The 110,084-nt window shown below is 63.7% G+C and carries 114 protein-coding genes, 1 tRNA gene and 1 other RNA gene (1 of these 116 running past the window's edge); 60 read left to right on the forward strand and 56 right to left on the reverse strand.

The features are described 5' to 3' along the window. Positions 1–293: 293 nt before the first annotated feature. The 3 genes from AC2FME_RS04420 (at position 294) to AC2FME_RS04430 (ending at position 2,876) form a co-directional block, all read left to right on the forward strand. Complete coding sequence (locus AC2FME_RS04420) at positions 294–1,481, forward strand: aspartate aminotransferase family protein (RefSeq protein WP_496799746.1); 1,188 nt, start codon at positions 294–296, stop codon at positions 1,479–1,481. Between the two features lie 67 nt (positions 1,482–1,548). Then, positions 1,549–2,475, forward strand: coding sequence for an ornithine carbamoyltransferase (argF, locus tag AC2FME_RS04425; RefSeq protein ID WP_149775691.1), 927 nt, complete (start codon positions 1,549–1,551; stop codon positions 2,473–2,475). Positions 2,476–2,531: 56 nt separating this feature from the next. Continuing rightward, positions 2,532–2,876: a 5-carboxymethyl-2-hydroxymuconate Delta-isomerase gene (locus AC2FME_RS04430; protein WP_496684125.1), complete on the forward strand. Its 345-nt coding sequence runs from the start codon at positions 2,532–2,534 to the stop codon at positions 2,874–2,876. 14 nt (positions 2,877–2,890) lie between these two features. Here AC2FME_RS04430 and AC2FME_RS04435 read toward each other — a convergent pair whose 3' ends face one another. Then, on the reverse strand, positions 2,891–3,496 hold the full coding sequence (locus tag AC2FME_RS04435) for a ferric reductase-like transmembrane domain-containing protein (protein WP_496799747.1): 606 nt from the start codon (positions 3,494–3,496) through the stop codon (positions 2,891–2,893). Between the two features lie 5 nt (positions 3,497–3,501). Next, a complete protein-coding gene (locus AC2FME_RS04440) occupies positions 3,502–3,990 on the reverse strand; it encodes a twin-arginine translocation pathway signal (protein ID WP_496743177.1) in 489 nt (162 codons plus the stop codon). A gap of 206 nt (positions 3,991–4,196) precedes the next feature. Between AC2FME_RS04440 and AC2FME_RS04445 the strand changes: the two genes are divergently transcribed. The 3 genes from AC2FME_RS04445 (at position 4,197) to AC2FME_RS04455 (ending at position 7,178) form a co-directional block, all read left to right on the forward strand. Continuing rightward, complete coding sequence (locus tag AC2FME_RS04445; RefSeq protein ID WP_496799748.1) at positions 4,197–5,039, forward strand: phytanoyl-CoA dioxygenase family protein; 843 nt, start codon at positions 4,197–4,199, stop codon at positions 5,037–5,039. Between the two features lie 102 nt (positions 5,040–5,141). After that, positions 5,142–6,104 (forward strand): pirin family protein, encoded by a 963-nt coding sequence (locus AC2FME_RS04450; RefSeq protein WP_496684119.1) that lies wholly within the window; start codon positions 5,142–5,144, stop codon positions 6,102–6,104. Positions 6,105–6,182: 78 nt separating this feature from the next. Further along, on the forward strand, positions 6,183–7,178 hold the full coding sequence (locus AC2FME_RS04455; RefSeq protein WP_496799749.1) for a 2-dehydropantoate 2-reductase: 996 nt from the start codon (positions 6,183–6,185) through the stop codon (positions 7,176–7,178). Here the strand turns inward: AC2FME_RS04455 and AC2FME_RS04460 are convergent. After that, positions 7,175–7,630 carry an NUDIX hydrolase gene (locus AC2FME_RS04460; protein ID WP_496799750.1) on the reverse strand — a complete coding sequence of 152 codons (456 nt, stop codon included), beginning with the start codon at positions 7,628–7,630 and terminating at the stop codon, positions 7,175–7,177. The two genes, AC2FME_RS04455 and AC2FME_RS04460, sit on opposite strands and share 4 nt — an antisense overlap. A 70-nt stretch (positions 7,631–7,700) precedes the next feature. Next, entirely contained in the window at positions 7,701–10,151 is a 2,451-nt protein-coding gene (gene hrpB, locus AC2FME_RS04465) for an ATP-dependent helicase HrpB (RefSeq protein ID WP_496799751.1), read from the reverse strand. A gap of 126 nt (positions 10,152–10,277) precedes the next feature. On the opposite strand from hrpB, the gene meaB reads away from it, so the two are divergent. The 5 genes from meaB (at position 10,278) to AC2FME_RS04490 (ending at position 14,335) form a co-directional block, all read left to right on the forward strand. Beyond that, positions 10,278–11,255, forward strand: coding sequence for a methylmalonyl Co-A mutase-associated GTPase MeaB (meaB, locus tag AC2FME_RS04470; RefSeq protein WP_496799752.1), 978 nt, complete (start codon positions 10,278–10,280; stop codon positions 11,253–11,255). Between the two features lie 146 nt (positions 11,256–11,401). After that, positions 11,402–12,553: a Hint domain-containing protein gene (locus AC2FME_RS04475; RefSeq protein ID WP_496799753.1), complete on the forward strand. Its 1,152-nt coding sequence runs from the start codon at positions 11,402–11,404 to the stop codon at positions 12,551–12,553. Positions 12,554–12,711: 158 nt separating this feature from the next. Then, complete coding sequence (gene rpmB / locus AC2FME_RS04480) at positions 12,712–12,993, forward strand: 50S ribosomal protein L28 (protein ID WP_496799754.1); 282 nt, start codon at positions 12,712–12,714, stop codon at positions 12,991–12,993. Between the two features lie 440 nt (positions 12,994–13,433). Next, positions 13,434–13,823: a hypothetical protein gene (locus AC2FME_RS04485; protein ID WP_496688488.1), complete on the forward strand. Its 390-nt coding sequence runs from the start codon at positions 13,434–13,436 to the stop codon at positions 13,821–13,823. Positions 13,824–13,867: 44 nt separating this feature from the next. Continuing rightward, positions 13,868–14,335, forward strand: coding sequence for a copper chaperone PCu(A)C (locus AC2FME_RS04490; protein WP_496688489.1), 468 nt, complete (start codon positions 13,868–13,870; stop codon positions 14,333–14,335). Positions 14,336–14,415: 80 nt separating this feature from the next. On the opposite strand, the gene AC2FME_RS04495 is transcribed toward AC2FME_RS04490, so the two are convergent. Next, positions 14,416–15,024 (reverse strand): HdeD family acid-resistance protein, encoded by a 609-nt coding sequence (locus AC2FME_RS04495; RefSeq protein WP_496799755.1) that lies wholly within the window; start codon positions 15,022–15,024, stop codon positions 14,416–14,418. 52 nt (positions 15,025–15,076) lie between these two features. Next, positions 15,077–15,772: an NAD-dependent deacylase gene (locus AC2FME_RS04500; protein WP_496799756.1), complete on the reverse strand. Its 696-nt coding sequence runs from the start codon at positions 15,770–15,772 to the stop codon at positions 15,077–15,079. Between the two features lie 27 nt (positions 15,773–15,799). On the opposite strand from AC2FME_RS04500, the gene AC2FME_RS04505 reads away from it, so the two are divergent. After that, complete coding sequence (locus tag AC2FME_RS04505; protein WP_496799757.1) at positions 15,800–16,243, forward strand: low molecular weight protein-tyrosine-phosphatase; 444 nt, start codon at positions 15,800–15,802, stop codon at positions 16,241–16,243. Here AC2FME_RS04505 and AC2FME_RS04510 read toward each other — a convergent pair. From AC2FME_RS04510 to AC2FME_RS04520, 3 genes are all read right to left on the reverse strand, one after another. Then, positions 16,240–17,193 carry a LysR family transcriptional regulator gene (locus AC2FME_RS04510; protein WP_496799758.1) on the reverse strand — a complete coding sequence of 318 codons (954 nt, stop codon included), beginning with the start codon at positions 17,191–17,193 and terminating at the stop codon, positions 16,240–16,242. The genes AC2FME_RS04505 and AC2FME_RS04510 overlap by 4 nt on opposite strands. Before the next feature lie 71 nt (positions 17,194–17,264). Beyond that, entirely contained in the window at positions 17,265–17,576 is a 312-nt protein-coding gene (locus AC2FME_RS04515; protein ID WP_496688495.1) for a hypothetical protein, read from the reverse strand. 44 nt (positions 17,577–17,620) lie between these two features. Next, a complete protein-coding gene (locus AC2FME_RS04520) occupies positions 17,621–18,667 on the reverse strand; it encodes a Hint domain-containing protein (protein WP_496799759.1) in 1,047 nt (348 codons plus the stop codon). A gap of 148 nt (positions 18,668–18,815) precedes the next feature. On the opposite strand from AC2FME_RS04520, the gene lepA reads away from it, so the two are divergent. The 4 genes from lepA (at position 18,816) to AC2FME_RS04540 (ending at position 22,416) form a co-directional block, all read left to right on the forward strand. Beyond that, positions 18,816–20,615, forward strand: coding sequence for a translation elongation factor 4 (lepA, locus tag AC2FME_RS04525; RefSeq protein WP_496799760.1), 1,800 nt, complete (start codon positions 18,816–18,818; stop codon positions 20,613–20,615). A 151-nt stretch (positions 20,616–20,766) separates the two neighbouring features. Next, complete coding sequence (locus tag AC2FME_RS04530) at positions 20,767–21,387, forward strand: hypothetical protein (protein WP_496799761.1); 621 nt, start codon at positions 20,767–20,769, stop codon at positions 21,385–21,387. A gap of 355 nt (positions 21,388–21,742) precedes the next feature. After that, positions 21,743–21,985: a PA2433 domain-containing protein gene (locus tag AC2FME_RS04535; RefSeq protein ID WP_496681689.1), complete on the forward strand. Its 243-nt coding sequence runs from the start codon at positions 21,743–21,745 to the stop codon at positions 21,983–21,985. A gap of 116 nt (positions 21,986–22,101) precedes the next feature. Continuing rightward, a complete protein-coding gene (locus AC2FME_RS04540; protein ID WP_490360453.1) occupies positions 22,102–22,416 on the forward strand; it encodes a hypothetical protein in 315 nt (104 codons plus the stop codon). Between the two features lie 105 nt (positions 22,417–22,521). Here AC2FME_RS04540 and carB read toward each other — a convergent pair whose 3' ends face one another. Further along, positions 22,522–25,875 (reverse strand): carbamoyl-phosphate synthase large subunit, encoded by a 3,354-nt coding sequence (gene carB / locus AC2FME_RS04545; RefSeq protein ID WP_496688504.1) that lies wholly within the window; start codon positions 25,873–25,875, stop codon positions 22,522–22,524. Between the two features lie 172 nt (positions 25,876–26,047). On the opposite strand from carB, the gene AC2FME_RS04550 reads away from it, so the two are divergent. From AC2FME_RS04550 to AC2FME_RS04560, 3 genes are read left to right on the forward strand one after another with little or no spacing between them, the layout of a single operon-like run. Continuing rightward, positions 26,048–27,181, forward strand: a complete 1,134-nt coding sequence (locus tag AC2FME_RS04550; protein ID WP_496799762.1) for an aminodeoxychorismate synthase component I — start codon at positions 26,048–26,050, stop codon at positions 27,179–27,181. Beyond that, positions 27,136–27,783, forward strand: coding sequence for an aminotransferase class IV family protein (locus AC2FME_RS04555; RefSeq protein WP_496799763.1), 648 nt, complete (start codon positions 27,136–27,138; stop codon positions 27,781–27,783). The genes AC2FME_RS04550 and AC2FME_RS04555 overlap by 46 nt, the downstream gene beginning before the upstream one ends. After that, positions 27,780–28,451, forward strand: a complete 672-nt coding sequence (locus AC2FME_RS04560; RefSeq protein ID WP_496799764.1) for a CPBP family intramembrane glutamic endopeptidase — start codon at positions 27,780–27,782, stop codon at positions 28,449–28,451. Before AC2FME_RS04555 ends, AC2FME_RS04560 begins: the two co-directional genes overlap by 4 nt. 5 nt (positions 28,452–28,456) lie before the next feature. Here AC2FME_RS04560 and AC2FME_RS04565 read toward each other — a convergent pair whose 3' ends face one another. Next, the gene (locus tag AC2FME_RS04565; protein ID WP_496799765.1) at positions 28,457–29,683 is read right to left on the reverse strand and encodes a class I SAM-dependent methyltransferase; all 1,227 of its coding nucleotides are present in this window, start codon (positions 29,681–29,683) and stop codon (positions 28,457–28,459) included. Between the two features lie 194 nt (positions 29,684–29,877). Between AC2FME_RS04565 and aspS the strand changes: the two genes are divergently transcribed. Continuing rightward, positions 29,878–31,653, forward strand: a complete 1,776-nt coding sequence (aspS, locus tag AC2FME_RS04570; protein WP_496799766.1) for an aspartate--tRNA ligase — start codon at positions 29,878–29,880, stop codon at positions 31,651–31,653. A gap of 279 nt (positions 31,654–31,932) precedes the next feature. Here the strand turns inward: aspS and AC2FME_RS04575 are convergent, their stop codons facing one another. Further along, positions 31,933–32,652: a response regulator gene (locus tag AC2FME_RS04575; protein ID WP_496799767.1), complete on the reverse strand. Its 720-nt coding sequence runs from the start codon at positions 32,650–32,652 to the stop codon at positions 31,933–31,935. Between the two features lie 134 nt (positions 32,653–32,786). On the opposite strand from AC2FME_RS04575, the gene mce reads away from it, so the two are divergent. The 3 genes from mce to AC2FME_RS04590 are packed head-to-tail and all read left to right on the forward strand — an operon-like array spanning position 32,787 to position 34,850. Continuing rightward, entirely contained in the window at positions 32,787–33,191 is a 405-nt protein-coding gene (gene mce, locus AC2FME_RS04580) for a methylmalonyl-CoA epimerase (RefSeq protein WP_496681779.1), read from the forward strand. Between the two features lie 21 nt (positions 33,192–33,212). Continuing rightward, positions 33,213–33,488, forward strand: coding sequence for a DUF1467 family protein (locus AC2FME_RS04585; RefSeq protein WP_496799768.1), 276 nt, complete (start codon positions 33,213–33,215; stop codon positions 33,486–33,488). A gap of 42 nt (positions 33,489–33,530) precedes the next feature. Next, positions 33,531–34,850 (forward strand): ferredoxin reductase family protein, encoded by a 1,320-nt coding sequence (locus tag AC2FME_RS04590; protein ID WP_496799769.1) that lies wholly within the window; start codon positions 33,531–33,533, stop codon positions 34,848–34,850. Here AC2FME_RS04590 and AC2FME_RS04595 read toward each other — a convergent pair. Together AC2FME_RS04595 and AC2FME_RS04600 are read right to left on the reverse strand one after the other, a co-directional pair. Further along, on the reverse strand, positions 34,841–35,551 hold the full coding sequence (locus AC2FME_RS04595) for an EI24 domain-containing protein (RefSeq protein WP_496799925.1): 711 nt from the start codon (positions 35,549–35,551) through the stop codon (positions 34,841–34,843). The genes AC2FME_RS04590 and AC2FME_RS04595 overlap by 10 nt on opposite strands. Then, complete coding sequence (locus AC2FME_RS04600; RefSeq protein WP_496799770.1) at positions 35,551–36,129, reverse strand: nitroreductase family protein; 579 nt, start codon at positions 36,127–36,129, stop codon at positions 35,551–35,553. The genes AC2FME_RS04595 and AC2FME_RS04600 overlap by 1 nt, the downstream gene beginning before the upstream one ends. A 119-nt stretch (positions 36,130–36,248) precedes the next feature. On the opposite strand from AC2FME_RS04600, the gene AC2FME_RS04605 reads away from it, so the two are divergent. Next, positions 36,249–36,524 carry a DUF167 domain-containing protein gene (locus AC2FME_RS04605; protein WP_496741135.1) on the forward strand — a complete coding sequence of 92 codons (276 nt, stop codon included), beginning with the start codon at positions 36,249–36,251 and terminating at the stop codon, positions 36,522–36,524. Here AC2FME_RS04605 and AC2FME_RS04610 read toward each other — a convergent pair. After that, entirely contained in the window at positions 36,512–36,760 is a 249-nt protein-coding gene (locus AC2FME_RS04610; protein ID WP_496681723.1) for a DUF8831 family protein, read from the reverse strand. The two genes, AC2FME_RS04605 and AC2FME_RS04610, sit on opposite strands and share 13 nt — an antisense overlap. A 117-nt stretch (positions 36,761–36,877) precedes the next feature. On the opposite strand from AC2FME_RS04610, the gene AC2FME_RS04615 reads away from it, so the two are divergent. The 5 genes from AC2FME_RS04615 (at position 36,878) to AC2FME_RS04635 (ending at position 38,815) form a co-directional block, all read left to right on the forward strand. Then, positions 36,878–37,588: a M48 family metalloprotease gene (locus tag AC2FME_RS04615; protein WP_496688519.1), complete on the forward strand. Its 711-nt coding sequence runs from the start codon at positions 36,878–36,880 to the stop codon at positions 37,586–37,588. Continuing rightward, the gene (locus tag AC2FME_RS04620; RefSeq protein WP_496799771.1) at positions 37,585–37,953 is read left to right on the forward strand and encodes a YigZ family protein; all 369 of its coding nucleotides are present in this window, start codon (positions 37,585–37,587) and stop codon (positions 37,951–37,953) included. Before AC2FME_RS04615 ends, AC2FME_RS04620 begins: the two co-directional genes overlap by 4 nt. Before the next feature lie 69 nt (positions 37,954–38,022). Continuing rightward, complete coding sequence (locus AC2FME_RS04625; RefSeq protein ID WP_496799772.1) at positions 38,023–38,292, forward strand: DUF6455 family protein; 270 nt, start codon at positions 38,023–38,025, stop codon at positions 38,290–38,292. Next, positions 38,289–38,558 (forward strand): DUF6455 family protein, encoded by a 270-nt coding sequence (locus AC2FME_RS04630; protein ID WP_496799773.1) that lies wholly within the window; start codon positions 38,289–38,291, stop codon positions 38,556–38,558. Before AC2FME_RS04625 ends, AC2FME_RS04630 begins: the two co-directional genes overlap by 4 nt. Next, on the forward strand, positions 38,558–38,815 hold the full coding sequence (locus AC2FME_RS04635; protein ID WP_496681735.1) for a DUF6455 family protein: 258 nt from the start codon (positions 38,558–38,560) through the stop codon (positions 38,813–38,815). The genes AC2FME_RS04630 and AC2FME_RS04635 overlap by 1 nt, the downstream gene beginning before the upstream one ends. 4 nt (positions 38,816–38,819) lie before the next feature. Here the strand turns inward: AC2FME_RS04635 and AC2FME_RS04640 are convergent, their stop codons facing one another. Beyond that, entirely contained in the window at positions 38,820–39,062 is a 243-nt protein-coding gene (locus tag AC2FME_RS04640; protein WP_496681737.1) for a CDGSH iron-sulfur domain-containing protein, read from the reverse strand. A gap of 220 nt (positions 39,063–39,282) precedes the next feature. On the opposite strand from AC2FME_RS04640, the gene AC2FME_RS04645 reads away from it, so the two are divergent. Further along, entirely contained in the window at positions 39,283–39,471 is a 189-nt protein-coding gene (locus AC2FME_RS04645) for a hypothetical protein (RefSeq protein WP_496681739.1), read from the forward strand. A gap of 67 nt (positions 39,472–39,538) precedes the next feature. Here AC2FME_RS04645 and rimO read toward each other — a convergent pair whose 3' ends face one another. Next, positions 39,539–40,930 (reverse strand): 30S ribosomal protein S12 methylthiotransferase RimO, encoded by a 1,392-nt coding sequence (rimO, locus tag AC2FME_RS04650; RefSeq protein ID WP_496799774.1) that lies wholly within the window; start codon positions 40,928–40,930, stop codon positions 39,539–39,541. 94 nt (positions 40,931–41,024) lie between these two features. Here rimO and AC2FME_RS04655 point away from each other — a divergent pair, with 94 nt between their 5' ends. Next, positions 41,025–43,016: an AsmA family protein gene (locus AC2FME_RS04655; RefSeq protein ID WP_496799775.1), complete on the forward strand. Its 1,992-nt coding sequence runs from the start codon at positions 41,025–41,027 to the stop codon at positions 43,014–43,016. Positions 43,017–43,055: 39 nt separating this feature from the next. Here the strand turns inward: AC2FME_RS04655 and AC2FME_RS04660 are convergent, their stop codons facing one another. Genes AC2FME_RS04660 through AC2FME_RS04675 form a run of 4 tightly spaced genes read right to left on the reverse strand, consistent with a single transcriptional unit; the run spans position 43,056 to position 47,618 of the window. Then, positions 43,056–44,552, reverse strand: coding sequence for a phosphomannomutase/phosphoglucomutase (locus AC2FME_RS04660; RefSeq protein WP_496799776.1), 1,497 nt, complete (start codon positions 44,550–44,552; stop codon positions 43,056–43,058). Between the two features lie 15 nt (positions 44,553–44,567). Further along, complete coding sequence (gene kdsA / locus AC2FME_RS04665) at positions 44,568–45,401, reverse strand: 3-deoxy-8-phosphooctulonate synthase (RefSeq protein ID WP_496799777.1); 834 nt, start codon at positions 45,399–45,401, stop codon at positions 44,568–44,570. A gap of 5 nt (positions 45,402–45,406) precedes the next feature. Next, positions 45,407–46,981 carry a KpsE/RkpR family capsule polysaccharide export protein gene (locus AC2FME_RS04670; protein WP_496799778.1) on the reverse strand — a complete coding sequence of 525 codons (1,575 nt, stop codon included), beginning with the start codon at positions 46,979–46,981 and terminating at the stop codon, positions 45,407–45,409. After that, complete coding sequence (locus tag AC2FME_RS04675) at positions 46,959–47,618, reverse strand: ABC transporter ATP-binding protein (protein WP_490362212.1); 660 nt, start codon at positions 47,616–47,618, stop codon at positions 46,959–46,961. The genes AC2FME_RS04670 and AC2FME_RS04675 overlap by 23 nt, the downstream gene beginning before the upstream one ends. A gap of 214 nt (positions 47,619–47,832) precedes the next feature. Here AC2FME_RS04675 and AC2FME_RS04680 point away from each other — a divergent pair, with 214 nt between their 5' ends. Both AC2FME_RS04680 and AC2FME_RS04685 read left to right on the forward strand, forming a co-directional pair. Next, positions 47,833–48,420, forward strand: coding sequence for a uracil-DNA glycosylase family protein (locus AC2FME_RS04680; RefSeq protein ID WP_496681753.1), 588 nt, complete (start codon positions 47,833–47,835; stop codon positions 48,418–48,420). Continuing rightward, complete coding sequence (locus tag AC2FME_RS04685; protein WP_496799779.1) at positions 48,413–49,201, forward strand: SseB family protein; 789 nt, start codon at positions 48,413–48,415, stop codon at positions 49,199–49,201. The genes AC2FME_RS04680 and AC2FME_RS04685 overlap by 8 nt, the downstream gene beginning before the upstream one ends. Before the next feature lie 55 nt (positions 49,202–49,256). Here the strand turns inward: AC2FME_RS04685 and yghU are convergent, their stop codons facing one another. Further along, positions 49,257–50,135, reverse strand: coding sequence for a glutathione-dependent disulfide-bond oxidoreductase (yghU, locus tag AC2FME_RS04690; protein WP_496799780.1), 879 nt, complete (start codon positions 50,133–50,135; stop codon positions 49,257–49,259). Between the two features lie 234 nt (positions 50,136–50,369). Here yghU and AC2FME_RS04695 point away from each other — a divergent pair, with 234 nt between their 5' ends. Further along, positions 50,370–50,888, forward strand: a complete 519-nt coding sequence (locus AC2FME_RS04695) for a YHS domain-containing (seleno)protein (protein ID WP_496712239.1) — start codon at positions 50,370–50,372, stop codon at positions 50,886–50,888. Between the two features lie 55 nt (positions 50,889–50,943). Here the strand turns inward: AC2FME_RS04695 and AC2FME_RS04700 are convergent, their stop codons facing one another. Next, positions 50,944–51,585 carry a J domain-containing protein gene (locus AC2FME_RS04700; RefSeq protein WP_496799781.1) on the reverse strand — a complete coding sequence of 214 codons (642 nt, stop codon included), beginning with the start codon at positions 51,583–51,585 and terminating at the stop codon, positions 50,944–50,946. Between the two features lie 205 nt (positions 51,586–51,790). After that, entirely contained in the window at positions 51,791–52,657 is an 867-nt protein-coding gene (metF, locus tag AC2FME_RS04705; RefSeq protein ID WP_496681766.1) for a methylenetetrahydrofolate reductase [NAD(P)H], read from the reverse strand. 94 nt (positions 52,658–52,751) lie between these two features. Here metF and AC2FME_RS04710 point away from each other — a divergent pair, with 94 nt between their 5' ends. Both AC2FME_RS04710 and AC2FME_RS04715 read left to right on the forward strand, forming a co-directional pair. Next, positions 52,752–53,657, forward strand: a complete 906-nt coding sequence (locus tag AC2FME_RS04710) for a LysR family transcriptional regulator (RefSeq protein ID WP_496799782.1) — start codon at positions 52,752–52,754, stop codon at positions 53,655–53,657. A 108-nt stretch (positions 53,658–53,765) separates the two neighbouring features. After that, the gene (locus AC2FME_RS04715; RefSeq protein WP_496799783.1) at positions 53,766–54,551 is read left to right on the forward strand and encodes an inositol monophosphatase family protein; all 786 of its coding nucleotides are present in this window, start codon (positions 53,766–53,768) and stop codon (positions 54,549–54,551) included. 9 nt (positions 54,552–54,560) lie between these two features. Here AC2FME_RS04715 and AC2FME_RS04720 read toward each other — a convergent pair whose 3' ends face one another. Genes AC2FME_RS04720 through putA form a run of 3 tightly spaced genes read right to left on the reverse strand, consistent with a single transcriptional unit; the run spans position 54,561 to position 59,112 of the window. Continuing rightward, the gene (locus tag AC2FME_RS04720; protein WP_496799784.1) at positions 54,561–54,932 is read right to left on the reverse strand and encodes a GFA family protein; all 372 of its coding nucleotides are present in this window, start codon (positions 54,930–54,932) and stop codon (positions 54,561–54,563) included. Beyond that, positions 54,929–55,672: a rhomboid family intramembrane serine protease gene (locus AC2FME_RS04725; RefSeq protein ID WP_496799785.1), complete on the reverse strand. Its 744-nt coding sequence runs from the start codon at positions 55,670–55,672 to the stop codon at positions 54,929–54,931. The genes AC2FME_RS04720 and AC2FME_RS04725 overlap by 4 nt, the downstream gene beginning before the upstream one ends. A 41-nt stretch (positions 55,673–55,713) precedes the next feature. Then, a complete protein-coding gene (putA, locus tag AC2FME_RS04730) occupies positions 55,714–59,112 on the reverse strand; it encodes a bifunctional proline dehydrogenase/L-glutamate gamma-semialdehyde dehydrogenase PutA (protein WP_496799786.1) in 3,399 nt (1,132 codons plus the stop codon). A gap of 102 nt (positions 59,113–59,214) precedes the next feature. On the opposite strand from putA, the gene AC2FME_RS04735 reads away from it, so the two are divergent. After that, the gene (locus AC2FME_RS04735; protein ID WP_496712236.1) at positions 59,215–59,703 is read left to right on the forward strand and encodes an Lrp/AsnC family transcriptional regulator; all 489 of its coding nucleotides are present in this window, start codon (positions 59,215–59,217) and stop codon (positions 59,701–59,703) included. A 30-nt stretch (positions 59,704–59,733) separates the two neighbouring features. After that, entirely contained in the window at positions 59,734–60,300 is a 567-nt protein-coding gene (locus AC2FME_RS04740) for a tetratricopeptide repeat protein (RefSeq protein ID WP_496685795.1), read from the forward strand. Positions 60,301–60,357: 57 nt separating this feature from the next. Here the strand turns inward: AC2FME_RS04740 and AC2FME_RS04745 are convergent, their stop codons facing one another. Then, positions 60,358–62,247 (reverse strand): PhoX family protein, encoded by a 1,890-nt coding sequence (locus AC2FME_RS04745; protein WP_496799787.1) that lies wholly within the window; start codon positions 62,245–62,247, stop codon positions 60,358–60,360. A gap of 226 nt (positions 62,248–62,473) precedes the next feature. On the opposite strand from AC2FME_RS04745, the gene AC2FME_RS04750 reads away from it, so the two are divergent. From AC2FME_RS04750 to AC2FME_RS04765, 4 genes are all read left to right on the forward strand, one after another. Continuing rightward, positions 62,474–62,547 (forward strand) — tRNA-Gly (locus AC2FME_RS04750). Between the two features lie 126 nt (positions 62,548–62,673). Further along, the gene (locus tag AC2FME_RS04755; RefSeq protein ID WP_496799788.1) at positions 62,674–64,494 is read left to right on the forward strand and encodes an ABC transporter transmembrane domain-containing protein; all 1,821 of its coding nucleotides are present in this window, start codon (positions 62,674–62,676) and stop codon (positions 64,492–64,494) included. Between the two features lie 157 nt (positions 64,495–64,651). Further along, positions 64,652–66,541, forward strand: coding sequence for an acyl-CoA synthetase (locus AC2FME_RS04760; RefSeq protein ID WP_496683579.1), 1,890 nt, complete (start codon positions 64,652–64,654; stop codon positions 66,539–66,541). A gap of 12 nt (positions 66,542–66,553) precedes the next feature. Next, positions 66,554–67,477 (forward strand): alpha/beta hydrolase, encoded by a 924-nt coding sequence (locus AC2FME_RS04765; RefSeq protein ID WP_496683577.1) that lies wholly within the window; start codon positions 66,554–66,556, stop codon positions 67,475–67,477. Positions 67,478–67,483: 6 nt separating this feature from the next. Here the strand turns inward: AC2FME_RS04765 and AC2FME_RS04770 are convergent, their stop codons facing one another. The 16 genes from AC2FME_RS04770 to AC2FME_RS04845 form a co-directional block, all read right to left on the reverse strand. Continuing rightward, positions 67,484–68,320, reverse strand: a complete 837-nt coding sequence (locus AC2FME_RS04770; protein WP_496799926.1) for an alkaline phosphatase family protein — start codon at positions 68,318–68,320, stop codon at positions 67,484–67,486. Positions 68,321–68,478: 158 nt separating this feature from the next. Beyond that, a complete protein-coding gene (locus AC2FME_RS04775; protein ID WP_496799789.1) occupies positions 68,479–70,116 on the reverse strand; it encodes an ABC transporter ATP-binding protein in 1,638 nt (545 codons plus the stop codon). Next, complete coding sequence (locus tag AC2FME_RS04780; RefSeq protein ID WP_170340710.1) at positions 70,113–70,928, reverse strand: ABC transporter permease; 816 nt, start codon at positions 70,926–70,928, stop codon at positions 70,113–70,115. Before AC2FME_RS04780 ends, AC2FME_RS04775 begins: the two co-directional genes overlap by 4 nt. Further along, entirely contained in the window at positions 70,925–71,881 is a 957-nt protein-coding gene (locus AC2FME_RS04785; protein WP_496683567.1) for an ABC transporter permease, read from the reverse strand. The genes AC2FME_RS04780 and AC2FME_RS04785 overlap by 4 nt, the downstream gene beginning before the upstream one ends. Positions 71,882–71,896: 15 nt before the next feature. Beyond that, entirely contained in the window at positions 71,897–73,483 is a 1,587-nt protein-coding gene (locus AC2FME_RS04790) for an ABC transporter substrate-binding protein (protein ID WP_496799790.1), read from the reverse strand. Between the two features lie 126 nt (positions 73,484–73,609). Beyond that, on the reverse strand, positions 73,610–75,604 hold the full coding sequence (locus AC2FME_RS04795; RefSeq protein WP_496799791.1) for a CocE/NonD family hydrolase: 1,995 nt from the start codon (positions 75,602–75,604) through the stop codon (positions 73,610–73,612). A gap of 51 nt (positions 75,605–75,655) precedes the next feature. Continuing rightward, the gene (locus tag AC2FME_RS04800; protein WP_496799792.1) at positions 75,656–76,759 is read right to left on the reverse strand and encodes a glycerate kinase type-2 family protein; all 1,104 of its coding nucleotides are present in this window, start codon (positions 76,757–76,759) and stop codon (positions 75,656–75,658) included. Beyond that, complete coding sequence (dtd, locus tag AC2FME_RS04805; RefSeq protein WP_496799793.1) at positions 76,759–77,196, reverse strand: D-aminoacyl-tRNA deacylase; 438 nt, start codon at positions 77,194–77,196, stop codon at positions 76,759–76,761. Before dtd ends, AC2FME_RS04800 begins: the two co-directional genes overlap by 1 nt. A 24-nt stretch (positions 77,197–77,220) precedes the next feature. After that, a complete protein-coding gene (locus AC2FME_RS04810) occupies positions 77,221–77,901 on the reverse strand; it encodes a nitroreductase (RefSeq protein WP_496683554.1) in 681 nt (226 codons plus the stop codon). 99 nt (positions 77,902–78,000) lie between these two features. After that, a complete protein-coding gene (locus AC2FME_RS04815) occupies positions 78,001–79,116 on the reverse strand; it encodes a TFIIB-type zinc ribbon-containing protein (RefSeq protein ID WP_496799794.1) in 1,116 nt (371 codons plus the stop codon). Positions 79,117–79,122: 6 nt separating this feature from the next. Next, positions 79,123–79,440 carry a CPCC family cysteine-rich protein gene (locus AC2FME_RS04820; RefSeq protein ID WP_496799795.1) on the reverse strand — a complete coding sequence of 106 codons (318 nt, stop codon included), beginning with the start codon at positions 79,438–79,440 and terminating at the stop codon, positions 79,123–79,125. 9 nt (positions 79,441–79,449) lie between these two features. After that, the gene (locus AC2FME_RS04825; protein ID WP_496741088.1) at positions 79,450–80,598 is read right to left on the reverse strand and encodes an SPFH domain-containing protein; all 1,149 of its coding nucleotides are present in this window, start codon (positions 80,596–80,598) and stop codon (positions 79,450–79,452) included. A gap of 22 nt (positions 80,599–80,620) precedes the next feature. Further along, positions 80,621–81,574 (reverse strand): DUF2927 domain-containing protein, encoded by a 954-nt coding sequence (locus AC2FME_RS04830; RefSeq protein WP_496799796.1) that lies wholly within the window; start codon positions 81,572–81,574, stop codon positions 80,621–80,623. A gap of 11 nt (positions 81,575–81,585) precedes the next feature. Next, positions 81,586–82,776: a toxic anion resistance protein gene (locus tag AC2FME_RS04835; RefSeq protein ID WP_496683541.1), complete on the reverse strand. Its 1,191-nt coding sequence runs from the start codon at positions 82,774–82,776 to the stop codon at positions 81,586–81,588. Positions 82,777–82,806: 30 nt separating this feature from the next. Continuing rightward, positions 82,807–83,721, reverse strand: coding sequence for a 5-bromo-4-chloroindolyl phosphate hydrolysis family protein (locus AC2FME_RS04840; RefSeq protein ID WP_496685832.1), 915 nt, complete (start codon positions 83,719–83,721; stop codon positions 82,807–82,809). Positions 83,722–83,898: 177 nt separating this feature from the next. Next, on the reverse strand, positions 83,899–84,774 hold the full coding sequence (locus AC2FME_RS04845) for a pseudouridine synthase (protein ID WP_496685835.1): 876 nt from the start codon (positions 84,772–84,774) through the stop codon (positions 83,899–83,901). Here AC2FME_RS04845 and AC2FME_RS04850 point away from each other — a divergent pair. Further along, positions 84,773–85,243, forward strand: coding sequence for a nucleoside deaminase (locus AC2FME_RS04850; protein WP_170340737.1), 471 nt, complete (start codon positions 84,773–84,775; stop codon positions 85,241–85,243). The genes AC2FME_RS04845 and AC2FME_RS04850 overlap by 2 nt on opposite strands. A gap of 7 nt (positions 85,244–85,250) precedes the next feature. Here the strand turns inward: AC2FME_RS04850 and AC2FME_RS04855 are convergent, their stop codons facing one another. Together AC2FME_RS04855 and AC2FME_RS04860 are read right to left on the reverse strand one after the other, a co-directional pair. Beyond that, positions 85,251–86,429 (reverse strand): M24 family metallopeptidase, encoded by a 1,179-nt coding sequence (locus AC2FME_RS04855; RefSeq protein ID WP_496799797.1) that lies wholly within the window; start codon positions 86,427–86,429, stop codon positions 85,251–85,253. Then, positions 86,426–87,118: a metal-dependent hydrolase gene (locus AC2FME_RS04860; protein ID WP_496799798.1), complete on the reverse strand. Its 693-nt coding sequence runs from the start codon at positions 87,116–87,118 to the stop codon at positions 86,426–86,428. Before AC2FME_RS04860 ends, AC2FME_RS04855 begins: the two co-directional genes overlap by 4 nt. A gap of 57 nt (positions 87,119–87,175) precedes the next feature. Here AC2FME_RS04860 and AC2FME_RS04865 point away from each other — a divergent pair, with 57 nt between their 5' ends. Beyond that, positions 87,176–87,862, forward strand: coding sequence for a ceramidase domain-containing protein (locus AC2FME_RS04865; RefSeq protein WP_496795655.1), 687 nt, complete (start codon positions 87,176–87,178; stop codon positions 87,860–87,862). On the opposite strand, the gene AC2FME_RS04870 is transcribed toward AC2FME_RS04865, so the two are convergent. The 3 genes from AC2FME_RS04870 to AC2FME_RS04880 form a co-directional block, all read right to left on the reverse strand. Next, the gene (locus tag AC2FME_RS04870; protein ID WP_496799799.1) at positions 87,822–88,580 is read right to left on the reverse strand and encodes a class I SAM-dependent methyltransferase; all 759 of its coding nucleotides are present in this window, start codon (positions 88,578–88,580) and stop codon (positions 87,822–87,824) included. The genes AC2FME_RS04865 and AC2FME_RS04870 overlap by 41 nt on opposite strands. A 6-nt stretch (positions 88,581–88,586) precedes the next feature. Continuing rightward, positions 88,587–89,150, reverse strand: a complete 564-nt coding sequence (locus tag AC2FME_RS04875; protein WP_496799800.1) for a DUF4202 domain-containing protein — start codon at positions 89,148–89,150, stop codon at positions 88,587–88,589. A 202-nt stretch (positions 89,151–89,352) separates the two neighbouring features. Continuing rightward, a complete protein-coding gene (locus AC2FME_RS04880) occupies positions 89,353–89,514 on the reverse strand; it encodes a hypothetical protein (protein ID WP_496678680.1) in 162 nt (53 codons plus the stop codon). 226 nt (positions 89,515–89,740) lie between these two features. On the opposite strand from AC2FME_RS04880, the gene gatC reads away from it, so the two are divergent. The 7 genes from gatC (at position 89,741) to AC2FME_RS04915 (ending at position 94,559) form a co-directional block, all read left to right on the forward strand. Further along, positions 89,741–90,028: an Asp-tRNA(Asn)/Glu-tRNA(Gln) amidotransferase subunit GatC gene (gene gatC, locus AC2FME_RS04885; RefSeq protein WP_496799801.1), complete on the forward strand. Its 288-nt coding sequence runs from the start codon at positions 89,741–89,743 to the stop codon at positions 90,026–90,028. Positions 90,029–90,031: 3 nt separating this feature from the next. Next, positions 90,032–91,519, forward strand: coding sequence for an Asp-tRNA(Asn)/Glu-tRNA(Gln) amidotransferase subunit GatA (gene gatA, locus AC2FME_RS04890; protein WP_496799802.1), 1,488 nt, complete (start codon positions 90,032–90,034; stop codon positions 91,517–91,519). A 40-nt stretch (positions 91,520–91,559) separates the two neighbouring features. Beyond that, positions 91,560–92,258, forward strand: a complete 699-nt coding sequence (locus tag AC2FME_RS04895; protein WP_496799803.1) for a hypothetical protein — start codon at positions 91,560–91,562, stop codon at positions 92,256–92,258. Next, entirely contained in the window at positions 92,197–92,925 is a 729-nt protein-coding gene (locus AC2FME_RS04900) for an N-acetylmuramoyl-L-alanine amidase (protein WP_496799804.1), read from the forward strand. Before AC2FME_RS04895 ends, AC2FME_RS04900 begins: the two co-directional genes overlap by 62 nt. Before the next feature lie 125 nt (positions 92,926–93,050). Next, positions 93,051–93,466: RNase P RNA component class A (gene rnpB, locus AC2FME_RS04905), an RNA gene on the forward strand. 215 nt (positions 93,467–93,681) lie between these two features. Beyond that, entirely contained in the window at positions 93,682–93,849 is a 168-nt protein-coding gene (gene rpmG, locus AC2FME_RS04910; RefSeq protein ID WP_005630270.1) for a 50S ribosomal protein L33, read from the forward strand. Between the two features lie 203 nt (positions 93,850–94,052). Then, positions 94,053–94,559, forward strand: coding sequence for a hypothetical protein (locus AC2FME_RS04915; RefSeq protein WP_496712212.1), 507 nt, complete (start codon positions 94,053–94,055; stop codon positions 94,557–94,559). 123 nt (positions 94,560–94,682) lie between these two features. On the opposite strand, the gene AC2FME_RS04920 is transcribed toward AC2FME_RS04915, so the two are convergent. Then, the gene (locus tag AC2FME_RS04920) at positions 94,683–95,420 is read right to left on the reverse strand and encodes a Bax inhibitor-1/YccA family protein (protein ID WP_496678691.1); all 738 of its coding nucleotides are present in this window, start codon (positions 95,418–95,420) and stop codon (positions 94,683–94,685) included. A 165-nt stretch (positions 95,421–95,585) separates the two neighbouring features. Further along, entirely contained in the window at positions 95,586–95,798 is a 213-nt protein-coding gene (locus AC2FME_RS04925; protein WP_496712211.1) for a DUF1127 domain-containing protein, read from the reverse strand. Between the two features lie 126 nt (positions 95,799–95,924). Between AC2FME_RS04925 and AC2FME_RS04930 the strand changes: the two genes are divergently transcribed. Further along, the gene (locus AC2FME_RS04930; RefSeq protein ID WP_496799805.1) at positions 95,925–96,806 is read left to right on the forward strand and encodes a LysR family transcriptional regulator; all 882 of its coding nucleotides are present in this window, start codon (positions 95,925–95,927) and stop codon (positions 96,804–96,806) included. Positions 96,807–96,811: 5 nt separating this feature from the next. Here the strand turns inward: AC2FME_RS04930 and AC2FME_RS04935 are convergent, their stop codons facing one another. Continuing rightward, positions 96,812–97,768 (reverse strand): NADPH:quinone oxidoreductase family protein, encoded by a 957-nt coding sequence (locus tag AC2FME_RS04935; protein ID WP_496799806.1) that lies wholly within the window; start codon positions 97,766–97,768, stop codon positions 96,812–96,814. Positions 97,769–98,100: 332 nt separating this feature from the next. Between AC2FME_RS04935 and AC2FME_RS04940 the strand changes: the two genes are divergently transcribed. From AC2FME_RS04940 to AC2FME_RS04950, 3 genes are all read left to right on the forward strand, one after another. Beyond that, positions 98,101–98,472, forward strand: a complete 372-nt coding sequence (locus AC2FME_RS04940) for a helix-turn-helix domain-containing protein (protein WP_149774650.1) — start codon at positions 98,101–98,103, stop codon at positions 98,470–98,472. A 45-nt stretch (positions 98,473–98,517) separates the two neighbouring features. Next, positions 98,518–99,309: a histidinol-phosphatase gene (gene hisN, locus AC2FME_RS04945; protein ID WP_496795661.1), complete on the forward strand. Its 792-nt coding sequence runs from the start codon at positions 98,518–98,520 to the stop codon at positions 99,307–99,309. Positions 99,310–99,424: 115 nt separating this feature from the next. Continuing rightward, positions 99,425–100,759 (forward strand): 8-oxoguanine deaminase, encoded by a 1,335-nt coding sequence (locus tag AC2FME_RS04950; protein WP_496678700.1) that lies wholly within the window; start codon positions 99,425–99,427, stop codon positions 100,757–100,759. A 56-nt stretch (positions 100,760–100,815) separates the two neighbouring features. Here the strand turns inward: AC2FME_RS04950 and guaD are convergent, their stop codons facing one another. After that, a complete protein-coding gene (gene guaD / locus AC2FME_RS04955; RefSeq protein WP_496685858.1) occupies positions 100,816–102,105 on the reverse strand; it encodes a guanine deaminase in 1,290 nt (429 codons plus the stop codon). A gap of 135 nt (positions 102,106–102,240) precedes the next feature. Here guaD and mgtE point away from each other — a divergent pair, with 135 nt between their 5' ends. Together mgtE and AC2FME_RS04965 are read left to right on the forward strand one after the other, a co-directional pair. Further along, entirely contained in the window at positions 102,241–103,635 is a 1,395-nt protein-coding gene (gene mgtE, locus AC2FME_RS04960; protein WP_496799807.1) for a magnesium transporter, read from the forward strand. Next, entirely contained in the window at positions 103,632–104,195 is a 564-nt protein-coding gene (locus AC2FME_RS04965) for a 5-formyltetrahydrofolate cyclo-ligase (protein ID WP_496799808.1), read from the forward strand. Before mgtE ends, AC2FME_RS04965 begins: the two co-directional genes overlap by 4 nt. Here AC2FME_RS04965 and AC2FME_RS04970 read toward each other — a convergent pair. Next, positions 104,192–104,416 (reverse strand): putative hemolysin, encoded by a 225-nt coding sequence (locus AC2FME_RS04970; RefSeq protein ID WP_496712441.1) that lies wholly within the window; start codon positions 104,414–104,416, stop codon positions 104,192–104,194. The genes AC2FME_RS04965 and AC2FME_RS04970 overlap by 4 nt on opposite strands. Positions 104,417–104,546: 130 nt before the next feature. Here AC2FME_RS04970 and AC2FME_RS04975 point away from each other — a divergent pair, with 130 nt between their 5' ends. The 3 genes from AC2FME_RS04975 to AC2FME_RS04985 all read left to right on the forward strand — a co-directional run bounded on the left by AC2FME_RS04975 (position 104,547) and on the right by AC2FME_RS04985 (position 108,065). After that, on the forward strand, positions 104,547–105,359 hold the full coding sequence (locus AC2FME_RS04975) for a TIGR00282 family metallophosphoesterase (protein WP_496685866.1): 813 nt from the start codon (positions 104,547–104,549) through the stop codon (positions 105,357–105,359). 90 nt (positions 105,360–105,449) lie between these two features. Then, positions 105,450–107,228 (forward strand): SLC13 family permease, encoded by a 1,779-nt coding sequence (locus AC2FME_RS04980; protein ID WP_496685868.1) that lies wholly within the window; start codon positions 105,450–105,452, stop codon positions 107,226–107,228. 99 nt (positions 107,229–107,327) lie between these two features. Continuing rightward, on the forward strand, positions 107,328–108,065 hold the full coding sequence (locus tag AC2FME_RS04985; protein WP_496799809.1) for a YbaY family lipoprotein: 738 nt from the start codon (positions 107,328–107,330) through the stop codon (positions 108,063–108,065). A 13-nt stretch (positions 108,066–108,078) separates the two neighbouring features. Here AC2FME_RS04985 and AC2FME_RS04990 read toward each other — a convergent pair whose 3' ends face one another. Then, on the reverse strand, positions 108,079–109,740 hold the full coding sequence (locus AC2FME_RS04990) for an FAD-binding dehydrogenase (protein WP_496799810.1): 1,662 nt from the start codon (positions 109,738–109,740) through the stop codon (positions 108,079–108,081). 11 nt (positions 109,741–109,751) lie between these two features. After that, positions 109,752–110,084, reverse strand: the final stretch of a protein-coding gene (locus AC2FME_RS04995) for a bile acid:sodium symporter family protein (RefSeq protein ID WP_496799811.1). 525 nt of this gene lie beyond the right edge of the window; 333 of the gene's 858 nt are visible here — the last part of the coding sequence; its start codon lies off the right edge, out of view — the gene reads right to left on this strand; the stop codon is at positions 109,752–109,754.

Consider the following 110,084-nt stretch of genomic DNA (forward strand, 5'->3'; position numbering starts at 1 on the left):
CCCAGCGGTGCGGCAGCGCGGCCCGAATGACAAGCCCCAAACGCCCACGGTTCCAACAAATTCAACTGTCATCGCGATTTCGGCTTTTCACATCGTGACGGTCCCGCTATACGAGCACCCATGATCAAAACCGTGCATATCCTCCCGCTCCGACGCCGACGCATCACCGCGTAACCGGCCCGTTTGATCCTGCGCGCGCGACCCAAATCCGCGCATCTCTCACCAAATCTGTTGACGAACCCGGTCTCAGTGTTTCAGTCACTGGGTTCAAGTTTTCCAAAAAGGATGATCCGATGATCCCGTCCGTTCTGCCGACCTACAATCGTGCTCCGCTGACCTTCGTTAAGGGCGAAGGCGCTTGGCTGACCGAGGCGGACGGCCGACGTTTCCTTGACCTGGGCGCGGGGATCGCTGTGAACGCGCTGGGCCATGCCCACCCGGCCCTGGTCAATGCCTTGACCGAGCAGGCGCATGCGCTGTGGCACGTGTCGAACCTGTACCAGATTCCGCAACAGCAGGCGCTGGCCGACAAGCTGGTGGATCTGACCTTCGCCGACACGGTGTTCTTCACCAATTCGGGCGCCGAGTCCTGCGAACTGGCGGTCAAGATGGCCCGCAAGCATTTCCACGACAAGTGTCAGCCGGAAAAGGTCGAGATCATCACGTTCGAGGGGTCTTTCCACGGCCGGTCCTCGGCGGGCATCGCCGCGGCCGGGTCCGAGAAGATGACCAAGGGGTTCGGCCCGCTGCTGCCCGGGTTCGTGCATGTCGCCTTCGGCGATCTGGAGGGCGTGACCAACGCGATCAACGACAAAACCGCCGCGATCATGATCGAGCCGATCCAGGGCGAGGGCGGTATCCGCCCCGTCCCCGATGTCGAGCTCAAGGCCCTGCGCCAGATCTGCGACGACAACGGGCTGCTGCTGATCCTTGACGAGGTGCAGTGCGGCGTCGGCCGCACCGGGAAACTCTTTGCCCATGAATGGGCGGGCATTACGCCCGACATCATGATGGTGGCCAAGGGCATCGGCGGGGGCTTTCCACTGGGTGCGGTGCTGGCCACCGAAGCGGCCGCCAGCGGCATGACCGCGGGCACCCATGGGTCGACCTATGGCGGCAACCCGCTGGGCTGCGCGGTGGGCTGTGCGGTTCTGGACCATGTGGCGACCCCGGCCTTCCTGGACGGCGTCAACCGCAAGGCGGGGCTGTTGCGCCAAAAGCTCGAGGGCCTTGTCGCCGATCACCCCGACGTGTTCGAAGAGGTCCGCGGATCCGGCCTGATGCTGGGTTTGAAATGCAAGGCGCCCAACGCCGACGTGGTCACGGCCGGCTATGACAACGAAGTCATCACAGTGCCCGCGGCCGACAACGTGATCCGCCTGCTGCCGCCGCTGACCCTGACCGAGGATGACATCGCCCAGGCCCAGATCCGCCTCGAGAAAGCCGCCAGGCAGGTCCAAGACCAGCTCGCTTCGGCCTGACGCCCCCTATTCCCGAATTCGCCGGGGAAGACGCTTCCGGCAACCGACAGTGAAAAAGCGAACCGACATGAACCATTTTCTTGATATCCACAAAACCGACGCCGCCGCACTGCGGTCGATGATCGATCAGGCCGGCGCGATGAAGCAGGCCCGGTTGGGCCGTCCCAAGGCCGCACCCGACGACGAACAGCCGCTGGCCGGCCGCATGGTGGCGCTGATTTTCGAAAAACCCTCGACCCGGACCCGCGTTTCGTTCGATGTGGGCGTGCGCCAGATGGGCGGGCAAACCATGGTGCTGTCGGGCAAGGACATGCAGCTGGGCCATGGCGAGACTATCGCCGACACCGCCCGCGTGCTGTCGCGCTATGTCGACATGATCATGATCCGCACCTTCGACGAAACCATCCTGACCGAGATGGCCGAATACTCGGACGTGCCGGTGATCAATGGCCTGACCGACCGCACCCATCCTTGCCAGATCATGGCCGACGTGCTGACCTACGAGGAACACCGCGGCCCCATCGCCGGGAAAAAGGTGGTCTGGACGGGTGACGGCAACAATGTCTGTGCCTCGTTCCTGCACGCGGCGGGCCAGTTCGGTTTTGACCTGACCTTTACCGGCCCGGCCCAGTTCGACCCCGAAGAAGAGTTCATGGGCTTCGCCCGCCAGAAGGGCTCGAAAATCGTGATCGAGCGCGACCCATACAAGGCCGTCGAAGGCGCCGATCTTGTCGTGGCCGACACCTGGGTTTCGATGCACGACTCGCAGTCGGCCAAGGAGCGCCGCCACAACCTGCTGCGGCCCTATCAGGTCAACGCGGAACTCATGTCCCACGCCAAACCCGATGCGCTGTTCATGCACTGCCTGCCCGCCCACCGCGAGGAGGAAGCGACCTCCGAGGTGATGGACGGGCCGAACTCGGTGATCTTTGACGAGGCCGAAAACCGCCTGCACGCGCAGAAGGCGGTGATGCGCTGGTGTTTGGGGGTCTGAAGCCCCTTAGAAATTCTATGGGAGCCGCTGGTTCTCTTTCAATTCTGGAGGCTCCCATGCCGCACGTCGTCCTGGAATTTTCAGCCGGGCTTGAGCAATCGCATGATTTTCAAGCCATATGCGAAGATCTCTATAAGGTCCTCGCCACGCATGAGGAATTTGACGCACCAACGCTCAAAATTCGCGCGATGCCGATCCCGTATTCCCACATCGGGACCGAGCCGCAGACGTTCATTCATGCCACTCTATTCCTGATGCAGGGCCGGGACGAGCCGACGCGAACCGAACTGAACACAATCATTCTGGATGTTCTGGCCGCCGGTGCACCGGCGGTCGGCAGCATCACGGTGCGGGATGTAGAGATGAACCGCGCCACCTATGCAAAGCGCCTGGCGACCTGAGCTGCGCCTGCCGTCTAAACTCGCGGTTTCACGTCCCAGACCTGCAATCTGATCAAGGCCCCGACGCATGCGAACGATACAAGCCCACACAATGCGGCTTTGGTGACGGTTTCCATTGCGCCCTCGATCAGCAGGGCATGTACGACGGTGCCTATAATTGTCACCAGCGCAAGACTGGCATGGGCCAACCGCCAAAGGCGGAACCGCCATCCCAGCCGGCTGCGCAGCGCGGCCAGCGCCACGGCGGCGAACGCTGCCAACATGGCCACCACGCCCCAGGCCGAGAAAGGGGTAGGCGACCGGAAAAGCAGGGCATCCACCAAATCCGGGGGGCTGGTGACCCACAGCCCGCCGACGTGCAGGACAATCATGGCGATCAGGGTGATCCCGACCCAGCGGTGCACCATTCGGCCGCTCATCGCCGTCAGCCCCGGCAACACGCGCGCGGCCAGCAGCGGCTGTACCAGAAGCAATCCCAACCCGATGATCCCGGCAAAGCCTGCTGCGATGTAGATCGGGCTGCGCCATGCCAGATACGGGCTGAACCCCGCCACCACCACAGGCACCGCAACGGCGGCGATCAGCGCCAGCCAGACCGCGAGGACGCCCGGGCGCGGCACCGGGTTCAGACCGGTTGCAGAACGAAATGCGCGGCGAGGGTCTTGTCGCGCGCACTGGACATGATCGGGCGCAGGAACACGGTCTCAAATTCGCCGCTGTCATAGGCCAGATGTCCGTGCGGCTGACCAAAGGCGGGCACGATCTGCGGCATCTCTAGCCGGAATTCTCCGTTCGCATCGGTCAGGGTGGCGCCGTGGCTCTGAGGATCGCGCTCGTGGCCTTCGGTGGTATGCGCCCAGATCTGGATGCGCTGACCTGGCAGGGGCGCGCCGTCGCCGGCCCGCCTTACTGTGCCGGTCATCCAGAAGCCGCCGCCGCCGATCCGGTCGACGATCGGCGCGCCCGGGCGATAGTTGTTCGATCCGCCCCGCATCGACGGAGTGGGGGCCAGGCCCTCAGCCCGCGCGGGCAGGATCAGGCCGCTGCCGGCCGTGGCGACCAGTGCGGTACCGGCCACCAACATGGTTCTTCGGTTCAGTGAATCTCCGGGCATCTAAACCTCTCCTGTGCTGACCCGGCAGCTGTTCCAACCGCCACAGTGGAAGAATAGCACGATCGCGGCTCATTCCGAGCGTTCCGGGCAAAAACCGGCCAACCGGCGGACGAAAGCGCATGGAATGGACCAAGGCGGCAATAATCTTTGACGCCTGCGCCATTCGGGTGCGATCCTTTTCTTTGCGCCACCAAGGGGGGAAGCCGATGACAGATGCCAACCTGCTGACAAAGGATGAAATCGCCGCCTTCCACCGCGATGGTGCGGTGGTGCTGCGCCAGAAATTCAGCGCAGACTGGCTTGAGTTGCTGCGCGCGGGCATTGACGCTGATCTGGAGACCCCGACCGAGAACTTCACCCGCCACACCAAGGACCCGGACGCGCCTGCCTATCTTGAGGATTACTGGGCCTGGTGCAAGATCCCCCAGTTCGAGGAATTCGTCCGCAACTCGCCCTGCGCGCCGATAGCTTCCGAATTGCTGGGCGCCGCGCCGATCAATCTGGTGATGGACAACTGGTTCCTGCGCGAGGCCGGATCGACCTCGCGCCCGCCATTCCATCAGGACCTGTCCTATTTCGATTTTGAAGGCTCGATGTGCGTGCTGTGGCTGCCGCTTGAACCGGTCAGCAAGAACAACGGGATCGCTTTCGTGCGCGGCTCGCACCTGTGGGACAAGCTGTTCATGCGCGTACGCTTTGCCGACGGGCACCCCAGTTACGAACCCACGCAGGTTGCAGGCCGCACCTATCACCCGCCACCGGACGTGAATGCCGATCCCGGCGCTTATGACCTGCTGCAATGGGATATGGATCTGGGCGACTGCATCTATTTCGACATGCGCACGCTGCACGGGGGGCTGTCCTCGGTCACGCCCACGGAAACCGTGCGCCGCTTCACCCTGCGCATGACCGGGCCGGACGGGGTGATCCGGTATCGCGGCGATTGGGCCAAGGAGGAGCGGGCGCAGTTTGAGGCCGCCGGCTATGCCGAGGGCGACCGGATCGCCGGCCCGTTCTTCCCGCAGCTCTGGCCCCGCGCACAGGGCTGATCCGGGCTGCAGCCTATCTGTGCGCAGATGCACTTTGTCCGCCGGTATTTTGCGCTAGATTGGCAAGAGTGAACATCCCGCCGCACTGGATTGGAGGCCGACATGAGCTGGAACCCCACCCACAGCCCCGAATGCGTCAGCGAAGGTTCGGCGCTGGAAACCCTGATCATCCCGCGCGCCCGCGATCTGGGCGGGTTCGAAGTGCGCCGCGCGCTGCCCTCGGTCAAGCGCCAGTTGGTGGGGCCCTTCATCTTTTTCGACCAGATGGGACCGGCCGAGTTCATCACCGATGGCGGCATCGACGTACGCCCGCATCCGCATATCGGGCTGGGCACCGTTACTTATCTGTACCAGGGCGAATTTGAACATCGCGACAGCCTAGGAACCCATCAGATGATCTATCCCGGCGAGGTCAACTGGATGGTCGCGGGCCGCGGCGTCACCCATTCCGAACGCACCAGCGCCGAAACCCGCGCCAAGCGGCACAGCCTGTTCGGCATCCAGACCTGGATCGCGCTGCCCGAAGCGCACGAAGACATGGCCCCCGATTTCGAACATCACAAGCAGGCCGCGTTGCCACATATCCAGGATGCCGGTGTCAGCGCCCGGCTGATCCTCGGCTCGGCCTATGGGGAAACCAGCCCGGTCACGATGCTGTCGGAAACCTTCTATCTGGACGTGCAACTGGACCCCGGCGCTGCCTTCCCGTTGCCCGACGATCACGAGGATCGGGGCGTCTACGTCACCCAAGGCTCGGTCGAGATCGCGGGTGACCGGTTCGAGGAAGGCCGCATGATGGTCTTCCGCCCGGGTGACCGCCTGTCGGTGACTGCCGGGCCGGCGGGGGCGCGGCTGATGGTGCTGGGCGGAGCCACGATGAATGAGGATCGGTATATCTGGTGGAACTTCGTTTCTTCCTCGAAGGACAAGATCGAAACGGCGATCCGCGAATGGAAATCCGCCGATTGGGCAAACGGCGCCTTCCACCTGCCGCCGGGGGACGAGGACGAGTTCATTCCGATTACCCCGGAACTGGAACGCACCAAGCCCCGGCGCGCGCGCTGAACGTCACGTCAGCGCCCGCCCGGCTTGCCTGCCCGAGGGATCCCGGCGATCCTTAGCGGCAAACGGGAAGGGGACGGCATGAGACTGGTGATCGCGGGCGCGGGCAGCATCGGATGCTATTGCGGGGGGCTGTTGGCCGATGCCGGCCACCGCGTCACGCTGCTGGGCCGGGCGCGGGTGCTGGACTCGATCCGGCAGAACGGGCTGACCGCGACCGACTATTCGGGCCTGCGCAAAACGATCCCTGCCGACCGTCTGACCCTTTCTGAAGACCCTGCCTGTCTGTCCGACGCCGATCTGGTTCTGGTCACAGTGAAAACCGGCGCCACCGTCGAAATGGCCGGCCTAATCGCCGCGTACACCCCGGCCGCGGCCCCGGTCATTTCGTGGCAGAACGGGATGGAAAACGCCCGCACCCTGCGCACCGCGCTGCCCGGACGGGACGTGCGCGCCGGGATGGTGCCGTTCAACGTGGTGCCTGCCGGTCCGGCCACCTGGCATCGCGCGACATCCGGCGACATCGTGATCGAGTCCGGTCCCGGCGCGCTGGCCCGCCGCCTGTCCACGCCCGATCTGCCCGTCACCGAAACCGACGGGATCGAGGCGGTGCAATGGGGCAAGCTGGTCATCAACCTCAACAATGCGCTGAACGCGCTGTCGGGTCTGACCCTGCGCGAGCAGCTGTTGAACCGCGACTGGCGCCGCTTGATGGCTGACCAGATGGCCGAGGCGCTGGCGGTTCTGGCCGCCTCCGGGCGCCCCGTGGCCTCTACCACGCCGCTGCCGGCCTCGATGACGCCGCATATCCTGCGCCTGCCCACGCCGCTGTTTTCGCGCATCGCGGCGCGGATGCTGACGATCGACCCCGCCGCGCGCACCTCGATGGCCTATGATCTGGATGCCGGTCGCCCGACCGAAATCGACAGCCTGCAGGGCGAGATCATCCGCTTGGGCCGCGAAACCGGCACGCCGACCCCGATCTGCGACCGGGTGGCAGAGCTGATCACGCAGGGCGATACGGGTCCGCTGACCCCCGACCAGATTCGTGCCGGGCTGCGCTCTGCCGTTGGTTAGATCCGCAACAGCAGCTTTTTCAGCTCCGGTTCGTGGACGCGTTCGGACGCCTCTTGCGGCGAGACCCATTCGCGGGTGCGTTCGTGCATTTCGGGAAATTCATCGGCCAGATCGGTGACCCGCAGCCGATAGACCGTGGTGCAAACCGGATCGATCGCGCCGCTTTTGCGGACCTTGCCGTAGCAATAGCTGCCGACCGGCTCCGGATCGACCTCGGCGTTGCGCACGCCGGCCTCTTCCCAGGCCTCCTGCGCTGCGGCCTCGGCCCCGTTCAGCCCGTCAATCGGCCAGCCCTTGGGGATGATCCACCGCCCGGTGTCGCGACTGGTGACCATCAGCACCTGCGTATCGCGGTCATCGCCACGGGTACAAAGCGCCGCGAACTGCACGAGGCGCGGACGCTGAAACAGGGGTTTCAGGACCCCCTCCCAGAATTTTTGCAGCCATGTCATTGCGGGTGCCTGCCGTTTTTTGTTGTTCTGCCTTCAGGACGGCGAGAGATATCAACCTGACAGGCGGTATTCAAGCACCCCTGCGTTTGGCCCGCAGGGTCGGGTCGGCCTGGGTCGGGTCCTCGGGCCAGGGGTGCTTGGGGTATTGCGCGCGCATGTCCTTGCGTACATCTGCATAGGACCCGGCCCAGAACCCCGGCAGGTCGCGGGTGATCTGGATCGGGCGTTGCGCGGGGGACAGAAGGGTGACCTTCAGCGGCTCGCCCCCCACCATCGGGTGCTGGGTAACCCCGAACATCTCCTGCAGGCGGACCGCGATCTCGGGCACCGCTTTGCCATAGTCGATCGGGACCTTGCGCCCCAGTGGCGTGACAAAGGCCGGGGGCGCGCGGCGGTCCAGTTCCTGCATCTGGTCCCAACTCAGCCGCGCCTGAAGGGCGGGCAGCAGGTCGAACCGTTTCCAATCCTCGGCGCTGCGCACGCCGGTCAGCATCGGCAGCAGCCAGTCCTCGAGCGTTGTCATCAGCCCGCTTTCCGAGAAATCGGGCAGGTCGACGCCTGCCGCCCGCACCAGCTCGACCCGCGCGGCCAGTCGCGCAGCCTTGCCCTCCAGCCTCAGGCCCAGATCGCGCACGCCGTCTAGCATCGCGCGGGCCACGGACTCGTCGGACACGTCCTTCCAGATGCGGTCATCGAGCACCAGCGCACCGAACCGTTCCTGCCGCCGGGCCACCACCCGGCGGTCCCGTTTCGACCAAGCGCAGGTCTCGACCCATTCGATCTGGTCGGCGAACAACGCGCGGATCTCGGCTTCGGTGATCTGCGCGGCCATGCGCAGCCGGGCCTCGCGCGGGTTGCCGTCAGTGTCGATCGCCACAAGGTACGGCGCTGCGGCCATCGGGTCGCCGGGGTCCATCACCACGCCCTTGCCGCCCGACAGCACATAGCGCGGCGCGTCGCCCTTGCGCCTCTGCCCGACCCGGTCGGGATAGGCCAGCGCGGCCATCGCCGCCGGGCCCAGCGGGTCGCCTTCAGTCTTGATCTGGCCGTGCAGCCGCTTCGCCTCGGACCGGATCCGGTCCAGAACGCCGGGACTGGCGGGCCAGACCCGGTTGCGCTGGTAGGCGCGCGGATCGCGCAGCGCCTCGAGCCGCAGCGACAGGTCCACTGGAGCGCCCTTCAGCGGGTCGCGCTCGGCCATCAGGGCAGCCAGCGGGGCGGCCTGCGCGCCGGCCGTTACCAGCATGTGTCCCAACCGCGGATGCAGGGGCAGGCCAGCCAGTGCGCGGCCATGTTCGGTGATACGGCCCTTGCCGTCCAACGCGCCCAGCATCCGCAGCAGCGCGCGCGCCTCGGCCAGCGCCCCCTCGGGCGGTGGTGTCAGAAAGGCCAGATCCTGCGGCTCGGCCCCCCACAGGGCCAGTTCCAGCGCAAGTCCGGTCAGGTCGGCGGCCTCGATCTCGGCGGGTGGAAAGGCGGGCAGGGCGCCTTCCTCACCCTTGGACCACAGGCGAAAGCACAGCCCTTCGGCCACGCGGCCCGCGCGGCCCGCGCGTTGGGTCGCCTCGGCGCGGGTGACGCGCTCGGTCACCAGCCGCGACATGCCCGAGCCCGGATCGAACCGCGCGCGGCGGGCCTGTCCCATGTCCACTACCACCCGGATGTCCGGAATGGTCAGCGAGGTCTCGGCGATCGAGGTGGCCAACACCACCTTGCGCCCGGCCTCGGCCGGCGCAAGGGCGGCGCGCTGGGCGGCAAAGGGCAGGGCGCCGAACAGCGGCCGGATCGCGCAATCGCCGGGCAGCCGGCCGGCCAGCGCGGCCTCGGCCCGGCGGATCTCGCCCTCGCCGGGCAGGAACACCAGAATGCCGCCGCCGGTGGCGCGGGTCTCGCGCTCGGCCTGAACCACCAGGTCGACCAACGCGTCCAGCCGCCGCGCCTGCGGGCCCAGCGGGCGGTCCAGCCAGCGGGTCTGAACCGGAAAACTGCGCCCTTCGGATGTCACCAGCGGCGCGTCCATCAACCGCGCCACCGGATCGGCATCCAGAGTGGCCGACATCGCCAGCAGGATCAGGTCGTCGCGCAGCGCACCGGCGACCTCGAGACACAGGGCCAGCCCCAGATCGGCGTTCAAAGAGCGTTCGTGGAATTCGTCGAAGATCACCGCGCCCACACCGGGCAGGTCGGGTTCGGATTGCAGCATCCGGGTCAGGATGCCTTCGGTCACCACCTCGATCCGGGTGGCTTTCGACACTTTCGCCTCGCCCCGCACGCGATAGCCGACGGTCTGGCCCGCGCGTTCGCCCAGTGTCTCGGCCATGCGTTCGGCGGCGGCGCGGGCGGCCAGCCGCCGCGGTTCCAGCATCACGATCCGCCCGTCGCACAGGCCGGCGTCGCGCATCGCCAGCGGCACGCGCGTGGTCTTGCCGGCCCCGGGCGGAGCCTGCAGCACTGCGCGGCCGCGCGCGCGCAGCGCGGCGATCAGGTCGGGCAGGGCATCGTCGATCGGTAGACGGGTCATGCCGCCTTATCGCCAAAGCCCCGTCCAAGGTCCAGAACGCCTGCGTCAAATCCCGCGCGCGGCGGTACTGGACAAACTCGGCCCATCCCCGTCATCTAGGGCAGATTTCGACGAAGGACCCCGCCCATGACCACAGCCGAGCTTGCCGACAGGATCCTCAAAGGCGACCGCCGGGCGCTGGCCCGCGCGATCACCCTTGTCGAAAGCACCCGCGCCGATCACCGCGCCCAAACGGCGCAGCTGCTCGACGCTCTGTCGGGCGCCGGGCGGCAGGCGCTGCGCATCGGCCTGTCGGGAACGCCGGGGGTAGGCAAATCCACCTTCATCGAGAGTTTCGGCATGATGCTGATCGGGCAGGGACTGCGGGTGGCGGTTCTGGCGGTCGATCCCAGCTCGGCCCGGTCCGGCGGCTCGATCCTAGGCGACAAGACCCGGATGGAACGCCTCAGCCGCGAGCCGAACGCCTTCATCCGCCCCTCACCCAGCCAGAGCCATCTGGGCGGCGTCGCCCGCCGCACGCGCGAGGCCATCGCCCTGTGCGAGGCGGCCGGGTTCGACGTGGTGCTGATCGAAACGGTGGGCGTGGGCCAGTCGGAGACCGTGGTGTCGGAAATGTCTGACCTGTTCCTTCTGTTGTTGGCCCCGGCCGGCGGGGACGAATTGCAGGGCGTCAAGCGGGGCATCATGGAGATGGCCGACATGATCCTTGTGAACAAGGCCGACGGCGACCTGAAAGCCACCGCTACCCGCACCTGCGCCGATTATGCCGGGGCGCTGCGCCTGCTGCGTAAACGCCCGCAGGACCCCGAGGGATTTCCCAAGGCGATGACAGTCTCGGCGGTCGAGGAGCGCGGCCTGGACCAGGCCTGGGCCGAGATGCAGGCCCTGGCCGACTGGCGCAAACAGAACGGGCATTGGGATGCCAACCGCGCCGAACAGGCCCGCTATTGGTTCGACCAAGAGGTGCGTCACGCCCTGCTCGCCAAGCTGGAGACCCCGCGGGCCCGGTCCGAGATGGATCGGCTGGGCGCCGAGGTCGGGGCAGGGCGGCTCAGCCCCTCGGCCGCGGCTGAACGGATGTTGCAGGCGCTTGCGCAGATCTAGGCGCCCTTTGGGCGCGGCAACGAAAGCTTTGTGCAGCAGCGTGTTGTCATGTAGCCTGAACGCGAAAACCGAGGCCGGCCGGCTGCATTTGACAGGGCGCCATATCTTGCACGCAGGACGGGCAAACGCGACGGGACGGGCCGACCATGCCCAATATCAACGGGACGAATGGCAACGACAATATCGATGTCAGCAATGACAGCGGTACGCTGAACGGCTCTCCGCAAGGCAGCCCGATCGACGGCATTCGCGCGCGTGGCGGCAATGATGTCGTGACCGTTTCCAACAGTACGATTTCCGGTTCGGTGCGCGGCAATGCCGGGATCGACACGCTGACGATCATCAACAGCGCCATTGGCGGTCGCCTGACCGCCGGTGCCGACGACGACACCGTGACGGTGCAAGGCTCGACCATCGGCAACATCCGCCTCGGCAGTGGCAATGACACGTTGACGCTGCAGGCAACCTCGGTGTCCGGCGACATCCAGGGCGGGTCGGGTAGCGATACGCTCAACTTGCCGGCCGGGACGGTCGTCACCGACAGCAGCTTTGGCACGTTCACTGTCGTCGATGGCACCAGCTATTCTCTGACCAGCGGATCCTTCGCCCTGCCATCCGGCCAGACGATCACCTATTCGCAGTTCGAAAAAGGATCCGGCGTCCCCTGCTTCACCCGTGGCGCGCGCATCCTGACACCGCATGGTCCGGTGCCCATCCAGAACCTGCGCCTTGGGCAGCTGGTCCGGACCGATTCGGGCGGCGACCAGCCGATCCGCTGGATCGGATGTCGCGCGTTCAGCGCGACCGAGATCCGGGCAAACCCCAAGCTGGCCCCGGTGCGGATCCTTGCCGGTGCGCTTGGAGCCGGGCTGCCTGCGCGCGATCTGCTGGTGTCTCGGCAGCACCGGATGCTGGTCCAGTCCCCCATCGCGCGGCGCATGTTCGGGCAGGATCAGGTGTTGATCCCCGCCATCAGGCTGACGGCGCTGCCGGGCATCTTCGTCGATGACGCCATTCCGGGGGTGGAGTATTTCCACCTGCTGTTCGACCAGCACCGAATCGTGTTTGCCGAGGGCGCTCCAACCGAAAGCCTGTTCACCGGCCCCGAGGCGCTGCGGTCGCTGGGCGCGAAAGCGCGAGAAGAGATCCTCGCCATCTTTCCGCAATTGGCAGGCGGGGTTCACGTGTCGAACCCGGCCCGCACCATTCCACGCGGGCGCCAGCAGGCCCGATTAATCGCGCGGCACCTGCGCAACGCAAAACCGTTGCTGGCCGAAAACTGGGGTGCGGGGACATGATCGGGAGGGGGAGCAAAGATTTCGCGCTACCCGTCTTGACCCTTGAAGCGATTCCCACTAAACGCATCCAACCAGTTTTCGGGCGCGACTTCGGGTTGCGCCCCTTGTGATTTGGCCGCGTGCAGCAGCCCGGCCCACCAGAAACAAAGGATGAAACCATGTCGCGCCGTTGCGAACTGACCGGAAAAGGCCCGATGACTGGCAACAATGTCAGCCACGCCAACAACAAAACCAAGCGTCGCTTTCTGCCCAACCTGAACGACGTGACCCTGCAGTCTGAAACGCTGGGTCGCGGCGTCAAGCTGCGCATCTCGGCGGCTGCCCTGCGCTCGGTCGACCACCGCGGTGGTCTGGACGCCTTCCTGGCCAAGGCCAAGGATGAGGATCTGTCCCCGAACGCACTGAAAGTGAAGAAGGAAATCGCCAAGGCACAAGCCTAGGCCTGATTTCCCCACAGGTCTTGTTTTTAGCCCCCGTGCCTGTTGGCGCGGGGGCTCTTCGTTGCGCAGACATCTTTGTACGGGTTTGGGCCTTCGCGGGCGCGCATCCTTGACGCCAAACAATTTCGCGTCAAACGGTGAAATTGTTCACATACAATGCGCGAGAATCTTCTTAAGCATGTACGTATTGCAGCGGCGGAGCGATGAGATGTCTGCGAAAACCTCCAAATTTCTTTCAGTCCTTTCGACAATTCTGGTCGAGTCGGTATCCATTTGCACCCGGATGCAACGGCGGGTGAACCGCCTGCACACAGGCCTGACGACCCAGCGCGACGACCGCGATTTTTTCTGACCTCCCTGACAACTGGACACGGGGCAGCCCATTTTTTGGCCGCCCCGTTTTTTTGCAGCGCCAAACTGTCTCAGGCGGGTCAATCCCCTTGTCGGATTTCCTCGATCGCGCCTATACCTCGGGCGAGATGACCCGGACCCTGCGTACGATCCTGCCGATTGCCCTGTCGCTGCTTCTTGCGCTGACAGCACAGAGCGTTGCCGCCTCGCGCGGCATGGACAGGGCCGTGGGGCAGATGGTGCTGTGTACCGGCACGGGGCCGGTCGTGGTCTACATGGACGAAAACGGCCAGCCGACCAAGGCGCCGCATTATTGCCCGGACTATGCTCTCAGTCTTCTGGGGGCGGTGTTTGCCGACCAGCTACCGCATCCTCTTGCACCGGATCGGGTCCAGCCCGGCCCGCTGCGCGGAACCTCTGATTTGGTGGTCGCGCTGGTCCACGGTCAATCGGCCAGGGGGCCTCCGATCCGCGTCTGAGATCGTTTCCAAAACATTCAGACACGTTTCAAGGAGAGGTCCAAATGCGCTTCCAATCCACTTTTCTGGCCACTTTGGCTGCTACCGTCTTGTCCACCGCCGCTTTTGCCGACAGCATCATCTCGGTCGAGGATGCTTATGCCCGATCCTCGGGCATGAACGCCAAGGCCGGTGCGGCATTCATGATGATCAAGAACACCGGCGACACCGATGACCGGTTGGTTTCGGCCCAGTCGGACGTCGCCGCGCGGGTCGAGCTGCACACGCACAAGATCGACGAGAACGGCGTCGCCAAGATGATGCAGGTCGAGGAAGGCTTTGCCATCCCGGCCGGCGAAGCCCACATGCTGCAACGTGGCGGCGACCACGTGATGTTCATGGGGATCAAAAAGCCGTTCGAGCAGGGTGCGAAAATTCCGGTCACGCTGGTGTTCGAGCAGGCCGGCGAGGTGCAGGTCGAGATCCCAGTCGATCTCGAGCGCCAGGACGGTCACATGAAGCATTCGAACTGACGGCACGCCTGTCTTCTGGCCGCGCTGCGGCCGTCATCCATGCGTCAGGCCGGGCAATGCCCGGCCTGTTTGCGTCGGCCCTATCTGTTGACGGTGCGGATGGTCACCCGATCGCCCGCGCGCTTGAACCGGGCCGCCATGAACAGCATGACCGCAGCGAAAGCCAGCGCGGAAAAGGCGATGGCCCATCCCAGCGCCACCAGCCCGCTGCCGGGCCAGAAGATCAGCACCAGCCCGATCACCAGCGCCACAAGGCCCGAGTTGCGCACCGTGGCTCGCTCGGGATCCAGCGGGTGCATCTGACCCAGCGACATCAGCGACCCGATGCCGATGATCAGCGCCCAGGCCCCCAGCAGGAAGAATGCCAGCTTTGCGGTGCCCTCGGGCCAGATCAGCAGGACCAGCCCAATCAGCACCGCGCCGATACCCGCGCCGCCGATCAGCCCGCGCCGGCCAAAGCCCAGCAGCGTCAGCCCGCCATCGAGGATCAGCAGAACACCCACCAGCCGCAGCAGCAGCGCGATGCTGCCGGTGGGCCAGAACAGCGCGGCGATGCCCACCGCCCCTGCCAGCAACCCGCGCAAGAGGAAGGTCCACCAAAGCTCGGCCAGGGTTTCCCCAAGCGCCGCACGCCCATCCAGCGCGCCGTCATCCAGGATCTCGCCCTGCGGCCTATCCGGTTCGGTCATTGCAAACTCCCTGTCTGGTTTGGTTCAGCATAGCCCGCGGGACGGCCTCAAGTCACCTCTGACCCAGCAGGCGATCGACCCAGTGCGGCACCACCCGCGTTGCCGGTCCGAACAGGGTTTGGTCGAAACTGGAGGCGCCGGCCGAGGGCTCCAGGTTCAGCTCGACCGTTCGCGCACCGGCGGCGATGGCCTCGTGCACGAAGGCCGCGGCCGGGTAGACCTGTCCCGAGGTGCCGATGGCCGCAAAGATATCGGCCTGCGCCAGGTGGCCATAGATCTGATCCATGAAATACGGCATCTCGCCGAACCAGACGATATCGGGCCGCGCGGTCGGAGCGGTGCAGACGGGGCAGGGTTCATCCACAGCCATTTTGGCCGGGGCGGGCCAGCGGTGGCCACAGGCCGCGCAGAGCGCGCCCGCCAACGTGCCGTGCATGTGGATCACGCCCGACGCGCCCCCGGCTTCGTGCAGGCCATCCACGTTCTGCGTCACGATCACCACCTCGCCGGGCCAGTCGCGCTGCAGCCAGGCCAGGGCCCGGTGGGCCGCGTTCGGTTGCGCCTGCGCCGCCTGCACCCGGCGCTTGTTGTAGAAGGCGTGAACCAGCGCGGGGTCGCGGGCAAAGCCCTCGGGGGTGGCCACGTCCTCGATCCGGTGTCGCGCCCACAGCCCGCCTTCATCGCGAAAGGTGCCCAGCCCGCTTTCGGCCGAAATTCCGGCCCCGGTCAAAATCACGATCTTTTCCATCCACCCTCCGCGCGCTAAACCCATGTCATGTCACAGCGTATCCTGTTTGTCTGTCTCGGCAATATCTGCCGCTCGCCCGCCGCTGAGGGCGTTTTCCGCGCCCGCGCGCACCACCACGCCGCCGACAGCGCCGGCACCTCGGACTGGCATGTAGGCGAGCCGCCCTATGGCCCGATGCAGCGCGCAGCCCGTGCCCGTGGGCTGGACCTGAGTGACCTGCGCGCGCGCCAGTTCCTCGCCGCCGATTTCGACCGGTTCGACCTGATCGTCGGGATGGATGACGGCAACATCGCCAAGATCGAAGCGCTTCGCCCGGCGGGCAACGCAACCCCGGTGCGCCTGTTGACCGATTTCGCGGCCCAGACCGGCGCCGATCATGTGCCCGATCCGTATTATTCGCGCGACTTCGATGGCGCGCTGGATCTGATCGAAACCGCCATCGACGGGCTGATCGCGTATCTGGATGCCTAACCGCCGATCACCCTGAACTGCCCGGACAGCCAGGGCAGGCGGGTCAGGCAAGGGTCGATCATCTGGCTCTGCATCAGGTGGCGGGTCATGCCGGCCACCTCGCGCGGGACCTGATCGGACCAGTCCGATCGGGTGAACAGGGAAATCCTGCGCGACGCCGCGCCGAACGGGGCGGGGTGCACCTCGAGCCCGTCATGGAACCGGGCGGCCCGCATGTAGCCCAGCGGTGTGGTGATCGCCCAACCCAGCCCCCGCGCGACCATCGCCATCAGCGCCAGGTGCGAGCCGATCTCGAACCGGTCCTCGAACTCAAGCTGCGCGCGGGCCAGATGGCTTTCGATCTGGCGGCTGATCAGCTGTTCGCGCGCATAGCGCAGAAACGGCAGGGACCGCAGCGCTTCCTCGTCCAAAGCGCTGCCGTTGGGCGCCACAAGAATGAACGGGTCCTGCACCAGCGGATATTCGACCACGTCCTCCAGAACCTCGCCGCTGTGGGCCGATACGGCCATGTGCAGGCTCTGGTCTTCGAGCGCGCGGAACAGATCCAGGCTCGACAGGGTGATCAGCTTGAATCGCGACCGGGTCAGACGCTCGGCCAGAAGCGTGGCCAGGCGAGGGGTCAGGTCATTGTCGAAATCGTCGATCAGCCCGATCGACAGGGTTGTCAAATGGCCCAGGTCCATGACCGAAAGCTCGCTTTGGGCCATCTGCAGCTCGGCCAGAACCGCCTCGGCCCGGGCCAGAAAGCTGCGCCCGGCGGGTGTCAGGCGCATGGGGCGGCGGCCGTGATCGACCAGATCGGTGCCTAACGCCTTTTCCAGATTGCGCAACTGCTGGCTGACCGACGGCTGGCTGAGCCCCGTGATCTCGGCGGCCTGCGCCACCGAACCGGTCCGCGCAAGGGCCGCAAATACTTCCAGCCCACGCAGGGTCAGCCCCTTCATTCCCATGCAACACACCTTTCGCTGCGCCATTCCTGCGGTTCGGCACAGGTCAGGTCAAGCACTGGCCCGTTGCCCTCCTAGCTGCAACTGGCCTGAGCGACCTGCCCAAAGGCCTGATACCGTTCCCACAAAGCATCGTCGCGGGCGCTTTTCGACATTTTGATTGCCTGCGCCTGGTTCGGGTCGGTAAACCATTTGGCGATGGTTTTTTGGTCGCTGCGGGTCAGCACCTGGTCGGCGACGCTCTGGATGCAGTTGCACCGTTGCCGTGTCGCGGCGGTGCGGTCCGACGCCAGACAGGCCCGTTTGATCTGCGCCGCGTCCGACATGGCCGGCGCCACTGCCGTCAGCGTCGATGCGCAAACCGCAATCAATAGGAAGTGTTTCATGCTCATGCCTCGCTTTGCCTGCCCGGAGAGGTCTGGCGCCTCTCTCAGCTGCGCGCAGTATGAATCAAACCTCGATCCCGATCAACACGCATCATCTCGTGCATCAGCGTCGCGCCTTCACGACGGGTCAGAGCAGGCCGGGCAATTGCCATCGGCGTAGCCGCATCGAGGTCGGGGAAGAACAGCGCGTCCGGCGTGCCCGACTGCGCCGCCGATACCAGCAGGCTTTCGGAAAGGGCGCCGTTGGCGCGTACGATGGCGTGCCGGTCCAGCATGAAATGGTGATACGTCACCGTGAGGGCCGGCGACAGCGCAGCAGCGCCCGCGTCGACAAGGCTGATGGCCGGCACGAAAACCTGATCCATCCCGAACATTAACTCAACCGACGGATGCGCAACCAAAAGCCGGTGCTGCTGCGACACGCACAGCGGAGCCGTATTGTCCAAGGTTCCCGCTGGTATCGTTACCATGCGGAACCGTCCGGCGGCGATCACGCTCTGCCGACCGACCCACTGCACCGGCTGAAACCCGTGATCCAGCGTCCAAACCCGGTCGCCCACGGCAAGATTCTCGACCGCGATCTGGCCGCGCTCGGTCTCGATCAGGGTGCCGGGCGCATAGCAGATCGGGGTGACATAGGCGCTGGAGTCGAAATTGGGTCCTTCCTGGGCGCTGATCACCGTCAGCGGGACGCCTGCGGGCGGAAAGCTTCCGGGCCCGCCGATGAAGGCGAGCCCCTCGACGGTGGCATAGCTGGGCGAGGAGTTGTTCACGTTGAACGCCACCGCCTGCCAGGTATTGGTGCCGTCGGTCAGGGTGATGCCGTATTCGGCCTCGACCTGCGTGCCGCTTGTGAACAGCGTTCCGTCAATGGTCTGGTCTCCGTTCAGCACCTGATCGGAATCATTGTCGCGAAAATCGGTGTCGGCGCCGGCATCGGTGATGAATATTTCGGTCGGGTTGACCGTGTTGAAGGTGATCGTCTGTCCCACCAGGTGCGAGCCGTCCCCCTGGGTGACGCCGTCCAACTGTTCGCCGCCCGAGATGGTCATCTGCGACTCGCCCAAAACGTAGATCGAATAGTCCGCCATGTCCTGCCTTCACGCCTCGCCCGGTGCCGCAGCTTCGCCTGTCAGTCCCAACAACGGGTAAACGCCGGTTGCCAAAGTCGCTCCTGACCCCTTCTACCCTGCGCTTCCCTGCTTGACGAGGTGACAATCTGCGGACATATCCCCCTTCATGACAGACCTCGCTCATATCCGCAATTTCTCCATCGTCGCGCATATCGACCATGGCAAATCCACCCTTGCCGACCGGCTCATCCAAGAGACCGGAACGGTGCAGGATCGTGACATGAAGGAACAGCTGCTCGACAGCATGGATATCGAGCGCGAACGCGGCATCACCATCAAGGCCAACACGGTCCGCATCGACTATACCGCCGACAATGGCGAAAAGTATGTGCTGAACCTGATCGACACCCCCGGCCACGTGGACTTCGCCTACGAGGTCAGCCGCTCGATGCGCGCGGTCGAAGGCTCTTTGCTGGTGGTCGACTCGACGCAAGGGGTCGAGGCGCAGACGCTGGCCAATGTCTATCAGGCCATCGACGCGGATCACGAGATCGTGCCGGTGCTCAACAAGATCGACCTGCCGGCCTCCGACTGCGACCGCGTCGCCGACCAGATCGAGGACGTGATCGGAATCGACGCCACCGACGCCATTCAGGTCAGCGCCAAGACGGGGCAGGGCATCCACGAAACGCTCGAGGCGATCGTGCACAAGCTGCCCGCGCCCAAGGGCGAGCGCGACGCGCCGCTCAAGGCGATGCTGGTCGACAGCTGGTACGACTCCTACCTCGGCGTGATCGTCCTGGTCCGCATCATGGACGGCGTTCTGAAAAAAGGGATGCGGGTCAAGTTCATGTCGAACGGCACCCTGCACCATGTCGACCGCGTCGGCGTCTTCCGCCCCGAGATGCAGATGGTCGACAGCTTGGGCCCGGGTGAGATCGGCTTTCTCACCGCCTCGATCAAGCAGGTGCGCGACACCCGTGTCGGCGACACCATCACCAATGACCGCAACGGTGCCGAAACCCCGCTGCCGGGCTTCAAACCCGCGCAGCCGGTGGTGTTCTGCGGCCTGTTCCCCGTGGACAGCGCCGAATTCGAAGACCTGCGCGACGCGATCGAGAAACTGGCCCTGAACGACGCCAGCTTCTCTTTCGAGATGGAAACCTCGGCCGCGCTGGGCTTTGGCTTCCGCTGCGGCTTCCTCGGCCTGCTGCACCTCGAGGTCATCCGCGACCGCATCGAACGCGAATACGATATCGAGCTCATCACCACCGCGCCGTCGGTGATCTATCACGTCTACATGAAAGACGGCGAGATGATCGAGCTGCACAACCCCGCCGACATGCCCGACATGTCCAAGGTCGACCACCTCGAGGAACCGCGCATCAAGGCCACCATCCTTGTGCCGGACGAATACCTGGGCGACGTGCTGAAACTCTGCCAAGACCGCCGCGGTATCCAGATGGACCTGACCTATGCGGGGCAGCGCGCCATGGTCGTCTATGACCTGCCGCTGAACGAGGTCGTCTTCGACTTCTACGACCGCCTGAAATCGGTGACCAAGGGCTATGCCAGCTTCGACTACCAGATGACTGGCTACCGGCAGGACAACCTGGTCAAGATGTCGATCCTCGTGAATGACGAGCCGGTGGACGCGCTGTCGGTCATGGTCCACCGCGACCGCGCCGAGACCCGCGGCCGCGCCATGTGCGAAAAGCTGAAAGAGCTGATCCCGCGCCACATGTTCAAGATCCCGATCCAGGCGGCCATCGGCGGCAAGGTCATCGCACGCGAGACCCTGAGCGCCCTGCGCAAGGACGTGACCGCGAAATGCTACGGCGGCGACGCCACGCGGAAGCGGAAACTGCTGGAAAAGCAAAAGGCCGGCAAGAAGAAGATGCGCCAGTTCGGCAAGGTGGATATCCCGCAGGAGGCGTTTATTTCGGCGTTGAAGATGGATTCCTGATCCAGCTTGAGTGCCGGTGGGCACGCGGTTGGCGCAGCCAGCCGCGTACCCACACGGCGAAACAGTCTAACGCAGTACTCAGAAGTGCGCGCTTGAGTGAAGGTGCGGACTATGCGAAGCTATTGAAACGCAATCATTTTAGGCGTTTCAAATGACTGATTACGATCGACACTTTAAGTTGACTGAAACACGTGACCACGAAGTTGTTGTATTTGAAGAGCAATACCGATCTCTTCGTAGAGAAATTTTGGACCGACAACAGAGACGTTTCTTTATTGTTGCTGGGGCTGCATTAGGAATCCCGAGCGTGTCTGGATTGAAAATAGCCGGGGTCATGGAGGGGACATTCTTATACATTGTCCCTTTGGTTGTTGTGGCTATGTCGTTTTTGTTCGTCATCGAAGTGAATGGGATTGCCAGAGCGGGCCGTTTCATCGAATTGCGAATTGAAAATCAATTTAAAAACGTAGCTGGTTGGGAACACTACCTGAAAGATCTAAAAGAGGCCAACGAACTAACGCCTTCGGTGGTCAAAGTTGCGAATTCAAGTTTCTTGGTCTTGATGGCTGTATATTTCGTGTTTTCAACCATAATTTCTACTTCAAGACTTTGGTACCGAGACGTTGGAGTTAGTGGAGATTTCTTTGAGGCTGCACAGACTAGTGGAGCATTCTGGTCTTTGATTTATTTAGTTTTCATGTCGGCTACGTTTATTGCTTGGACCTATGGGATGTGGCCGCATTTGAAATTCTCAGCCGAAACTCAGAAGTAACTGTTGTAAATGTGAGGAATGCCTCACGAAAGGCCAACTGCCGGGCCACCCGGGTCCGCGTCATGCTGAAAGCATGCCTCCGATATGACCCGTACCCGTCAAACCGAAGGTTTGCCTCCTGCAAAACGGGCGGCGCGTTTGCGCCCCGCGGCTCCGCCCGTTCGGCCTTGAAACGGTCCACCGGACCGTTTCCTAGACGGGTCTCACCCCCTCGGGCCGGTCGCAGCCCTCATCTCTGCCAACCAACCGCCACACCCGCGCTTGCCGCCGGGGCGCGATTCCACCCGACCAAGGTCCGCTGAGCCGGAGAGCGTTTCGTGATAACCTCCGTCCCTCACCATGGGAGGATATACCGATGAAACATCTGACGATCGCATCCGCACTCTGGCTGTTCGCCGTGCCCGCTTTCGCATCTCAATGCCCCACTGACATCGCCGCCATCAACGCGGCGCTGGCGGCAGGCACCGAGCTCAGCGACGAGCAGGTCGCGCAGGTCGAGGCTCTGCGCGACGAAGGCCAGCAACTGCACGACGCCGGGGATCACCAGGCCTCGGTCGATACGCTTGCCAAGGCCAAGGACATGCTCGGCCTGAACTGATCCTGCCGCCCGTCGACAAGTCTGGGAGGGGCCTCCCCGCAATGTGAGCCACTTCACAGCCCCGCTGACCCGCACCTGCTAAGGTTGACCCAACGGAAACCAGCGGCGGAGGTCCCATGTCCATGATCCCCATCATCGCGCTTGGATCGGCGGGTCTCTACTCCGTGGCCATGATCTCGATGAAGTTCTGGTGGAAACTTCCCGGCCTCGGGTTGGGGCTGCTGATCGTCGCCACTTTGCTGGCCGCCGCCACGCTGGAACTCGCCGCGCTGCGCGACGAACGGCTGGGCATCATCTATACCGGCATTCTGGGGGCCGAGGTTGTGCTGATCGCCATCGCCTCTTTCTTTCTATTCGGCGAGTCCTTTTCCTACCGCGAGGGGCTGGGCATCACCCTTGTCATTATCGGCACTGCCCTGGCCTGGGCCTGATCCCACCTTGCCGCAACTTGCGCGACACGGGTGCGAGACGGGCGCCCCGCCGCACGGAGCGCACCAGTTCGGCGTGGTTCTATCGGGCTTTGCCCTTTGCGCGTATCAGCCCTGCAGAGACCTGACTTCTACATCGCCCTCGGCCTGCGCCTTGATGGCCAACGCAGCGGCGTGGCTGGCTGCGGCCGTGGTATAGTAGGGAATCTTGTCATACAAAGCGATCGAGCGGATCGCCTTGCTGTCCTCGATGGCCTGCGCGCCCTCGGTGGTGTTCATCACCAGCTGCACCTGACCGTCCTTCAGCATGTCCACCACGTCGGGGCGGCCTTCATAGACTTTGTTGACCACGTCACAGGGCACGCCTTGGCTGTCCAGCCAGGTCTGCGTGCCGCGCGTTGCGACCAGCGTAAAGCCCTGTTCCACCAGAACCTTCGCCGCCTCCAGCATCAACGCGCCCTTGTCGGCATCCTTGATCGAAATGAAGGCCCGCCCCTTGGACGGCAGCACCATGCCGGCGCCCAGCTGCGCCTTGAGGAAGGCGCGGGGGAAGTCGCGGTCCCAGCCCATGACCTCGCCGGTCGAGCGCATCTCGGGGCCAAGGATGGTATCGACGCCGGGGAAACGGGCAAAGGGCAGCACCGCCTCTTTCACCGAGAACCACGGCATGTTTGGATCGGCCAGGGTCATCTGGTCGGCGATCTCGGTGTCTTGGCCCTCCTTGTAGGGCGGGCGCTGCGGGAAGTTCGACAGCGGTTCGCCCGCCATCACCCGCGCCGCGATCGAGGCAATTGCGCTGTCGGTCGCCTTGGCCACGAAAGGCACGGTGCGGCTGGCGCGCGGGTTGACCTCGATCAGGTAGATCTCGCCATCCTTGATCGCGAACTGCACGTTCATCAGGCCGACCACGTTCAGCGCCTTGGCCAGCTTGTAGGTCTGCTCCTTGATCTCGTCGATGACCTCGGTCGACAGCGAGTAGGGCGGCAGCGAACAGGCCGAGTCGCCGGAATGCACGCCGGCCTCTTCGATATGCTGCATGATGCCCGCCACATGCACATCCTTGCCGTCGCACAGCGCGTCCACGTCCAGCTCGACCGCCCCGGCCAGATAGCTGTCCAGCAGCACCGGGCTGTCGCCCGAAACCACCACGGCCTCGTTGATGTAGCGTTTCAGCTGATCCATGTCGCGCACGATCTCCATCGCGCGGCCACCCAGAACGTAGGACGGGCGGATCACCAGCGGGAAGCCGATCTCCTCGGCTATTTCCAGCGCTTGCGCGTCGGTCGAGGCGATACCGTTCTTGGGTTGCTTCAGCCCCAGCTGGTTGACCAGCGCCTGGAACCGCTCGCGGTCCTCGGCCAAGTCGATGGCGTCTGGCGAGGTTCCGAGGATCGGGATGCCGGCCTGTTCCAGCGCGTTGGCCAGCTTCAGCGGCGTCTGGCCGCCGAACTGCACGATCACGCCGTGCAGGGTGCCGTTCTCCTGCTCGACCCGCAGAATCTCCATGACGTGTTCAAAGGTCAGCGGCTCGAAATACAGGCGGTCCGAGGTGTCATAGTCGGTCGAAACCGTCTCGGGGTTGCAGTTGACCATGATGGTCTCATACCCGGCATCCGTCAGCGCGAAACAGGCGTGACAGCAGCAATAGTCGAACTCGATCCCCTGGCCGATCCGGTTCGGGCCGCCGCCGAGGATGACCACCTTCTTGCGGTCGCTGGGGCGCGCCTCGCATTCGACCTCGCCCATCGTGGGGGCCTCGTAGGTCGAATACATGTAGGGCGTCTGCGCCTCGAACTCGGCGGCGCAGGTGTCGATGCGCTTGAACACCGCCTTGACGCCCAGGTTGTGACGGGCGCGGCGCACGTTGTCCTCGTTGCGGCCGGTCAGCTTGGCCAGACGGGCATCGGTAAAGCCCAGCATCTTGACCGCGCGCAGGCCCTCTTCGGTGACCGGCAGGCCGTTTTTGCGCAGGTCACGCTCGGCCTCGACGATCTCACGGATGCGCGCGAGGAACCACGGATCGAACTTGGTGACCGCCTGGATCTCGTCATCCGACAGCCCGTGACGCATCGCCTGCGCGATGGTGCGCAGCCGGTCCGGCGTCTGCTGGCTGATCGCCTTGATAACATGCGCCTTGTCGTCGCTGGTTTCGACAGCGCCCCAAGGGCCGATGCTCAGGCCCGGAATTTCGACCTCGTCAAAGCCGGTCAAGCCCGATTCCATCGAAGCCAGCGCCTTTTGCATCGATTCGTGGATCGTGCGCCCAATCGACATCGCCTCGCCCACCGATTTCATCGCGGTGGTCAGGTAGGGTTCAGCGCCCGGGAACTTCTCGAAGGCGAATTTCGGGATCTTGGTGACCACATAGTCGATGGTCGGCTCAAAGCTGGCAGGGGTGACCTTGGTGATGTCATTGTCCAATTCGTCCAGCGTGTAGCCCACCGCCAGCTTGGCCGCGATCTTGGCGATCGGGAAGCCGGTCGCCTTGGACGCCAGCGCCGACGAGCGCGACACGCGCGGGTTCATCTCGATCACGACCATGCGGCCGTCGGCAGGGTTCACTGCCCATTGCACGTTCGAGCCGCCGGTTTCCACGCCGATCTCGCGCAGCACGGCGATCGAGCCGTTGCGCATGATCTGGTATTCCTTGTCGGTCAGGGTCAGGGCAGGGGCCACGGTGATCGAGTCGCCGGTATGCACGCCCATCGGGTCGACGTTTTCGATGGAACATACGATGATGGCGTTGTCGGCGCTGTCGCGCACCACCTCCATCTCGTATTCCTTCCAGCCCAGAAGGCTTTCGTCGACGAGGATCTGGTTCACGGGCGAGGCATCCATGCCCGAGCGGCAATAATGGATGTAGTCCTCGCGGTTGTAAGCCACCCCACCGCCGGTGCCGCCCAGTGTAAAGGCGGGGCGTATAATCGCGGGCAGGCCGATGTTTTCCAGCTCGTCCAAGGCCATCTGCACGCCGGCATCCAGATCGGCAGAGCCATCGGCCTTTTTGGGAGCGGTGATGATTGTCGCCTTGGGGTTTTCAAGGCCCAGGCGGTCCATCGCCTCGCGGAACAGCTTGCGGTCCTCGGCCATCTCGATGGCCTCGCGCTTGGCCCCGATCATCTCGACGCCGAATTTTTCCAGAATGCCCATCTCTTCCAGCGCCAGCGAGGTGTTCAGGCCGGTCTGACCTCCCATCGTGGGCAGCAGGGCGTCGGGGCGTTCCTTTTCGATGATCTTGGCGACGACCTCGGGCGTGATCGGTTCGATATAGGTGGCGTCGGCCAGTTCCGGGTCGGTCATGATCGTGGCAGGGTTCGAGTTCACCAGGATGACCCGATACCCTTCCTCGCGCAGCGCCTTGCAGGCCTGGGCGCCGGAATAGTCGAATTCGCAAGCTTGCCCGATGACAATGGGCCCCGCCCCGATGATCATGATCGACTGGATGTCGGTTCTCTTCGGCATGGCCTGGTCCCTTCGATTTTGCACGAGTCGCGGGCGCCGCCCAAGCGCCCAAATTGTCGTGCGTTATAGGGACCCGGGCAAAAGGTGCAAGGGGGATCGGAAACGGAAGCGAAATTGCCGCTTTCCCCCCTTTCCCTTGGCACCGTATTCTCTATATGCCGCGGAACGGTAGATGAGGAAGCAATTGCGCATTCGTTTCGATCAGGGACCCGCCGGTCCGGGCACCGGTTTCGACCGGCCCGCCCAGGTGATCCGCGCCGACCGGGCGGAGCAGGTACCCCAGGCATTGGCGGCGCTGGATGACGCGCGCGCGCAGGGCGGCTGGCTGGCCGGATTTGCCAGCTACGAGCTTGGCTATGCGCTTGAGCCGAAGCTGGCCGCAAGGCTGCCCGCGAACCGTCGATTGCCGCTATTGTGCTTTGGGGTGTTCGACGGCCCGAGCGTGCACGACCTGCCGTCCGGTGCAGCCGGGCTGACTGCGTTTCAGCCGCGTTGGAGCGAGGCGCGCTATACCGAAGCCTTCCGCGCCGTGCATGATGCGATCGGGGCCGGGGACATCTATCAGGCCAACTTGACATTTCCTATTGACCTGGAAACCGAGGGCGACAGCGCCGCGCTCTACGCCGCGCTGACCGCCGGACAGCCGGTCGGCCATGGCGCGCTGGTCCAGCAGGACGGGCTGCCCGATCTGCTCAGCCGCTCGCCCGAGTTGTTCTTCCGCACCGATGCCGACGGGATGATCGAGACCCGGCCGATGAAGGGCACCCAGCCGCGCAGCGCCGATCTGGCCGAGGATGCGCGTCGGCGGGATTTCCTGTCCTCGGACGAAAAGAACCGGGCCGAGAACCTGATGATCGTGGACCTGCTGCGCAATGACATCAGCCGCGTGGCGCTGCCGGGAACCGTTCAGGTGCCCGAGCTGTTCAAGGTCGAGACCTACGCCACCGTGCATCAGATGGTGTCGCTGGTGCAGGCGCGGCTGCAGGTGGGGGCCGGGCTGTCCGACATCCTGACGGCGCTGTTTCCCTGTGGCTCGATTACCGGGGCGCCCAAGATCCGTGCGATGGAGATTCTTTCGGATCTGGAGCCCTGGCCGCGCGACATCTATTGCGGCACCATTGGCTGGGCCGCCCCGGATGGGCGGTCGGAATTCAACGTCGCGATCCGGACCTTGATGGTCGAGGGCAATCGGGCCACGCTGAACGTCGGCGGAGGCGTCGTCTGGGACAGCACTGCCGCGTCGGAATACGAGGAAGCGCTATGGAAAGCCCGGTTCGCGCACCAACTGAGCCTGATTTCCGTCTGATCGAAACCTTTGCGTTTCGGCCCGGGCAGGGCTTTGTGCGGCTGGAGCGCCACCTGCGGCGCATGGCGCGCACGGCGGATTGGCTGGGTGTTCGGTTCGACGTGCGGCGTGTGGGCGAGGTGGTGGCCGGCGTGGCCGGCGCGGACCCGCTGCGGTGCCGGTTGACTCTGGACATGACCGGCAAGCCCGAGGTCACCACGGGGCCTCTGGCGGACAACCCGCCGGGCTGGACGGTGGGCATCGCCACGCCGCGGCTGATGTCCTCGGACATCTGGCTGCGTTACAAGACCACCCGCCGCGCGATCTATGATCAGGCGCGGGCGGAATTGCCCTACGGCGTGGACGAGCTTTTGTTCCTGAACGAACGGGATGAACTGTGCGAGGGCACCATCACCAACCTGTTCGTGGAAACGGAAGGCGGGCGCCTGCTGACACCGCCGGTTGCGGCGGGCCTGCTGCCGGGCATCCTGCGCGAGGAGTTGATCGAAACCGGACGCGCGGTCGAGGCGGTCTTGACCCTGCATGATCTGGCCGCCGCGCACCGGGTCTGGATGGGCAATTCCTTGCGCGGTTTGATCCCGGCCCAAGTGATATTGCCATGAGCGACCGCAGTTCTGCGCGTGGATTGCAGGTGTCGAACCTGCGCCTGAAGGCTGAATTCGTGGCGTTCTATGTCGCGGTCCCCTTGCTGATCGCGGTTGTGTTTCCACCCGACTGGATGTTTCCGGCCCTGTTCTTCTTCACCGCTGGCGGGATCGCCCTGCTGCACCGCACTCCGGGCTTTTCCTGGGCCGAGCTGCGCTATGGCTGGCGCAACTGGCGCTGGGCCGAGGTGATCGGGTTCTCATTCGCAATGGCGGCAATCTGTGCGGCCTTGGTGATGGCCACGCGCCCCGATGCGGCCTTTTATCTGCTGCTGAACCGGCCGGAATTTCTGGTCGTGATCTGGCTGGGCTATCCGTTGCTGTCGGCGCTTCCGCAAGAGCTGCTGTTCCGCACACTGTTCTATCGCCGCTATCACGCGATTCTGCCTGACGGCACGGCCTTGCCGTTGCTGAACGCCGGGCTGTTTGCCTTTGCCCATCTGATGTATTGGAGCTGGATCGTCGCCGCGATGACATTCGCGGGCGGGCTGCTGTTTTCCTGGGCCTACCGAAAGCGTGGGTCGTTCTTCTATGCGGTGCTGCTGCACGCGATCGCGGGCAACATCATCTTTGCCGCCGGGCTGGGCGAATTCTTCTATTCCGGAAACGTGCAGCGCCCGTTCTAGGGACTTTACTCGGCGGCTTTGCGCATGTCTTGACCCGGCTGATACAGATAGTCCCGCGTTAACGGCACCGCGTCACGGCGATGGCCCAGTTGCAGTTGGAAAACGGTCTGGTCGCGCTCCTCGAACACCAGGATGCAGGCGGTCAAGTAGAACCGCCACATGCGGATGAACCGGTCGTCATACATCGCGCGTACCTGATCCAGGTTGCTCTCGAACCGGTCGCGCCAGGCGCGCAGAGTCAGGGCATAATGCAGCCGCAGGCTTTCGACATCCAAAAACCACAGACCGGTGCGGGCCACGGGTTTGACGATTTCCTCGAGCGACGGGACATAGCCGCCCGGGAAGATGTATTTGTTCAGCCAGGGCGACTGGCCGGTGGGCGGACCGTTGCGGCCGATGGAATGGATCAACGCCACACCGTCGGGTTTCAACAGGGCTGCGACCCGGTCGAAATAGGTGCGCAGCTGTGGCGCGCCCACATGCTCCAGCATCCCGACCGAGACGATCCGGTCGAACTGATCCTGCATCTGTCGGTAGTCCATCAGCCGAATGTCGACGCGGTCGGCTAGCCCGGCCTGCCTTACTCGCGCGGTCGCGGTGCGGTGCTGGTTCTGCGACAGGGTCAGCCCGGTCACCTGCACGCCGTGGTCACGCCCCAGCGTCAGGGCCAGCCCTCCCCAACCGCAGCCGATGTCCAGCACGCGCATTCCGGGTTCAAGGCACAGCTTGCGCGCGATATGCGCCTTTTTGGCGGCTTGTGCCTGTTCCAAAGTCATCCAGGGCTGCTGGAAATAGGCGCAGCTGTACTGCATGTCAGGGTCCAGCATCAGCCGGTAGAAGTCGTCGGACAGGTCATAGTGATGCGCAACATTGCGCCGCGCCGATCGGACCGAGTTGCGCTGCAGGATCGGTCTCAGCAGATACCCGGCCCAGTCCTGGATCTGCTGCAGCAAGGGCAATGACCCGCTGGCCGCGCATCGAATCGCGATCCGCATGGCGCTTTCCAGGCCGCCTTCGTCGACGGTAAGGGTGCCGTCCATGTAGCCCTCGCCAAAAGCCATCTCGGGATTGCGCACCAAGCGCGCCATCAATGCGGGGTCATGCAGGGTGACATGCGCCTCGGGCTGCGTGGCGTCGCCATAGGTGCGCGCCGTCCCGTCAGGATAGGTGATCCGCAGAGTTCCGCGGGTGATGAAACCCCGCAATACGCGATCCAAAACAGTTTGCCACATCGGCCGAACACCTCCTTGCTCAAGGGGCCTGGCTCCCGCGTGCCGGGAAAACTATTCAAGTTCACATGTCCAAAAGATAGCGATTTTTTCGAATTTGTCTGCATTCCGGCCCGCATCGCGCCCCAACCCTTGACTTCCCGACGTGATCGCGGTGTATCGGCGCGACGAATTCAGCGCCCGAAGGGATACCATCCATGCACGCTTATCGCAGCCACACCTGCGCCGATCTGACCGCCGCCAATGTCGGTGAAACCGTCCGCCTGTCGGGCTGGGTTCACCGGGTGCGAGATCACGGCGGCGTGCTGTTCATTGACCTGCGTGACCACTATGGGGTGACCCAGGTCCTGTGCGACGGCGACAGTGATGCATTCAGCGCGTTGGAGAAAGTGCGCTCAGAATGGTGCATCCGCATCGACGGCACGGTCAAGGCGCGCGACCCCGAGTTGGTGAACCCCAAGCTGCCCACCGGCGAGATCGAGGTCTATGTCCGCGAACTGGAAGTGCTGGGCGCGGCCGAGGAACTGCCGCTGATGGTGTTCGGCGATCAGGAATACCCCGAGGAAACGCGCCTGCGCTATCGTTACCTGGACCTGCGCCGCGAGGCGATGCAGCGCAATATGGCACTGCGCTCGGACGTGATCGCCAGCATGCGCCGCCGCATGTGGGATCAGGGCTTCCGCGAATACCAGACTCCGATCATCACCGCATCCAGCCCCGAGGGCGCGCGCGACTTCCTGGTTCCGTCGCGCCTGCATCCGGGCAAGTTCTATGCGTTGCCTCAGGCGCCGCAGCAGTTCAAGCAGCTGATCATGGTGTCGGGCTTCGACAAGTATTTCCAGATCGCCCCTTGCTTCCGCGACGAGGACCCGCGCGCCGACCGCTCGCCCACCGATTTCTACCAGCTCGACCTCGAGATGTCCTTCGTCACCCAGCAGGACGTGTTCGACACGATCCAGCCGGTGCTTACGGGTATCTTCGAGGAATTCGGCAATGGCCGGAAGGTCGACAAGGTCTGGCCGCAGATTTCCTACAAGGACGCGGCGCTGTGGTATGGCACCGACAAGCCCGATCTGCGCAACCCGATCAAGATGCAAGTGGTGTCGGACCATTTCCGGGGGTCCGGTTTCGCGATCTTCGCCAAGCTGCTGGAACAGGAAGGCACTGAGATCCGCGCGATCCCGGCGCCGGGTGGCGGCAGCCGCAAATTCTGCGACCGGATGAACGCTTTTGCCCAGAAAGAGGGCCTGCCGGGCATGGGCTACATCTTCTGGCGCGAGGGCGAGAACGGAATGGAAGCGGCCGGCCCGTTGGCCAAGAATATCGGCCCCGAACGCACCGAGGCTATCCGTCAGCAACTGGGTCTGGGCAAAGGCGACGCGGCCTTCTTCCTGGGCGGCAAGCCCAAGACCTTCGAAAAGGTCGCGGGCAAGGCGCGCGACGTCATCGGCGAGGAACTGGGCCTGACCGACAAGGACCGCTTCGCCTTTGCCTGGATCGTGGATTTCCCGATCTACGAAAAGGACGAGGAAACCGGCGAGATTGATTTCGAACACAACCCGTTCTCGATGCCGCAAGGTGGCATGGAGGCGCTGCAAGGCGACCCGCTTGAGGTCAAGGGCTATCAATACGACCTGGCCTGCAACGGCTATGAGCTGGTGTCGGGCGCGATCCGGAACCACAAGCCCGAAATCATGCTCAAGGCCTTTGAACTGGCCGGCTACGGCGAGGAAGAGGTCAAAAGCCGCTTTGGCGCGCTGTTCAGCGCCTTCCACTATGGCGCACCGCCGCACGGGGGCTGTGCCGCCGGTATCGACCGGATCGTCATGCTGCTGGCCGACGAGGCCAACATCCGCGAGGTCATGATGTTCCCGATGAACCAGCGTGCCGAAGATCTGATGATGCAGGCGCCGTCGGACCCGACCTCGGATCAGTTGATGGAACTGGGCCTGCGCATCATTCCGCAGGATTGATCCGGCCCGCTCGCACCTCCCTGTTCACGCGGCCAAACCAGGTTCAGCGGATGCGCACGTGTCCGCAGGCCCGTTAGGTTTTGCCGTGGGCGGCCGGTCTGGGCCGATTGTTTCGGCCGGGACCCTTTCGGCAGGGCGAAGGTCCCAAGACCGCAAGTTTCAATCCAGCCATCCGGGCTGATTCAGTCGATTGACCCGTATGGACCGCGCCTGCCGCCGGGTCTGTCGGTACCACCAGGCGCAAAGCAAAGCGGTGGTGATGAAATACGCAGTGATCATTCAGATTGCCTCGCGCCGTTCAAGGCGGTTTTGCACCAGACCGGCGACACGGGCGGCCAGGACCGTTACGGGGGCGCCTCGGACGCGTGAAATGGCCAGCTGTTGCGCCGCTTCGGCCAGAACGGAGTCACCGGCGTCGCGCGCGACGCCGCGCAGAAATTGCGCCGCGTAGTCCAGCGTTCGGTCATCGGCGGGCCCAGTCAGAATGTCGGCGATGTGGGCCATGTCGTCCTGATAGGCCATCGGATCCGGAGAGATTTCTTCGTCGCGGACTGCATGCAGGTTGCCGGGGCGCCGGTCCTCCGGCAGCAGTTGGAGGATTTTCGTTTGAAAATGAGCCAGCGATTTCAGCGGCTTGGTCATGAAGCCATCGGCCCCGGCCCGTAACGCCCGATCTTGCGCGCCGTCGTCACCGGACATGCCCAGAATGGCGCTGATGCGGGGGCTGGCGATGTTGAGTTCCGCGATCAGATCGGCGCCTGAGCCATCGGGCAGACCCATGTCCACGATGATCACGGTGGGGCGGTAGATCTGAAGGTGCCGCCGGGCGGATCTGAGGCAGTCCGCGCGCCGAATACGGGCGCCGCTGTGCAGGCACATCAATCGCAGGGCGTCGCAGGCATATCGGCTGTCCTCGACAACCAGAATCGTCTGCCCAAGCAACGGCCGTGCGGCGCTTGGAGCAGGGATGGATGCGGCGAAGGGCACCGAATCGTCCATGGCAGAACTCCTTTCAGCAGATGCCTCACGCTAGGAAGATCTGGATAACACAGGGTTAACGCGCGTTTTGGCGCACTTGCCCTTTGCAGGGGCAGCGCCCATAACCGTCGATGACCCGAACAAAGGAGTTTGTCATGATCGGCCGCCTCAACCACGTCGCAATCGCGGTTCCCGACCTCGAGGCCGCTTCGGTGCAGTATCGAAACGCGCTGGGGGCCAAGGTCGGCGACCCGCAGGACGAACCCGATCACGGAGTTACCGTCGTGTTCATCGAATTGCCGAACACAAAGATCGAATTGCTGTACCCGCTGGGCGAAGATAGCCCCATCAAAGGGTTTCTGGAAAAGAACCCTTCGGGTGGCATCCATCACGTCTGCTACGAGGTCGAGGACATCATCGCCGCGCGCGATCACCTGAAGGAGACCGGTGCCCGCGTGCTGGGCAACGGAGAGCCCAAAATCGGCGCGCATGGCAAGCCCGTTCTATTCCTGCACCCAAAGGATTTCAACGGCTGCCTCGTCGAACTAGAGCAGGTCTGAACTGGGCAAGGAGGTTCTTGTATGACCATTACGGCCGCGCTGGTTCTGTTCGCCGTCATCTGGTTTCTGACCCTGTTGGTCGTATTGCCCGTGCGCATCAAGACGCAGGGAGATCTGGGCGACATCGTGCCGGGCACCCATGCGGGCGCGCCGGAAGTTCACCACATGAAGAAGAAACTGTGGATCACCACCGGAATTTCGATCGTCTTGTGGGCGATCATTGCCGGAATCATCGTGTCGGATGTCATCTCGATCAGGGATTTTGACTGGCTGAACCAGCTTGACCCCGTCGAGTGACACCGGCCGGGCGCTTGCTTTTGCATAGGGGAGTATCGGCTCGTGCCGAGGCAGGTACTGATCGTCGGATATGTGGTCCTGCTGGTGACGCCGCTGGCCCTGGCGGGGATGCAGGGGCTTCCCCTCCGGTCCCTGTGGGATGAGCTTGCGACCGGCGCAGGTCTGGTCGCTTTGGCCATCCTGCTGGTCGAGTTCCTGTTGTCGGGCCGCTTTCGTTTGATCTCGCGTCGGATCGGCATGGATGTGACGATGCGTTGGCATCGGGTTCTGGCGCGCGTGGCCTTGGTGTTGGCCCTGATCCATCCCTTTCTGTATCAGGGCGCGCGCAACCCGCCCTATCCTTGGGACTCCACGCGCCAATTGACCCTAAGCTGGGAGCCCGAGACCATCCTGCCTGGCGCCGTCGCCTGGATGTTGCTGCCGGTCTTGGTGGGGTTGGCCCTGTCGCGGTCGGATCTGGGAAGAAAATACCAGAACTGGCGGTTGGGTCACGGATTGATGGCTCTGACCATTGCGGGTTTTGCCATCTGGCACGCGCTGGCGGCGGGCCGCTACAGCGCAGACCCGGTTCTGACCGGCGTCTGGCTGGCATTGGGGGCGGTTGCCGGTGCGTGTATGCTGCGGGTCTATCTTCTGGCGCCGCTCGCCCGGTTGCGCCGACCATGGCGCGTGACAAGTGTCGGGCCGATTGCCGAACGCACCTGGGAACTGGTGCTGGCGCCGGACGGCCATGACGGGCTCAAATTCCAGGCCGGACAGTTTGCTTGGCTGCAGGTCGGGCACGGCCCGTTTTCAGTGAACGACAACCCGTTTTCCATCGCCTCGGCGCCTTCGGAGGGCTCCGAGATACGGTTCGTCATCAAGGAACTGGGCGACTTCACCCGCAGCTTGGGGCGGATTCCGATCGGTGCGCCGGCCTATTTGGATGGTCCGTTCGGGCATCTGACCCCGGTCGAGCGGGACGCACCGGGCATGGCGCTGATCGCCGGGGGTGTCGGGATCGCCCCAATGCTGAGCATTCTGGACGAGTTGCGCGCGCAGGGCGATCCGCGCCCGGTGACGCTGGTCTACGGCAACAGGTCGGCGGCACAGATCGTCGATTCCGACAGACTTGCCGCGATGGAACGGGGCGGGCATCTGCGCCTGGTTCACGTGGTTTCGGAACCGGCCGAGGACTGGACCGGTGAGGTAGGGGTGATCGACCGGTCTCTGTTGCGCCGTTTGTTCGACGATGAGGCGCGCCGAAGCTGGTTGTTTGTCCTGTGCGGCCCGCCCGGAATGCTGACCGCGGTACAGCAGGACTTGACAGCGCTGGGCGTACCCCGGCACCGGATTCTGTGTGAATCCTTCGTCTATGATTGACGGGCTACCTCGGGCCGGCCGTTCAGCGCGTGGAAGATATGCGTGAAGGTGGCCGCTCCGAGGATCGGAATCACGAGGTTGACCAGCGGAAAGGTCAGCGGGATGGCCATCAACGTGCCGGCAATCCAGATGGTCGAGGCATGCTGCGCGCGCAACCGGCGCGCCCCGTCCCGGCCGACCCGGCGCATGGCGGCCAGCGTGAAGTATTCGCGCCCCAGAAGAAAACCGTTCATGCCCCAGAAGATAAACGGCATGAGCGGCGGGAACAGGGCATAAAGCACCAGGGCCAGCAGGTTCGCGACAATCAGAACGCCCAGGAACCCCAGCGAATCCAGAACCGCGTCTGCGACCGGAATGCGGGGGACGGGCGGAAGGGCCGGATAATGCTTGTCCTCGACGGCCTGGGCGACCTCGTCCAGGAACATCGAGGTGATCGCCGAAGCCACCGGAATCATGAGAAAGATCGGAAGGATCAGCACCAGCACAATGCCGGAGTAGTTGAGGACATCGTTCAGCCACGGCACGGCCCCGACAAAAGGCAGCGAAATCTCAGAGCCTGACGCGAAGTTGATCAGCCAGATGGCCCCGGCGCAGGCCACGACCAGCAACAGGATCGTCAGGCCGATGCCGCGCATCAGGACCTTGCGGAACCGGGGGTCTCCGATCTGGCCGAGGGCGGCGAAAAAGGCGTTGAGAACAATCACTCGGACACCCATTCGGTGATCGCGTCCACATCCGGGCGGGGGCGTTCGGGCGGAGCGGTGCTTTCGGTGGCGATGTGGATCAGCCCGGCAACCCGCTCGTTCGGCGCCAGGCCGAGACCGCGTTCGCAGAATTCCCGGTCATGCGTTTGCCAGCCCGACAGCCAGTTTGCGCCCCAACCCGCGGCCAGCGCCGCGTTCAGCAGGCCCAGACAGGCCGCCCCGGCCGAATAGGTCTGTTCGATCGCTGGTATCTTTTCGGACGGTTTCTGAACCTCGATCACGGCGACGGCGAGTTGCCCCATGTCGAATTGGCTGCGGGCTTTTGCGATCTCGTCGGGGCTTTTGCCCAGTGCCTGCCCACGTTCCTCGGTCAGCGCGGCCAAGCGGGGCATTGCACCTTTTTCCAGAACGATGAACCGCCACGGCTCCAGCTTTCCGTGATCGGGGCAGCGGGCCGCCGCGGTCAGCAGCGGCATCAGTTGGTCGCGGCTCGGCGCGGGCGCAACCAGCGTCTTGGCCGGGCGAGAGCGGCGGGATTGCAGAAATTCCAACGCGGCCGGGTTCTTCAGAGACATATGTTAACCTTTTTTACATGGGCCATTGGTATTTCGGGCAGACAAGGCGTCATTTCAAGGGCAAACTCTCATCTCGAAAGACTCAGGCTCAATTCAATTGACCAAATGGAAAAAATTGTATGGCCGAACCAAAACTGAAGCACCTGCCGGATCTGAGCCATCTGGCCAAGGATGGGCAACGCATCGCCGTGCGCGCGACACCCAAGGCCGCGCGGGATCGTATGCAGGTGGATGGTTCGGTCGTCCAGATCTGGGTCACGGCTCCGGCCGAGGATGGCAGGGCAAACAAGGCGGTGGCCCGAATTTTGGCCAAGGCGATGGGTGTCGCGCCTTCTCGACTGACCCTCGTGCAAGGGCAGGCCGCGCGGGACAAGCTGTTTGCCTATGATCCTTGATCGTCCGTCTCACGAATCTGGTAGACCCCTTCGGGCAGGTCCAGCGCGGCGGCAAGGTCGCGCAACTGCCCGGCCGAGAGCGTGATCTTCTGGATGCGGTCGGTCCGCGGGTCGAACTGTTCGATGGTGACGCATTCGGCAAAGCTGTTGATGACCACGTCTTCCTGCAGGGGCGGCGGGCCTTCGTCCACCAGGGTGATGACCGTCGAGTCGAATTCATGTTCAATCGAAAACATGATCCAACAGTGCCCGTCCTGATGGCCCAATGCAACCATCGATCGGTTCGTCCGCTGTGGTCTCTCGGGTTCGGCTGCGCTAGGCTTTACGCCGGATCTGAGGGAAGGATATCGTGGATGCGCCGCGTTTTTGTCTTGCTGCTGCTGGCCTTGGCCGGGTGCGGCGCTGCCGTCGAGCGCCACGTTCTGGTGCCGGCCGAGGCTTGGGCGCCGACCTCTCTCGCCTTGCGGGACAAGGCCGAAACCTTTCGCCAGGTCAGCCGCGCGGTTGCCAGGGCGGCGGGCGCGGAATGCCGCCGGCAGACGAAGGGCCAGAACTGTGACTTCGTGATCCTCGTAGATCTTGCCCCTTATTCCCAGCCCAACGCTTTTCAGACGCTGGACGAGCACGGCCGGCCTCTTGTGATCTTTAACCAAGGTATGATCGGGTCGGCCCGCAACGGCGACGAGATGGCCTTTGTGATGGGCCACGAGGCCGCGCATCACATCATGGGCCATATTGCGCGCCAGATCGAAAACGCAAAGGAGGGTGCGCGCGTCTTTGGCGAGTTGGCCAAGGCCCAGGGCGAGGGGCCGGACGAGATCGAACGCGCACAACAACTGGGCGCCGAGGTGGGCATGCAGAGCTATGCCAAGACATTCGAGTTGGAAGCGGACGTGTTGGGAACTGTCATCACCAATGCAGCCGGATACGATCCGCTGAAGGGAATGGCCTATTTCAGCCGCATCCCCGACCCGGGAGACCGTTTCCTGGCGTCGCACCCGCCCAATGCCAAACGGGTCGAGGTCGTGCTGGAGACCGCAGCCGATCTGGGGTTGATGGAATGACGGAACTGACCCGTCTTGGCGTTGTTTTGACCGACCGAGGCTCGAAATATGCGGTTTCGGGTGCGTCGGTCGGAAGCCGTGACGACATCGATGCCGTGTTGCGGGCGTTGAAGGCGGACAAGCTGTATGCCAAGGCCACCCACAACACTTGGGCTGCTGTCCTGCCGACAGGTGCCCTCAAGGCCGATGATGGCGAAGCCGGAGCGGCCATGGTCATCCTGCGCATGATGCAGCGGGCGGGGCTGCAGGACCACGTGATTGTCGTCACGCGCTGGTATGGCGGAAAGAAATTGGGCGGCGACAGGTTCCGACGGGTTCAGGACGCGACGCGGGCCTATCTGGACCGTCTTGGGGCGACTGCTTGACCTGTATCAAGGGCCACGCGGCGCATTTGCCGTATCGTCAAAGCCATCGGTATAAGGAAAGGCGGGGCCATGACACCTAAAGAGACGCTGAAGCGCCATGCGGATCTGTTGGATCGGATGGCGGATCAGGTGGGCGTTGACCTGCAGGAAGCCGCGATTTCAGGCGCAGTTTCACTTGACCAGTTGTCAGACGCGGTGTTGCGGTGCGCCGAATGTCCGGACCCGGTCTGTTGTGCGCGGGGGCTGGCCGGCGAGGAATTCGGGGGCAAGCCGCCGGAATTCTGCAGAAACCGCGAGATGCTTGGCCGTTTGAGCCGGATTTCACGGGGGCAGTCATGAAGGTGCTGGGCGACACCGCGCGCCATCTGCGCCTTGTGCTGAAAATGGGGCGCATCACCCGCACGGATCTGCTCGTTGCCTACCGTTCAAGTGGTCTGACGCAGCAGGACTGGGCACAAGCAGTTCGGCGCTGCCGCGGTTGTGGGCGGGCAGAGATGTGCCGAGATTGGCTGTCAGGCGCGAAGATCGGTGCGCGGGTACCTTTCGCATGCCCGAATCTCGGGCTGTTTCATCGAATTCGTGCAGAGACGGGTCAGGAGTTGTGATGCGGCACATACATCTGGGAGATATCGAAAAACACTTCTGGCTTGCCCGCTCGGTTGCCCGTCGCATGGGGGTTTCGCTGACCGAAGCCATGGCCGACGGGCGTCTGAGCCACCAGGCTTATGCCGAGATCGTTACCCGATGCAGGGCGGCCGACTGCAGCAAAGGCTGTGTCCTGTGGCTGGCCGAGCAACAGGCCGAAATGACGCCCGAGCCGCCTTGTTGCGCGATTGCGGATGCTCTGAGGCAATTGCGCTGAGCGGCTAGAGCCGGGAATGCGTGCCGTCGCAAATCGGAGGGTTTTGGGTTTGTTTGCATCCACAAAAAAAGACTTTCCGCGTCGCTTCAGCCTTGTATGAGACGGGTTCGATTCCGGTGCCCTTATGTGAACCGTCACAAAGTGGCTGACGCTTGGATCTCCCGCACCGGCACCAGAAATAGGTTTTTCCTTCGTTCACCTCGACTGGATAGGGGGCCTTGCGGGCGATCATTGGTGGTTCAGCCATTTTGCTTGTCCTTTAAGCGAAAAATCATCAATTGGTTCGGGTTGCATTGTAACCTGACGGACTGCCTTTGCTTAGGCTAAAAATGGGGCACACGGCATGGTTTTGCCCTGGCTCACGACCGTGTGATCCAAAATGTTGCCACGCGGCCATATTGGCCGTATTCTGGACGCGGCCCCGAAAAGTTGGGCAATATCAGAAAAGTATTGAAGGATTGATGGACATGAAACTGAAATTCGCTGCCGCAGCCGCATTTGGCTTGATCCTGACCGCCTGCGGTCAGCAGGAAGAACCCGCTCCGGTCTACATCCAGCCCGACTATGATAAATACGGAACGCCCAGCTGCTCGGCCGGATATGAACTGGCAACAACCGAAGCAGGTCAGACCGTCTGCAACCCGGTCAGCCAGTAAGGCTTTACCAATTTTGGCTTTCGCGGGCGGTCCCTCTGGGGCCGCCCGTTTTTTCGTGGGCTGTGCCTCAGCGCAGCAACTTACCCCACAGGTCGTATTCACCGGCTTCGTCCACTTGAACCGGGACGATGTCGCCAGGACGAAGCGCCTCGAAACCTTCGTCGATGAACAGGTTCCCGTCGATCTCCGGCGCGTCGGCCTTGGTGCGACAGATGGCGGCGTCCTCGTCCACCTGATCCACGATCACCTCGATGGTCTGGCCCACCTTGGCCGCCAGTTTCGCCTCGGAGATCGCCTGCGCCTTTTCCATGAAGCGTTCCCAACGCTCCTGTTTGACCTCTTCGGGGACATGATCGGGCAGGTCGTTCGAGCGCGCCCCGTCGACGTTTTCATATTTGAAGCAGCCCACACGATCCAGCTGCGCCTCGTCCATCCAGTCGAGCAGGGTCTGGAACTCGGCCTCGGTCTCGCCCGGGTAGCCCACGATGAAGGTCGAACGCAGGGTGATGTCGGGGCAGATCTCGCGCCAGGCGGCGATCTCGTCCAGTGTCTTCGCCGCGGCCGCGGGGCGCGCCATGCGTTTCAGAACGTCCGGGTGGGCGTGCTGGAAGGGAATGTCGAGATAGGGCAGCAGGTTGCAGCCCGCATCCGCCATCAACGGGATCAGCTCGCGCACGTGCGGATAGGGATAGACGTAATGCAACCGCACCCAGGCCTCCATCTGGCCCAGCTCGCGCGCCAGATCGGTGATGTGGCTGCGCACCTCGCGATCTTTCCACGGGTTCACGTCATATTTGCGGTCCAGCCCATAGGCCGAGGTGTCCTGGCTGATGACCAGCAGTTCACGCACGCCGTTTTCCACCAACTTTTCGGCCTCGCGCAGCACCGCATGGGCGGGGCGGCTGGCCAGCTTGCCACGCATGTCGGGGATGATGCAGAATCGGCACTTGTGATTGCAGCCCTCGGAAATCTTGAGATAGCTGAAATGGCGCGGGGTCAGCTTGACCCCCGAGGCCGGCAGCAGATCGACGAAGGGGTTCGGATCGGGCGGCACGGCGCTGTGCACGGCATCCAGCACCTGTTCATACTGGTGCGGGCCGGTCACGGCCAGAATGCGCGGATGGTGTTCGCGGATGTAGTCCGGCTCGGCCCCCAGGCAGCCGGTCACGATCACCTTGCCGTTTTCCACCAGCGCCTCGCCGATCGCCTCAAGGCTTTCGGCCTTGGCGCTGTCGAGAAACCCGCAGGTGTTCACGATCACCGCGTCCGCCCCGGCATAGTCGGGCGAGATGCCGTATCCTTCGGCCCGCAGGCGGGTCAGGATGCGTTCGCTGTCCACAAGCGCCTTGGGGCAGCCGAGCGAGACCATGCCGATGGTGGGCTGACCGCGGCGCGGGGCATCGTCAATCCGGGCGGCAGGCGCCAGGTCGGGGCGGAGGTTGGGCGGGTTGGTGCTCATGGCGCGGCATATAGTGGGGAAATCTTCCCCTTGCAAATCCCACGCGTCGGGCAGACATCATTTAGGCAAAGGACAACAGGGGCGCATAGAAATCATGAAGTGGCTGTTTCGCATTCTTTTCATTCTGATGGCCGCCATCGGATTGACCATCGGGGCCTTGCTGTTGATGCCCGGCGACAAGCTTGGCGCGATCCTGGCGGAACAGGTCAAGGCCCAGACCGGGCGCGACCTTGCGCTTGAGGGCGACGTACGGTTTTCGTTCTGGCCCGTCCTGGGCCTGGAAACCGGACCGGTGCAATTTGCGAATGCCCCCTGGGCCGGACCCGAACCCATGCTCAGCGCGTCCAGCCTGGAGGTGGGCGTTGATGCCTCGGCCCTTCTGGGCGGCGAGGTCCGGATCGGTCGTGTATTGGCGCGCGACCCGGTCGTGCGGCTGGAACTGTCCGACGGACGCGGAAACTGGGAACTGGCACCCCGCCAACAGGCCGCGCCAGCCGAGGCCGCCTTGCCGTCTGGCGGGCCGAAACCCGCATCGCAGCCCAGTTCCGTGACGCTGGACAAGCTGGAGCTGACCAATGCCCGGCTGGTCTATGTCGAAGACGGCGCGGTTCGCATGGATTTCGCGAACGTGGATCTGTCGGCCAGCTGGCCCGACATTTCCGCCCCGATGCGGATGGACGCGGAAATGCCCGTGCCGGGTGGGGCGGTTACGGTGGCGTTGAGCATATCGGATCTGCCGGCCTTTTCTTCAGGTCAGGCGACGCCGCTGGCGCTGGACCTGAGCGCGCCCGGGGGCCAGGTTAACTTTGACGGACGCGTCAATCTGGCAGGGGAAATGGACGGGCGCACCCGGATCACGACGACCGATACACACAAGATGCTGGCCGCTTTTGGCCAGGCGGGTGTGACCGTGCCTCAGGGTCTGGGCCGCAAGGCCGACGTGCGCGGTCAGATGACCTATACCCGCGACGGACGCATCGCGCTGCGCGACATCCAGGTCGCGCTTGATCAGAACCGGATCACGGGCAATGCAGACATCCTTGTCGCCGCCACTCCGCAGATCACCGCAAACCTGACGGCGGGCCATCTGGATCTGTCGCGTGTCGCCGATGCGGATGCTGGTACGCAGACCCGGAGGCAACCAAAAAACGACGCCCCGAAAGCCGGATCGTCGCCACGGGGCGACGACGGATGGTCAAAGCAGCCGATCGACGCATCGGTTCTGGGCCTGGCCAATGGGCAGATCCGCCTGAGGGCCGAGTCGATTGCGGTTCCCGGTCTCGAATTCGGCGCAAGCGACCTGACACTCAGCCTCGACCGGTCGCGCGCGGTCATGCAGATGAACCCGGCCACGCTGTTCGCGGGGCAACTGACTGGGCAGGTGGTCGCCAACAACCGCAACGGATTGTCGGTCGGCGGCAAGCTATCGGCGCAGGGGATCGACCTGCAGCAGGCTTTGACGGCGCTGGCGGGGGTTGAACGGTTGTCGGGCAAGGGGGGGCTGGATCTGGAATTCCTCGGCGAAGGTCAGAGCGAAGATCAGATCATGCGCTCGCTCAGTGGCAAGGGCAGTCTGAAGGTGGGCAAAGGGGTCATCGCGGGGATCGACCTTGATCGTCTGATGGGACGTGGCGATGCCGTGGGCGGGACGACGGTGTTCAACAGCCTGACGGCCTCATTCGTGATCCGCAAAGGAAACCTCAGAAACAATGATCTGCTGATGCAGTTGGACAATTTCCGCGCGGACGGGTCTGGCCGGATTGGACTGGGTCGGCGGGATATCGACTATGTTTTCACGCCGGTGGCCTTGCGCGCCAATTCAGGCGAGGGGCTGGCCGTTCCCGTGCGGATACAGGGCCCGTGGAGCAACCCGTCGATCAAACCGGATCTGAGCAAAGTGATCGAGGCGGCCACCGACGAAAAGCTGAAAGAGCTGGAACAGGACGCCAAGCAGAAGGCTCTCAGGAAGGCCGGAGAAGAGCTTGACACGACCATCACGGACAGCGACCAGATCGAAGACGCGGTCAAGAAAAAGCTTGAAGAAGAGGCCAAGAAAGGCCTGCTGAAACTGCTGGGAAACAACTGATCAATGGTTGTGGGGGCGCTGGCGGCGCCCCCATCGGTGTCAGATCGTCTGGTCGTAGTCGCCCACGCCGGGCTCGGTGCGGATCACGGCGTCGAGATCGGCGAAAATGGCCCGCATTTCCGCCTCGCTTTCACTGCTTTCACATACGACGACCAGATTGGGAGTGTTCGACGAAGCCCGCACCAGACCCCAGCTGCCATTGTCCAGGATCACGCGCGCGCCGTTGACCGTGACCACCTCTTTGATGGGGCGCCCGGCCAGTGTTTCCCGCGCCTCGGCCTTGGCAACCAGCTTGTCGACCAGCCGCGCAAGGATGTCGTATTTCTCGGTATCGGCGGCATAGGGCGACATGGTCGGGGTCGACCACGTCCTGGGCAGCGCGCGGCGCAGGTCCGACATGCTTTTTTCCGGGTTCCGGTCCATCAGCTTGCAGATTTCGACGGCCACCCGCATGCCGCAGTCATAGCCGCGCCCGACAGGCTCGGCCAGGAAATAGTGGCCGGACTTCTCGAACCCGGCCAGCGCGCCGATTTCCTTAACGCGCCGTTTCATGTGGCTGTGGCCGGTTTTCCAATAGTCGGCCTTGACGCCAAGCGCCTGCAGTTCGGGATCGCTGGCGAACAGGCCGGTCGATTTCACGTCGGCCACGAAGGTGGCGCCGGGATGCAGCTTGGCCAGATCGCGCGCCATGATCACACCGACCTTGTCGGCAAAGATCTCTTCGCCTTCGTCATCGACGACGCCGCAGCGGTCTCCGTCGCCGTCAAACCCCAAGGCCAGATCCGCGCCCGTTGCTTTGACGGTCGCGGCCATGTCGTGCAGCATCTCCATTGCTTCGGGGTTGGGGTTGTAGTTGGGGAAGGTGTAATCCAGCCGATTGTGGCTGGGTACGACCTCGACCCCGATCCGCTCAAAGATTTCTGGTGCAAAGGCCGAAGCCGTACCGTTGCCCGTGGCACAGACGACCTTCAGCGGGCGGGACATTCTGAAATCGCCGACCAGATCGTCGATATAAGCCTCTTTCACCCCATCGACGAATTCATAGGACCCGCCGGGGCGGGCTACGCCTTCACCGTTCAACACGATATCGCGCAGTTCGGACATTTCATCGGGGCCATGGGTCAGCGGGCGGTCAAAGCCCATCTTGACCCCGGTCCAGCCGTTCGGGTTGTGGCTGGCGGTCACCATGGCCACGGCCGGGACATCCAGGTGGAACTGCGCGAAATAGGCCATGGGCGACAGCGCCGGGCCGATGTCCTTGACACGGATGCCCGCCTGCATCAGACCAAGGATCAGTGCGTTCTTGATCGCCAGTGAATAGTCGCGATAGTCGTTTCCGACCGCGATCTCGGGCTTGATCCCGCGCCTGTGCATCTGCGTCCCCAGGCCGAAGCCCAGCGCGGTCATGCCGGGCAGGTTGATCTCGTCGGGATATTTCCAGCGGGCATCATATTCGCGAAAGCCGGTAGGCTTGATCATCGCGTCGCGCAGAAAGCTCCAGGTGTTCGGGGTCACCTCGGACAAGGGTTTGGTCATGTCAAATCTCGGTTTTCAAATCTGAATTGGGTTGGCTTTGGCAAGGGCGTCGAACTGCATCAGTGTCCCGATCAGGTCGCCCATCTGATCCAGCGGGATCATGTTCGGCCCGTCTGACGGTGCGTTGTCCGGGTCTTGGTGAGTTTCGATGAACACTGCGCCAATGCCCAGCGATACCGCGGCGCGGGCCATGACCGGCGCGAATTCGCGCTGACCACCCGACGATCCGCCCCGGCCACCGGGCTGCTGCACCGAGTGCGTAGCGTCCATCACGACCGGATATCCCGTCCGGGCCATTTGCGGCAGCGATCGCATGTCGGCAACCAGCGTGTTGTAGCCAAAGGATGTTCCGCGCTCGGTCAGCAGGATGTTCCGATTGCCGGTGCTTTCGATCTTTTCGACGATGTTCGGCATCTCCCATGGGGCCAGGAACTGACCCTTCTTGACGTTGACCGCCTTGCCCGTTTCACCCGCAGCCAACAACATGTCGGTCTGACGGCACAGGAACGCGGGGATCTGCAGGATATCCACCGCTTCGGCCGCGATGGCGCATTGTGCTTCGGTGTGAACGTCGGTCAGGACCGGAACACCCATCGTCTTGCGGATGTCGTCCAGAACTTTGAGGCCCGCATCGATCCCCATGCCGCGTTTGCCGGACAGGGACGTGCGGTTGGCCTTGTCATACGAGGCCTTGAAGACGTATTGCGCTCCGGCCTTGTCGCAGATTTCCTTCATCCGGCCAGCGATCATCTGGGCATGGTCGGCGGACTCAAGCTGGCACGGCCCGGCGATGACGGTCAGCGGAAGATCGTTGCCGACCGTCAGGTCAGCGATTTTTACATGTTGCATATGCTCTACGAAGATACCTGTTCACGGAGGACTGACGTGGTCAGCGAAATCATAAGGTAGATACCAGCAAACAGCAGGAATGCCAAAATCGTATTTTCGAATTTGCGCGGATAGCTGGGCTCTTGGCTGGGTACCGGGTTGACCGAAACGGTCAGGTATCGGACCTGACGGTTGGCCTCGGTCCGGGTGTTCTCCATCTGCTGCATGGCGGTCTGCAGCATCATGTCCCGGGCCGCCAGGTCGGCCTGGGCCATTTGGATGCGCACGCTCAGTCGCGCCAGAGAGTTCTCGCCAGCAGACGCATCCAGCATCTTTGCGTTCAACTCCTCCAGCACCGCCTGCAACCGCTCGATATCGGCGCGCACGCCGTCGACCTTGGCCTGGTTCGGCCGCGGGTTGTCCAGCAGGGCAGCCAGTTGCAGTTCCTTGTCCTGCAGCTGAATCTCGATTTCATTGATACGGGCGCGCAGGCTGGCGATCACGTTCTCCGGGTCCAGAACGGCGCCTTCAAGCTGCAACTCGATCAGGTCTTCCTGCGCTTTGCGCCGGGCCGCCTGTGCCGCCTCGAAGCTTTCGACGGCGTCGCGCATCTGGTCTTCGCGTTTCTTTTCAGACAGGGCGTTCACACGGTCTTCGGCATAAGAAATCAGTTTCTCCGAGAACAGGGTCGCCGTTTCCGGATCCGGTGCCGCGACTTCCATTCGAATCACGCCTTCGGTCGGGTCATAGCCAATGGTGATCATCCGCTTGTACAGCTTGAAGGCATCTTCCAGGGTCGCATCCTGTTCAAGGCGTTGGATGGGGTCGATCCAGTCTTGCTGGAAGACCTTCGAAAACCCGGCGTCACGGTCCAGAAGCAGCAGCGCCTCTTTCGATTCCAGAAAGGACTGCACCGAGATCGAATCCTGGGTCGTTGCAAATTGCGTCCCGGCCAGCAACCCGCCGATGCTGCCGGGCCCGCCATCGGCCTGCAGGATCAGAAATTCCGAATTGCTGGCGTACATCGGCGTTGCCACCTTGTAGAAATAATAGCCGACCAACAGCGTCGGCAGCAGTACGAAAGCGGCCAGCCGGGCGAACAGACCGATCAGCTTGCGCCGCCGCCGCCGGGCGATGTCTTTCTGGATCTGGCCAATCTCGAACGCACGACGCTCGGCCGGGCTGAGTTCGGGGCTGGGCAGGTTTTCGGTTTTTTCCTTGATAGTCTGCGGCAGGTGGATCTTGACTTGGTCTCTGGAGGTGCCGTCCGGGGCAGGGGCATCGCCCAATTGGCCGACGATATCCAGCAGGTTCTTGCGGGGGAACGGGTCGATCCCCTTTTGGCGCAGCAGCCGCACGGCGTCGTAATCCGACGTCGCGGCCAGGCCATGTTTCTGCGCCATGCGCCGTGCTATGCGCAATTGCCGCCCCGTAAGCCCCTCGCGCTTGATCGCATCCAGCTCGGTTCCTGCCGGCGTTTCGGCCACGCCCTGCGTCGCCTTTCGAATGCGCGAAATGGCTTCGGCCCGGGCTTCGACCGTTCCTTCGCCCTTGGCAGCCCGGTTCGGGTCGTATTTCTTAGCCTTGGGTTTGGTAGTCATACACCTGTTTCGCTTCTTCCAGAGACTCAAAAACGTGAAGCCGGCCGTCCAGTAGTACGGCCGCCTGTCTGGCGAATTTCTCAAGAACCTTCGGGTCGTGCGATACGATCACCAGAGTCGTCGTCCGCAGGCGTTCCTGCAGGATCGAACCCGCTTTCTTGTTGAATTCCACATCTGTGGTTGCCGGCATGCCTTCGTCGATAAGATACATGTCAAAGTCCAGTGCCAGCATCAATGCGAAGGTGAACCGTGCGCGCATCCCCGAGGAATAAGTGGCCAGCGGCTGGTTGAAATATTCGCCCAGACCACAGAGCCAGCTGCAATAGGCTTCGACATAGTCCGGATCCATTCCATAGATTTTGGCGATGTAGCGCGCGTTCTCCAGTGCCGACAGGCGTTTGGACACGCCGCCGGTAAACCCCATCGGGAAAGAGACCCGGCAGTCCCGACGAATCACGCCTTCGTCTGGCTTTTCGAGACCCGCCATCATGTTGATGAGCGTCGTTTTTCCGGTTCCGTTCGGGGCAAGGATGCCCAGCGACTTTCCCAGCTCGACCCGGAACGAGGCCCGGTCCAGGATCACCTTGCGGCGTGTCCCGGTCCAGAAGGATTTGCTGACATTTTCAAACTCGAGCATTTCCGGCCTGTGCAACTTTTTCGTTCCGGCCCGGCCACGACGGTCCGGCCAAAGCCCCTTTGTTATCGGGCCATGTTGGCTACATTATGTCGAATTGTGAAACAAATCTTCAATGCGCGCGGAAAACTGTTCCGTGCGAATGTGACATGCACTTGGTCAGAATGTCACTTGGCGAGCGAAGGCCCGGCTCAAAACGAGAAGGTGAGCAGAGTTTATGGAAAGCCTATCCCACCGGATCCGGTCGTGCAGATTGTGCGCCGAGCGGTTCGCCGCTACTGCGACTGGACACAGCCCGCGACCGGTGGTGTGGTTCCGGCCCGGCGCCCGGATCCTTGTCGCGGGGCAGGCGCCGGGCGCGCGGGTCCACGACTCCGGCCGGCCCTTTACCGATCCGTCCGGCGACCGGTTGCGTGATTGGCTGGGGCTCAGCCCGGCCGAGTTCTATGACCTTTCGCGGGTCTCGATCGTTCCGATGGCCTTCTGTTTTCCCGGCTATGACGCGCGGCAGGCTGATCTGCCGCCGCCGCCCATCTGCCACAAGACCTGGCATGCGAAGGTCATGCGGGAATTGGGGGCGGTGCCCCTGACCGTGCTGGTCGGCGGCCATGCCCATCGATTCCACCTGGGGACCCGATCCTCGGTGACCGAGACGGTGCGCGCCTGGCGGGACCATGCGCCGCGGGTCTTCGTCTTGCCTCATCCGTCGTGGCGCAATACGGCATGGTTGAAGAAAAACCCCTGGTTCGAGACCGAGTTGCTGCCGGTTCTGCGCGCCCGGGTGCAAGAGGTGCTGAATGACTGATACCACGGCCTTGGATGCAGCCCATGCCGCTATGCAGGCCCGTCCGCAGGACGATGCGGCCCGGCTGCGATTCTTTGAGCGGCTTGCCGATTCCGAGCTGTTTCTGATGCTGACCGAAGAGGCGCGCGGCGAAAATATCTCGCCCGAGTTGTTCGAAGTCGCCGACGGGCGCTTCGTGCTGGCCTTCGATCGCGAGGAGCGTCTTGTGCAGTTCGCAGGCAGACCAGCGCCCTATGCGGCGCTGTCGGGCCGGGTTCTGGCCGGGATGCTGGGCGGGCAGGGGATCGGGCTGGGCCTGAACCTCGAGGTGGCGCCCTCGTCGATGCTGATCCCGGCCGAAGCGCTGACCTGGCTGGCCGAGACGCTCAGCCACGCTCCGCAGGCGGTCGAGGCGCGGCTGGAAGAGTTCCTGCCGCCTGCCGGCTTACCCGATGCATTGTTGACGGCGCTGGATACCAAGCTGGCAACGGCGGTAGGGCTGGCCTCGGCCGCCTATCTGGTGGCGACGCGCGCCCAGGGCGGCGGGGCCGGGCATCTGCTGGCCTTCGTCGATGCGGTCCAAGGCGCGGAACCGGCGCTGGCCAAGGCGGTCTCCGAGGCGCTGACCTTTTCGGGGATCGAAGCTGGAGCATTGGACGTTGGGTTCTTTGCTGATGGCGATGCCGCGACCGAGGCGTTGTCGATGGTTGGGCTGCGGTTTGACATCCCGCAACCGACCCGCCCGGATCCTGTCCGCGCCGCGCCCGGAAGTGATCCGGACAAACCGCCGATCCTGAAATGAAAATGCAGCGCCGGGGCGCTGCATCTTCGGTCAGGCGGCTGAAAAAGACGTCAGACTATTCGGCGGCTTGTTCCAGCTTGTCCTGCGTGCGCGTCTCGAAATCACTGGCATCGTGGCGTTCGCGCAGTTGGGTGTGCGGCTCGCCGAAGGCGCGGTTGACCATCCGGCCGCGTTGCACCGCCGGGCGGGCATCGATCTCTTTTGCCCACCGCATCACGTTCGTGTAGGAATCGACATTCAGGAATTCAGCGGCGTCGTATAGGCGGCCCAGAACCAGTTGGCCGTACCACGGCCAGATCGCCATGTCGGCGATCGAGTAGTCATCACCGGCAATGAATGGTTTGTGAGCCAGTTCCCGGTCCAGAACGTCCAACTGGCGCTTGGTTTCCATGGCAAATCGGTTGATCGGATATTCCCATTTCTCGGGCGCGTAGGCATAGAAATGGCCGAACCCGCCGCCCAGATAAGGCGCGCTGCCCATCTGCCAGAACAGCCAGTTCATCACTTCGGTGCGGTCCGGGCCGGATTGCGGCAGAAACGCACCGAATTTCTCGGCCAGATGGAACAGGATCGACCCGCTTTCGAACACGCGCACCGGTTTGTCGCCAGACCGGTCCAGCAGGGCGGGGATTTTCGAGTTGGGATTGATCTCGACAAAGCCCGAGCCGAACTGGTCACCCTCGCCGATATTGATCAGCCAGGCATCGTATTCGGCGCCGTCATGGCCCAAGGCCAGCAGTTCTTCCAGCATCACGGTGACCTTGACCCCGTTCGGAGTGGCCAGCGAATACAGTTGCAGCGGATGCTTGCCCACGGGCAGATCCTTGTCATGGGTGGCGCCCGCGATGGGGCGGTTGATGCTGGCAAAACGTCCGCCGCTTTCGCTGTCCCAGGTCCAGACTTTCGGGGGGGTATAGGTGGATGTGTTGCTCATCTTCTGCCTTTCATGCCTAAGCCGGGCGCGCCGGGTCGTCCCAGAGGTAGTATCGTCACGCCCCGAGGCCAACCCCCGACGTTGCGCGTTTCGTGAAACAATCCTCCGCAATTCGCTCACGTTTTCTCGTGGCCGGTCACAGCAGCGTTAGCTGGGCTGTGCGATCCGGGGAATTCCAATACTCTCGCATCTGACGATCACGCAGACACTGCCTCCAGAACAAGGATCACGTACATGAACCGTTTTGCACTGACTTTTGCCGCCGCCATGATGCTGGGCGTTCCGGCCCTTGCCGGGCCTCAATATGTTGACGGGACTGGCTATGCCGCATCCGGCTACGACGTTGTCGCCTATCGCGACCTCGAACAGGTGCCCGTCGGGCAATCCCAACCCGAAGCCGTGCGTGGCCGCGCCGACATCACGGCTGAGTACAACGGGGCCATCTGGGCTTTCGCATCCGAGGAAAACCGGGCGAAGTTTCTTGAAAATCCCGCATATTACGCCCCGCAATATGACGGGCACTGCGCCTATGGTGTGTCCAAGGGCGGCAAGGTGCCGGGCAACCCCAACCTGTGGCGCATCGTGGATGACAAGCTGTATCTGAACATCACCGATGTCGTGGTCGGTTTCTGGGAAGAGGACGTGCCGGGCAACATCAACCTGGCCGAAGGCAACTGGCCCGAGATCGAGCCGTCGGACGCCTCGACCAGCGTCATCCCCAAATTCACCTCGGCCGGACCGATCCAGAACTGATCCTTTGTTTCGATGATCGCGGGCCCGGCGGGACTTGCCGGGCCTTTTCGCGTTTTCAGAACGCTTCGTTCATGTGCGGGTCGGCCTCAAACCGGATCCGCACGCTTTTCGCCCCGGGGAACTTGCGTTCGCGGATCGTGTCGGGAACCAAGACCTCTCCCGCGCCGGATGACGTGGCCTGAAAAGACAGGATCTCGGCCTCGAACTTGCGGCCGCTGGTCAGGATCGAGGTCGGCAGGGCGACCCGGTTCTTCCCCTCGCAAACCGGCGTGGCCACGAAGAACGTCAGATCGCGCCCCCGGCACCCCACGGCCGAGGGAATGTGGTCTGCGTTGGCCTGTTCTAAATTTCGGCAGGGCGCGCGGTGATCGTCATGCGGCAAGGCGCCGCCGGCCCCAAGAAGAGACCGACATGACTCGAGCGCATCTTCGGCCAATTCGATCAGACGCGCCCTGAGCTTGGGGCGGCGGGGACGTGCCGGGCCGGCGGCCTTAGTGGCCAGCCCTTCGCTTCTGAGGAGGTCAAAGGCCGATTTGGCCTCGGCGAACTGCACGGAATCCCCGCCGGTGCGGTCGGGATGCGCGCGAAAGGCGATGTCGCGCCATGCGTTGCGAATGTCAGATGCCGTCGCGGTCTGATCCAGGCCAAGCGCCCGCAATGCATCAACCCGAGCCTGAATTTTGTCGACTGGCTCCATACCAAAATCACTCTTTAAAACACGTTCCCCTATTTTCCGGGACAACCGGTGTTTGTGTCAAATAAATCAACTGATTGGGCGCTTCTGGACAACAGTTCGAGGTTTGCGCGGCGATTGTATTCATGGCTGGTTTGCGCAGCCGCCGGACGAAAAAAAAGGGGGCCGCCCGGGGCGGCCCCAGCACAGGGGATTGCGGCAAGACAGGTCAGGCGACGTGTTGCAGGTCGACCTTGGGCGTTATCCCCAGGGCGAAACACACGTCGCGCGTCAGCTCGGGGCGGTTGAGCGTGTAGAAATGCAGCTTGTCCACGCCGCCCTCAATCAGGTCCGAGCACAGTTCGGTGCACAGCGCGGTGGCCAGCAGGTCGTGCCGGTCGTCGCGGATGGCCTTCTCAAAGGCATCCTCGACCCATCCGGGAACCCGGGCACCGCAGCGTTTCGCGAATTTGCGGGCGCCCGTCCAGTTCTCGATCGGCAGAATGCCCGGCACGATCGGCTTGTCGATCCCCGCCTTTGCGCAGGCATCGCGAAAGCGGAAGAATGTCTCGGCTTCGAAGAAGAACTGAGTCAGCGCCTCATCGGCGCCAGCATCCAGCTTGGCCTTGAGCCAGTCGATATCGGCCTGTGCATCGGATGCCTCGGGGTGGATGTCGGGATAGGCGCCGACCCGGATCTTGAACTTGCCGGTTTCGGCCAGCGCCGCGATCAGTTCGACCGAGGTCGCGAAACCGTCGGGATGCGGAGTGAAACGGTCCTGCCCCTTGGGCGGGTCGCCGCGCAGGGCAACGATGTCGGTGACGCCGGCGGCGGCGAATTCCTGGGCGATGGCCAGGGTTTCAGAGCGCGAAGCATCGACGCAGGTTAGATGCGCGGCCACCGGCAACCCCGACGATTTGTGCAGCGTGGCCACGGCGTCACGCGTCAGCTCGCGCGTGGTGCCGCCCGCGCCATAGGTGACCGAAACGAATCGCGGCCCCAGCGGTGCCAGGGTCTGAACCGTATCCCACAGCCTAAACGACGCTTCGAGCGTCTGCGGCGGGAAGAATTCAAAGGAGATCTCGGGCTTGGTCATCGGTGTCTCGCTGTTTGTGACCAGGCTCTTGTGCCATGATGCGGGTTGTGAGACAAACTCATATTCCTCAAGAACAACATGAGTTAGACTGCAAATGCATATCGAGTTCCGGCACCTGCGCACGATCAAGGCCATCCATGACTGCGGCGGGCTGGCGCGCGCGGCCGATCAGCTGAACATCACGCAATCGGCGCTGAGCCATCAGATCAAGGGGCTCGAGGATCAGGCCGGGGTCGAGCTTTTCCTGCGCCGGTCGAAGCCGATGAAACTGTCGGCGGCGGGGCTGCGCCTGCTGCGTCTGGCCGAGCAGATCCTGCCGCAGGTCGAGGCCATGCAGGAGGAGTTTTCCTCGCTGCGCGACGGGCGCACGGGGCGGATGCACATCGCGATCGAATGCCACGCCTGTTTCGAGTGGCTGTTCCCGGTGCTCGAGGCCTTCCGCAAGTCGTGGCCGGATGTCGATGTCGATATCCGGCCGGGTCTGGCATTTGACGCGCTGCCCGCGCTGCAGAAGGAGGAAGTCGATCTGGTCGTCTCGTCGGACCCCGAAGACCTGCCGGGCGTCGAGTTCATCGAGCTGTTCGACTACAACCCGGTTTTCGTCGCGGCCTCGACCCATCCGCTGGCCGGGAAACCGTATATCGAGGCCGAGGATTTCCGCGGCCAGACCCTGATCACCTATCCGGTCGAACGGACCCGGCTGGACGTTTTCAGCCAGCTGTTGATCCCCGCGCGGGTCGAACCGGCGGCGATCCGGCAGGTCGAACTGACGGCGGTGATCCTGTTGCTGGTCGCATCGAACCGAGGAATTTCGGTCTTACCCGACTGGGTCGTGCGCGAGGTCAAGTACAACTCGGACTATGTGACCCGCCCGCTGACCAAGGATGGCATCACGCGGCGCCTCTACGCCGCCGTTCGCACCGAGGACATGGAAAAGCCATTTGTGCAGGAGTTGGTCAAGCTGGCCAGCCAGGAGGCGCGCAAGTTGCAGGCGCAATAGGGCCGGGGCCCCGCGCGAAACGGTGGGCTGCCATGCGCATCATTCCTCTTGGCAAGGGACCGTTGCGCCAGTATACGCGCGGTTTGACCGGACAGGAGCCTCGGAACAATGGTTGGCAGTGCAAATCTCAACATCATGATCAAGGCCGCGCGCAAGGCGGGCCGATCGCTGGTAAAGGACTTTCGCGAAGTCGAGAACCTGCAGGTGTCGATGAAGGGCGCGGGCGATTTCGTCTCGAAGGCCGACATTGCCGCCGAGAAGATCCTGAAAGAGGAACTGCTGGGCGCGCGCCCCACTTATGGCTGGCTGGCCGAAGAGGGCGGCGAGATCGAGGGCGAGGATCCGACCCGGCGCTGGATCGTCGATCCGCTGGACGGCACAACCAACTTCCTGCACGGCCTGCCGCACTGGGCCATTTCGATCGCGCTGGAACACAAGGGCAAGATCGTCGCCGGCGTGATCTATGACCCTGCCAAGGACGAGATGTTCTTTGCCGAAAAGGGCGAAGGCGCCTGGATGAATGACATGCGTATCCGCGTGTCGGGCCGGCATCGCATGATCGAGTCGGTCTTTTCGACCGGCCTGCCGTTTGGCGGGCGGTCCGATCTGCCGGCCACGCTGCAGGACCTGGCCCGGCTGATGCCGGTCTGCGCGGGCGTGCGCCGTTGGGGCGCCGCGGCGCTGGACATGGCCTATGTGGCTGCCGGTCGCTACGAGGGGTTCTGGGAACGTCGGCTGAATGCCTGGGACATGGCCGCGGGCATCATCATCGTGAAAGAGGCTGGTGGTCTTGTGCAGCCGCTGAACCCCGAGGGCAGCATTCTGGAGGATGGTGAAGTGATCTGTGCCAACGAGCCGATCTTCGACCAGTTCGCCAAGGTGATCCGGGGCTGAGCCTTCCGCTCAATCTGTTCGGTCCGAGGGGTGGTTGACCCCGTCATTCCACGGAATCGGGCCATGCGTGCGCGGGTTGCCACCTTCGATGCACCCCAGGTTGACCCCGCATTCCGCGGGGTCTGATCGCCTCTGGTGATAGACATATATCCCGCAGGTCTTGCAGAAATAGTGTTTGGCCGTGTGCGTGCCCCATGTGTAGAGGCTCAGATTGTCTGCGCCCTGCAGGATGCGCAGGCTGTCGGTGATGGCGGTCACGGCGGCGGCCCCACGGCGGATGCAAAAGGAACAGTCGCATCGGGCGGCCGTGGACAGGCCGCCGGGGAACTCGGCCTCAATCGTCACGGTGCCGCAATGGCAGGTGGCGGTCATCCGGGTCATCGGCGTGGCACTCTTGGTATACGGGACTGGCTGAGCTTGTAGCGGTGTTCGGGATGCGGCGGGTGACCGTGGGTACGGCTCCAATAAGCAGGCCCGCCGCGTTTCAGCCACAGCGGGATGCACAAAATCAAACCGATCACGAAGCCGCCCGTATGCGCCCAATAGGCCACACCGCCGGCGTCAGGGTTGCTGGACACGCTGCCAAGGAACTGCATTCCCAGCCAGACGCCCAGCATCACGAAGGCCGGGATGGTGAAGACCCGCACATAGACGACCAGAATCAGCAGGATATCTACGCGCGCCTTTGGAAACATCAGAAGGTAGCCTCCCATGACCCCGGCAATGGCGCCCGAGGCGCCTATGGTCGGAACCAGCGACCCCGGTGCCGTGATGATGTGGATCAGCCCTGCGCCGATACCGGCGACCATGTAGAACAGCAGGAAGGGCAGGTGGCCCATCTCGTCTTCCAGGTTGTCGCCGAAGATCCAAAGGAACAGCATGTTGCCGATCAGATGCATCCAGCCGCCATGCAGGAACATCGACGTCACCAACGTCTCGAGCGCCACGCCGTCGCTGATGCGGGCGGGGATGATCGCATAGTCGAAATAGAACCGATTGATCAGCCGGGCGTCGTCCATGATTCCGACATAGCTGAGGAAAATCAAAACATTCGCCGCGATCAGCGCATAGACGACATAGGGCGTGCGCCCCGAGGGGTTGTGGTCTCGAATTGGGAACATGGGGGGACGCTGGGCTTTTCCTGGCCCAGCGTCAAGTCAGCTTATGCCGCACCGCCCAGAAGTGCGGCGTTTCCTCCGGCGGCCGTGGTATCGACGCAGAGATGGCGCTCGGCCATCACCCGCGACCGGTCGGGCAAGCCGGGGATCAGCGGCAGGATGGGCCCGGTTCTGCGCGACAGATGCAGTTCGATCTGGCGCGCGGTGTCCGCGTCGCCCCACCACAGAACGCCTGCAATTCCCTGCAGGTCTTCCAGCCGGTGTAGGGCCAGCGCCCCCTCGGCCCGGATTGCCGTGCCGCCCAGCCCGAGTATGGCCTCCGCCTGCGCCTTGGCCGCCTCGGGGCCGGGGCCTAGGCACAAGAACGGCGCGCGGGGAAACTCGGTCAGCCGGTTCGATTCACCGGTCGGTCCGGGCATCGAGCGGGTCGTCGGCGCGGCAGGCTGCCCGATCGGTGCGGGCAGGTCGGCCGCGGCGGACCATTCCGCGTCCACGACCTGTCGGTCCGGGGCGCAGAAACGGGCCAGATAGTTCGGGCCACCCGCCTTGGGGCCGGTGCCGGACAGGCCTTCGCCGCCGAAGGGCTGCGAGCCGACGATCGCGCCGATCTGGTTGCGGTTGACATAGATGTTGCCCGCGTGGATCGCCTCGGTGACGTGCTGCACGCGGTCGTCGATGCGGGTGTGCAGGCCGAAGGTCAGGCCGTAGCCGGTGGCATTGATGTCGGCAATCACCTGGTCGATCTCGTGCGACTTGAAGCGGGCGACATGCAGCACGGGGCCGAAGATCTCGCGTTCCAGCGCATTGATGCCGGGGACCTCTATCAGCGTGGGCGCCACGAAGATCCCCTCGGGCGGCAGCGCCAGTTCTTTCAACACACGACCCTCGGCGCGGGCCTTGGCGACGTGGTCGGCGATGCCCTGACGGGCCTGCTCGTCGATCACCGGGCCGCAATCAGTCGAGAGCAGCCACGGATCGCCCACCGACAGGGCGTCCATCGCGCCCTTGAGCATGGTCAGCACGTCATCGGCGATGTCCTCCTGCAGATACAGGCAGCGCAGGGCGGAACAGCGCTGGCCCGCCGACTGAAAGGCGCTTTCGATGATCGACTGCACGGCCTGCTCGGGCAGGGCGGTGCTGTCCACGATCATCGCGTTCAGCCCGCCGGTTTCGGCGATCAGCGGCGTGCCGGGTTTGAGGTTCTGGGCCATGGCCGCGCGGATTTTCAGGGCCGTCGCGGTCGAGCCGGTGAAGGCCACGCCCGAGACGCGCGGGTCCGAGGTCAGCGCGGCGCCCACCGACGGCCCGCCCGGCAAGAGTTGCAGGGAATCGCGCGGCACGCCGGCCTGATGCAGCAGTTGTACGGCCCGGTGGGCGATCAGCGGGGTCTGCGGCGCGGGCTTGGCCAGCACGGCGTTGCCGGTGGCAAGCGCGGCCGCGATTTGGCCGGTGAAGATGGCCAGCGGGAAGTTCCACGGGCTGATGCAGGTGAAGGTGCCCGCAGGCTCGCCCTCGGGGATGTGGGCGGCGTAGTAGCGCAGGAAGTCCACCGCCTCGCGCAGTTCGGCCACCGCGTCGGGCAGCGATTTGCCGGCCTCGCGCGCCAGAAGGGCGAAGATCTCGCCATAGTGCTCCTCGTAGAGGTCTGCTGCGGCGTTGAGGATGCGGCTGCGCTCGGCCGCTGGGGCCTGCCACGGAGCAGCTGCGGCCAGCGCAAGCTCGACATCCGAGGCGCTGGTCGGGGCGACGGTGCCGGGCTGGTCCTGCGGGTGGGCCGGGTTGGTGACCACCTCGTCGGCCTCGGGCGATGCCTCGCCGGCCAGCAGCGGGCGGGCATACCAGTGGTGGGCGCGGAAGGCGTGGCGCGCGGCGTCGATCGCATCCAGCGTCGGCGTGTGGGTCAGGTCGAACCCGCGCGAGTTCGGGCGCTCGGGCAGGAACAGTTCGGGGCCGGTGGGCAGGTGTTTCGCGGGCTCTTGAACCGCCTCGAACGGGTCGGCGGCGACCTCTTCTGGCGGGACGTTCTCGTCAACGATCTGGTTGACGAAAGAGCTGTTGGCGCCGTTTTCCAGAAGGCGCCGCACCAGATAGGCCAGCAGGTCGCGATGCGCCCCGACCGGCGCGTAGATCCGGCAGCGGGTGTTCTGGCGCTCCATCACCAGCCGGTGCAGGGTTTCGCCCATGCCGTGCAGGCGCTGGAACTCGAAGGGCTGGTCCTCGGCCATATGCAGGATCGCGCTGACCGTGTGGGCGTTGTGGGTGGCAAATTGCGGATAGATCCGGTCGGTCATGCCCAGCAGCTTGCGGGCATTGGCGATGTAGGAGATGTCGGTCGCCGCCTTTTGGGTGAAAACCGGGAAGCCATCGACGCCCGCGACCTGCGCGCGCTTGATCTCGGTGTCCCAGTAGGCGCCCTTGACGAGGCGCACCATCAGCTTGCGGTCGTGGCGCTCGGCCATGTCATAGAGCGTGTCCAGCACCAGCCCCGCGCGCGGGCCATAGGCCTGCACCACGATGCCGAACCCGTCCCAGCCCGCAAGCGCCGGTTCGGACATCACCGCCTCGATCACCTGCAGCGACAGCGACAGGCGGTCGGCCTCTTCGGCGTCCACGTTCAGGCCCATGCCGGCGGCCTTGGCCAGCAGGGCAAGGGCCCGCAGGCGCGGCACCAGTTCGTGCATCACGCGCTCTTCCTGGGCTACTTCGTAGCGGGGATGCAGGGCCGACAGCTTGACCGAGATGCCGGGGTTGGCGCGGATGTCGTCATGGGTGCAGGCCTCGGCAATCGCGGCGATGGCGCGGGAATAGGCGAGGTGATAGCGCGCCGCGTCCGCCTCGGTGCGGGCGGCCTCGCCCAGCATGTCGTAGGAATAGGTGTAGCCCTTGGCCTCCATCCCGGCGGCGCGTTTCATGGCGGACTGGATGGTTTCGCCCAGAACGAACTGCCGGCCCATTTCCTTCATCGCGCGCCCGACGGCGGTGCGGATGACCGGCTCGCCCAGCCGCTTGATAGCGCCGCGCAGGGCGCTGACCGGCGAGGCCTTGCCCTCGTCCAGCACCTTGCCCGTCAGCATCAGCGCCCAGGTCGAGGCGTTGACCAGCGACGATGACGAGTGACCGAGATGCTTGCCCCAGTCCGAGGGTGCGATTTTGTCCTCGATCAGCGCGTCGATCGTGTCGGCATCGGGCACGCGCAAGAGCGCCTCGGCCAGGCACATCAGCGCCACGCCTTCTTCGGTCGAAAGGCCGTATTCGGCGAGGAATACCTCCATCAGCCCCGGCGCGGTGCTGGAGCGGATGTCGCGCACCAGTTGCGCAGCCGCCTCGCAGATGGCGGTGCGGTCCGCTTGGGTCAGGGCGGCCTGATCGGTCAGGGATTTCAGCAACGCGGTCTGGTCCGCGTAGGTCATGGAATCGATGGTGTGGCGCAGGCTGTGAGTCATGTGTCCTCCGGTCTTTCACGCAGTATACTTGCGATTTTGCGGGACAACGGACCGAAAATGAAATATCGGGCACCCGATGTCCTGAATTTAGGATCAAATGCCATGCGAAAAGACTTTCCGGGTTTGGACCGGTTCGACCGCGCGATTCTGTCCATCGTGGCCGAGGACGGGCGGATCTCGGTCGCGGATCTGGCCCGTCGGATCGGGCTGTCGAAATCGCCGACACAGGCGCGGCTGAAACGACTCGAGTCCGAGGGGATCATCACCGGCTACCGTGCGATGCTGGACCCGATCCGCCTGGGCCTGGACCATGTGGCCTTTGTCGAGGTGCGCCTGACCGACACGCGGGAAAAGGCGCTGGCCGAGTTCAACGCGGCCGTGCGCAAAGTGCCCGAGATCGAACAGGCGCACATGATCGCGTCGAATTTCGACTATCTGCTGAAGGTGCGGACCGGGTCTATGACGGAATATCGCGCGGTTCTGGCCGAAAAGATCTCCTCGCTGCCGCATGTGGCCAGCACCTCGACCTTCGTGGCGATGGAGGCGGTGAAAGAGACCGGGCTGGCCGATGCCATCGATGGTGTGGGTTGACGAAATCTGGTGGTGCGCCACCATTGGTATATGAGAAACCTTGTGCTTTCCGCAGTGCTGAGCACGGGCGTCGGGATCCCGGCGCTCGCCGAAACATGTCCTCCCGCGCCTGACCACGACGCCCGGCTGGGCGAACTGATCGACCAGATCCGGCAGGCCGAGACCGAGATGGCCGCCCGCGAGATCTCGAACCAGATGTGGGAGTTGTGGGCCGACGCGCCAGACGAGGCCGCGCAGGCGGTTCTGGACAGCGGCATGTCGCTCCGCAGTGCCTGGGACCTGCTGGGCGCATTGCAGGATTTCGACCGGCTCATCGCCTATTGTCCAAACTATGCCGAAGGGTACAACCAGCGCGCCTTCGTCAATTTTCTGCGTCAGGACTTCGAGGCGGCCCTGACTGATCTGGACCGCGCACTGGCGCTGTCGCCCAACCACATTGCGGCGATCAGCGGGCGCGCGCTGACCTTGATGGGCCTGCACCGAATCGACGAAGCGCGCGAGGAACTGGCTCGGGCGCTGGCCCTGAACCCGTGGTTGCCCGAACGTCACCTGGCCGCCAAGGGCGGGCCGCTGGCCCCTCTGGGGCAGGATCTTTGAACCCAATGATGGCCACCGCCGGCACAGGCCGGAGGTGGCGTTGAACCTGAGGCCGGATCAGGCCAGAACCTCGTTGTCAGTGCGCTTGATCGCGATGATCGCAGAACGCGGCGTGCCTCCGTCGGGCCAGTTCTTTCCGGGATGCTGGATGCCCACAAACATCGTGCGCCGATCCGCCGACCAGGTCAGGCCGGTGACCTCGCAGCCGTTCGGGCCGGTCATGAACCGCGCGATCTCGCCGGTGACCGGATCGCCGACCAGCATCTGGTTGTTGCCGTGCCCGGCAAAGTCGCCTTCGTTGTCGTCATTGCCGTCGGTCTGGATCCAGACCATCCCGGTGCTGTCGATCATCATGCCATCGGGCGAGTTGAACAGGTTGCCCTCGTTGATGTTTTCGGACCCGGCATAGGCATCGGAATGCACCGTCGGGTTGCCCGCCATGACGTACAGATCCCAGTCAAAGCCATCGGCGGCGTGGTCGTCATCCGCCGGGCGCCAGCGGACGATCTGGCCGTAATTGTTGGCCTCGCGCGGGTTGGGACCGTTGACCGAGGTGTCGTCGCCACCCGCATTCGGCTTGACGCCGCGGTTCTTGTTGTTGGTCAGGCAGCAATAGGCCTCGGACGCGACCGGGCTGGTGGCCACCCATTCGGGCCGATCCATGGTGGTGCCGCCCGCCTTCGAGGCCGCCATGCGGCTGAAGATCAGGATCTCGGCCTGCTCCATTCCGGTGGTCTCGGGCGTCAGCGGAACCCATTGCCCGGTCATGTCGTCATTGAACCTGGCCACATAGAGCGTCCCGTCATCCAGCAGCCCTTCGGTTTCGCCGCCGGGTGTGTATATGCCGTTCGAGACATAGCGGTACAGGTATTCGCCGCGTTCGTCATCGCCCATATAGACCACCACGCGGCCATCCCGGGCCAACTCGACAGCGGCGTTTTCGTGCTTGAAACGCCCCAGACCTGTGCGCTTGACCGGCGTGCTTTCGGGGTCGGTCGGGTCGATCTCGACCACCCAACCGGCGCGGTGCGGCTCGTTGGGGTTCTTCGAGGTGTCAAAGCGCGGATCGAACAACTCGTAGCCGTTCCAGCTCTGGGCCTTGATGCCATAGCGTTGGTAGCCGTCGGCGACTTTGGGGTCGTAGCTGGCAGTCTCGTCGCTCGAGCCGAAATAGCCGTTGAAGTTTTCCTCGCAGGTCAGATAGGTGCCCCAAGGCGTCTTGCCCGCGCCGCAGTTGTTCAGGGTGCCCAGCGACTGGGTGCCGGTCGGGTCGGCCTCGGTCTTCATCAGGTCGTGCCCGGCGGCGGGGCCTGCGATCTTCATGGGCGTGTTGTGATGGATGCGGCGGTTGAACGGGCTGTCCTTAACGACGGTCCAGCCATCGGCGCCTTCGGCGATCTCCATCACGGTCACGCCTTGGATGTTCTGCAGCTTGCGCACGTCATCGGCGCTGGCGGGTTTGCCGTCCTGAGCGGCGGGCAAGTTGATCTTGCGGTTGGGGTATTCGTGGTTCACCGCGATCAGTTGGCGGCCACGATACGAAAATGCCTCCATCCCGTCGGTATTCTCGCCGAAAATACGATCAGATTTTTCGACCGGGCCGCCATCGGTGACGTCATAGCCGTCGGCGTCCGAGAACAGCGGATCGCCCCAGCGGATCAGAACCTTCCAATCGTAGCCCTCGGGCACATGCACCGTCCCGTCGGTCTGGGCCGGGATTGGTGTGAAGGCAAACCGTGACGCGGCCTGGGCCTGTGCCGAGGTCGACCCCAGCAGGCCGGTGCCCATTGCGGCGGCCCCGGAGCCGAAGGCAAGAACGCCGCTCAGAAACCCCCGGCGCGACAGCGCGCTGTCCACGACACGGTCAAAATCGTTCTCGGCGGGGCGGGGGAAATGCAGCTCGTCCCAATCGTCGGCGGACAGGGTGGTGGGATCAACGTCTTTCATGGGGTAGTTCCTCGCTGTCGGAATGGATTCGTGAAACGGATTTAGGCACTGAGTATGACAAACACTTGAAGGCTGGGCAGGGCGAGCGGACGATACGGCAATCTGACGGCACATTGAGGCCGAGGCTGCGGCACGAACACAGGCAAAACCGCACGGAAAAGCACGCGAACCACCGATTTCGATGCTTGACGACCGCCCGGGCATGGACTACTCAGCCCAGCACCAAGCGGGTATAGCTTAATGGTAAAGCCCCTGCCTTCCAAGCAGGTTATGTCGGTTCGATTCCGTCTACCCGCTCCAGTCTTCCCGGAGATGCTTGCGTCAAATAGCCCTTGCCAAGGGCTTATGTGCCACGGACAGCTTGACCCGACCGGCCTGTGCCGCCAAGAAGCCCCATCAACAGCTGATCGCGAACAAGGGCCAGGCATGGCAAGAGCACAACCCGCCAACCAAGCAACCAAACGGGCACACGGTTCGCATGACGAACGCCCCGGATCGCGGAAACTGGGCGTTCTGGCCTCGCTCTGGCCGTTCATGCGGCCTTATCGGCTGTTGATGATCGGGGCGACGCTGGCGCTGGTTCTGACTGCCAGCATGACGCTGACGCTGCCGTTGGCGGTGCGACGGGTGGTCGACAATTTCCGTATCGAAGATGGCGAGTTGCTGGATTGGTACTTTCTGGCGGCGCTGGGTATTGCCGCGATGCTGGCCGTGGGCACAGGGGTCCGCTATGCGCTGGTTACGCGGCTGGGCGAGCGGGTCGTGGCCGACATCCGCAAGGCCGTGTTCGACCGCGTGATCGGGATGAGCCCGGCCTTCTATGAACGCATCATGACGGGCGAGGTGCTCAGCCGGATCACCACCGACACGACGCTGATCCAGTCAGTTCTGGGCTCGTCGGTCTCGATCGCGCTGCGCAACATGCTGCTGTTCTTCGGCGGTTTGGTTCTGATGCTGCTGACCTCGGCCAAGCTGACCGGGCTGGTGCTGTTGCTGATCCCGGTGGTGGTGGTGCCGATCCTGGTGCTCGGTCGGCGCCTTCGGGCCATCAGCCGCGAGAACCAGGACTGGATCGCGGCCAGTTCCGGTAACGCGGGCGAGGCGCTGGGCGCGGTGCAGACCGTGCAGGCCTTTACCCACGAGGATGCCAGCCGCAAGCAATTCGCCGACCTGACCGAGACCGCCTATCAGGCGTCCCTGCGCCGCATCCAGACGCGCGCGGTTCTTACGGTGATCGTGATCTTCCTTGTGTTCTCGGGGATCGTCGGCGTGTTGTGGATGGGCGCGAACGATGTGCGCAACGGCGTGATGACCGAAGGCGTTCTGATTCAGTTCGTGATCTATTCGATCATCATGGCCGGGTCCGTGGCCGCCCTATCCGAAATCTGGAGCGAGCTGCAACGCGCCGCAGGCGCAACCGAACGGCTGGTCGAGTTGCTGAACGCCGAGGGTACGGTCAACGACCCGGCGCAACCCAAGGCGCTGCCGCAGCCGGTCAAGGGGCAGATCTCTTTCGACAAGGTGAACTTCCGCTATCCGGCCCGTCCCGACGTTCTGGCTCTGGACGACCTTTCGCTGACGGTGAACCCGGGCGAGACCGTGGCTTTCGTCGGCCCCTCGGGCGCGGGCAAGACGACCGTGATCCAGTTGATCCAGCGATTTTATGACCCCGAGGCCGGTCAGGTCAGCCTGGACGGGATCGACTTGCGCGACATGCGCCGGGCAGATTTCCGGCAGTACATGGCCTTGGTGCCGCAGGACCCAGTGATCTTTGCGGCCTCGGCGCGCGAGAACATCCGCTTCGGACGGCTGGACGCCTCGGATGACGAGGTCGAGGCCGCCGCCCGTGCCGCCGCGGCGCATGACTTCATCTCGGCCCTTCCCGAAGGCTATGACAGTTTCGTCGGCGAACGCGGCGTGATGCTGTCGGGCGGGCAGAAACAGCGCATCGCCATCGCGCGGGCGATTTTACGCGACGCTCCGGTTCTGCTGCTGGACGAGGCGACATCGGCGCTGGATGCCGAGAGCGAGCGCGCAGTTCAGGCCGCCGTCGACCAAATGCGCGCCGGGCGCACTACCCTGATCGTGGCGCACCGTCTGGCCACCGTGAAAAAGGCCGATCGCATCGTGGTGATGGAGAACGGCCGGATCGTGGCGCAGGGCACCCATGACGACCTGGTGGCACAAGGTGGGCTCTATGCGCGTCTGGCGCGCCTCCAGTTCACCGATGGCGTGGCCGCCGAGTGAAGTGACGCGCGGGCAATTCCCGAACCGCCGTAGCGTCATTCTACATTTTCCCCTTGCCCGCGGGTAAGCCCTCGCTTGCGCAGGGCACTGTTTGCTTTCATCTTGAAAGCGATGGACAGCCTGCGAAAAACGCAGGGCAGAAATGGGGAGGAACCACATGGCCTTTGTGGGCAAGGAAGACAAAATCAGGATCGAGCAGGAAATGCCGTGGGAGGCCCGCGACGTACCCGTATCGTTCCATCAGCTGCTCTCGCGGACTGCCGCCAAGTTCCCGGATCGCAACGCGATCAGTTTCCAGATCCTGTCCGGCCCCAAGGACAAGGCCGAAACCCTGACATGGTCGAAACTGCTGGCCAAGACGAACCAGGCAGCCAATCTGTTCCGTTCTTTGGGGGTCAAGGAAAACGACGTGGTGGCCTATGTGCTGCCTAACTGCAACGAGACGTTGATCACTATGATGGGCGGCGCGGTGGCCGGGATCGTGAACCCAATCAACCCGCTGCTGGAGCCCGAGCAGATCGCGTCGATCCTGCGTGAGACCAAGGCCAAGGTCGTGGTCACGCTGAAGCCTTTCCCAAAGACGGATGTGGCGCAGAAGGTCGCCGAGGCCGTGCGCCACGCGCCGGGTGTCAACACCGTGCTGGAGATCGATCTGAACCGGTACCTGACGCCGCCGAAATCGTGGATTGTGCCGTTGGTCCGGCCCAAGATGGAGGACAAAGAGCATCTGGCCCACGCCGACTACCTGGATTTCAACAAGGAACTGGCCAAGCAACCCACCACGCTGACCTTCGAGGACAGCAAAGAGGACCGGGTCGCCTGCTATTTCCACACCGGCGGCACCACGGGAATGCCGAAGGTCGCGCAGCACAAATATTCCGGCATGATCTACAATGGGTGGCTGGGCCACACGCTGCTGTTCTCGGAAGAGGACGTGATCATGTGCCCGCTGCCGATGTTCCACGTCTTTGCCTGCCATGTGATCGTGATGGCGGCGGTGTCGTCGGGCGCCCATGTGGTGTTCCCGACCCCCGCCGGGTATCGCGGCGACGGTGTGTTCGACAACTTCTGGAAATTGATCGAGCGCTGGAAGGTTTCGTTCATCATCACCGTGCCCACGGCGATCTCGGCCAAGATGCAGCGCCCGGTGGATGCAGACATCTCGACCGTCAAGACGGCCTTCTCGGGGTCGGCCCCGCTGCCGGTCGAGCTGTTCCGCCGGTTCGAGAAAGCGACCGGTGTGACCATCGTCGAAGGCTATGGCCTGACCGAGGCCACCTGCCTGGTGTCCTGCAACCCGGTGGATGGCGAGAAGAAGATCGGCTCGATCGGGATCCCGTTCCCGTACACTGACGTCAAGATCCTGCGCGACGGCCCCGACGGACCCAAGGAATGCGCGGTGGACGAAGTGGGCGAGATCTGCGTGTCGAACCCGGGCGTCTATGCCGGGAACACCTATACAGAGGAAGACAAGAACGTCGATCTGTACTACTTCGACAAATACCTGCGCACCGGCGACTTGGGTCGGTTCGATGCGGACGGGTATCTGTGGATCACCGGCCGCGCCAAGGATCTGATCATTCGCGGCGGTCACAACATCGACCCGGCCGAGATTGAAGAGGCCTTGCTGGGCCATGACGCGGTGGCCTTCGCCGGCGCCATCGGTCAGCCCGACGCTCATGCGGGCGAAGTCCCCTGTTCCTTTGTCGAACTGGTCGAAGGCGCAAGCGTGACCGAGGAAGAACTGCTGGAATACTGCAAGATCCACGTGCATGAACGCGCCGCGCATCCCAAGCACATGACCATCCTGCCCGAACTGCCGAAGACTGCGGTGGGCAAGGTCTTCAAGCCTGAACTGCGCAAACAGGCGATCACGCGGGTCTACAATCAGGCGTTGGAAACCGCCGGCGTTCCGGCGCGGGTCGTGTCGGTCATCGACGACAAAAAGCGGGGCCTTGTCGCGCAGCTTGACGTGAACGGTGCATCCGAGGACGATGTGAACCAGGTGCTGGGCAACTTCACCCGGCCATGGGAGTGGGCCGACTGATCCGGAGGGGCAATGGACTATGAACGTCTGATCGACGAGGAGACCTGGGCGTTCATCCGGCGCACCGCCGAAAGCTATCCCGAAGACGCGGTGGAGCGGTCCATCGAGGACCAGCGCCGCGTCTACGACGACATGTGCCGCGCGTTTCGGCAGCCGCGTCCACCGGGTGTCGAAACACGGGACAGTTCGGCCGATGGGGTTGGGGTGCGCGTCTATTTCTGCGGCGATCCAACCCGAACCGTCGTCTACATGCATGGCGGCGGGTTCGTCGTGGGCGGGCTGGACAGCCACGATGACGTCTGCGCCGAACTGTGCGCCCAAACCGGCTATCGGGTGGTGGCGGTCGACTACCGGCTGTGTCCTGAACATATTCATCCGGCGCAGTTCGAGGATTGCTGGACCGCGGCGAACTGGGTGCAATCCGAATTCGGCGACCCGCTGGTTCTGGCCGGGGACAGCGCGGGCGGAAACCTGGCCGCAGCCGTCGCCCATCATGCGCGCGGGCGGATTGGGAACATCTTGGGGCAGGTTCTGATCTATCCCGGTTTGGGTGGCGACCCGAACCAGGGATCGTATATCGAACACGCCCACGCGCCGATGCTGACGCGCGACGAGGTTCTGTTCTATGAAAAAGTCCGGTGTGGCGGCGCCGTCCCGGAACATGACCCCAAATTCGCCCCACTGCACGATACCGACTTTTCCGGGCTGCCGCCGACGGTGGTGGTAACCGCCGACTGTGACCCGCTACGCGATGACGGTGCCGCGTACTGCGCCAAAATCACCGCCGCCGGTGGGCAGGCGCATTGGATCAACGAAGCCGGCCTCGTGCATGGCTACCTGCGCGCCCGCCATTCGGTGACCCGCGCCGCCGACAGCTTCGAACGGATCTCGATCGCGGTCGAGGCGTTGGGGCAGGGGTTGTGGAACTACGACTGACGGCGCTCAGCGCAGGAATGGCTTGGCCTTCATCGTCTCGGCCACCGGAGCGCCCATGCGGGTCAGAACCGTGGGCGCCAACTGCAACTGGTCAATGACCGTTTCCGCATCGGGGCCTTCGGCATCGCCGAAGTAGTACAGCGCCGTTTCCTGCTGTAGGGGGCTGCGCCCGCCGTGGTGGCCGCGCTCGTCCTGACCGTGATCGGCGGTCACGATCACCTCGTATCCCAACTGCCGCCAGCGAGGGATGAATGGGGCCAGCATTTCGTCTATGACAAAGCAGGCGTGATCCATCTCTTCACAGTCGTGGTAGAACCGGTGGCCCATGCTGTCGAGCGTACAGGTATGGAGAATGCCGTAATCCAGCCCGAACCGCAGGCACAGGTTGGTCAGGGTCGCAAACAGGTCGACATCGGACGGCGTCATCTGGTTGGCTTTGCCATAGCCCGTCATCGAGTGGAAGCGGCCGTGGTTGATGGTGGGGCTGTCCGGTTCGTCATATTCGATGTCGCGCACATAGTCGAAAGGGTGGCGGTTGAAGAATTGCGACCAGAAGCTGTGGGTAACGGCCCCGGTCACGCCGCCGGCCTCGCGCACCTGGCTGAAGATGTCTTTGTGGTCCAGCCGGAACACGTTGCCGTTTCCGGTGCAGCCGTGTTCCTGCGGTGTCACGCCGGTGTGGATCGAGGCATAGCAGCTGGCCGAAATCGACGGCAGCACCGAACGCAGCTTCCAAACCCGCGCCTCGCCGCTGTCGACCCAGCCCTCGAGGTTGCCGAATAGCCGGCGGAAATTGCGCCAGGGAACCCCGTCGAGAATGATGAGCAGAAGCTTGCGGTCCATCGCATTGCCCTCGTATTGGATCACTTATTTGGCCCACCCTAGGAGATTCGGTCAGCCAAGGCTGCCTGTTCCCGCCTGGAATGAGAAAATCCCGACACTTCGATAGAAACAAAGTGTCGGGATTTCAGAGTGTTTTGTCGGCTTGCACAGCCATCGGCTCAGTTGCCGGCGCTCTCCATCTTGCGGTGGGCCACGACCTCTTCCAGCCAGCCCAGATGCATTTCCGGCACCGAGCTGAGCAACAGATCGGTGTAATCGTCGAACGGCGGGCTCAGCACCTGTGATTTGGGTCCATAGCGCACCACGCGCCCCTGATACATCACGGCGATGCCGTCGCTGATCGCGCGTACCGTCGCCAGATCATGGGTGATGAACAGATAGGCCACGTCCTCGATCTTCTGCAGGTCCAGCAACAGCTTGAGGATGCCGTCCGCCACCAGTGGATCCAGCGCCGATGTGACCTCGTCACAGATGATCATCTTGGGCTTGGCCGCCAGCGCGCGGGCAATGCACACACGCTGCTTCTGACCTCCTGACAGCTCCGCCGGATAGCGATCGATGAAACCTTCGCCCAGTTCGATCTCGTCCAACAGTTCGATGATGCGCTTATGCTTCTCGGCGCCGCGCATGTTGAAGTAGAACTCGAGCGGCCGGCCGATAATGGTACCCACCGTCTGGCGCGGGTTCATCGCAACATCGGCCATCTGGTAAATCATCTGCAACTCGCGCAGGTCCTCGCGCGAGCGTCCGGCCAGATCGGGGCTGAGCTTGCGCCCGGCAAAGGTGATCTCGCCGTCGCGCGGGGGCAGCAGGCCGGTGATCACCCGGGCCAGCGTGGATTTCCCAGACCCCGATTCCCCCACGACCGCCAGCGTCTGCCCCGGATGAAGCTCGACATTGACGTTGTGCAGCACGTCGAAGTTCAGCCCCTTGTAGCGGGCCGTAATGCCATCGACCTGCAACACGGGTTCGGGCGTGGGCTGTTTTTCCTCGTGTTCGATCGAACGGACCGAGACCAACGCCTTGGTGTATTCTTCCTGCGGGTTGTTGATGATCTGGTCGGTGGTGCCGTATTCGACCGTGTCGCCCATGCGCAGCACCATGATGTCATCGCTGACCTGCGCCACGACCGCCAGATCGTGGGTGATGTACAGCGCGGCCACACCCGTGTCGCGGATCGCATCCTTGATCGCCATCAGAACATCGATCTGCGTGGTCACGTCGAGCGCGGTTGTGGGTTCGTCGAACACCACCAGATCCGGCTCGGGGCACAGCGCCAGCGCCGTCATGCAACGCTGCAACTGCCCACCAGAGACCTGGTGCGGATAGCGGTTGCCGATGTTGTCCGGGTCGGGAAGGCCCAGCTTGGCGAACAGCTCACGCGCGCGGGCTTCGGCCTCTTTGCGGCCGAACTTCTTCTGCTCGACCGCAGCTTCGACCACCTGATCCATGATCTTCTTGGCCGGGTTGAAGGACGCTGCCGCCGATTGCGACACATAGGTCACCTCGCCGCCGCGTAGTTTGCGGATATCCGAGAGCGACGTCTTGAGGATGTCGCGTCCGTTCACCCAGACCTCACCGCCGGTGATTTTCACGCCGCCCCGGCCATAGGCCATCGAGGCCAATCCGATGGTCGACTTCCCCGCACCGGATTCCCCGATCAGCCCCAGCACCTTGCCGCGCTCGAGGTCAAAGCTGACCCCGTGCACGATTTCGATGTCGCGGGGCTTTTCGCCCGGCGGATAGACGGTTGCGCCAATCTTGAGGTCACGGACCTTGAGAAGGGTATCGCTCATCCCCGGCCTCCTTTCAGCGATGTGGTGCGGTTCAGGATCCAGTCGGCCACCAGGTTGACCGAGATGGCCAGCGTTGCGATGGCCACCGCCGGGTACAGCGCCGCGCCAATGCCATAGACGATGCCGTCCTTGTTTTCTTTCACGATGCCGCCCCAATCGGCCAGCGGTGGCTGAACGCCCAGGCCCAGGAACGACAGTGTCGAGACGAACAGCACCATGAAGATGAAGCGCAGGCCCAGTTCGGCCACCAGCGGTGACAGCGCGTTGGGCAGGATCTCGCGGAAGATGATCCAGCCGCGGCCCTCTCCGCGCAGCTTGGCGGCCTCGACATAGTCCATGACCTCGATGTCAACGGCCACGGCCCGGGCCAGACGATAGACGCGGGTGGCGTCCAGCAGGCCCATGACCACGATCAGAACCGGGATGGTGACCGGGACCATGGCCAGAACCACCAGCGCGGTGATTAGCGACGGGATCGACATGATCAGGTCCACGGTCCGCGACATCACCTGATCAGCCCAGCCCCCCAGTACGGCGGCCAGAAATCCCAGGATCGAACCGGTGACGAAGCTGAGGATGGTGGCGGCGGTAGCGATGAAGATCGTGGTGCGCCCGCCATAGATCATGCGGCTGAGAAGGTCGCGGCCGATATTGTCGGTGCCCAGCCAGAATTCCGAACTCGAGGGTTCCCATACGTCGCCCACAACCTCGGCCATGCCGTAGGGCGCCAGGAAGGGTGCAAAGACGGCGATAATGAAATACAGGGCGGTGAAGGCCAGCCCGATCATTGCAGAGATTGGGATGTTCTTCATTTCGGGTGCCTCAGCCTTGGGTTGGCCAGGATCGCGACGATGTCGGCAACCATGTTTAGCCCGATATAGATTGCGGCAAAGATGACCCCGCAGGCCAGAACCACCGGCACGTCGCGCTTGGTCACATGGTCCACAAGGTACTGCCCCATGCCGGGATAGACGAACACCACCTCGACGACGACCACACCCACGACCAGATAGGCCAGGTTCAGCATCACCACGTTCACGATGGGGGCGATGGCGTTCGGGAAGGCATGGCGCCAGATGACCTTGAAGTTGCTCAGGCCCTTCAGTTCGGCCGTTTCGACATAGGCCGACTGCATCACGTTCAGGATCGCGGCGCGGGTCATGCGCATCATGTGTGCCAGAACCACCATGGTCAGCACGATGACGGGCAGCGCGATCGAGTTCAGTTTCTGCCAAAAGGACATGCTGTCATTGATCATCGCCAGCGGCGAGAACATGCCCAGTTTGACTGCCACGAAATAGACCAAGACATAGCCGATCAGGAACTCGGGGATCGAGATCGTCGTCAGGGTGACGGCCGAGATCAGCTTGTCGGGCCAGCGGTTGCGATAGCGGACCGCGACGAGGCCAAGGAAAATTGCAAGGGGCACCGAGACGATGGCCGCCCAGAAGGCAAGAAACAACGTATTGCCCAATCGGTTGCTGACCGACTCGGCGATGTCCAGCTTGTTGGTCAGGGACGTGCCCATGTCACCTTGGACAATTCCGCCAAGCCATTCGAAATACCGGGTCAAGGCGGGACGGTTCAGCCCCATCTCCTCACGCAGGTTGGCAAGGGATTCAGGGGTGGCGGACTGCCCCAGGACGGCTTGCGCGGCGTCTCCGGGTAGGGCCTCGGTCAACCCGAAAATCAGGGCCGAAGCGCCAAACAGCAAGAGGAATCCCAGCGCCAGGCGCTGGGAAACCAGTTTGATGATAGGATGCATACCTGTCGATCCGAGTTAGACGAACCACATCTTGCGGGACATGTTGCCGTTCATCATCTCTTGGGTCGGATCAGTTTCCCAGCCATCCAGCTGGTTGCTGATGCCTTCGACAAAGTCGTTGAACATCGGGCAGATCAGGCCGCCCTGGTCACGGACCATCATACCCATCTGGCTGTAGATTGCCTTGCGCTTTGCCGGGTCCAGCTCGGCACGCGCGGCAAACAGCAGGTCGTCGAACTCTTTGACCTTGAACCGGGTGTCGTTCCAGTCGGCGGTGGACAGATAGGCAGTTGCGTACATCTGGTCCTGCACCGGACGGCCGCCCCAGTAGGACGCGCAGAAAGGCTGAACGTTCCAAACTTCGGACCAGTAGCCATCATTCGGCTCGCGCTTGATCTCAAGCGGGATCCCGGCCTGCTGGGCGGTCTGCTGGAACAGGGCTGCGGCATCCACGGCGCCAGGGAAGGCTCCGTCGGCCACACGCAAAATGATGGGCGACCCGTCATGGCCGGACTTCTTGTAGTGTTCGGCTGCTTTTTCGACGCTGAACTCACGCTGCGGGATCGTCTCATCGAACAGTGGGTATGCTGCGTTGATCGGCATGTCGTTCCCGACCGAGCCATAGCCGCGCAGTACCTTCTCGACCAGCTCTTCGCGGTTGATCGCGTATTTCAGAGCAGTCCGCAGTTCGTTGCTGTCGAACGGCGCCGTGTCACAATGCATGATGAACACGTAGTGGCCGCGACCTGCCGTGGAATGTACGGTCAGATTGGGCGCACGACCCAAGAGGTCGGCAACCTTGGGCTCAACCCGGTTGATCGCATGGACCTGACCTGACTGCAGCGCAGCCGTCCGGGCCGTGGCATCGTTGATGACCACCACTTCGACGCTGTCAAAGTTGCCGAAATCCGGGTTCCAATGGTTCTCGAATTTGGAGAAAAGGTGGCGCACACCGGGTTCGTCCGCTTCCAGCTTGTACGGACCGGTGCCGATACCTGCGCCCGGGTTGTCCATTCCGCCGTCCGGCTGGATGATCAGGTGGTAGTCGGCCATCAGGTAGGGAAGATCGGCGTTCGGCTCGTTCAGGGTGACCTGAAAATACTCGCCATCGGCCTTCATCGACTCGATGCCTTTCATGATGCCCAATGCGCCCGACTTCGAATCTTCGTTCGAGTGGCGCTGCATCGTTTTCAGCACGTCTTCGCTGGTCATGGTCTTGCCGTTGTGGAACTCGACCCCCTGACGCAGTTTGAACGTCCAAACCTTTGCATCGGCGCTGCCTTCAACGCTTTCGGCAAGGCGCGGCTCGATCGTGCCGTCAGGGGCGACTTCGACCAGTTGGTCACCGAACTGCTTGCCGTTCTGGAACGGAACCGAACTGGCATAGGTGGCCGGATCCAGTGAGTTTGTGGATTCACCGCCCTGCAGGCCCAGCTTGAGGTCGCCGCCCTTCTTGGGGCCGGCGGCGCGGGCGGCATCCGCAAAGATGGTGCTGGCCATGGCCGCCGACACGCCCAGTGCGGCTGCCTTGCCCATGAATTCGCGGCGGGTCAGTTTCCCGGCGGTCACCTGGCTGGCCATGTGAGTGAGTTGTTCGTTCATTCAAGTTACTCCCAGTTGCTTGAGTTTTTCGCCCGTTGGGGGCTTTTTATTGACGCATGAGTCAACGTTCGCGCATTTCACGCCACCGGGCAAGGTCAAATCTCGGGTGCCGCGGGGGCCTGTCCATCACATCTGATAGCGCGGGATGCTGTCCTCCAGTGATTTTGAAAAGATGGGCGTATCATTCTCGAACGCGTCGAGCGTCGCCCGCAGGTGAAAATGGGTCAGGTCCGCCCACATCTCGCAGCGCGCCTCGGTGCGTAGGCGCAGCGCGTCGCGTTCCAGCTCCTGCACCCAGGCGCAATCGCCGCGCGCAGAGAGGGGATCGTCGGGGTGGATGGTCCATTTCTCGTGCGCGGTGCCGCCGCTGATCAGACCGTGGTCGGCATCCTGGACCAGTCCGAAATCGTCCTCGATGACCAAGTGGATCAGGCCGGTGGTCATGTCCGTTTCGACGCGGCGGGCGTGGTTGGAAGGACGCAGGTGGCGGACCTGCCATGCGGTCTCAGCGTCGGGCGGCGGAAAGACGCATTCATCGCCATTGGCCCGGGGGCGAAGGGGCAAGGTCAGGTTACCGCCGCTCAGGTGCAGTTCGGCGGTTTCGGGCGTGGGCCAGATCAACGGCCAGTACGCGCTCGAGATCGCGATGCGCAAGCGGTGCCCCTTGGGCACACGATAGGCGATGTGGTCGAGATCCAGCGCGATGTCGCAAGGCTCTCCGGGTTTCAGCGGGCGCGGGTCGGCATGGCTGTCCCGGTGGGCCAGGTTCAGCACGCCATAGGTGATCCGGGTCGAGGCGCCATCCGGGTGCACATGGTTCAGGCGCACGGCGATCTGTGCCTGGGGCCGGTCGGCGGCAAGTGTCAACCGGATGCGCGGCGCGCCGACCAGTTTCATGTCTTCGGCCAGTGGCGCGGTGTCGAAACAGGCGGACAGCGCGTCATCTGCCCGCTGGTCACCGGGCATGTCGGGACCCAGCCAGATGGCGCAATACTCGCCGCCATCCATCCCGCAGTGATGGGGCGAGCGGACGCGGGCATTCAGCGGTCCGTCCACACCCAGCCCTGAATCGGAAAGGGGCAGGGTGACGGTCGGCAGGAGGGACGTAGCGCCGTCATCCTCGGTGATCCAATGGCCCGGGCGCTCGGCATACCAGCGCGCCGGGCGCACGCCATCCATCAGATAGGCGCGATAGGCCGGGTCCTGTTCGACGCCGGTCTCTTCGCCCTTCAACCAGCGGTCCCACCAGCGCAGCGCCTCTTGCAGGAAGCCGATGCGTGGTTCGGGCACGGCAAAATGCGGATACTTATGCACCCAGGGGCCGACGATGCCTTTGACGGGCGCGGCCAGGTTCTCGACCAGCCAGGGCACCGTGTTCTTGTAGGCATCGCCCCAGCCGCCCACCGCCAGCGTCGCGGCGCGGATCGCTCCGGGGTCTTCGCAGACAGACCCATGTCGCCAATAGGCATCGCGGGTCTGGTGCCGCAGCCAGACCGAGGGCAGGAAGGGTTCTGCCTTCAACCGCTGCAACCACATCTCGCGCCAGTCGTCACGCAACGCGGGGTCGGGCGGGCGGGACGAGTACGACCACATGGTCGCACCCCAGCCCAAGTTCTCGTTCAGCAAGCAGCCGCCCTTGTAGTGGATGTCATCGGCATAGCGGTCGGCGGTCGAACACAGGGTGATGATGGCATTCAACGGCGCGGGTTGCAGCGCCGCCACTTGCAGCGCGTTGAAGCCGCCCCAGCTGATCCCCATCATCCCGACCGCGCCGCTGCACCAGGGCTGTTGGGCCAGCCATTCGATCACTTCGACGGCGTCGTCCAGTTCCTGCTGGGTGTATTCATCCTCCATCAGTCCCTGGCTGTCGCCGTTGCCGCGCATGTCGACGCGGATGCAGGCGTATCCACGTTTGGCAAACCAAGGATGGGTCAGGGCATCGCGCGCCGTCGTGCCGTCGCGCTTGCGATAAGGCAGGTATTCCAGAATGGCGGGCACCGGGTGCTGCGGCGCATCGACAGGCCGCCAGATCCGCGCCGACAGGCGGCAGCCGTCCGACAGAATGATGCCCTGATCCGGAACCTCTTCGATCTCGGCCAGTGAGTTCTTCGCCTGAGTCATGTGCCCAGTCTCAGGCGGTTCGGCGGATGGTGTGCGAGGAAAAGCGTCAATTCATTCCTTCGTTGCGACAAGCAGATCCATGACATTGGTTCCCGTGGGGCCGGTCACCAGCAGAGCGCCGGCTCGCTCAAGGAACGTCCCCGCATCGGCCTCGCGCAAGGCCTTGTCCGCCCCATTGGCCCATGTCGCGCCGGTCACGACACCGCCGGCCGCATCGGTCGGCCCGTCGGTGCCGTCGGTTCCACCGACCACGACACACAGCCCCTCGCATCCCTGAATCTCGCGCGCCAGCGCCAGGGCCAGCGCCTGGTTGCGTCCGCCTCGGCCCGGGTTTTCGGGCAGGACGACCGTCGGCTCTCCGCCAAAGATCATCGCGCCCGGCGGCATCTGGCGCAGCCGCGCCCCGATATCTGCGGCGACGGACAGATAGTCGTCGTGCAGGGCCTCTTCCTCGGCCAAAACGTCTAGACCGGCGGCACGTGCCGCGTAGGCTGCGGCGCGGCGCGCATGGGCGTTCGAGGCAATGATCTCGACTCTGGCTTCGAATTGAGGGGCTTCGGGTACGGCGCCGATGCCCGATCCGATGACGCCGATGTCGTCCCCCGGTACGTCCGAAATGGCCAGGACCGTCGCGCGCGCTCCGCCGAAACCGGCCAGCAGGCCCCCGCCCTTGATCCGCGACATCTCGCGCCGGCGGGCGTTCATGGCGGTGATGTCCAGGCCCTCGGACAGCAGCTGCGCGTTCAGCCGCGCCAGATCTTCGAGGGTGGCCCCCGGTACCAGATCCTCGGCCAGCGAGGACGCACCGCCCGAGACCAGCAGCAACAGATGCGTGCCGGGACCCATGGCCTGAACCGCCGCGCGCAGAGCCTCGCCGCCCTTCAGGCTGCGGGCATCGGGCACGGGGTGAGAGGCTTCGATGACCTGCAGATGTGACGGCAGCCCTTCGGCATGGCCGTCTTTCGTGACCACAAGGCCCGGTGTCTTGCCGAAATGATCCTGCGCTGCATTCATCATCGCCGCCGCGGCCTTGCCTACCGCCAGAATCTGATCGGGGCGCGGAACATCGGGCAGCGCCGCCTTGACCGCGCCATAGCCGTCAACGGCGGCAACGCCAGCCTTCCAGATCGCGATCGCCTGATCCTGCATCGTCATCACATGTCCATCCAGATCGTAACCGGGCCGTCATTGATCAGGGACACCGCCATATCCGCTCCGAAAGACCCGGTTTCGGTCGGAACGCCAAGCGCGGCCAGCGCGTGGGCAAAGTGCTCGTACAGGCGTTCGCCGGTTGCGGGATCGGCGGCCGCCGCAAATCCGGGGCGGTTCCCGCGCGAGGTGTCGGCAGCCAACGTGAACTGGCTTACCACAAGGACCGAGCCGCCGATGTCCAGCACGGACCGGTTCATCTTGCCCGCGTCATCCTTGAAGATCCGCAGCTTGGCAATCTTGGCCGCCAGTTGCTCGGCGCGGGTGTCGTCGTCACCCTGCATGGCGCAGACCAGCACCAGCAGCCCCGGCCCGCACTGGCCGATGACTTGCCCCTCGACCGAGACCGATGCCTCGGACACCCTTTGTATCAATGCGCGCATATCGGTGTCTTTCTCAAACTCCGCTCACTCGGCCGAAGCCCCACGCCAGGTGACGAACTCGTCCAGCGTGGCGCGCTCGGTCCGAAATTGGTTGGCCGGATGGTCGGTATCCGGATAGCCGAAGGAAATCGCGCACAGGATCAGCCGGTTATCGGGGATGTTGAAATAGCGGTGCAAGAACGGCCCATAGGCGGCCACCGCCGCCTGCGGGATCGTGGCGATGCCCAAGGCCTGTGCCGCCAGTGTGAAAGCCGTGACAAACCCGCCGCAATCCATCGCGCCATAGGGGCCGAGTTCCGCCGGGCTGGACAGGATGGCGCAATGCGGGGCGCCGAACAGGTTGAAGTTTTCCATCATCTGCCGGGCCGATCCGGCGCGGTCGCCCTTCTCTACGCCTACTGCCTGGTACAGGGCCCATCCGCAGGCCCGGCGCCGGTCCTGATAGACGCCGGAATAGCCGGTCGGAAAGGGCAGGTCGGGCTCCGCCTGGCCTGTCTCGGCCTCGGCCCGCAAAGCGCTGCGGAACGCATCCGTTTCCGCGCCGCTGGTCACGACCACCTGCCAGGGCTGCGCGTTGCACCAGCTGGGCACCCGGGCCGCGCTGGTCAGGATCCGTTCGATGTCACCCCGCGGCACCGGATCGGGCCGGAAGGCGCGGCAGGAATGGCGCGCGGTCAGAAGCGTGTTCAGATCGGCCAGGGTCACGTCGTCCTCTCCTCCGGGGCAGCCGGCGGCAGGATGGGTGAGAAGCCGGGGATGTTCAAGGGGTTCCGCGGCAGAGTTTTCGGCGGCGGAACCCAGCGGTCATTGCTGCCCGGTCGCCACCAGATACCCGATGCCGGCTGCCGCCAGCAGGCCCAGGACGACCGCAATCGTGATCTTGATCGCCGACCAGGGCCGTTCACCCTGCACCTGACCGGTGCGACCGTTGACGACAAAGCGATAGGTCTGGCCGCGATACTTGTAGGCGGCCATCCAGACGGGCAGCAGGATGTGCTTGAAGGTCACATCGCGGATGTCGGTTTCGATCGCGTGGATGCGCTGCCGGTCGCCGCCGATGTCAAAGCGGACGTCGCGCTCGATCACGCGGGCCATGTGGCCGCGGACCTCCTGATAGCCTTGCTGCAAATCGACCGTATAGGCCTCGGCCCGGAACCCGGCCAGGTACTCGGGCTGATAGGGTTCCAGCGCGGGCAGGTCCCAAGGTTGCAGCGCGTCGGTGTATGATTTGGGCAAGGATTGCGAGGCCAGCACCAGCACGTCATCGAAGAACCGGGCCACCCGGCCGGATTTCGGTGTCCAGCGCACCTTGGGTACCTGCTGTTGCACCCGCTTGCCGTCACGCATCACGGTCCGGGTTTCGTAATAGACCACGCCCCGTTCGCCGCGATAGGCCGATTTCGTATCGGCGTCGAACGTCCAGTAGGGCACATAGATACCCTGCATCCTGCGGCCTTTGCGGGCGTAGTCCTTGAGCCCGTTCGGCGCGAACCACAGTCGCCCCAGCCAGTCGCTCATGGCCTTGTGCGCGGCGCGTTCGTCAAGCGCAAAGGGCAGTACGCCGCGCGGTTTGATGTGCCGGTTCACGCCGGTATCGGTCACGACCGGGGTGGCGCAGAACGGGCATTCCGCGGCGTGGGTGTTGGGGTCGAACTCGACCTGCGCCGCGCAGTTGGGGCAGGTCAGAACCCGCGTCTCTTCGATCTCGCTGTCGGGCAGGCGGTCGGCGATGGCCGCGTCGAAGTCCAGCTCGCGCAGGCTGGCGCCTCCCCAAGGACCAGCACCGATCGGTTCGGAATGGCCGCAATGGTCACAGGTCAGCGTGCCGGATTGCGGATCGAAGCGATAGTCCGCGCCACAATTGTCACATGGAAAACGGTGTTCCGCAGAGCCGGGTGGTGGGGCAGGGGGCTGGGTCATAGGTGGTCAGTTGTCGACGGGAAAGTGAAGATAGGCTGCGCGCTGCACCTCGGGCAGGACATGCGGCAGCATCGCGGCCTCGCAGGCCCCGATCGCCCTGAAATTCTCGCGCGCCTCGGCCAGCGTCAGGCCGTGGCTGGCGGCAGAGGGTTCGCGGGGGTTCTTGTCGTACAGAATGTCCTCGTCCTCCCAAAAGCAGATCGCGCAAATCAGATAGGCCCCGCGCTCGGCCAGGGTGACATAACCGCAGCACGGGCAGATGAATTGCGGCGGCTGCGGCGCTTTGCGCCCGCCTGTCTTCGAGCGTTTCTGCGATGCGGTCATGCCGATGCCTCATGCCTCGGGCGGTGGAGGCGGCAGAATCGTGAAAAGCTGCGCGAGTTCCTGTACCTCGCCCGCTTTCTTCCATCCGTCCTGACCTGGTGTCCACACGAAGGTGTCCCGCGAAATCTCGCCCGCGCTGGCCATGCGGCCCATCTTGGCCTTCGAGAACGGCCCGCTGGTCTGACCGTCTACCGCGATATGCCACACATGCTCGACCGGAGGCGGAGGCGGCGGGGCCACATGCGCGGCCGGTTGCGGGGCAGCGGGCGCGGGCGCGCCCCACGGGCCTGAAGGCCGACCCGCTGCCATGTTCGACATCTGGTTTGCCATCGCCATGCCCATTCCCATACCAAGGCCAGCACCCATACCGCCGCCACCGCTTGGGTTGCTGGCGGCCGCCGTCATCGCCTCGGCCGCCGAATACTGGGTGAACTTGCCCAGATCCCCCGCCAGCCCCATCGAGGTGCGCTTGTCCAGCGCCGCCTCGACCGCCGGCGGCAACGAGATATTCTCGATGTAGAATTCCGGCATCTCAAGCCCATAACCGTCCAGCACCGGCGAGACCTCGGCCGCGATCAGCTTGCCCAGATCGGCGGTGTTGGCGGCCATGTCCAGAACCGGGATGCCTGCCCCCGCGATCACCCGGCTGAATTCCTGCACGATGATGTTGCGGATCTGAAAGCTGATCTCGTCCATGGTGAACTCGCCATCGGTGCCCACGATCTCGACCAGGAAACGGGCCGGGTCCTTGACCCGGATCGTGTATGTGCCATAGGCGCGGATCCGGGTCGGGCCAAATTCGGGGTCGCGCAGCATGATCGGGTTCTTGGTGCCCCATTTCAGGTCGTTGAACCGGGTCGTGTTCACGAAATAGATCTCGGACTTGAACGGCGACTGGAACCCGTGATCCCAGTGCTGCAGCGTCGTCATGATCGGCATGTTGTTGGTTTCAAGCATGTAGAGGCCGGGCGTGAACACGTCGGCCAGCTGGCCCTCGTGAACGAATACGGCCGCCTGGCCTTCGCGCACGGTCAGCTTGGCGCCATACTTGATCTCGTGTCCCTCGCGCTCGAACCGCCAGACCATCGTGTCGCGGGTGTCGTCCACCCAATGAATGACATCAATGAATTCTCCGGTCAGAAAATCGAAAATTCCCATCTGGGTTCTCCTGTCATCGGGGTCAAAGCGACTGCCCCATCAATTCACGGGCGATGATCCGCACCACCGGCGCGGCCTCTTGCGCGGTCATGCCGGGTTTCAGGCGCGGATCATACAACATCGTCAGCAGCTTTTCGTCATGGCTGGTCAGTAGGGCGAATTCGTCGTCATCATTGAAGATCGAAGGCCGCGCCCGGGGGCTGTCATTGGGCAGCCCCAGCCCCTGGGCGATTTCCTCGTGGATGCAGCTCAGACGCATGAGGTCGGGTTGCTCGGCGCGCACCAGGGCGACGGCGCGCGTATAGGTGTTCGGCGCCCCGCGCGTGGCCGAGGCGAAGACAAAACAATAGAACGAGCGTGGCAGATCCGCGAACAGATCCAGTTGTTCTTGCGCGATGCCGGGGATCAGCTGACGCAGCCGGGCCTGCACATATTCGGTGTCATCCTGACCGGCGATGAAGACGTGGAAATTGCCGTTGCGGCTGACCGAGGACACGGGATGGCCGGTCAGGGCCGCCAACCGGGCCGAGAAGGCCTGTACATCGGCGCTGTCCGCCGCGCGGCGCTGTGGCGGAACCGAGGGACCGAACTCGACCGCAACGCGGACCGGGCTGGCCCAGCGGCTCAGGCGCCCACCGACGCGTTGCCCGCCCGCCGAAACAGTGGTGCCGGGATACTCATTGTAAAACGCGATGGTTTCGAAATTCCGCGCCAGATCGTCGGCGTCATACGGGGTATCCGGCCCGCCCCCGTCGGTGCGCAGCAGGCCGCGCGTCAGCAGGTCGCGCTCGACCCGCTCGTAGTAGCGGGCCAGGTCCCGGCTGGCGGCCGAAGGTTCAACGTAGACATCAGCGGATGGAGCAGCCTCGGGTCGAGCCTGCGGCGCCAGCGACGTCTTGAGCTGATCGTCGCAGCCGGCGACGATCAGCAATGCGCCCAAGCCGCAGATGCGCCCAAGAAGATGCCTCATCCGCATGCGCGCAGCCCTTATTTCGGCACGGCCGTTCCGGCGGTGTCGCCCAACCCGTCTTTGCGGGCCTTGGCCGAGGCCAGCGTGTCGCGCAGTTCCGCCTCCATTTTCTTCAGCTCTTGCTCGGCGGCGGCGCGGCGGGCTTTGCCCTCATCTGCGATGGCGAGGCTTTCATTGATCGTGCCAATCAGATCCTCGTTGGCCTTTTTGACGGCTTCGATGTCGAACACGCCGCGCTCCATTTCCTCGCGGATCATCTTGTTCGACTGGCGCAGGTTTGCGGCGTTCGAGGTCAGCAACTCGTTCGTCAGATCATTGGCGTCGCGCACGGCGGCTGCGGCCTCGGCGCTGCGCTGGATGGTGACCGCCTGCGCCAGCTGGGTTTCCCACAGCGGCACGGTGTTCACCAAGGTCGAGTTGATCTTGGTCACCAGTGACTTGTCGTTTTCCTGAACCAGCCTGATCGAGGGCAGCGATTGCATCGTCACCTGCCGCGTCAGCTTCAGGTCATGCACACGGCGTTCCAGATCGTCGCGGGCGGCCCGCAGATCGCGCAGTTCCTGCGCCTTCATCACCTGCTGATCTTCCGGGGCGGCCTGCACCTCGGCCTCTTTCTCCGGGATGTCGTGGCTGTCCAGTTCGGTCAGCTTTTCTTCGCCGGCCGCGATGTACAGCGCCAGTTCATCATAGAAATCCAGCGTCTTTTCATACAGCAGGTCCAGCGACTTGATGTCCTTCAGCAGCGTGTGTTCGTGCGACAGAAGGTTGTCGGTGATCCGGTCGATCTGATCCTGCACCTCTTCGTAGCGCGCGGTGAACTTCGCGAAAGGCGCGGCGCGGCCCAGCAGTTTCTCCCACCAACTGCGCTCGCGGCGCACGTCCAGTTCAGACACGGAAAAGCCACGGATCGTGGTGACGATGTCGCGCAGGCTGTCGCCGGCGGGTCCGACATCCTTGTTGCGAACGTCAGCCAGCATGGCCTGGCTGATTTCCTGCAGCTCGGCCTGCGCAGCCGACCCGAAGGACACGATCGAGTTGGTGTCGCCCATGTCGATCTCGGCCATGCGCTTGCGGATCTCGGCGCCGACCGGTTCGTCGGCTTCTTCCAAAGGCACGATCTCGGAACTCGGCTCGGGCAACGCGACGGCCACAACTTCCTGAACCAGCGTTTCGGCCTCGGCCGCCTTTTTCTTGATTTCGTCAGACATGAGAAGCTTCCCTGTTCTTGGTTTGGCCGGTCAGTCCAGCCGGACGCCTTCGCGCTGCAGCCTTTCGCGCAGCACGTCGATTTCGACCGTCAGATCACTGCGGTCATCCAATAGCATCTTTCGGGTGCGGGCCGAGAAATTCTGCTCGAGGTCGTCCAGCAGCGCCGAGTAATCGGACAGAGCCTGCGGGTCGCGGGTGCGCGCATATACATCGGCAAACTTGATCGTCGCATCGCGGGCTCCCTGCAGATAGACGGTCAGGTATTTGCGGGCACCGGCCAGATCGCGAGGATCCTCCTCGACCGTACGGAACAGATCGCGAGCGGTGGTTTGAAACCGCTCGACCCGGGCTTCGATCCTGCGGTCGCCGGCCCGCTTGATGGCATCCGACATCTGGTTCAGATGCGCTTCGGCATCTTCGACCACGCGGGCAACCCGGTCTTGCTGATAGGTGTCCACGCCCTCCATGCCCTTGTTTTTCATCGGGTCGAGGCCGAAGGCGACGGAATGCAGGGCCGTGGCCACGCCGCCGAACAAGATCGGCGCTAGGAGGCTGACCTGGCTGGCGGCCTCGGCATCCAGATAGTCGTTGCGATAGGCGGCCAGACCCACCCCAAGCCCGGTCAAAACGGACGAGAAGATCTTGCGGGGAAAGGCTGGGCGGCGCGCGGTGCGGCGCGCGTTGTAGGCATCTTCGGCTTTCAGCCCTTCACGCAGCAGAAAGGCTGCAGCGGTCAGAATGCCGGCGGCGAGCAATCCCAGGGTCATCCCGATCGCGCCGTCGTTGAGCGACAAAAAGACCAGAGGGATCGCCGGAACGAACAGGACATTGGCGCGTGCGCCGACCGGGTTCACCCGGGCGCCATCGTATTGCCCGCGCTGGGCGGGCGCGTCGGTGTCGGACTGGCCGTCGGGGCTGAACTTTCCGCCGTATCGCTTGGCCATGGCTTCAGAGCCCCCCGAGCCAACCGGTACAGACGCCGAACAACAGCACCAGCAGGGCCGCGTAGGCCATTTTTTGCACTCCGGTCCCGGACATGACGTCCTCCAACTGCGGTTGTCCCCTTGAAAACCTAGGGTATCAAGGGGCTTGGCGCTAGGGGGAAGGTTCGATAACCCGCGTCAATTGCGTGATTTCTTGCCGCCCGGCCTGCGGGATCTTTGGGGGCGGCTTGAGCGTTTCGCAGCAGCCGGTGGGGTTTCGGGTTCCAGGCCCAGCTGGTCGCGTAGAACGCGGCGACGGATTTCCTCGACCTCGCCGGGTTTGAGATTGCCCAGCTGGAACGGTCCGTAGGACACGCGCAAAAGCCGGTTCACGGTAAAGCCGATGTCTTCGATCGCGCGGCGGATTTCTCGGTTCTTGCCCTCGCGCAGTCCGATCGTCAGCCATGCATTCGCACCTTGCTGGCGGTCCAGCGACACGGTCATGGGCTGGAACCTTTCGCCCTCGATCACAAGACCTTGGCGCAGGGGGGCAAAGTCCTCGTCCTTGGGGCGGCCGTTGATCCGCACCCGGTATTTGCGCAGCCAGCCGGTCGAGGGCAGCTCGAGCTTGCGCTTGATGGCCCCGTCATTGGTCAGCAGCAACAGGCCCTCTGAATTCAGGTCCAGCCGGCCAACGCTCATGACGCGGGGCATGCCCTCGGGCAGGTTGTCGAAGATCGTGGGGCGGCCTTTTTCGTCGCGGTTCGTGGTCACCAGACCGGTTGGCTTGTGATACAGCCACAGACGCGCGGGTTCGGGCTCGGCCACGGGCTTGCCGTCGACGGTGATCCTGTCGTTGGGCGTGACGTTTAGCGCCGGGCTGTCGATGGTTTTGCCGTTCACGGTCACGCGGCCCGCTTCGATCATGCGTTCGGCCTCGCGGCGCGAGGCGATGCCGGCGCGAGCCAGCACTTTGGCGATCCGGTCGCCGGGAGGAGGGGTGTTGCTCATGCCCTGCGCATAGCGCATCGGCGCGGCTTGCGAAAGGTGGGTTTCTGGGGCAGTCAGGGGCATGGTCTTCAGAACGCACATGGACAAGGCGCTGGAACAGGCGCGCGCGGCGGGTGATCGGGGCGAGGTTCCGGTGGGCGCGGTGATCGTCGCGCCGGATGGGCGGATCATCGCGGCAGACGGCAACCGTACGCGCGAGTTGCACGACCCGACCGCGCATGCCGAGATCCTGGCCCTGCGCGCCGCCTGCCGGGCCGTCGGGTCCGAGCGTCTGACGGGGCATGACCTGTATGTCACGTTGGAACCCTGCGCCATGTGCGCCGCGGCGCTGGCGGCAGCGCGGATTCGGCGGATCTACTACGGGGCCGCCGATCCGAAATCGGGCGGCGTGGCGCATGGGGCGCGGGTGTTCTCGCACCCTCAGGCCCATCACAGGCCGGACGTCTATGACGGCATCGCGGCCGAGGACTGCGCCCGGTTGCTACGCGATTTCTTTGCCGCGCAGCGCGGTGGCGGCGGGCCCAAAGGCTGAGGCGCGCTCAGGCCGGTTTCACGACCAGTTCGCGGGGGATGTCTGCCAAGGGTTGCCCGCCCGTCGGCGTGACCACGAAGGTTTCGGTGATGGCCAGCCCCCAATCGGGGGTCCAAAGACCCGGCATCAGGTGAAAGGTCATGTTATCCTGCAGAACGGTGCTGTCGCCGGGGCGCAGGCTCATGGTGCGCTCACCCCAATCGGGGGGGTAGCTCAGGCCCACCGGATAGCCCGTGCGATTGCCTTTGACATAGCCGGCCCGGGCAAAGCTGTCATAGACGCAGGCGGCGATCTCTTCGCAGGTGGCGCCGGGGCGGGCGGCGGCCAACGTGTCCTCAATCGCGGTCAGGATCGCGGTTTCCGCGCGCCGGATATCGGCGGGTGGGTCACCCAGAAACAGGCTGCGGCTGGCCGGGCAGTGATAACGGCGATGGCAGCCCGAGATTTCGAAATAGGTCGCCTCGCCCGGTTTCAGCGGACGGTCGTTCCAAGTGATGTGCGAGGCCGAGGCCTCGGCTCCCGAGGGCGCGATGGGCGCAATCGCGGGATAGTCGCCCGCAAGACCCGGCAGCCCGGCGATGCCCGCAGCCTGAACCTCGGCCACGAGCACGTTCTTGGGAACCCCGGGGCGGAACCCGTCGCGCAGCACTGCGTGCATATGCGCGGTCAACTGCCCGGCCTTGCGCATCAAGGCGATCTCGGCCTCGCTTTTGACCGCACGCTGCCAGTTCACCAACCCGGTCGCGTCGATCAGCGCATCGCGGCCGAACGCGGTCTCAAGGATCCGGTGGCTGGCGGCCGAGTAGTAATAATTGTCCATCTCGACACCCAGATGGGTTGTCCAGCCGCGCTCGCGCAGCAGCGATGCCAGCGACTCGACCGGGTGATGGTCGGGGTGCTGCACATGCTCTTCGGGCCAGTCGTGCAGGTCGTTGGGGTCCAGCCAGGTGGTCTGCGCCGCGCCGGGCTTGTCCTGCGTCCGGCCCCACCACAGGGGCGCGCCGTCGCGCGGGACGATCACCATCTGCGGGACGTAGAAGCTCCAGCCGTCATACCCTGTCAGCCAGGCCATGTTCGACGGGTCCGCAACCAGCAGGGTTTCGACACCCCGCTGGGCCATCGCGGAACGGGTCTTGGCCAGCCGCGCCGCGTATTCTTCCGCCGAGAAGGCCAGCGCGGGTGTCAAAGCTCGATCTCCTGCAGGACCTCGGGCTCGATGACGGTAACGCCCGGCAGCCCATCCGCCAGGTCCTTGGCGGATTGTTCCAGGATCGGGAAGGTCCGGTAGTGGCAGGGGATCACCGTCTTGAAGTCGAAATACCGCCGGGCGGCATAGGCGGCGGCTTTCATATCCATCGTGAAATAGCCGCCCGCCGACAGAATGCCGATATCCGGTCTGTAATAGTCGCCGATCCACTCCATGTCGGCCATGATCGTGGTGTCACCCGAGACATAGACCGTATGACCATCAGCCGACAGGATGAACCCCACCTCGGACCCGCCGGCGCGCGGGCCATCGGGTGTGGCGAAGGTCGAGCTGTGCGAGGCCGGCACCATGTCGACCTTGACACCGTTCAGGTCGACCCGGCCGCCTTTGTTGAAGCCGATGGTCTCGATCCCTTCGGCCTCGGCCCAATGGGCCATGACGTCGTATTGGCCCACCACCGGAATGTTCAGGCGTTTGGCCAGCGGCAGAACGTCGGCGACGTGGTCGAAATGCGCGTGGGTCAGCAGGATATGCGTGGCGCCTTGGATGGCTGCGTCGTGCTGATCCTCGGGCAGCATCGGGTTGCCGCTCAGCCAGGGATCGATAAGCAGGACTTGTCCCGCCGCTTGAATTCGGAAGCTGCCATGTCCCAACCAGATGATTTTCATGAAAGACCCTCCTGAAACCGGTTCAGGGCCAGCCTAGCATCGGCTATGTAAAAATCCATGGACTGGATGCGAGAAATCGACGGCTATTGCGAGCGCCTGTCGCCGGACTATTGGGCCGAACCCGTAAACGCCGTGTCCAACGCGGCCTTTCTGTTGGCGGCATGGGTGATGTGGCGGCGGGTGCGGGGGCAGGGTCTGCCGTTGGCCAACTTGCTGGTCGCCATTCTGGCGGTGATCGGCATTGGCAGCTATCTGTTTCATACCCATGCGCAAGTCTGGGCCGCGCTGGCGGATACGACGCCGATTCTACTGTTCATCTTGGTCTATATCTTCGCGGTGAACCGGGACATCTGGCAGCTATCCACGCCGAAGGCGGCGGCGCTGACGCCCTTGTTCATCCCCTATGCGGCGTTGACCATACCGGTGTTTCAACTGGTTCCCGGCCTGGGCGGGTCGGCCGCATATGCTCCGGTGCCGTTGCTGATCCTGATCTATGCGTATCTTTTGCGCGCGCGCAGGCCGCAGGTGGCCTGGGGTCTGGCGGTCGGAGCTGCGATCCTGATCGCGTCGATCACCTTCCGCGCGCTCGATGCTCCGCTTTGCGCCCGCATCCCGATGGGAACGCATTTTATGTGGCACATCCTGAACGCCACCATGCTGGGCTGGATGATCGAGGTTTACCGGCGGGCCATGACGGATGCGGTCAGTCCGGCAGACGCCGCGCCACGTAGAACCCATAGCTGACAAAGTCGGAATAGGTTTCGTACAAGTCGATCTCGGCCCGTTCGGCATCGACAATGGCTTTGGCCTGCTCGGAATTGCCATGCCGGTCGAGGAAGGCAGGGAAGCTGCGTTGAAGAGGGAGATAGTAATTGTCCATCCAGCAGTCGGTGCCCAGCGGGAAATAGCCGACAGGTTCATAACCGGCCGTCTCGATCTGGCGGATCTTCTGTCCGGCGGTCGCAACTTCGGGATAGGCGGCATCCCAGTGCCGTGTCAGCGGTTCGGGGCGTTGATCGGTCAGCCAGGTCAGCTCGGACACAGCCAGGACACCGCCGGGTTTCAGGAACCGACGCCAAGCGTTCAGGCCGTTCTCGAACCCCATGTTGTAGATCGCGCCTTCCGACCAGATCACGTCAAGGCTGGCATCGTCGAAGGGCAGGTCCTCCATCGACGCCTCAAGCGTCTGAACCCGGGCCGCCAGACCCAAGTCCTGTGCACGCCTGTTTAACTCGGCCAGAAACTCCGGCAGGAAATCCACTGCCGTCACCGATGCGCCGAGATGGCGTGCAAGGCAGAAGGCCGCGGCTCCGGTGCCGCAGCCAATGTCGGCAACCTTCAGTCCGGGATCGTCTTGTATGCCCGCCAGCTTCAACGCCATTTCCGTTGCCGCGTCGCTGCCGGGGCCTTGCCGGTCGTTGGGCAGGTGCAGGTCGATCAACAGCTGCATGTCATCAGTCATGACCCGTCAATCCTTGAAGGCGCTGGCCAGGTCTTCGGGCAGGTCGAACTCGTCCAGCACGCGTCGGCGCGCCTCAGACGACATCTTGCGGGCGGTCTTTTCGACGATGCGCTGAATCTTTTCGCCCGAGTGTTTCGCGGCGAAGGGTGCAAAATACCATTTCAGAAAGACAAAGCAGATCACGTCCTCCAGCGCCTGAACGTCGTCGTCGCGCTTGATGCCCTGTTTGCGCAACATACGGCGGGCGGCGTCGATCTCGGCCTGATCGTAACCGGCCTCGGACATCAACTCGGCCACGACCTGCGCGTGATGCTCGGCTTGGGCCTTGCGCCACGCCAGATAGCCCGCGCGCCCCTCGGGGTAGGCCGAGCGGGCCAGCTTCCAGCGCTCGACATGCTGGCCGCGGGCGGCGATCTGCAATGGCTCTGATGCGTCGGGGAACAGTCGATGCAACTCGGCGCTCATCCGTTCGCCATAAAGCAGCGCAGCGGGACGCCCGTCTTCGTGGGTGGGGTCGGCCGAATTGGCTGCGTCGATTGCGTCCAGAACCTTCTGCTTGCGCTCCGTCATGGCACCTCCTGCGTTCGTCAAACGGGTTCGGCAAACCTGGTTGAGCCAGCCCGATACTGCGTGGTGCATGTACGATAAGGCATCGCGCCACAACAAAAAAGCGCCGACCCGTTCAGGGCCGGCGGCGCCACGAGGGCAGGTAGGGGACTGGGCCGGAAAAAAGGGGAAACCGGCCCGATCCAACAGGGAGGCAAGAACGAAGTCAGTTTCGGGGCGAGGTTTTTTCCTGGCTCACCTGATCGGAAGGGTGCTGATCGGGAAAGGTCAGCGTCGGGGTCAGGTCGCCCATCGGGACACCCAGGGCAAAGGCCGGAGCCGCTGCGGTGGCAAAAACTACAGACAGTGCAATCATGGTCGATTTCATCGGCTTTCTCCGAACTGAACAGTTTGGTTTATTATATAAGGGGATGCGGCACGCGGACTTCAAGTGAAAAGTGAACGAATCGGTTCACTTTTTTGCATGACGGGTATTCCGGATCGGTCTGGATCGGTCTGGCCCCGGCGCCGCCCGACCATTCCCGCACGCAGGCGGTCTTGCGACTGCTGCACCAGACGGGTAAATGCCCCTGTAACGCACACGAGGGTTTCCCATGTCGATTGACCAAAGCACCGCCGCCAAGGTGGCCAAACTGGCCCGGATCAAGGTCGAGGATGATGCGCTGCCGGCGCTGGCCTCAGAGTTCAACACGATCCTGGGGTTCATCGAACAGCTGAATGAAGTTGACGTCGAAGGGGTCGAGCCGATGGTCTCGGTGACGCCGATGCGGCTCAAACGCCGCGAGGACTTGGTGACCGACGGGAGCATGCAGGACAAGATCCTGTCCAACGCCCCCGACGCGCGCGAGGGGTTTTTCGCGGTTCCCAAGGTGGTGGAGTAAGACATGAGCGACCTGAACAAACTGGGCCTGGCCGAGGCCCGCGACGCGCTGCGCAAGGGTGAAACCACCTCGGTCGAGCTGACCGAGGCCTGCCTGACGGCCATCGACGCGGCCGACGCGCTCAATGCCTTCGTCCACAAGACGCCCGAGATCGCGCTGGAACGCGCCAAGGCCGCCGATGAGCGCATCAAGGCCGGCGACGCGCCCGCCATGTGCGGCCTGCCGATCGGCATCAAGGACCTGTTCTGCACCAAGGGCGTGCCCAGCCAGGCGGCCAGCCGCATTCTGGAAGGCTTCAAGCCCGAATACGAATCCACCGTCTCGCAGCAACTGGCCGATGCCGGCGCGGTGATGCTGGGCAAGCTGAACATGGACGAATTCGCCATGGGCTCGTCCAACGAAACCTCGGTGTACGGCAACGCGGTCAGCCCGTGGCGGCGCGGCAATGATGATGCGCAACTGACCCCCGGCGGTTCGTCGGGTGGCTCGGCTGCGGCGGTCGCGGCCGATCTGTGCCTTGCGGCGACCGGCACCGATACCGGCGGCTCGATCCGTCAGCCCGCCGCCTTTACCGGCATCACCGGCATCAAGCCGACCTATGGCCGCTGCTCGCGCTGGGGCATCGTGGCCTTTGCGTCCTCGCTGGATCAGGCCGGGCCGATGACCAAGAACGTGCGCGACGCCGCCATCATGCTCGAGGCGATGTGCGGGCATGACCCCAAGGATTCGACCAGCGCCGACATTCCGGTGCCGATTTTCGAGGCGATGCTGACCGGCGACATCAAGGGCAAGAAGATCGGTATCCCCAAGGAATACCGGATGGACGGCATGCCCGCCGAGATCGAAAAGCTCTGGGCCGACGGCGCCGAAATGCTGCGTGATGCGGGGGCCGAGATCGTGGACATCTCTCTGCCGCACACCAAATACGCGCTGCCGGCCTATTACGTGATCGCGCCCGCCGAGGCCTCGTCGAACCTGGCGCGCTATGACGGCGTGCGCTATGGCCGCCGCGCGACGTTGGCGCAGGGCGATGGCATCACCGAGATGTATGAAAAGACCCGCGCCGAGGGCTTTGGTCACGAGGTGCAGCGCCGGGTCATGGTCGGCACCTATGTTCTGTCGGCCGGTTTCTACGATGCATACTACAACCGCGCCCGAAAGGTGCGGACCCTGATCAAGAAAGACTTCGAGGACGTGTTCGCCGCGGGCGTCGATGCGATTCTGACCCCAGCAACGCCGTCGGCCGCCTTCGGTCTGGGAGAGATGAAGGAAACCGACCCGGTTCAGATGTATCTCAACGACGTCTTCACCGTGACGGTGAACCTTGCCGGTCTGCCGGGCATCTCGGTTCCGGCCGGGTTGGACAAGCAGGGGCTGCCGCTGGGGCTGCAACTGATTGGGCGTCCGTGGGAGGAAGGCGACCTGCTGAACACCGCCTACGCGCTCGAATCCGCTGCGGGGTTCGTGGCCAAGCCGGGCAAATGGTGGTAACGGTCGGTCGACCCGACCGCTGCAAGAACGGAGCAGTCCGATGCGCAAACTTCTTGTGATTCCCGTGTGCGCCTTCGCTGCCGCTTGCGATACGGTGGCGCCGGTTCAGGGCACGGAGTTCAATACGCCGCAATACCAGGCCCAGCGCGAGGCGCAACTGGCGGGGCAGGGCGCAGCAGGCAATCCGTTGCTGCCGCCCCCAGCCATCTCGCAGGAGCCATGGTCGGCCGAGTCCTCCGCCGTCACCTATTCCACCGATGGCAGCGCCGCGGATATCGCGAATCAAACGGCCGCAGCGCTCGCCAGTACCTCCACCCGGGCACCGGCCCCGGCAACGGTGACGTCGAGCGGCATTTCGCAAGAACAGGATTTTGCCGCGGTCTCCAGCAGCCGCAGCATTCAGGATGACGCCGCCCTGATCGAGAGAAACCGTCAGACCTATGAGGTGGTCGCCCCGACGGCGGTTCCTCAGCGTGGCGCGGACGGCCAGCCCAATATCGTGCAATACGCATTGTCCACTACTAATCCGGTCGGGGCACAGATCTACAGCCGGTCCGGGTTCAACCTTCAGGCCAAGGCGCAACGGAACTGCGCCAAATACCCATCGGCAGATCAGGCTCAGATCGATTTCCTGGCCAGCGGCGGGCCACAACGTGACCGCAAGGGCCTGGACCCGGATGGCGACGGCTTTGCCTGTGGCTGGGACCCCAGCCCGTTCCGCCGTGTCGTCGGCAACTGATCTCTCGCCGATCTGGCACCCATCCCCCAATTTCGGCCCCCGCCGGGATGGGCTGAAGCCATCTCTGGTGGTTCTTCACTACACCGCGATGAACAGCGCCCGCGCCGCGCTCGAGCGTTTGTGCGACCCGGCGTCCGAGGTATCGGCCCACTATCTGATCGGCTGTGACGGAACACTCTGGCAGATGGTTCGTGAAGAGGATCGCGCCTGGCACGCCGGGGTCGGCGAGTGGCAGGGACAGAGCGATATCAACTCCCGCTCGATCGGGATCGAACTCGACAACCGAGGCGATCATCCTTTCGCCCAGGCGCAGATAAGGGCACTCGAGCGGCTTCTGCCGCAGATCATGACCCGTTGGTCCATACCGGCCGCCGGCGTGATCGGTCATTCGGACATGGCGCCGGGGCGCAAACACGATCCCGGGCCACGTTTCGACTGGATACGACTCGAACGTCAGGGGCTGGCCGCGCCGCGCGCTCACGCCGCCCCTTTGTCGCGGCCCGAGGCCCATTACTTCCGCGCCGTGGCCCAAGCCGCCGGCTATACTGCTGCTGTCGATGATGAAACGCTGCTCGCTGCTGTGCGGTTGCGCTTTCGGCCCTGGGGTAGGGGAGGGCTGGCCCCAGAGGACGTGGCTGCATTGCCGCAGCCGCGCCGCCTCGCCTGACCAACCTTCATCTGGCCCAAAATATCCCGGGGTTGAATTGGCCGAAGGCCAAGAAGGGGCTGGCCCCTTGTCGCTTCCATTCCTCTCTTGACGTGCCTGGGTCAGGGGCATACCCAATTCGATGCGCGGAGGGCCGGATGGCCGCTGGGGCCTAGGCCCGAGAGGAAAGTCCGGACTCCACAAGGCAACGGTGCCGGGTAACGCCCGGGCGGGGAAACCCGACGGAAAGCGCCACAGAAAACAAACCGCCATGAGACGCCGAAGGTTCGCCTCCGGCAGATCATGGCAAGGGTGAAACGGTGGAGTAAGAGCCCACCGCGCCGCTGGCAACAGCGGCGGCACGGCAAGCCCCACCGGGAGCAATGCCAAATAGGGTCCCCACGCGGGCCGGTCGGCGTCAGCCGATACCGCCGCTAGGCCTGCCTTGGCCGAGAGGGACCGGGTTGGCAGCTCGAGCCGTGCAGCAATGCACGGCCTAGAGGAATGGTCATCGAAGGGGGCAACCCCGGAACAGGATCCGGCTTACAGGCCCTCCGCGCATCCGCTGCCTGCTGGAATTTTCCGGTGGGGACTCAAGTGCTGGCGGGCCGAAAATTCGCCTCGTTTGCTGTCGTTGCAAGAAATTCCAGGCCTCGGCCGGTTTATTCTGGTATCACGTTTCGAATCCGGTTGACTCGGGCGCGCGAGCGGGTAAAAGCGCACGCTCATAGGAATTCAACCGAAAGGCCCCTGCCTTTTCGGACGCAGGAGATAACCATGGCGAAGCCGACGACAATCAAGATCCGTCTGAACTCGACCGCGGGCACGGGCCACTTCTACGTGACCAAAAAGAACGCGCGCACCATGACCGAGAAAATGACCGTGCGCAAATACGACCCGGTCGCTCGCAAGCATGTCGAGTACAAGGAAGGCAAGATCAAGTAATCTGCCTTTTCAGACGCAAGACGAAAAAGGGTCCTGGCGCGGTCAGGACCCTTTCTTGTTTTCAGGCAGGTTGGTCACCGGTTCGCCCCTTTCGCGCGTTGCAGTGGTGCATCAGCACGCCGGGTATTCTGTTTGCCTGCGGGTTGCTTTTGCGGCCACCCTGGCCATAGGCTTTGGCAAACCTCCACAAAATGTTGAGCGCCATGAAAAAAATCTTGTTGCCTGCCATCGCCGTTCTGACCCTTTCGGCTTGTGAGGATCCTTGGAACCGGCAGGGTGTCGGGTTCACTGGCATTGATGGCGAACCGCGCACCGTGTCCGACGTCAAAGGCGCCGTCGCCTTTACGCCGCCTGCCACCAACGTCCCGGCCGAGCTTGCCCAGCTTCCGACGGTTCAGGTTCAGACGGACCAGGCAGCGTTTGACAAGATCGCCGGCGTGGCCATCGACAACGGCGGGCGTACGGCCGACACCGCAGTGCAACTCGTCGGCAGCAGTACAGACCTCTTCCTGAGCACGGTCAACGTGAACGGCACGCTGTTTGGTGTTGTCCGTACCGCCAGCAATAGCACCAAGGTGGACAACTCGGTAGGTGCGGCTTTCGGGCGTGAGACCGAACGCTTCACGGGCTGTCTGGCCGCTGGCGATGTCTATCGCAAGGGCAACTCCTCGCGCAGTTCGGGCTTTGCGGTTCCGTTGAACTGTAGCTGATCCGAACGAAATCGAACTTGGGTTCAGGGGCTCTGCCGGTGGGCAGGGTCCTTTTCGTTTGGGAGCGGGGCAAAAAAAACGGGCCCGGAACGGGCCCGTTTCCTGACAGGATTCTGCCGCTGGTTACTCACGATTTCCAAGCAGTTGCAGCAGGAACATGAACATGTTGATGAAGTCCAGATACAGGTTCAGCGCGCCCATGATCGCGGATTTGCCCAGCCACTCCTGGTCGCCGTGCGCGGCGTGCTGAATGTAGGTCGCCTTGATGTTCTGCGTGTCATAGGCGGTCAGTCCCGCAAAGATCAGAACGCCGATGATCGACACGGCGAACATGATGGCGGGCGACTGAAGGAAAATGTTGATCACCATGGCCACGATCAGGCCGATCACGCCCATCATCAGGAACGTCCCCATTCCCGAAAGGTCTTTCTTGGTGACATAGCCATACAGCGACAGGCCGGCGAAGGCGATCGACGTGATCAGGAACACCTGGGCGATCGAGATGCCGGTGAAGGCCACGAAAATCCAGCTCATGCTCAGGCCCATCACGGCGGCGAAAGCATAGAAGAACAGCTGGGCGCCGGCGGCGCTGAGGCGGTTGATGGCGGCGCCGAAGGCAAACACCATGATCAGCGGGGCGAACATCACGATCCAACCCAGGATATTCGGGCTGAGCGTGATCGGGTCGCGGAACACCGACAGCAGCTGCGGGCTGGTGCCAACGGCCCACGCCACCGCAAACGTGATAAGCATGCCCACGGACATCGTGCCGTAGACCTTGTTCATGTGGGCGCGCAGGCCCTCGTCGATCTGGGCAGTGCGTGCGCCGGCCGCCGTGCGGACGGTGTCGAATTGTGCCATTAAGGGTCTCCCTTGAATCCATTCCGATCCGCGATGCGGACCATTCTGACGGCAAATATCGGAGAGTCGGGCGCATGTTTCAAGGGTCTTGGCGGCAAAACCCTCGGAATTGCGAGCAAAATCGGCACCGCCGCCATCGGCGGTGTCAACGCTGCCAAAATGGGGTCAATAGCGGCCCGAGATCCAGATATCCGGCGCATCCCAAAGGGGGCGTGCGGCCTCGGCCTCGGCCTGCGCGCGGGTGACGCCGATATCTTTCAGCAGACGGGCGTCCAGCCGCGCCAGTGCGCGCCGTTGGCGGGGCAAGGAAACAAGGCGCTGCAGCCATCCGGTTTTGCGCGGCGCCGGCGAGGGGCAGGAAATCGCAATTTGGGTCATGTTTATTGTCCTTTTGTCAGGAAGTGATGGGGGTAGAGCATTCAATCAACTTCCTTGATCTATATGGCGGTCTCTGTCATATATGAAAAATGAATGTTTATGAATTGAAGCATAAGGATTGCTGATATGCGAAATCTCGACATCACGACCCTCAGGTCGTTCGTCGCCGTGGCCGATCATGGCGGCGTCACCCGAGCCGCGGGATTTCTGCACCTGACTCAATCGGCCGTGTCGATGCAGCTGAAGCGGCTCGAGGAACTGCTTGGGCTTGAGTTGCTGGACCGGTCGGGCCGGACGATCGCCCTGACGGCCTCGGGCGAGCAACTGCTGGCCTATGCGCGGCGCATGGTATCGCTGAATGACGAGGTGATGTCGAAGCTGACCGATCAGGCCTATGAAGGCGAGGTGGTTCTGGGCGTGCCGCACGATATAGTCTACCCGGCAATTCCCCGGGTTTTGCAGCGGTTCAACGCCGACTTCCCCCGTGTGCGCGTACAACTGGTCTCGTCGTATTCGATCCAGTTGAAAGAGATGTTCCGGCGCGGCGAATGCGATGTCATTCTGACGACCGAGGCGTCGAATGGCGATGGCGGCGAAACCATCGCCGAACTGCCTTTGCGCTGGATCGGAGCATCGGGCGGGGCGGCCTGGCGCCGTCGGCCCTTGCCGTTGGCGCTTGGCCGCCGCTGTCTGTTCCGGCCGCAGGTCATCGCGGCTCTGGACGCTGCGGGTATCCCCTGGGAACTGTCGGTGGAAACGGAAAACGACCGCACGATCGAGGCCACGGTCAGCGCCGATCTGGCCGTGCACGCGATGCTGGAAGGGACCGAGGCCGCGCATCTGGAAAAGATCGACGCCGGCGACGCGCTGCCCGAATTGCCGGCCCACATGATCAACCTGTATGGCGGCGACACGGGCCGAGGACCGGTGGTCGAGGCTCTGGCCGACCTGGTCCGCCAGAATTTCCGGATGCTGCGGGGCGGGCCGCTGCGCGCGGTCGCCAGCTGAGCCGGTCAGGGCGTGATGACGACCTTGCCGGTGGATTTGCGCGACCGCAGCAGGTCCATGCCATCGGCCACCTTTGACAAAGGCAGGACATGGCTGACATGCGGTTTGATGCGGCCCTCGGCATGCCAGCGGAACAGGGTTTCAAAGCTGCTGCGCACGATCTCGGGCCGGAACTTCAGATAGCCGCCGATATAGACTCCGATCACCGTCAGGTTCTTGACCATCAGGTGGTTGGCTGGGATTTGCGGAACCTCGCCGCCGGCGAAACCGACCGGCAACAGGCGACCTTCGGGATTGGTGGCGCGAAAGGCGGCCTTGAATACGTCGCCACCGATCGCATCATAGACGACATCCGCACCGCCCAGGTCCAGCACCCGCTGCCGCAGATCCTCGTCCGCATCGATCAGGTGGTCCGCCCCGGCGGTCTTGGCTACGGTCAGCTTGTCGGTGCCGCGTGCCTGCGCGATCACGGTTGCGCCCATCAGCTTGCCGATCTCGACTGCAGTCAGCCCCACGCCGCCGGCTGCGCCGGTCACCAAAAGCGTCTCGCCCGGCTGCAGGCGGGCGCGGTGATCCAGAGCGATGTGGCTGGTGCCATAGGCGATCTGGATCGCAGCGGCTTCTTCGAAGCTGCAGGACGGCGGCAGCATGACGGCCCGGTCGGCGTCGAACACGCCGAATTCCGCCAGCCCGCCTTGCCCCGAATAGACGGCCACACGGTCGCCCGGGACAAGGTGGACGACACCGGGGCCGACGGCGTCCACGACCCCTGCGATCTCGAGCCCCAGCGTGAACGGGGCAGGGGGTGTGTCTTGATAGGTGCCCTTCTGCATCAGGAGGTCGGCAAAGTTAAGGCCGCAGGCGTGGATCTTGACGCGGATCTGTCCGTGGCCCGGCTCGGGTGTTGCGATGTCGTGCAATACGGCCTGGGCTGTGGCCGAGGGAATTTGGTAGGCGAGCAATTCGTGTCCTCCGTGGTCGCGCTCTAGGCAGGGGCAACCGAGTGAGATTGTCAATCTTCAATGGCGGGTAACGTTCCGGACCTGCGCCGAAATTCCCTGATTCAGAGTGATTTGGCGCCCCGGAACGAACGTACAACCGTAAAGTTCTGTTGACCGGCTCCGACTCAACCTTCTTGAAAAGAATCGAAAATGGCGCAATGATGGTTTGCAGAAGTGCTGTTTCGGGGGGCATTTTCGGTGTTGAAGGAGTGTTGTCCAGCGGCGGCCGGTATGGCGGTCTCTGTCGCGTTCGTGTTTTCCCGGGCGGTTGTGTGTAAGATAGGAGTGTACTAATGACCCATCATGTGGATGTCCATGTGGGCAAGCGCGTCCGGCATCGTCGCTGGCTGATCGGAATGACCCAGCAGCAACTTGCAGAGCAGGTCGGTATCAAGTTTCAGCAGATCCAGAAATACGAGACCGGTGCCAATCGGATCAGTGCGTCGCGCCTATGGGACATTGCCGAGGCGCTGGATGTGCCGGTCAGCTTTTTCTTCGAGGGTCTCGAAGACACGCAGAAATCCGAAAGTGGCAAAAAGTCGGTTCCTGCCGATCTGATGGGCGACAAAGAGGCGCTCGATCTCGTGCGCTCGTACTATGCGATCCCCGAGAACCAGCGCCGCCGTCTGTTCGAACTGGCCCGGGTTCTCAGCGACGTCGCCTGAGCAGAGGCACTTGACTTTGTGCGGTACCCGCCGCACCAGTCGCGTATGTCTGGTACCGCTTTGACCGATCTTGAAGTTGCGGAAAAACTGGCCGACGCTGCGCGTGCGGCCATTTTGCCGTTTTTTCGCCGACCCGACCTAGAGACAGCAAACAAGCAGCAGGGTGGCTATGACCCTGTGACAGTTGCCGACCGGGCCGCCGAGCAGGCGATGCGTGAGGTTCTGGCCGAATTTCGCCCCGAAGACGGGATCCTGGGTGAAGAGTTCGGAACCGTCACTGGAAGCTCGGGCCGGATCTGGGTGCTGGATCCGATCGACGGGACCAGGGGGTTTGTCAGCGGAACGCCGACATGGGGTGTGCTGATCGCGCTGGCGGATTCGACGGGACCGATGCTTGGCGTCATCGACCAGCCCTATATCGGCGAGCGATTCGTGGGGCACGACACGGGCGCCTTCATGACGGGCCCGCTGGGGCAGGTCAGCCTGTCCACCCGAAAAACCGCCGCGCTCAAGGACGCGATCCTGTTCACGACCTTCCCCGAGGTCGGGGCTGACGACGAGGAACGGGCGTTTCGCGCGGTCGCCGAACAGGTGCAACTGACGCGGTACGGCATGGATTGCTACGCCTATGCGCTGCTGGCGGCCGGACAGGTCGATCTGGTGATCGAGGCCGGTCTGAAGCCCTATGACATCCAGGCCCCCATGGCCGTGATCCGGGCCGCCGGTGGCTTGGTCACCGACTGGCAGGGCGGCCCGGCCCATCTGGGCGGGCAGGTGCTTGCGGCGGCCAACCCCGACATCCACGCGGCGGCGCTGGACCTGTTGCGCCGGGTCTGACGCGGCTTGCCGCCCGGTATCTGTCCGGCTAGGGTTCTGCGGCCGGTTCTTCCGCCCGTTTTCCACCGGCGCGACGCACTCTTGTCATGAGACGGGCGAATCTCAGGAGTGCCAGATGACCGAATTCCTACTGAAAAATGCCGATGTTGTTCTGACGATGGACGACGCCCGGCAAGAATTGGCCGGGGCCGACATACTGGTCCGCGATGGGGTGATCGCCGGGATCGGGCATCGCCTTGAAGCCTCGGGCGAGATCCACGATCTGCGTGGCTGCGTGGTCACGCCCGGGTTGGTGAACACGCATCACCACCTGTACCAGACCCTGACGCGCGCGGTCCCGGCGGGGCAGGACGCGTTGCTGTTCGGCTGGCTCAAGACACTCTATCCGATCTGGGCGCGGTTCGGCCCCGAGCATATGTTCGTCTCGGCGCAGATCGGCCTGGCCGAACTGGCCCTGTCCGGCTGCACGCTCAGTTCGGACCACCTGTACCTGTATCCCAACGGTGTGCGGCTTGAGGACACGATCGCCGCCGCATCTGAACTGGGCCTGCGGTTTCACCCCACGCGCGGCGCGATGAGCATCGGTGAAAGCAATGGCGGTCTGCCACCCGATGCGCTGGTCGAATCCGAGTCCGCGATTCTGAACGACATGATCCGCGTGGTCGATGCCTTTCATGATCCGTCCGAGGGGGCGATGTGCCGGGTGGGGCTTGCGCCGTGCTCGCCCTTTTCGGTCAGTCGCGACCTGATGCGTGACACGGCGCTGCTGGCGCGCGACAAGGGCGTGATGCTGCACACTCACCTGGCTGAAAATGACGAGGATATCCGGTATTCCCAGTCCCGATTCGGGTGCCGGCCGGGTCAGTACGCGCAGGATCTGGGCTGGACAGGTCCGGATGTATGGCATGCCCATTGCGTCAAGTTGGATCGGGCCGAGGTCGATCTGTTTGCGCGGACCGGCACCGGGGTTGCCCATTGCCCATGTTCCAATTGCCGGCTGGGCTCGGGCATCGCACCGGTGCGCGCCCTGCGCGATGCCAAGGCCCGCGTGGGGCTTGGTGTCGACGGGTCGGCCAGCAACGACAACGGCAACCTGATGGCCGAGGCACGTCAGGCGGTGCTGCTGCAGCGAGTCGCCAACGGTGCAGACGCCATGTCGGCCCGCGAGGCGCTCGAGATTGCCACGCGCGGCGGCGCCGATGTTCTCAACCGCCCGGATTGCGGCCGTCTGATGCCCGGTAAGCGGGCCGATATCGCGGTATGGGATATCAGCGGTGTCGAAAGTGCCGGCAGCTGGGACCCCGCCGCGCTGCTGCTTGCCGGCCCCAGCCGGGTCAGACATCTGTTCGTCGAAGGGCGGCAGATCGTCCGCGAGGGGCAGATCACCACCATCGACCTGCCGCGGGTGATCGAACGTCAAAACCAGCTTGCGCGCGCGCTGCAGGCGTGAAGCCCGACCCAGAGCGTTGCCTGTCGCACCGCCAGCGGCCTGCGCTGTCGGGCCGCTCAACCCAGCGCCCGGCGCCCTCGGATCCAGACCTGGGCCACCGCCCGGTCGTCGCCCATCATGATTGTGGGAAAGATGGCCTCCCAGATGTCATTCGCGCGCGCAACGCGCTGTGCGATGGCCGGGGTCGAGGACAGGTCGAGCACGACCAGGTCGGCTTCGAGCCCCGGTGCTACATTTCCAATGCGGTCATCCATCCGCAGCGACCGGGCCGAGCCGGCGGTACCCAGCCAAAGCAACTGCGCGGGGTGCAGGGGATGCCCGCGCAACTGGCCGATCTCATAGGCCGCGGCCATGGTCCGCAGCATCGAGAAACTGGACCCGCCGCCGGTATCCGTGGCCAAGCCGATGCGGTGGCCGTCGCGCATCAGCCCGTGCATGTCGAACAGGCCCGATCCGATGAACGTATTCGAGGTCGGGCAGTGAATCAGCGCGGCGTCGACCTCGCGCAGACGATCGCGTTCGCGCGGCTCCAGATGGATGGCGTGTCCGTACAGCCCACGCGGGCCCAGCAGGCCGAATCTTTCGTAGGTGTCCAGATAGTCGCGGGCCTCGGGAAACAGCGATCGGACCCATTCTATCTCGTCGGTCTGCTCGCTCAGATGGGTCTGCATCAGGCAGTCGGGATGCTCGGCCCAAAGCGCGCCCATCGCTTCCAGTTGCTCGGGCGTCGACGTGGGTGAAAACCGCGGCGTGATGGCATAAGAAATCCGGTCCACGCCGTGCCATCGGCCGATCAGCGCCTTGGACTGGTCATAAGCCGTCTGGGCGGTGTCTCGCAGGCCGTCGGGTGCGTTGCGGTCCATGCAGGTCTTGCCGGCCACCACACGCTGCCCGCGGGCCTGCGCTTCGGTGAAGAACGCATCGACGCTTTCAGGATGGATTGTGCAGAAACTGCACATGGTGGTGGTGCCATGCGCCGTGGTCAGGTCCAGATAGCGCCCGGCGATTTCGGCGGCGTGGTTCGGGTCGCCGAAGGTCATCTCTTCGGGGAAGGTATAGGTGTTCAGCCAGTCGATCAGCCGCTTGCCCCAGCTGGCGATGATCGCGGTCTGGGGGTAGTGCACATGCGGATCGACGAACCCGGCCAAAATCAGGCGCGCGCCATGGTCATGGGTTTCGGCATCGGGATGCGCGGCCGCCAGCGCTTCGGCCGAACCGAGCGCACCGATCCGGCCGTCTTCGATCAGAACGGCCTCGTGCAGCCGGGCGGCCCGGTCGGGGTCAGCCTGGAAGGGCGACTGCTCGAAACTCAGAACACGCCCTTTCAAAAGCGTTTTTTGCGCCATCGGCTTCGATCTCCGGCTGATTGGAACGGTGTCGCAGCATAAGCCTGCGAAAGATGCGGGTAAATTGCGCCATTGTCATTGTTTTCCTGTAGCTGCTTCTTTTATTAGGGGCCAATCCAACGGACGGGGCAGCGCATGACCACAGGCAATGACGAAATCGTGATCGACCAGCCCCGCGACGAAGATGCCTACGCGCTGGATCGCAACACCGTGGCGGCAATCCTGCAGGCTGTCGAGGACGGAGACCGCGATCGGCTGGTCGAGCTGATGGAGCCGCTGCACGCAGCCGACATCGCCGACCTTCTGGAACAGATCAGCCCCCATGACCGCTCGCAGCTTCTGCATCTGTATGACCGCGAGTTCGACGGCGACATACTGTCCGAGCTGGACGAATCCGTGCGTGAAGAGGTCATCGCCGTATTGCGGCCTGACGTGCTGGCCGAGGCCGTCCGTGAGCTGGAAAGCGACGATGTGGTCGATCTGCTGGAAGACCTCGAACAATCGCAGCAAGAGGCCGTTCTGGAGGCGCTCGAACACTCGGAACGGATTGCGGCGCAAAAGGCGTTGTCCTACCCCGAACACTCGGCCGGCCGCCTCATGCAGCGCGAAGTGGTCATGGTGCCCGAACACTGGACTGTGGGGCAGACCATCGATTTCATGCGCGCGCACGAGGATCTGCCGGACCAGTTCTATCATGTCGTGCTGGTCGATCCGCGGCTCAAGCCGGTGGGGCAGGTCACGCTGGGCCGGTTGATGGCGGCGCGGCGCGATACGCCGCTGCGCGACATCGCCGAGGAAGAATTCCACATCATCCCGCTAACCCAGGACGAAGAAGATGTCGCCTATGCCTTCAAGCAGTACCACCTGATCTCGGCGCCGGTGGTCGATGATGACGGGCGGTTGGTCGGGGTCATCACCATCGACGACGCGATGGAGGTTCTGGACGACGAGCACGAGGAAGACATGCTGCGCATGGCCGGCGTGGACGAGGACTCGAGCCTGTCTGACACCATTCTCGAGACGGCGCGCGGGCGGGCGACCTGGCTGTTCGTCAACCTGCTGACCGCGATCTTTGCGTCGCTGGTGATCAACATGTTCGCGGAAACCATCGACCAGATGGTCGCGCTGGCGGTACTGATGCCGATCGTGGCGTCAATGGGCGGCAATGCCGGCACCCAGACGATGACGGTGACCGTAAGGGCCATCGCCACCCGCGACCTGACAGCGAATAACGCCCTTCGTGTTCTGTTCCGCGAGATTTCGGTGGGCGCGTTGAACGGCCTGTTTTTCGGATTGCTGATGGCAGTCGTTGCGAGCTTTTGGTTTGGTATCCCGATGCTGGCGGCGGTCATCGGTCTGGCGATGGTGCTGACGCTGGTGGCGGCGGCGCTGGGCGGCATTCTGATCCCGCTGGCGCTGGACCGTCTGAACATCGACCCGGCCTTGGCTTCGGGGCCGTTCGTCACCACGGTGACCGATGTGGTCGGGTTCTTTGTGTTTTTGGGTCTTGCCGCGCAGGTGCTGCTGTGACCGGGTTGGCCGAGATCAAGGCCGCGGCGCGCAAGGCCGCCTTTGCCCGGCGCAAGGCCGCATTCGATACTCGTCCGCCGGGCACGGCCGGCCGCCTGTCCGAGGTGCTGGCGGGGTATCGCGGCGTACCCCTGTCAGGCTACATTCCGATCCGCACCGAGATCGACCCGCTGCCCGCCATGGCCGAGGCCGCGGCCTATGGGCCGGTCGGCGTTCCGGTTATCCAGGGGGCCGGGCAGCCGTTGCAATTTTCGCGCTGGACACCGGACGGTCCGCTGAAGGACGGCCCGTTCGGTGCGAAGGTGCCCGACGTCGATGACTATTTCGATCCCGAGATCGTGATCGTACCCCTGGTGGCCTTCGATGCCCGTGGCGGGCGGCTGGGTTATGGCGGCGGGTTCTATGACCGGACGCTTCAGCGGTTGCGCGCCCGGCGCGCGACCTTGGCGATCGGTTTCGCCTTTGACGCGCAAGAGGCCGACAATCTTCCGTTGGAACCCACCGATCAGCCCCTGGACATGGTCGTCACCGAGAGCCGGGTTCTGAGTTTTCGAACCTAGTTCTCGAAATGGGCGCGCAGATAGTCCCAGGCATCGACTTCGGTTCCGTCCGCCAGCACGCAGACACCGTATTCCGAGCCGTCGGCGTTCTTTCGGATTTGATAGTCGCCGCCGTTTTCTATGCAGAAGGTGGCCGCCGGATTGGCCATCGTGGTTTTGGTCTGCGCCTGGGCGAAGGTTGCAACAAGAACCACGGTTGCCGTCACAATAAGTTTTTTCAATGATACCTCCCGAGGTTGCAAATCAATGAGGGCACGTTTGCACGTTTCTGAAATATTGCAAGCTGGTGATGGTCGGGCTTTTACACGGTTCCGCCTTGTTATTGCCGTCTGCTGCGCCTAGGACCGCGATATGAGAATTCTGTTTTTGGGCGACGTCATGGGGCGCGCTGGTCGAACCGCCATCAAGACCCATCTTCCACGCCTGCGCGAGGAATGGCGGCTGGATTTCGTCGTGGTCAATGGCGAGAACGCCTCGAACGGCATGGGCCTGACTGGCGACCATGCCAAGCTGTTGCTGGACTCTGGCGCCGATTGCGTCACGCTGGGCGATCATGCCTTCGACCAGAAGGACATGCTGCAATTCATCGAAAGCGAACCGCGCGTCGTGCGGCCGGTGAACTTTGCCAAGGGCGCGCCGGGGCGGGGCCACCGCCTGTTCACCGCACCCGGCGGCCGCAAGGTTCTGGTGGTTCAGGTGCTGGGGCAAGTCTTCATGAAACGGCCTTTCGACGATCCGTTTTCGGCCGTTGAACCGATCCTCAAATCGCACCCGCGCGGCGGGCAAGCGCAGGCCGTCATCGTCGACATGCATTGCGAGGCGACCTCGGAAAAGATGGCCATGGGGCATTACTGCGACAAACGCGCCAGCCTTGTGGTGGGCACCCATACGCATGTGCCCACGGCCGACGCGCAGATCCTGCCGGGCGGTACCGCCTATCTGACCGATGCAGGCATGTGCGGCGACTATGACTCGGTGATCGGCATGGACAAGCAGGAACCGATGCGGCGGTTCATCACAGGCATGCCCAAGGCCCGGTTCACCCCCGCCAATGGCGAGGCCACGCTGAGCGGCGTTTTCGTGGAAACCGATGACCGGGACGGCCAGGCGAAATCGGTCTGCATGGTGCGTGTGGGCGGGCGGCTGCAACAGGCCGGGCCGTGATCGCATGGCGGGCTTGCCCTGTCCGCTGCAATGCTGGAAACTGTGGCTCAGGCACGGTGGCCGGTTAAGGGTTCGGACAGAAGACCACGAATGAATCTCCTTACTTTGTCAGAAACAGGCAGCGCGATTCTGGCGCTGCTGGTCGTCGCGGGCATGTTCATCATGTTCCTGCGCGAGGTCTACCCGGCCGAGGTCGTCGCCATCGGCGGCGTTTCGGTGATGCTGGTCACCGGGATCCTGCCGTATCAGAATGCGCTGGCCGTACTTTCCAACCCTGCGCCGTGGACTATTGCGGCCATGTTCATCATCATGGGCGCGCTGGTGCGCACAGGGGCTTTGGACGCTTTTACAGTGACCGCGCAGAAACAGGCCCAGGTCAACCCTCGCATCGCGATCGGATTGCTGATGACATTCGTGGTGCTGGCCTCGGCCGTGGTGTCGAACACTCCGGTCGTGGTGGTGATGATCCCGGTCTTCGTCCAGATTGCGCGCACGCTGAACGTGGCCCCGTCCAAGCTGCTGATCCCGCTCAGCTATGCGGCAATTCTGGGCGGCACGCTGACCCTGATCGGCACCTCGACCAACCTGCTGGTCGATGGTGTCGCGCGGGCGCAGGGTCTGCAGCCCTTCACGATCTTCGAGGTCACGCCCCTGGGCATCATCCTGGTGATCTACGGTATGGTCTACCTGCGGTTCATCGCGCCCCGGCTGCTGCCGGACCGCGACAGCATGGCCAGCCTTCTCAGCGACCGGTCCAAGATGAAATTCTTTACCGAGGCGGTCATCCCCCCCGACAGCAACCTGATCGGGCGCGAAGTGACCGGCGTGCAGTTGTTCAAACGCCCCGGCGTGCGGCTGATCGACGTGATCCGCGGCGACGAGTCGCTGCGGCGCAACCTTCAAGGTGTCACCCTGCAGGTCGGCGACCGGGTGGTGTTGCGCACCCAGATGACGGAACTGTTGAGCCTGCAGCGCAACAAGGAGCTCAAGCGCGTCGATCAGGTCTCGGCGGTCGAAACGCGCACCGTCGAGGTTCTGATCACGCCGGGCTGCCGGATGGTGGGGCGCACGCTGGGCGCGCTCCGGCTCCGCCGCCGCTACGGTGTCTATGTGCTGGCGGTGCACCGACGGAACCAGAATATTAGCGGTCAACTGGACGACCTCATCGTCCGGGTGGGTGACACGCTGCTGCTGGAAGGCGCGCCGGCCGATATTCAACGTCTGGCAGCCGACATGGACATGGTTGATGTCACTCAGCCGTCAGCGCGTGCATTCCGGCGTGGACATGCGCCGATTGCGATCGCCGCATTGCTGGGGATCGTGCTGCTGGCGGCGTTTGGGGTCGCGCCCATCCTGTTGCTGTCGATCCTCGCTGTTGCATTGGTTCTGCTGACCGGCTGCATCGACGCGGACGAAGCGTTCTCGTTTGTCGAAGGCCGTCTGCTGGCGCTGATATTCGCCATGCTGGCCATCGGGGCCGCGCTGGACAGTTCGGGCGCGGTTTCGCTGATTGCGAATGCGATTGCCCCGTCCTTTGCCAAACTGCCGCCCTTCCTGATCGTCTGGGCCGTCTACCTGCTGACCTCGGTTCTGACCGAGCTGGTCTCGAACAACGCCGTGGCGGTCGTGGTCACGCCGATTGCCATCGGTCTGGCGCAGGCGGTGGGCGTCGATCCGCGCCCGCTGGTGGTGGCGGTGATGGTCGCGGCGTCGGCCTCGTTCGCCACACCGATCGGGTATCAGACCAACATGATGGTCTATGGCCCCGGTGGGTACCGTTTCACGGACTTCATGAAGGTCGGGATTCCGCTGAACCTGACGGTCGGGCTGCTGGCCTCGTTGATCATCCCGTTTCTCTGGCCGCTTTGAGGTTTGGCGTTATTTCGCCGTTTCTGGACAGCTAGGCTTGCAAACGGCTGCGGCGCCACGATCTTCTAGACAGGAAACCGGCGACGAGGGGATCGAAGAATGAAAATCGCACATACCCTTCTGGCGGGCGCTGCGTTGTGGGCTGTCGTTCTGAGCGCTGCCCAGGCCGGGACCGTCGAGGGAACCGCCACCTACCGCGAACGGATCGCCGTTCCGCCGGGGGCGACCCTGTTCGTCGAGCTGCAGGATGTGTCGCGGGCCGATGCGCCCGCCGTTACTCTTGCCGCGCAACGCTATGCGTTGACGGGCGTGCCTGCGCAGTTCGAGTTGACTTATGACGACGCGTTGATTCAAGACCGACATCGCTATGTGGTGCGGGCCTCGGTGCATCAGGACGGCAAGCTGCTGTTCACCACCGATACCGCTTACCCGGTTCTGACCAATGATGCCGGAAACTCGGTCGATCTGGTCATGGTCAAGGTTTGGGAACGGGGCGCGGCGATGCTTGAGAACACGCAGTGGATCGCAACCGAGGTGAACGGCGTTGCGCTGGACACCGAGAAACGCCCGCAGATTACCTTTGCCGAGGGCGGAGCCTTTGGGGGAACGGGCGGCTGTAACCGGTTCAGCGGACAGGCCGAGATATCGGGCGAGTCGATTTCCTTCCCCGACAACATGGCCGCCACGCTGATGGCCTGCCCGCCGCCGCTGGACGAGGTTGAGCAGGAGTTCCTTGCCGCCCTGCCAAAGGTCGCAAGCTTTGTTCAGCGCGGGGACACGCTGGTTCTGCTTGATGCGACAGGCGAGCCGGTTCTGCAGTTCCGCCGCGACCAATAGTGCCCAAGGGCCGTCAGGCGACGGCCCGCGACCGTCCCGCGTTGCGCCCCGAGAAGATGCAGCCGCCCAGGAACGTGCCCTCCAGCGCGTTGTAGCCGTGATAGCCCCCGCCTCCGAACCCCGCGACCTCTCCGGCCGCGAACAGGCCCGGCACCACCTGGCCGTCCGCACCGATCATCTGACTGTCCAGATTGGTCTGCAAACCGCCCAGCGTCTTGCGGGTCAGCACATGCAGCTTGACCGCGATCAGCGGGCCGTTTTTCGGATCAAGGAACTTGTGCGGTTTGGCGGTGCGGATCAGCTTGTCGCCGCGATAGTTCCGCGCCGCCAGGATCGCCATCATCTGAGCATCTTTCGAGAAGGGGTTGTCCACCTGTGAATCGCGGGCTTCGATCTGGGCGCGCAGATGTGCCTCGTCGATCAGGCCGCCGCCCAGATGGTTCATCCCGTTCACCAGCTCGGTCAGCGTGTTGGCAACGACGAAATCCTCGCCCTTTTCCTTGAACGCTTCGACCGGCCCGGTGGCCTTCGACCCGGACAGGACCCGCTGGCGGATGACCTCCTTCCAACTGCCCGAGGTGAAATCGGGGTTCTGTTCAGACCCGGACAGGGCAAATTCCTTTTTGATGACCTTCTGGGTCAGGACGAACCAGCTGTATTCATAGCCGGTCTTCAGAATTTCGCGCAGAGTGCCCAGCGTATCGAACCCGGGCAGGCAGGGGGGCCGCAGCCGGTTGCCGCGCGCATCGAACCACATGGAACTGGGGCCGGGCAGGATGCGGATGCCATGCTCGGGCCAGATCGGGTCCCAGTTGCGCACGCCTTCGGTGTAATGCCACATGCGGTCGCCGTTGATGACGTGCCCGCCGGCCTTTTCGCTGATGGCGATCATTCGACCGTCTACGTGGAAAGGCACACCCGCCACCATGTCCTGGGGCGGTTCGCCCAGACGGTCGCGGGGCCAATTCTGGCGCACCATCTCGAAATTGCCGCCGATCCCGCCGGAGGTGACGATGACCGACGGGGCGTAGACTTCAAACTCGCCAATCTCGTCGCGATTGGTCCTGGCGCCGCGCGGGGCGGTGTCGTCGGCCAGAACCTCGCCCGAGACGCCCTTGGCCTCGCCGTTCTGCATGATGATGTGACTGACCTGATGGCGGAACTTCAACTGGACCAGGCCGGCGCTGACATGGTCGCGGACCCGGCGGATGAAATGCTCCAGCACGCCCGGGCCGGTGCCCCAGGTGATGTGGAACCGTGGGACCGAGTTGCCGTGACCATCGGCATAGGACCCGCCGCGTTCCGCCCAGCCGACCACGGGAAACCAGCGCAGGCCCATCTGGTGCAGCCAAGGGCGCATCTCGCCGGCGGCGAATTCGACATAAGCCTCGGCCCATTTGCGGGGCCAGGCGTCCTCGTCCCGGTCGAACTGGGCGCTGCCCATCCAGTCGCGCAGGGCCAGGTCGCGGCTGTCGCGGATTCCCATGCGGCGCTGCTCGGGGGTGTCGACCATGAACAGACCGCCCAGGCTCCAGAAAGCCTGACCGCCCAGGAAATGCTCGGGTTCCTGGTCCAGCACGATCACCTTTTTGCCGCGGTCACCCAGTTCGGCCGCCGCGGCCAGCCCGGCCAACCCGCCGCCCACCACGATCGCATCAGCAGTGTTTTCGGTCATGCTCTGTCCTTTCAGCGGTGGCGGTACCAGGCGATGAACGGGATCGCGACGGCGTACATGGTGATCCCATAGACGGCCGAGGGCAGGGCCAGCGGGCTGAAGCCGCTTTCGGTTCCGGTGATCAGAGCCGCCAGCGTGATGCCCAGGGTCGAGTTCTGGATACCGGTTTCGATCGAGATGGTCTTGGCCTCATTCCACGACAGTTTCGCCGCCCGCGCCAGCCCCAATCCGATCAGCAGCAGCGCGAGGTTCAGCGAGATCAGCCCGGCGCCCATGATGCCCAGATTGTCGACGAACAACTGCCAGTTTCCAGCCAGCGCAGCGATCACGATCAGCACGAACAG

Source organism: Ruegeria sp. BHSC026 (assembly GCF_059613065.1).

Coding starts and splice junctions, on each gene's coding strand:
- AC2FME_RS04630 (WP_496799773.1), top strand. CDS start 38,289: ATGAAGGTGCTGGGCGACACCGCGCGCCATCTGCGCCTTGTGCTGAAA.
- AC2FME_RS04515 (WP_496688495.1), bottom strand. CDS start 17,576: ATGAAACACTTCCTATTGATTGCGGTTTGCGCATCGACGCTGACGGCA.
- AC2FME_RS04940 (WP_149774650.1), top strand. CDS start 98,101: ATGACCCATCATGTGGATGTCCATGTGGGCAAGCGCGTCCGGCATCGT.
- AC2FME_RS04875 (WP_496799800.1), bottom strand. CDS start 89,150: ATGACGGAGCGCAAGCAGAAGGTTCTGGACGCAATCGACGCAGCCAAT.
- lepA (WP_496799760.1), top strand. CDS start 18,816: ATGACAGACCTCGCTCATATCCGCAATTTCTCCATCGTCGCGCATATC.
- AC2FME_RS04520 (WP_496799759.1), bottom strand. CDS start 18,667: ATGGCGGACTATTCGATCTACGTTTTGGGCGAGTCGCAGATGACCATC.
- AC2FME_RS04455 (WP_496799749.1), top strand. CDS start 6,183: ATGAGACTGGTGATCGCGGGCGCGGGCAGCATCGGATGCTATTGCGGG.
- AC2FME_RS04845 (WP_496685835.1), bottom strand. CDS start 84,774: ATGCCCCTGACTGCCCCAGAAACCCACCTTTCGCAAGCCGCGCCGATG.
- AC2FME_RS04920 (WP_496678691.1), bottom strand. CDS start 95,420: ATGGCACAATTCGACACCGTCCGCACGGCGGCCGGCGCACGCACTGCC.
- gatC (WP_496799801.1), top strand. CDS start 89,741: ATGTCGATTGACCAAAGCACCGCCGCCAAGGTGGCCAAACTGGCCCGG.
- AC2FME_RS04460 (WP_496799750.1), bottom strand. CDS start 7,630: ATGACATGGCTGCAAAAATTCTGGGAGGGGGTCCTGAAACCCCTGTTT.
- AC2FME_RS04685 (WP_496799779.1), top strand. CDS start 48,413: ATGACTGATACCACGGCCTTGGATGCAGCCCATGCCGCTATGCAGGCC.
- AC2FME_RS04860 (WP_496799798.1), bottom strand. CDS start 87,118: ATGAAAATCATCTGGTTGGGACATGGCAGCTTCCGAATTCAAGCGGCG.
- AC2FME_RS04555 (WP_496799763.1), top strand. CDS start 27,136: ATGGAAAGCCCGGTTCGCGCACCAACTGAGCCTGATTTCCGTCTGATC.
- AC2FME_RS04605 (WP_496741135.1), top strand. CDS start 36,249: ATGGCCGAACCAAAACTGAAGCACCTGCCGGATCTGAGCCATCTGGCC.
- AC2FME_RS04475 (WP_496799753.1), top strand. CDS start 11,402: ATGCCCAATATCAACGGGACGAATGGCAACGACAATATCGATGTCAGC.
- AC2FME_RS04535 (WP_496681689.1), top strand. CDS start 21,743: ATGAAACATCTGACGATCGCATCCGCACTCTGGCTGTTCGCCGTGCCC.
- guaD (WP_496685858.1), bottom strand. CDS start 102,105: ATGGCGCAAAAAACGCTTTTGAAAGGGCGTGTTCTGAGTTTCGAGCAG.
- AC2FME_RS04445 (WP_496799748.1), top strand. CDS start 4,197: ATGACAGATGCCAACCTGCTGACAAAGGATGAAATCGCCGCCTTCCAC.
- AC2FME_RS04740 (WP_496685795.1), top strand. CDS start 59,734: ATGAGAAACCTTGTGCTTTCCGCAGTGCTGAGCACGGGCGTCGGGATC.
- AC2FME_RS04780 (WP_170340710.1), bottom strand. CDS start 70,928: ATGAAGAACATCCCAATCTCTGCAATGATCGGGCTGGCCTTCACCGCC.
- AC2FME_RS04800 (WP_496799792.1), bottom strand. CDS start 76,759: ATGACGATGCAGGATCAGGCGATCGCGATCTGGAAGGCTGGCGTTGCC.
- AC2FME_RS04825 (WP_496741088.1), bottom strand. CDS start 80,598: ATGGGAATTTTCGATTTTCTGACCGGAGAATTCATTGATGTCATTCAT.
- AC2FME_RS04505 (WP_496799757.1), top strand. CDS start 15,800: ATGTCACAGCGTATCCTGTTTGTCTGTCTCGGCAATATCTGCCGCTCG.
- yghU (WP_496799780.1), bottom strand. CDS start 50,135: ATGAGCAACACATCCACCTATACCCCCCCGAAAGTCTGGACCTGGGAC.
- AC2FME_RS04610 (WP_496681723.1), bottom strand. CDS start 36,760: ATGTTTTCGATTGAACATGAATTCGACTCGACGGTCATCACCCTGGTG.
- AC2FME_RS04420 (WP_496799746.1), top strand. CDS start 294: ATGATCCCGTCCGTTCTGCCGACCTACAATCGTGCTCCGCTGACCTTC.
- AC2FME_RS04840 (WP_496685832.1), bottom strand. CDS start 83,721: ATGGCCAAGCGATACGGCGGAAAGTTCAGCCCCGACGGCCAGTCCGAC.
- AC2FME_RS04865 (WP_496795655.1), top strand. CDS start 87,176: ATGGACTGGATGCGAGAAATCGACGGCTATTGCGAGCGCCTGTCGCCG.
- rpmG (WP_005630270.1), top strand. CDS start 93,682: ATGGCGAAGCCGACGACAATCAAGATCCGTCTGAACTCGACCGCGGGC.
- AC2FME_RS04950 (WP_496678700.1), top strand. CDS start 99,425: ATGACCGAATTCCTACTGAAAAATGCCGATGTTGTTCTGACGATGGAC.
- AC2FME_RS04930 (WP_496799805.1), top strand. CDS start 95,925: ATGCGAAATCTCGACATCACGACCCTCAGGTCGTTCGTCGCCGTGGCC.
- AC2FME_RS04440 (WP_496743177.1), bottom strand. CDS start 3,990: ATGCCCGGAGATTCACTGAACCGAAGAACCATGTTGGTGGCCGGTACC.
- AC2FME_RS04670 (WP_496799778.1), bottom strand. CDS start 46,981: ATGACTACCAAACCCAAGGCTAAGAAATACGACCCGAACCGGGCTGCC.
- AC2FME_RS04760 (WP_496683579.1), top strand. CDS start 64,652: ATGGCCTTTGTGGGCAAGGAAGACAAAATCAGGATCGAGCAGGAAATG.
- AC2FME_RS04490 (WP_496688489.1), top strand. CDS start 13,868: ATGCGCTTCCAATCCACTTTTCTGGCCACTTTGGCTGCTACCGTCTTG.
- AC2FME_RS04755 (WP_496799788.1), top strand. CDS start 62,674: ATGGCAAGAGCACAACCCGCCAACCAAGCAACCAAACGGGCACACGGT.
- mce (WP_496681779.1), top strand. CDS start 32,787: ATGATCGGCCGCCTCAACCACGTCGCAATCGCGGTTCCCGACCTCGAG.
- AC2FME_RS04820 (WP_496799795.1), bottom strand. CDS start 79,440: ATGACCGCATCGCAGAAACGCTCGAAGACAGGCGGGCGCAAAGCGCCG.
- metF (WP_496681766.1), bottom strand. CDS start 52,657: ATGACCAAGCCCGAGATCTCCTTTGAATTCTTCCCGCCGCAGACGCTC.
- AC2FME_RS04450 (WP_496684119.1), top strand. CDS start 5,142: ATGAGCTGGAACCCCACCCACAGCCCCGAATGCGTCAGCGAAGGTTCG.
- AC2FME_RS04880 (WP_496678680.1), bottom strand. CDS start 89,514: ATGAAATCGACCATGATTGCACTGTCTGTAGTTTTTGCCACCGCAGCG.
- AC2FME_RS04925 (WP_496712211.1), bottom strand. CDS start 95,798: ATGACCCAAATTGCGATTTCCTGCCCCTCGCCGGCGCCGCGCAAAACC.
- AC2FME_RS04985 (WP_496799809.1), top strand. CDS start 107,328: ATGAAAATCGCACATACCCTTCTGGCGGGCGCTGCGTTGTGGGCTGTC.
- meaB (WP_496799752.1), top strand. CDS start 10,278: ATGACCACAGCCGAGCTTGCCGACAGGATCCTCAAAGGCGACCGCCGG.
- AC2FME_RS04660 (WP_496799776.1), bottom strand. CDS start 44,552: ATGACCAAACCCTTGTCCGAGGTGACCCCGAACACCTGGAGCTTTCTG.
- carB (WP_496688504.1), bottom strand. CDS start 25,875: ATGCCGAAGAGAACCGACATCCAGTCGATCATGATCATCGGGGCGGGG.
- AC2FME_RS04835 (WP_496683541.1), bottom strand. CDS start 82,776: ATGTCTGACGAAATCAAGAAAAAGGCGGCCGAGGCCGAAACGCTGGTT.
- AC2FME_RS04600 (WP_496799770.1), bottom strand. CDS start 36,129: ATGTCTCTGAAGAACCCGGCCGCGTTGGAATTTCTGCAATCCCGCCGC.
- AC2FME_RS04645 (WP_496681739.1), top strand. CDS start 39,283: ATGAAACTGAAATTCGCTGCCGCAGCCGCATTTGGCTTGATCCTGACC.
- AC2FME_RS04990 (WP_496799810.1), bottom strand. CDS start 109,740: ATGACCGAAAACACTGCTGATGCGATCGTGGTGGGCGGCGGGTTGGCC.
- AC2FME_RS04710 (WP_496799782.1), top strand. CDS start 52,752: ATGCATATCGAGTTCCGGCACCTGCGCACGATCAAGGCCATCCATGAC.
- argF (WP_149775691.1), top strand. CDS start 1,549: ATGAACCATTTTCTTGATATCCACAAAACCGACGCCGCCGCACTGCGG.
- AC2FME_RS04815 (WP_496799794.1), bottom strand. CDS start 79,116: ATGACCCAGCCCCCTGCCCCACCACCCGGCTCTGCGGAACACCGTTTT.
- AC2FME_RS04620 (WP_496799771.1), top strand. CDS start 37,585: ATGACGGAACTGACCCGTCTTGGCGTTGTTTTGACCGACCGAGGCTCG.
- AC2FME_RS04640 (WP_496681737.1), bottom strand. CDS start 39,062: ATGGCTGAACCACCAATGATCGCCCGCAAGGCCCCCTATCCAGTCGAG.
- AC2FME_RS04785 (WP_496683567.1), bottom strand. CDS start 71,881: ATGCATCCTATCATCAAACTGGTTTCCCAGCGCCTGGCGCTGGGATTC.
- AC2FME_RS04615 (WP_496688519.1), top strand. CDS start 36,878: ATGCGCCGCGTTTTTGTCTTGCTGCTGCTGGCCTTGGCCGGGTGCGGC.
- dtd (WP_496799793.1), bottom strand. CDS start 77,196: ATGCGCGCATTGATACAAAGGGTGTCCGAGGCATCGGTCTCGGTCGAG.
- AC2FME_RS04680 (WP_496681753.1), top strand. CDS start 47,833: ATGGAAAGCCTATCCCACCGGATCCGGTCGTGCAGATTGTGCGCCGAG.
- AC2FME_RS04775 (WP_496799789.1), bottom strand. CDS start 70,116: ATGAGCGATACCCTTCTCAAGGTCCGTGACCTCAAGATTGGCGCAACC.
- AC2FME_RS04745 (WP_496799787.1), bottom strand. CDS start 62,247: ATGAAAGACGTTGATCCCACCACCCTGTCCGCCGACGATTGGGACGAG.
- AC2FME_RS04510 (WP_496799758.1), bottom strand. CDS start 17,193: ATGGGAATGAAGGGGCTGACCCTGCGTGGGCTGGAAGTATTTGCGGCC.
- AC2FME_RS04735 (WP_496712236.1), top strand. CDS start 59,215: ATGCGAAAAGACTTTCCGGGTTTGGACCGGTTCGACCGCGCGATTCTG.
- AC2FME_RS04975 (WP_496685866.1), top strand. CDS start 104,547: ATGAGAATTCTGTTTTTGGGCGACGTCATGGGGCGCGCTGGTCGAACC.
- AC2FME_RS04870 (WP_496799799.1), bottom strand. CDS start 88,580: ATGACTGATGACATGCAGCTGTTGATCGACCTGCACCTGCCCAACGAC.
- putA (WP_496799786.1), bottom strand. CDS start 59,112: ATGACTCACAGCCTGCGCCACACCATCGATTCCATGACCTACGCGGAC.
- aspS (WP_496799766.1), top strand. CDS start 29,878: ATGCACGCTTATCGCAGCCACACCTGCGCCGATCTGACCGCCGCCAAT.
- mgtE (WP_496799807.1), top strand. CDS start 102,241: ATGACCACAGGCAATGACGAAATCGTGATCGACCAGCCCCGCGACGAA.
- rpmB (WP_496799754.1), top strand. CDS start 12,712: ATGTCGCGCCGTTGCGAACTGACCGGAAAAGGCCCGATGACTGGCAAC.
- gatA (WP_496799802.1), top strand. CDS start 90,032: ATGAGCGACCTGAACAAACTGGGCCTGGCCGAGGCCCGCGACGCGCTG.
- AC2FME_RS04980 (WP_496685868.1), top strand. CDS start 105,450: ATGAATCTCCTTACTTTGTCAGAAACAGGCAGCGCGATTCTGGCGCTG.
- AC2FME_RS04565 (WP_496799765.1), bottom strand. CDS start 29,683: ATGTGGCAAACTGTTTTGGATCGCGTATTGCGGGGTTTCATCACCCGC.
- kdsA (WP_496799777.1), bottom strand. CDS start 45,401: ATGCAACATGTAAAAATCGCTGACCTGACGGTCGGCAACGATCTTCCG.
- AC2FME_RS04720 (WP_496799784.1), bottom strand. CDS start 54,932: ATGACCCGGATGACCGCCACCTGCCATTGCGGCACCGTGACGATTGAG.
- AC2FME_RS04625 (WP_496799772.1), top strand. CDS start 38,023: ATGACACCTAAAGAGACGCTGAAGCGCCATGCGGATCTGTTGGATCGG.
- AC2FME_RS04900 (WP_496799804.1), top strand. CDS start 92,197: ATGGCGACGGCTTTGCCTGTGGCTGGGACCCCAGCCCGTTCCGCCGTG.
- AC2FME_RS04830 (WP_496799796.1), bottom strand. CDS start 81,574: ATGCGGATGAGGCATCTTCTTGGGCGCATCTGCGGCTTGGGCGCATTG.
- AC2FME_RS04770 (WP_496799926.1), bottom strand. CDS start 68,320: ATGGACCGCAAGCTTCTGCTCATCATTCTCGACGGGGTTCCCTGGCGC.
- AC2FME_RS04655 (WP_496799775.1), top strand. CDS start 41,025: ATGAAGTGGCTGTTTCGCATTCTTTTCATTCTGATGGCCGCCATCGGA.
- AC2FME_RS04575 (WP_496799767.1), bottom strand. CDS start 32,652: ATGGACGATTCGGTGCCCTTCGCCGCATCCATCCCTGCTCCAAGCGCC.
- AC2FME_RS04895 (WP_496799803.1), top strand. CDS start 91,560: ATGCGCAAACTTCTTGTGATTCCCGTGTGCGCCTTCGCTGCCGCTTGC.
- AC2FME_RS04585 (WP_496799768.1), top strand. CDS start 33,213: ATGACCATTACGGCCGCGCTGGTTCTGTTCGCCGTCATCTGGTTTCTG.
- AC2FME_RS04550 (WP_496799762.1), top strand. CDS start 26,048: ATGAGGAAGCAATTGCGCATTCGTTTCGATCAGGGACCCGCCGGTCCG.
- AC2FME_RS04635 (WP_496681735.1), top strand. CDS start 38,558: ATGCGGCACATACATCTGGGAGATATCGAAAAACACTTCTGGCTTGCC.
- AC2FME_RS04725 (WP_496799785.1), bottom strand. CDS start 55,672: ATGTTCCCAATTCGAGACCACAACCCCTCGGGGCGCACGCCCTATGTC.
- AC2FME_RS04915 (WP_496712212.1), top strand. CDS start 94,053: ATGAAAAAAATCTTGTTGCCTGCCATCGCCGTTCTGACCCTTTCGGCT.
- rimO (WP_496799774.1), bottom strand. CDS start 40,930: ATGAGCACCAACCCGCCCAACCTCCGCCCCGACCTGGCGCCTGCCGCC.
- hisN (WP_496795661.1), top strand. CDS start 98,518: ATGTCTGGTACCGCTTTGACCGATCTTGAAGTTGCGGAAAAACTGGCC.
- AC2FME_RS04850 (WP_170340737.1), top strand. CDS start 84,773: ATGGTCTTCAGAACGCACATGGACAAGGCGCTGGAACAGGCGCGCGCG.
- AC2FME_RS04530 (WP_496799761.1), top strand. CDS start 20,767: ATGACTGATTACGATCGACACTTTAAGTTGACTGAAACACGTGACCAC.
- AC2FME_RS04715 (WP_496799783.1), top strand. CDS start 53,766: ATGGTTGGCAGTGCAAATCTCAACATCATGATCAAGGCCGCGCGCAAG.
- AC2FME_RS04695 (WP_496712239.1), top strand. CDS start 50,370: ATGAACCGTTTTGCACTGACTTTTGCCGCCGCCATGATGCTGGGCGTT.
- AC2FME_RS04430 (WP_496684125.1), top strand. CDS start 2,532: ATGCCGCACGTCGTCCTGGAATTTTCAGCCGGGCTTGAGCAATCGCAT.
- AC2FME_RS04795 (WP_496799791.1), bottom strand. CDS start 75,604: ATGACTCAGGCGAAGAACTCACTGGCCGAGATCGAAGAGGTTCCGGAT.
- AC2FME_RS04560 (WP_496799764.1), top strand. CDS start 27,780: ATGAGCGACCGCAGTTCTGCGCGTGGATTGCAGGTGTCGAACCTGCGC.
- AC2FME_RS04675 (WP_490362212.1), bottom strand. CDS start 47,618: ATGCTCGAGTTTGAAAATGTCAGCAAATCCTTCTGGACCGGGACACGC.
- AC2FME_RS04540 (WP_490360453.1), top strand. CDS start 22,102: ATGTCCATGATCCCCATCATCGCGCTTGGATCGGCGGGTCTCTACTCC.
- hrpB (WP_496799751.1), bottom strand. CDS start 10,151: ATGACCCGTCTACCGATCGACGATGCCCTGCCCGACCTGATCGCCGCG.
- AC2FME_RS04500 (WP_496799756.1), bottom strand. CDS start 15,772: ATGGAAAAGATCGTGATTTTGACCGGGGCCGGAATTTCGGCCGAAAGC.
- AC2FME_RS04495 (WP_496799755.1), bottom strand. CDS start 15,024: ATGACCGAACCGGATAGGCCGCAGGGCGAGATCCTGGATGACGGCGCG.
- AC2FME_RS04700 (WP_496799781.1), bottom strand. CDS start 51,585: ATGGAGCCAGTCGACAAAATTCAGGCTCGGGTTGATGCATTGCGGGCG.
- AC2FME_RS04790 (WP_496799790.1), bottom strand. CDS start 73,483: ATGAACGAACAACTCACTCACATGGCCAGCCAGGTGACCGCCGGGAAA.
- AC2FME_RS04765 (WP_496683577.1), top strand. CDS start 66,554: ATGGACTATGAACGTCTGATCGACGAGGAGACCTGGGCGTTCATCCGG.